83 protein-coding genes and 4 pseudogenes (1 of these 87 cut by a window edge) are annotated in these 100,899 nt (G+C 72.1%); 51 read left to right on the top strand and 36 right to left on the bottom strand.

All coding sequences use genetic code 11. From position 1 onward, the window contains the following. On the bottom strand, positions 1-187 hold a 187-nt coding region (locus P3T41_RS36930; RefSeq protein ID WP_348533642.1), incomplete at its 3' end, for a hypothetical protein. On the opposite strand from P3T41_RS36930, the pseudogene P3T41_RS36925 reads away from it, so the two are divergent. The 4 genes and pseudogenes from P3T41_RS36925 to P3T41_RS11270 all read left to right on the top strand — a co-directional run. Beyond that, a pseudogene (locus P3T41_RS36925) lies at positions 159-410 on the top strand (Gfo/Idh/MocA family oxidoreductase); the annotation flags it as partial. The gene P3T41_RS36930 and the pseudogene P3T41_RS36925 overlap by 29 nt on opposite strands. Before the next feature lie 164 nt (positions 411-574). Further along, complete coding sequence (locus P3T41_RS36920; RefSeq protein WP_348533641.1) at positions 575-712, top strand: hypothetical protein; 138 nt, start codon at positions 575-577, stop codon at positions 710-712. After that, positions 709-1,188 carry a heme-degrading domain-containing protein gene (locus tag P3T41_RS11275; protein WP_280689538.1) on the top strand — a complete coding sequence of 160 codons (480 nt, stop codon included), beginning with the start codon at positions 709-711 and terminating at the stop codon, positions 1,186-1,188. Before P3T41_RS36920 ends, P3T41_RS11275 begins: the two co-directional genes overlap by 4 nt. A gap of 209 nt (positions 1,189-1,397) precedes the next feature. Next, positions 1,398-2,051 carry a hypothetical protein gene (locus P3T41_RS11270; protein ID WP_280689537.1) on the top strand — a complete coding sequence of 218 codons (654 nt, stop codon included), beginning with the start codon at positions 1,398-1,400 and terminating at the stop codon, positions 2,049-2,051. Positions 2,052-2,116: 65 nt separating this feature from the next. Here the strand turns inward: P3T41_RS11270 and P3T41_RS11265 are convergent, their stop codons facing one another. The 3 genes from P3T41_RS11265 to P3T41_RS11255 form a co-directional block, all read right to left on the bottom strand. Then, on the bottom strand, positions 2,117-2,491 hold the full coding sequence (locus tag P3T41_RS11265; protein WP_280689536.1) for a hypothetical protein: 375 nt from the start codon (positions 2,489-2,491) through the stop codon (positions 2,117-2,119). Positions 2,492-2,778: 287 nt separating this feature from the next. Beyond that, entirely contained in the window at positions 2,779-4,332 is a 1,554-nt protein-coding gene (locus P3T41_RS11260) for an AMP-binding protein (protein ID WP_280689535.1), read from the bottom strand. A 572-nt stretch (positions 4,333-4,904) separates the two neighbouring features. Then, complete coding sequence (locus P3T41_RS11255) at positions 4,905-6,152, bottom strand: globin domain-containing protein (RefSeq protein ID WP_280689534.1); 1,248 nt, start codon at positions 6,150-6,152, stop codon at positions 4,905-4,907. A 590-nt stretch (positions 6,153-6,742) separates the two neighbouring features. Here P3T41_RS11255 and P3T41_RS11250 point away from each other — a divergent pair. The 3 genes from P3T41_RS11250 (at position 6,743) to P3T41_RS11240 (ending at position 9,548) form a co-directional block, all read left to right on the top strand. After that, entirely contained in the window at positions 6,743-6,895 is a 153-nt protein-coding gene (locus P3T41_RS11250; RefSeq protein ID WP_280689533.1) for a hypothetical protein, read from the top strand. Between the two features lie 305 nt (positions 6,896-7,200). Then, complete coding sequence (locus P3T41_RS11245) at positions 7,201-8,412, top strand: metallophosphoesterase (protein WP_280689532.1); 1,212 nt, start codon at positions 7,201-7,203, stop codon at positions 8,410-8,412. A gap of 137 nt (positions 8,413-8,549) precedes the next feature. Next, on the top strand, positions 8,550-9,548 hold the full coding sequence (locus tag P3T41_RS11240; RefSeq protein ID WP_280689531.1) for a TerD family protein: 999 nt from the start codon (positions 8,550-8,552) through the stop codon (positions 9,546-9,548). Positions 9,549-9,620: 72 nt separating this feature from the next. Here P3T41_RS11240 and P3T41_RS11235 read toward each other — a convergent pair whose 3' ends face one another. From P3T41_RS11235 to P3T41_RS11225, 3 genes are read right to left on the bottom strand one after another with little or no spacing between them, the layout of a single operon-like run. Next, a complete protein-coding gene (locus P3T41_RS11235; protein WP_280689530.1) occupies positions 9,621-11,009 on the bottom strand; it encodes a C39 family peptidase in 1,389 nt (462 codons plus the stop codon). Between the two features lie 57 nt (positions 11,010-11,066). After that, complete coding sequence (locus P3T41_RS11230; RefSeq protein WP_280689529.1) at positions 11,067-12,449, bottom strand: HAMP domain-containing sensor histidine kinase; 1,383 nt, start codon at positions 12,447-12,449, stop codon at positions 11,067-11,069. Beyond that, positions 12,446-13,132 carry a response regulator transcription factor gene (locus P3T41_RS11225; RefSeq protein ID WP_280689528.1) on the bottom strand — a complete coding sequence of 229 codons (687 nt, stop codon included), beginning with the start codon at positions 13,130-13,132 and terminating at the stop codon, positions 12,446-12,448. The genes P3T41_RS11230 and P3T41_RS11225 overlap by 4 nt, the downstream gene beginning before the upstream one ends. Positions 13,133-13,196: 64 nt before the next feature. On the opposite strand from P3T41_RS11225, the gene P3T41_RS11220 reads away from it, so the two are divergent. Next, positions 13,197-14,357 carry a UDP-N-acetylglucosamine--N-acetylmuramyl-(pentapeptide) pyrophosphoryl-undecaprenol N-acetylglucosamine transferase gene (locus P3T41_RS11220; RefSeq protein ID WP_280689527.1) on the top strand — a complete coding sequence of 387 codons (1,161 nt, stop codon included), beginning with the start codon at positions 13,197-13,199 and terminating at the stop codon, positions 14,355-14,357. 53 nt (positions 14,358-14,410) lie between these two features. After that, positions 14,411-15,436 carry an SDR family NAD(P)-dependent oxidoreductase gene (locus tag P3T41_RS11215; RefSeq protein WP_280689526.1) on the top strand — a complete coding sequence of 342 codons (1,026 nt, stop codon included), beginning with the start codon at positions 14,411-14,413 and terminating at the stop codon, positions 15,434-15,436. Positions 15,437-15,455: 19 nt separating this feature from the next. Here the strand turns inward: P3T41_RS11215 and P3T41_RS11210 are convergent. The 4 genes and pseudogenes from P3T41_RS11210 to P3T41_RS11195 all read right to left on the bottom strand — a co-directional run. Beyond that, positions 15,456-15,614: pseudogene (locus P3T41_RS11210) on the bottom strand (EstA family serine hydrolase); the annotation flags it as partial. Positions 15,615-15,666: 52 nt separating this feature from the next. Further along, entirely contained in the window at positions 15,667-15,879 is a 213-nt protein-coding gene (locus P3T41_RS11205) for a hypothetical protein (protein WP_280689525.1), read from the bottom strand. A 122-nt stretch (positions 15,880-16,001) separates the two neighbouring features. Further along, entirely contained in the window at positions 16,002-17,261 is a 1,260-nt protein-coding gene (locus P3T41_RS11200) for an RNA polymerase sigma factor (protein WP_280689524.1), read from the bottom strand. Positions 17,262-17,269: 8 nt separating this feature from the next. Further along, complete coding sequence (locus P3T41_RS11195) at positions 17,270-17,617, bottom strand: YciI family protein (protein WP_280689523.1); 348 nt, start codon at positions 17,615-17,617, stop codon at positions 17,270-17,272. Between the two features lie 268 nt (positions 17,618-17,885). On the opposite strand from P3T41_RS11195, the gene P3T41_RS11190 reads away from it, so the two are divergent. Next, a complete protein-coding gene (locus tag P3T41_RS11190) occupies positions 17,886-19,310 on the top strand; it encodes an MFS transporter (RefSeq protein WP_280689522.1) in 1,425 nt (474 codons plus the stop codon). An 85-nt stretch (positions 19,311-19,395) separates the two neighbouring features. Here the strand turns inward: P3T41_RS11190 and P3T41_RS11185 are convergent, their stop codons facing one another. Then, positions 19,396-20,151: an ABC transporter permease subunit gene (locus P3T41_RS11185; RefSeq protein WP_280689521.1), complete on the bottom strand. Its 756-nt coding sequence runs from the start codon at positions 20,149-20,151 to the stop codon at positions 19,396-19,398. Next, positions 20,148-21,173 carry an ABC transporter ATP-binding protein gene (locus P3T41_RS11180; protein ID WP_280689520.1) on the bottom strand — a complete coding sequence of 342 codons (1,026 nt, stop codon included), beginning with the start codon at positions 21,171-21,173 and terminating at the stop codon, positions 20,148-20,150. Before P3T41_RS11180 ends, P3T41_RS11185 begins: the two co-directional genes overlap by 4 nt. Positions 21,174-21,390: 217 nt before the next feature. On the opposite strand from P3T41_RS11180, the gene P3T41_RS11175 reads away from it, so the two are divergent. Both P3T41_RS11175 and P3T41_RS11170 read left to right on the top strand, forming a co-directional pair. Further along, positions 21,391-21,855 carry a hypothetical protein gene (locus tag P3T41_RS11175; protein WP_280689519.1) on the top strand — a complete coding sequence of 155 codons (465 nt, stop codon included), beginning with the start codon at positions 21,391-21,393 and terminating at the stop codon, positions 21,853-21,855. Positions 21,856-22,101: 246 nt separating this feature from the next. Then, positions 22,102-22,722 (top strand): annotated as a pseudogene (locus P3T41_RS11170) (histidine phosphatase family protein); the annotation flags it as partial. A 91-nt stretch (positions 22,723-22,813) separates the two neighbouring features. Here P3T41_RS11170 and P3T41_RS36915 read toward each other — a convergent pair. Next, entirely contained in the window at positions 22,814-23,053 is a 240-nt protein-coding gene (locus P3T41_RS36915) for a hypothetical protein (RefSeq protein ID WP_348533645.1), read from the bottom strand. Here P3T41_RS36915 and P3T41_RS11160 point away from each other — a divergent pair. Next, positions 23,024-23,383, top strand: coding sequence for an SDR family NAD(P)-dependent oxidoreductase (locus tag P3T41_RS11160; RefSeq protein ID WP_348533644.1), 360 nt, complete (start codon positions 23,024-23,026; stop codon positions 23,381-23,383). The two genes, P3T41_RS36915 and P3T41_RS11160, sit on opposite strands and share 30 nt — an antisense overlap. Positions 23,384-23,493: 110 nt before the next feature. Here the strand turns inward: P3T41_RS11160 and P3T41_RS11155 are convergent, their stop codons facing one another. Further along, entirely contained in the window at positions 23,494-24,924 is a 1,431-nt protein-coding gene (locus tag P3T41_RS11155; RefSeq protein WP_280689517.1) for a hypothetical protein, read from the bottom strand. Positions 24,925-25,365: 441 nt separating this feature from the next. Between P3T41_RS11155 and P3T41_RS11150 the strand changes: the two genes are divergently transcribed. From P3T41_RS11150 to P3T41_RS11105, 10 genes are all read left to right on the top strand, one after another. Beyond that, the gene (locus P3T41_RS11150) at positions 25,366-25,542 is read left to right on the top strand and encodes a hypothetical protein (RefSeq protein ID WP_280689516.1); all 177 of its coding nucleotides are present in this window, start codon (positions 25,366-25,368) and stop codon (positions 25,540-25,542) included. Positions 25,543-25,582: 40 nt separating this feature from the next. After that, the gene (gene ribA, locus P3T41_RS11145; protein WP_280689515.1) at positions 25,583-26,224 is read left to right on the top strand and encodes a GTP cyclohydrolase II; all 642 of its coding nucleotides are present in this window, start codon (positions 25,583-25,585) and stop codon (positions 26,222-26,224) included. 42 nt (positions 26,225-26,266) lie between these two features. After that, complete coding sequence (locus P3T41_RS11140; RefSeq protein WP_280689514.1) at positions 26,267-26,818, top strand: NADPH-dependent FMN reductase; 552 nt, start codon at positions 26,267-26,269, stop codon at positions 26,816-26,818. A gap of 3 nt (positions 26,819-26,821) precedes the next feature. Next, positions 26,822-27,979 (top strand): bifunctional diaminohydroxyphosphoribosylaminopyrimidine deaminase/5-amino-6-(5-phosphoribosylamino)uracil reductase RibD, encoded by a 1,158-nt coding sequence (ribD, locus tag P3T41_RS11135; protein ID WP_280689513.1) that lies wholly within the window; start codon positions 26,822-26,824, stop codon positions 27,977-27,979. Continuing rightward, the gene (locus tag P3T41_RS11130) at positions 27,976-28,869 is read left to right on the top strand and encodes an LLM class flavin-dependent oxidoreductase (protein WP_280689512.1); all 894 of its coding nucleotides are present in this window, start codon (positions 27,976-27,978) and stop codon (positions 28,867-28,869) included. Before ribD ends, P3T41_RS11130 begins: the two co-directional genes overlap by 4 nt. After that, on the top strand, positions 28,866-29,882 hold the full coding sequence (locus P3T41_RS11125; protein ID WP_280689511.1) for a hypothetical protein: 1,017 nt from the start codon (positions 28,866-28,868) through the stop codon (positions 29,880-29,882). The genes P3T41_RS11130 and P3T41_RS11125 overlap by 4 nt, the downstream gene beginning before the upstream one ends. Then, a complete protein-coding gene (locus P3T41_RS11120) occupies positions 29,879-31,174 on the top strand; it encodes an MFS transporter (RefSeq protein WP_280689510.1) in 1,296 nt (431 codons plus the stop codon). The genes P3T41_RS11125 and P3T41_RS11120 overlap by 4 nt, the downstream gene beginning before the upstream one ends. 15 nt (positions 31,175-31,189) lie before the next feature. Next, the gene (locus P3T41_RS11115) at positions 31,190-32,422 is read left to right on the top strand and encodes a galactosyltransferase-related protein (protein WP_280689509.1); all 1,233 of its coding nucleotides are present in this window, start codon (positions 31,190-31,192) and stop codon (positions 32,420-32,422) included. A gap of 122 nt (positions 32,423-32,544) precedes the next feature. After that, positions 32,545-33,528: a helix-turn-helix transcriptional regulator gene (locus P3T41_RS11110; RefSeq protein ID WP_280689508.1), complete on the top strand. Its 984-nt coding sequence runs from the start codon at positions 32,545-32,547 to the stop codon at positions 33,526-33,528. A gap of 324 nt (positions 33,529-33,852) precedes the next feature. Next, positions 33,853-35,322 (top strand): hypothetical protein, encoded by a 1,470-nt coding sequence (locus P3T41_RS11105; protein WP_280689507.1) that lies wholly within the window; start codon positions 33,853-33,855, stop codon positions 35,320-35,322. A 9-nt stretch (positions 35,323-35,331) separates the two neighbouring features. On the opposite strand, the gene P3T41_RS11100 is transcribed toward P3T41_RS11105, so the two are convergent. The 6 genes and pseudogenes from P3T41_RS11100 to P3T41_RS11075 all read right to left on the bottom strand — a co-directional run bounded on the left by P3T41_RS11100 (position 35,332) and on the right by P3T41_RS11075 (position 44,760). Next, complete coding sequence (locus P3T41_RS11100) at positions 35,332-36,312, bottom strand: helix-turn-helix domain-containing protein (RefSeq protein ID WP_280689506.1); 981 nt, start codon at positions 36,310-36,312, stop codon at positions 35,332-35,334. A gap of 98 nt (positions 36,313-36,410) precedes the next feature. After that, positions 36,411-37,226, bottom strand: a complete 816-nt coding sequence (locus tag P3T41_RS11095; RefSeq protein WP_280689505.1) for a carbohydrate ABC transporter permease — start codon at positions 37,224-37,226, stop codon at positions 36,411-36,413. Between the two features lie 11 nt (positions 37,227-37,237). Continuing rightward, positions 37,238-38,101: pseudogene (locus P3T41_RS11090) on the bottom strand (sugar ABC transporter permease); the annotation flags it as partial. 4 nt (positions 38,102-38,105) lie between these two features. Beyond that, positions 38,106-39,362: a sugar ABC transporter substrate-binding protein gene (locus tag P3T41_RS11085; protein ID WP_280689504.1), complete on the bottom strand. Its 1,257-nt coding sequence runs from the start codon at positions 39,360-39,362 to the stop codon at positions 38,106-38,108. Between the two features lie 159 nt (positions 39,363-39,521). Further along, positions 39,522-42,269 (bottom strand): AAA family ATPase, encoded by a 2,748-nt coding sequence (locus P3T41_RS11080; protein ID WP_280689503.1) that lies wholly within the window; start codon positions 42,267-42,269, stop codon positions 39,522-39,524. A gap of 151 nt (positions 42,270-42,420) precedes the next feature. Next, complete coding sequence (locus P3T41_RS11075; protein ID WP_280689502.1) at positions 42,421-44,760, bottom strand: XRE family transcriptional regulator; 2,340 nt, start codon at positions 44,758-44,760, stop codon at positions 42,421-42,423. A 266-nt stretch (positions 44,761-45,026) separates the two neighbouring features. Here P3T41_RS11075 and P3T41_RS11070 point away from each other — a divergent pair, with 266 nt between their 5' ends. The 9 genes from P3T41_RS11070 to P3T41_RS11030 all read left to right on the top strand — a co-directional run bounded on the left by P3T41_RS11070 (position 45,027) and on the right by P3T41_RS11030 (position 55,212). Beyond that, positions 45,027-45,371, top strand: coding sequence for a WhiB family transcriptional regulator (locus P3T41_RS11070; protein WP_280689501.1), 345 nt, complete (start codon positions 45,027-45,029; stop codon positions 45,369-45,371). A 73-nt stretch (positions 45,372-45,444) separates the two neighbouring features. Continuing rightward, complete coding sequence (locus P3T41_RS11065) at positions 45,445-46,506, top strand: alpha/beta hydrolase (RefSeq protein WP_280689500.1); 1,062 nt, start codon at positions 45,445-45,447, stop codon at positions 46,504-46,506. A 103-nt stretch (positions 46,507-46,609) separates the two neighbouring features. Then, a complete protein-coding gene (locus P3T41_RS11060) occupies positions 46,610-47,704 on the top strand; it encodes an LLM class flavin-dependent oxidoreductase (RefSeq protein WP_280689499.1) in 1,095 nt (364 codons plus the stop codon). Then, positions 47,701-48,336, top strand: a complete 636-nt coding sequence (locus tag P3T41_RS11055; RefSeq protein WP_280689498.1) for an FMN reductase — start codon at positions 47,701-47,703, stop codon at positions 48,334-48,336. The genes P3T41_RS11060 and P3T41_RS11055 overlap by 4 nt, the downstream gene beginning before the upstream one ends. 150 nt (positions 48,337-48,486) lie before the next feature. Then, a complete protein-coding gene (locus tag P3T41_RS11050) occupies positions 48,487-49,071 on the top strand; it encodes a DNA starvation/stationary phase protection protein (RefSeq protein ID WP_280689497.1) in 585 nt (194 codons plus the stop codon). 49 nt (positions 49,072-49,120) lie between these two features. Next, positions 49,121-50,485, top strand: a complete 1,365-nt coding sequence (locus tag P3T41_RS11045) for a cytochrome ubiquinol oxidase subunit I (RefSeq protein ID WP_280689496.1) — start codon at positions 49,121-49,123, stop codon at positions 50,483-50,485. Further along, the gene (locus tag P3T41_RS11040) at positions 50,478-51,752 is read left to right on the top strand and encodes a cytochrome d ubiquinol oxidase subunit II (protein ID WP_280689495.1); all 1,275 of its coding nucleotides are present in this window, start codon (positions 50,478-50,480) and stop codon (positions 51,750-51,752) included. The genes P3T41_RS11045 and P3T41_RS11040 overlap by 8 nt, the downstream gene beginning before the upstream one ends. Further along, positions 51,749-53,545 (top strand): ATP-binding cassette domain-containing protein, encoded by a 1,797-nt coding sequence (locus tag P3T41_RS11035; RefSeq protein WP_280689494.1) that lies wholly within the window; start codon positions 51,749-51,751, stop codon positions 53,543-53,545. Before P3T41_RS11040 ends, P3T41_RS11035 begins: the two co-directional genes overlap by 4 nt. Continuing rightward, positions 53,542-55,212, top strand: a complete 1,671-nt coding sequence (locus tag P3T41_RS11030; RefSeq protein ID WP_280689493.1) for an ATP-binding cassette domain-containing protein — start codon at positions 53,542-53,544, stop codon at positions 55,210-55,212. The genes P3T41_RS11035 and P3T41_RS11030 overlap by 4 nt, the downstream gene beginning before the upstream one ends. Here the strand turns inward: P3T41_RS11030 and P3T41_RS11025 are convergent. Continuing rightward, positions 55,167-56,285, bottom strand: a complete 1,119-nt coding sequence (locus P3T41_RS11025) for an XdhC family protein (RefSeq protein ID WP_280689492.1) — start codon at positions 56,283-56,285, stop codon at positions 55,167-55,169. The genes P3T41_RS11030 and P3T41_RS11025 overlap by 46 nt on opposite strands. Positions 56,286-56,580: 295 nt before the next feature. On the opposite strand from P3T41_RS11025, the gene P3T41_RS11020 reads away from it, so the two are divergent. The 6 genes from P3T41_RS11020 (at position 56,581) to P3T41_RS10995 (ending at position 65,501) form a co-directional block, all read left to right on the top strand. Continuing rightward, entirely contained in the window at positions 56,581-56,733 is a 153-nt protein-coding gene (locus P3T41_RS11020; RefSeq protein WP_280689491.1) for a hypothetical protein, read from the top strand. A 92-nt stretch (positions 56,734-56,825) separates the two neighbouring features. Further along, positions 56,826-59,075 carry a TOMM precursor leader peptide-binding protein gene (locus P3T41_RS11015; RefSeq protein ID WP_280689490.1) on the top strand — a complete coding sequence of 750 codons (2,250 nt, stop codon included), beginning with the start codon at positions 56,826-56,828 and terminating at the stop codon, positions 59,073-59,075. A gap of 137 nt (positions 59,076-59,212) precedes the next feature. Beyond that, positions 59,213-61,933, top strand: coding sequence for a LuxR family transcriptional regulator (locus tag P3T41_RS11010; protein ID WP_280689489.1), 2,721 nt, complete (start codon positions 59,213-59,215; stop codon positions 61,931-61,933). Between the two features lie 229 nt (positions 61,934-62,162). Then, entirely contained in the window at positions 62,163-63,161 is a 999-nt protein-coding gene (locus P3T41_RS11005; RefSeq protein WP_280689488.1) for a helix-turn-helix domain-containing protein, read from the top strand. Positions 63,162-63,293: 132 nt separating this feature from the next. Beyond that, on the top strand, positions 63,294-64,319 hold the full coding sequence (locus P3T41_RS11000) for an alpha/beta hydrolase (protein ID WP_280689487.1): 1,026 nt from the start codon (positions 63,294-63,296) through the stop codon (positions 64,317-64,319). Between the two features lie 192 nt (positions 64,320-64,511). Then, complete coding sequence (locus P3T41_RS10995; RefSeq protein WP_280689486.1) at positions 64,512-65,501, top strand: helix-turn-helix domain-containing protein; 990 nt, start codon at positions 64,512-64,514, stop codon at positions 65,499-65,501. A gap of 45 nt (positions 65,502-65,546) precedes the next feature. Here the strand turns inward: P3T41_RS10995 and P3T41_RS10990 are convergent, their stop codons facing one another. From P3T41_RS10990 to P3T41_RS10970, 5 genes are all read right to left on the bottom strand, one after another. Continuing rightward, complete coding sequence (locus P3T41_RS10990) at positions 65,547-68,018, bottom strand: RICIN domain-containing protein (RefSeq protein ID WP_280689485.1); 2,472 nt, start codon at positions 68,016-68,018, stop codon at positions 65,547-65,549. 67 nt (positions 68,019-68,085) lie between these two features. Next, on the bottom strand, positions 68,086-70,095 hold the full coding sequence (locus tag P3T41_RS10985; protein ID WP_280689484.1) for a hypothetical protein: 2,010 nt from the start codon (positions 70,093-70,095) through the stop codon (positions 68,086-68,088). An 11-nt stretch (positions 70,096-70,106) separates the two neighbouring features. Continuing rightward, complete coding sequence (locus P3T41_RS10980; protein ID WP_280689483.1) at positions 70,107-70,955, bottom strand: carbohydrate ABC transporter permease; 849 nt, start codon at positions 70,953-70,955, stop codon at positions 70,107-70,109. Then, on the bottom strand, positions 70,952-71,899 hold the full coding sequence (locus tag P3T41_RS10975; RefSeq protein ID WP_280689482.1) for a sugar ABC transporter permease: 948 nt from the start codon (positions 71,897-71,899) through the stop codon (positions 70,952-70,954). Before P3T41_RS10975 ends, P3T41_RS10980 begins: the two co-directional genes overlap by 4 nt. Before the next feature lie 80 nt (positions 71,900-71,979). Next, a complete protein-coding gene (locus tag P3T41_RS10970) occupies positions 71,980-73,299 on the bottom strand; it encodes an extracellular solute-binding protein (protein WP_280689481.1) in 1,320 nt (439 codons plus the stop codon). A 171-nt stretch (positions 73,300-73,470) separates the two neighbouring features. Here P3T41_RS10970 and P3T41_RS10965 point away from each other — a divergent pair, with 171 nt between their 5' ends. Together P3T41_RS10965 and P3T41_RS10960 are read left to right on the top strand one after the other, a co-directional pair. Then, on the top strand, positions 73,471-74,745 hold the full coding sequence (locus P3T41_RS10965; protein WP_280689480.1) for an ROK family transcriptional regulator: 1,275 nt from the start codon (positions 73,471-73,473) through the stop codon (positions 74,743-74,745). Positions 74,746-74,886: 141 nt separating this feature from the next. Further along, positions 74,887-77,736: a glycoside hydrolase N-terminal domain-containing protein gene (locus P3T41_RS10960; protein WP_280689479.1), complete on the top strand. Its 2,850-nt coding sequence runs from the start codon at positions 74,887-74,889 to the stop codon at positions 77,734-77,736. Between the two features lie 28 nt (positions 77,737-77,764). Here the strand turns inward: P3T41_RS10960 and P3T41_RS10955 are convergent, their stop codons facing one another. Continuing rightward, on the bottom strand, positions 77,765-79,585 hold the full coding sequence (locus P3T41_RS10955; RefSeq protein WP_280689478.1) for an Ig-like domain-containing protein: 1,821 nt from the start codon (positions 79,583-79,585) through the stop codon (positions 77,765-77,767). 99 nt (positions 79,586-79,684) lie between these two features. Next, entirely contained in the window at positions 79,685-80,776 is a 1,092-nt protein-coding gene (locus tag P3T41_RS10950; protein WP_280689477.1) for a hypothetical protein, read from the bottom strand. Between the two features lie 542 nt (positions 80,777-81,318). Between P3T41_RS10950 and xylB the strand changes: the two genes are divergently transcribed. Continuing rightward, a complete protein-coding gene (gene xylB, locus P3T41_RS10945) occupies positions 81,319-82,764 on the top strand; it encodes a xylulokinase (protein WP_280689476.1) in 1,446 nt (481 codons plus the stop codon). Positions 82,765-82,808: 44 nt separating this feature from the next. Beyond that, positions 82,809-83,744, top strand: a complete 936-nt coding sequence (locus tag P3T41_RS10940; RefSeq protein ID WP_280689475.1) for a LysR family transcriptional regulator — start codon at positions 82,809-82,811, stop codon at positions 83,742-83,744. 6 nt (positions 83,745-83,750) lie between these two features. Here the strand turns inward: P3T41_RS10940 and P3T41_RS10935 are convergent, their stop codons facing one another. Both P3T41_RS10935 and P3T41_RS10930 read right to left on the bottom strand, forming a co-directional pair. Beyond that, positions 83,751-84,371: a hypothetical protein gene (locus P3T41_RS10935; protein ID WP_280689474.1), complete on the bottom strand. Its 621-nt coding sequence runs from the start codon at positions 84,369-84,371 to the stop codon at positions 83,751-83,753. A gap of 71 nt (positions 84,372-84,442) precedes the next feature. Further along, entirely contained in the window at positions 84,443-85,234 is a 792-nt protein-coding gene (locus P3T41_RS10930; protein ID WP_280689473.1) for a polysaccharide deacetylase family protein, read from the bottom strand. Between the two features lie 77 nt (positions 85,235-85,311). Between P3T41_RS10930 and P3T41_RS10925 the strand changes: the two genes are divergently transcribed. Beyond that, on the top strand, positions 85,312-86,856 hold the full coding sequence (locus tag P3T41_RS10925; RefSeq protein WP_280689472.1) for a hypothetical protein: 1,545 nt from the start codon (positions 85,312-85,314) through the stop codon (positions 86,854-86,856). Between the two features lie 657 nt (positions 86,857-87,513). Here the strand turns inward: P3T41_RS10925 and P3T41_RS10920 are convergent. From P3T41_RS10920 to P3T41_RS10910, 3 genes are all read right to left on the bottom strand, one after another. Continuing rightward, positions 87,514-87,864 (bottom strand): hypothetical protein, encoded by a 351-nt coding sequence (locus tag P3T41_RS10920; protein WP_280689471.1) that lies wholly within the window; start codon positions 87,862-87,864, stop codon positions 87,514-87,516. 99 nt (positions 87,865-87,963) lie between these two features. Continuing rightward, complete coding sequence (locus tag P3T41_RS10915; protein WP_280689470.1) at positions 87,964-88,248, bottom strand: hypothetical protein; 285 nt, start codon at positions 88,246-88,248, stop codon at positions 87,964-87,966. A gap of 11 nt (positions 88,249-88,259) precedes the next feature. Further along, on the bottom strand, positions 88,260-88,877 hold the full coding sequence (locus tag P3T41_RS10910) for a hypothetical protein (protein ID WP_280689469.1): 618 nt from the start codon (positions 88,875-88,877) through the stop codon (positions 88,260-88,262). 263 nt (positions 88,878-89,140) lie between these two features. On the opposite strand from P3T41_RS10910, the gene P3T41_RS10905 reads away from it, so the two are divergent. The 6 genes from P3T41_RS10905 (at position 89,141) to P3T41_RS10880 (ending at position 97,250) form a co-directional block, all read left to right on the top strand. After that, a complete protein-coding gene (locus P3T41_RS10905) occupies positions 89,141-91,663 on the top strand; it encodes an XRE family transcriptional regulator (RefSeq protein ID WP_280689468.1) in 2,523 nt (840 codons plus the stop codon). 285 nt (positions 91,664-91,948) lie between these two features. After that, positions 91,949-93,088 carry a serine hydrolase domain-containing protein gene (locus tag P3T41_RS10900; RefSeq protein ID WP_280689467.1) on the top strand — a complete coding sequence of 380 codons (1,140 nt, stop codon included), beginning with the start codon at positions 91,949-91,951 and terminating at the stop codon, positions 93,086-93,088. Between the two features lie 31 nt (positions 93,089-93,119). Continuing rightward, a complete protein-coding gene (locus P3T41_RS10895; RefSeq protein ID WP_280689466.1) occupies positions 93,120-94,202 on the top strand; it encodes an alpha/beta hydrolase-fold protein in 1,083 nt (360 codons plus the stop codon). Between the two features lie 154 nt (positions 94,203-94,356). After that, the gene (locus P3T41_RS10890; RefSeq protein WP_280689465.1) at positions 94,357-96,267 is read left to right on the top strand and encodes a hypothetical protein; all 1,911 of its coding nucleotides are present in this window, start codon (positions 94,357-94,359) and stop codon (positions 96,265-96,267) included. Next, a complete protein-coding gene (locus tag P3T41_RS10885; protein ID WP_280689464.1) occupies positions 96,267-96,626 on the top strand; it encodes a hypothetical protein in 360 nt (119 codons plus the stop codon). Before P3T41_RS10890 ends, P3T41_RS10885 begins: the two co-directional genes overlap by 1 nt. A 117-nt stretch (positions 96,627-96,743) precedes the next feature. Continuing rightward, the gene (locus P3T41_RS10880; protein WP_280689463.1) at positions 96,744-97,250 is read left to right on the top strand and encodes an SRPBCC family protein; all 507 of its coding nucleotides are present in this window, start codon (positions 96,744-96,746) and stop codon (positions 97,248-97,250) included. Between the two features lie 15 nt (positions 97,251-97,265). On the opposite strand, the gene P3T41_RS10875 is transcribed toward P3T41_RS10880, so the two are convergent. Then, positions 97,266-98,255: a YafY family protein gene (locus tag P3T41_RS10875; protein WP_280689462.1), complete on the bottom strand. Its 990-nt coding sequence runs from the start codon at positions 98,253-98,255 to the stop codon at positions 97,266-97,268. A 109-nt stretch (positions 98,256-98,364) separates the two neighbouring features. On the opposite strand from P3T41_RS10875, the gene P3T41_RS10870 reads away from it, so the two are divergent. Together P3T41_RS10870 and P3T41_RS10865 are read left to right on the top strand one after the other, a co-directional pair. After that, positions 98,365-98,790 carry a VOC family protein gene (locus P3T41_RS10870; protein ID WP_280689461.1) on the top strand — a complete coding sequence of 142 codons (426 nt, stop codon included), beginning with the start codon at positions 98,365-98,367 and terminating at the stop codon, positions 98,788-98,790. Between the two features lie 155 nt (positions 98,791-98,945). After that, on the top strand, positions 98,946-100,046 hold the full coding sequence (locus tag P3T41_RS10865; RefSeq protein WP_280689550.1) for a winged helix DNA-binding domain-containing protein: 1,101 nt from the start codon (positions 98,946-98,948) through the stop codon (positions 100,044-100,046). Positions 100,047-100,077: 31 nt separating this feature from the next. On the opposite strand, the gene P3T41_RS10860 is transcribed toward P3T41_RS10865, so the two are convergent. Beyond that, positions 100,078-100,899: the 3' portion of a hypothetical protein gene (locus P3T41_RS10860; protein ID WP_280689459.1), read on the bottom strand. Its footprint extends 312 nt past the window's final position; only the last 822 of its 1,134 coding nucleotides appear in the window; the start codon falls outside the window, past its right edge — the gene reads right to left on this strand; the stop codon is at positions 100,078-100,080.

Below are 100,899 nucleotides of genomic sequence, written 5' to 3'. Positions count from 1 at the left end.
TGTTGGCCGTGGTCACGATGACGCTACCGATGCAGTACAAGGCACCGAGCCGGACCACCGGCCCGTCGTGGAGCCGTTCCGACTCCCGCTCGGCCGGGTGCACCGCTTCGAGTCCCGCTTCGAACGCTGGCGACCCCAGCTCAAACCCGGCTGCAAGAATCCGCCGACCCCGCGCGGCCGGCGGCATCCTCTACGACCTGGGCAGCCACCTGGTCGACCAGGCGCTCCACCTCTTCGGCCCCACCCGCTCGGTCTACGCGGAGATCGCCGCCCGCCGCCCGGGCGCGCAGGTGGACGACGATGTCTTCCTCGCCCTCACCCACACCAGCGGCGTCCGCTCCCACCTATGGAGCGCCCTCGCCGGACAGGTCGGCCCACGCCTGCGGGCCCTCGGCGACCGCAGCGCCTACACGGTGTACGGCCTGGACCCGCAGGAGGCTGCGCTACGCCAGGGACAGCGCCCCGGCCCCGACTGGGGCGCCCCCGCCCGCGCGCAGTGGGGCCTGCTCGGCACCGTGGACGACGCCGAACCGCACCCGCCCCTGCCGGTGACTACCCCGCCTTCTACGCCGGCGTGGCCGCCGCGCTGCGCGAGGGCAGGCTCGCGCCGGTCGACCCGTATGACGCCGTGGCCACACTCATCGTGCTGGAGGCCGCCCGGGACACGGCCACCCAGGGCCGCACCGTCGAGTTGCCGCAGGTCGCCCGATGACACCCGACCAGGCAGGCGAGCTGGTCGCCCGCATCGAGGAGCAGGAACGCCGCCTCGTGCTGGCCCGCTTCGACAACGAGGACGCCTGGCGGCTGGGCACCCTCCTGGTCGAACTGGCCCGGGCGCGGGGCGCCGTCGTTGCCATCGACATCCGCCGCAACACTCAGCAACTCTTCCACTACGCGCTGCCCGGAACCAGCGCCGACAACGACGCCTGGATCCAGCGCAAAGCATGCACCACAGGCCGCTCCGGACACGCCTCGTACCTGGTGCGGCTGCGGCACCTCGCGCAGGGCAACACCTTCGAGCAGAGGTCGCACCTCCGCCCGGACACCTACGCCGCCCATGGTGGCGCCTTCCCGATCATCCTCGAAGGGACAGGCGCCATCGGCACTGTCACCGTCTCCGGCCTGGCGCAGGACGAGGCCCACGAGTTGGTCACGGCCGCGCTGGAGGAGTACCTGGCACGCGGCTGAGCACGGTGGCACGGAGCTGGGCACAGACGATCACGGGAGCGGCACCCCCGGTCCACGCGATGGCCGGGCCCGACCTGGCAGGGTTGCAGCAAGCCGACAGCCGCACGATCGCCGGCGGGAGACCAACCTCACCGGCCCATCTGGTTCGCCCACGTCCAGATGTGGTGAGATATGCGCTGACGGTCATGGCTCGCTAGTGGGGGTGCGATGTGCTCAGGAGTGGACGGCTGCTCGCACTGGACGAGGACGCCGTGCAGCTCGCCGCCGCGGGCCTGGTCCGGCTGGGCGCGCAGCAGTGGCTGGACGGGGCGGCGAAGGCCACGGCGTGGCGGATCCGCGCCGGCTCGTTCGCGCAGGCGTGGCTGACCTTCGGCGACCCACCCGCTCCGGGCCTGCAGATTCCGGCCGCATCGATCCTGCGGGCACTCGTCCACCGGGCCGCGCAACTGCTCCTACAGGTCCACGACGGGGATGGTCCGGCCGTACTGGAATGGCTGGGCCTGCGCTCGGCCGAGGCTCGCGAACAGGCCGGCCGGGCGGAAGTGGCGCACCCGGCCGAACCCACCGCCCTCACCCTGCTCTGGCACGGCGTCCAGGCCCTCACCGCGGAAAGCGGGCACAGCCACGGCCAGCGCATCGACGACAGGAGCCAGGCGTACATCCGCGAACGACACCGTCGCCAGGACACCCTCGCGCTGATCCTGGCCTGCGCCCAGCTGGCCGCCACCGCCCTGACGGAACTCAGCGACCACGATCCGGACCAGGCCGGCGAACAGCTCGAGGAACACGCCGCCCGACACATGCCGCTCGACGGCCCGGTGCCGCTGTGGGTCCCCGGACGACCCCGACAACCCACCGACTGACGACCAGCCGACCAGCACCACAAGCCGGCCCGGCGAGACACACGCCTCCCCGAGCCGGTCTGCGATCAGTTGTCGATGCCCCAGGAGGGCGCGTCTCCGGTGTAGTCGATGATCTCGGTCCGAACGGAGTGGCCCGGGCCGTCGTAGGTCCACGGGGACTGCGCACCGCTGGGGGAGGCGTACCGAACCTGGCCGCTGTCCCAGACCACGAACTCGCAGTGGCCGTTGGTCCTGGTCGGGTCGATGGCCTGGAAGTCGTGGTACAGGCCATCGGTGTAGAGCCGCGGCTCGATCTTCTGCGCGGCGACGCAGTTCAGGGTGGTGGGCATCGGGAAGTCGCCTTCGGTGGCGGACGCCGGCGAGGACATGGTCAGGGCGAGCGCGGTGCCCGCGCCAAGGACGGCGGTGGCGCTCCGCAGCGAAGTACGGCGAGACAGCATGGTGTGGTTCCCCCGGTGAACGGAACCCGGCACACGCATCGGCGGACAGCTCCACCGGGGTACGGCCGGACGAAGCGATGTTTTCAGCGGATCACGGCGGCAAGAGCTGAGTCGGTTTTCGGACATTCCCGGACACCGCCGCACGGCGTTCGCCGTCCTCGGCGATGTGGGCCTTGAACTCGGCGACTCAAACCGAGCACGCCCCGTGGCGCCTGCACCGCGCGTGCAGACGCCACGGGGCGCTCCGTCCCTCCGGTAGACCGTTCCTCGCCCCCGCGCCGCACGGCTCAGATCAGCCGGTCGGCCGCATCCTCGGCCTGGCTGCGCAGCAGCTTCTTGTCCGGCTTGCCGGCGTCCGTGAGCGGTAGCGCGTCGGTGAAGGTGATCCGGGCCGGCTCGTACATCGCACCCCGCTCCTGACGCACCATCTCGCGCAGCTCCCGCTCGTCCACCGTGCTGCCGGGCGCGGCCAACACCACGGCGTGGACCTGCTCCATCCGGTCGGCGTCGGGGACCCCGAACACGGCACTCTGCAGCACCTGGGGGTGGGTGTTGAGCACGTCCTCCAGCTCGGTGGTGTAGACGTGACCACCCATCACGATGATCATGTCCTTCAGCCGGTCGACGACGGTGAGGTAGCCGTCCTCGTCGAAGCGGCCCAGGTCGCCGGTGTGCAGCCAGCCGCCGCGCAGGACCTCCGCGGTCAGCTCGGGCTGCTTCCAGTAGCCCTGCATCACGCCACCCGAGCGCACGCAGATCTCGCCGAGCTCGCCCACGGGCAGCGCGTGGCCGTCCGGGTCACGGACCTCCACCTCGACCCCTGGCAGCACCTTGCCCGCCGAGCGCAAGCGGTCGGGGCGCTCGGGGTCGTGGTCGGCGGTGGCCAGCGTGCTGATACCGCCGGCCTCGTTCTGACCGTAGAACTGGAAGAGCACCGGACCCAGACGCCGCAGGGCGTCGGCCAGCCGGGCCGGTGAAGCCTGGCAGCCGCCGTAGATCAGGGCGCGCAGGGCGGTGGTGTCGGTGCGCGCCGCGTCCGGGTGGTCGAGCAACTGGTAGAGCAGCGGCGGCAGGACGAACAGCCGGGTGATGCGCTCGTGCTCGATGGCGGCAAGCACCTCGGCGGCGTCGAAGTCCTCCAGCAGGACGACCGCGCCGCCCTCGGCCAGGGTGTGGTCGGCCAGGTGACCGGCCGCGTGCGCCAGCGTGGTGCACACCAGTTGCCGCTCCGGCTCCCTCGCGCCCTCCGCCTCCTCCAGGCCGCCACGGAAGGCGGCCGCCTGCCCGAAGGTGCTGCAGATGCCCTTGGGGTGACCGGTGGTGCCGCCGGTGTGGCGGATGCTGACGATGTCCTCGGGACGGGCCAGAGCCGCCATCGGCTCGGCCGACTGCTCGGCGGCCAGCTCCACCAGGTCCGCGCCGACCTTCGCCTCCCCCAGCACCAGGACGGTGCGGACCGGGACGAGCGCGACCAGGTCCATGGCCCGCTGCGCCAGACGCGGGTCCACGATCAGTACCGCGGTCTCGACGTCGCGGACGATCGCCGCCTGCACCTCCACCGACAGCTTGTTGTAAAGGTGATTGACGGTGCAGCCGATCAGATTGGCCGCATACCGCACGGCTATCGCCTCGGGCAGGTTTCCGCTCAGCAGGGTGACGGTCCTACCGCGGCCCAGACCCTGGTCGAGCAACACCCGGGCCATCCGGTAGACAAGCCCGCGCAACTCCCCCGCACTGATCCGCCGCCCCTCGTGGACCAGCGCCTCGCGCTCGGGCCACTGCCCGAGGGCGTCGAGGGTGTCCTCCACGTAGGTGCGGAACTCCTGGATTTCGCCAGACATTACGGCTGATCCCTTCTACAGCCGGCGCGCGCTCCCCGCGCCCACCGACCATCGTCAAGTTCGTGAGTGACGGGCAGCGGTGACCGACCGTCACGACAGGCGGAGTCTCGATACACCCCACCCCACAGCTGGTTGCCCAAGGCAACCATACGTACCGTAACCGTATCCTCACGCGAGATCAAGTGGGCCGGTGACCGGGCGATGACCCCCGGTAGGCGGCAACGAGCACGCCAAGCTCTCTCGGCCAAGGCGTGTCAGGATCGGGCCCTGCGGAGCTTTCTCATGGGCATCCGGCGCGATGCGATCCCGACCGGGACAGTGCAGGGCGTCCACAATCCGGCATGGCGCTGGGCATCGCCCTGCTGGTTCGCCCGAAGCCGCTGCCTCCGGCGAGTTGACGGCCCATCAGGGCGCACCGGCACCGCCGGGCCCTGATCGGCCGCGTCCGGCTCAGCCCTCCCGGCGCAGCGCGTGCCGTCACCCCTGGCGCGCCACCGGTGCCGGCCGGTGTGCCCAGGAGGGGGCCGGGGACGCCGGGGCGGCTGCGGGGGCAGGAGTGAAGGCGGGCTGGGTTACGAGGGGTCGACCTTGTCGAGTGAGACGAACGGGTCATGGTGGATGCGCTCCAGCGGGACCCCGCCGCGGCGCAGGGTTCGACCGGCGGCCAGGACCATCGGGGCGGGTCCGGCGAGATAGGCGTCGCGCTCCGGCCAGGGCCCTGAGCGGGCCATGGCCCTCAACAACTGGTCGCCGTCTCCGCTCCCGGGCGACTGCTCGTCGGCGACCACGGCCCTGATGGTGAGCCAGGGGTGGCGCTGCGCCAGCTGGTACAGGTCGTCGAGGGAGTAGAGCTCCTCGAGGGCGCGGGCGCCGACGAACAGGTCGACGGGTCGTTGCAAGCCGTCCAGGACAGCCTGTTCGATCAACGCCCGGATCGGCGCGAGCCCGGTGCCGCCGGCCACGCACACCACGCCCCGGCGCGAGCGGCGATCCATCGCCATGTCGCCCAGCGGGGCACCGAGCCGTAGGACGTCACCGACAACGGCTCGGCGCACCAGGGCGTTGCTGACTCGGCCGCCGGTGACGGCCCGGACCTGGAAGGTGATGCTCCCGTCCGGGCGCGGGGCGTTGGCCGGGGAGTAGTAACGCCAGGTCTTGGGCCACCAGGGCGTCTCCATGCTGACGAACTGCCCGCCGGCGAACGGGTACGGCTGGTCGGTCTGCACCGTGATCTCCGCGAGGTCGCCGGAACGGCGGCGGTGGTCGACGACGCGCGCCTGCCAGACGGCGGGGCGGTGCTGCGCGTCGTCGAGGGCGGCCTGGTCCATGGCCTGGGCGGCGGTGTTGTACGCCCGCGTCCAGGCGGCGGCGACCTCGCCGGTCCAGGCCGGACCCGCGTAGTGCTCCAGGGTGGCGAGCAAGCACTCGCCGACCGCCGCGTAGTGGGCGCTCACGGTGCCGAACTTGCGGTGGTCGCGGCCCAGCTGGGTGCAGAAGGTCACCAGGTTCGCGGGATCGTCGACGAGTTCGACGATCAACAGCAGTGCGCGCAGCAGCCGGTCGTGCTGGACGTCCATCTGGACCGGGAACAGCTCGCGGACCTGCGGGTAGCGGTCGAAGAGGGTCGCGTAGAAGAACCTGGGCAGGTCGGCCGCGTACGGCTCGACCGCCGCCGCGCTCGCCTTGACCAGGGCGATCTCGCGCGCCGTCAGCAACTGCCCCGGCTCCGGCAACTGGACGGACGGCGTCGTTGGCCAGTCCTCCTGTGGAGCCGTCTGGGCGGTGGCGCCTCCGGTGGAGCGGTTGGCGCGGAACTTCACAGTGCGGCTCTCCAGTCCAGTTCGTCACCCCCTGTGAACTGTGGTTGCCCGGGCGTGGACCCGACAGATTCTGCCCAGTGCCACGGTCCGCGCCAAGCGGCATCCTGTGAAAGCTGTGTGAGCATGGGCTTCTTGCCAGAACCGGAGTCGACTGGTAGCAGTCCGTCAGCTCAGCGCCGACCCGCACTGACGCGCGGCCTCCTTGCTCTCCAGCCCTGGCAGCCGCCGTACGAGCCGGTGTCGCCGGAGCCGCCGATGGCTGACCATTCTCGGGATGCGATCCCCAATGTTGGAGGAATTGGGTGGAGCACGTGAAGGAGATCACGGTTCGGTCGCGGCCAGGAGCGCGAGTCCCGGCCCCCTCGACTCGCCGCCGGGCGTCGGCCTTACCGAGGAGTAGCCGGCCCCGCACTCGCGAAGCTGGGGGTCGATCGACACTGAGCCTTCGATCAGCAGGCGAGATTCTGAACAGAAGGAAAAATGAAAGGTGCTACGACGATTCTGGTGTAGAATCTGAAGCCAGAGGGCGGGCTCCGGGACAGGCATCACGGTGATGCCGACCAACCGCCCACCGCCAGGGGGAGAACACCATGACCTACCGACTCGACACCGCACAGGCCACGATCGACGAGCGTCTGCGGGAGGCCGCGGAGTACCGCGTCCTGCGCGCGGTCCGACTCAAGAACCGCGCGGAGCGCACCACTCGGCGCGCCCGCCGGGCCCTGACCAGCCTGACCGCATGAACACCCCAACCTCAACGGGCCGTCACCGAAGCACTGGTGACGGCCCGTCCCGCTTCACGGGCCGGGGGCGCACCGCGAACCGGCCCCGGAGCGTGGGTCGGTAGCGGGCAAGCGGCGGCCGGTCTGTCGTGATCCCGTCCTGCCCGGTCGAAGCGGTGGGACCCCTTTCAGGTGGCGGGCCCGCATGGCGGATGATGGGAATCGGCCGGACCGCGGATGTAAGGGGCAGTGCAGTGACAGACCACGAATCCCACTGGTCGGAGCCGGGCACACCGCCGGCCCGCGGCGGAGGACCGGATACCGTCATGGTCGACCCCTCGTCCGAGGCCGACGTGTCGGTCGATGCCGGGTCGTCGCCGGCGACGAGGGGCGCAGGCGCCGGTCGGACCCTGCGCCGGCTCGCCGTACTCGTCTCCGTAGTCGTCTCACTGTTCTTGCTGCCCTGGTGGACGCTGTTCTCCTCCCGCACCGACTGGCCCCTCCCGGTGGTCCTGGTCGGCACGGTCCTCTTCGCCGCCGCGGTGCCCGCCTTGCCGGTGCTGATGGTCATGGGCCACGGGCGCAGGCGCTCGGACCGGGCGGCACGCATCGCCGACACCACTCTCGGGGTGGTCTGGGTGCTGTTCGCCTGGTCGGCGCTGGGCAACCTGCTGCGGCTCGTCCTGATCGCGCTCGGCGTCGGCGACCCGGATCGGTCCAGGATCGTGGCCATCGCCGTCGCGGTGGTCGCGACCGGGCTGCTGGCCTGGGGGCACCGCGAGGCCATGCGCCTGCCCCGGGTGAAGCGCCTGGACGTCATCGTCCCGCGGCTCGGCCGCGGCCTGGACGGGACGCGGGTCGTCGTGCTGGCCGACACCCACTACGGACCGATCGACCGGGCCGGCTGGTCGGCGCGGGTCGCCGAGGCGGTCAACGAGCTGGACGCCGACGTCGTCTGCCACGCGGGCGATATCGCCGACGGCACCCCGGACCAGCGCCGAGAGCAGGCCGCGCCGCTCGGGACGATGCGGTCACGACTGGCGAAGGTGTACGTCACCGGGAACCACGAGTACTCCAGCGAAGCCCAGGGCTGGCTCGACCTCATGGCGGAGCTGGGGTGGGAGCCCCTGCACAACCGCCACGTGGTGGTCGAACGGGGCGGGGACAGTCTGGTGCTCGCGGGTGTGGACGACATGGTCGCGGCCTCCTCCGGGCTGACCGGACACCGGGCGGACCTGCTCGGCGCGCTGGCGGGGGCGGACCCGGACCTGCCGGTCCTGCTCGTCGCCCACCAGCCCAAGTACGTCGGCCAGGCCGCGAGCGCCGGCATCGACCTGCAGATCTCCGGCCACACCCACGGCGGGCAGATCTGGCCGTTCAACTACCTCGTCCGGCTCGACCAGCCGGTGGTGCACGGCCTCAGCCGGCACGGATCGCGCACCCAGCTCTACACCAGCCGGGGCGCCGGCTTCTGGGGCCCTCCCTTCCGGATCTTCGCTCCCAGCGAGATCACGCTGCTCACCCTGCGGTCGGCGTAGCGCCGGTCCGGCGACGGCCGACGGCGCGGGTGTCTGCCTGCGCGCGGGCTCGCCCGGGCCGGGAACCGTTGCGGTGGGCGGGGCGTTGTCGCTGACGCGGACCGGTACGTGTGCGCGCGAACGCTGGAGGCGGATTCATGGGCGTGGTCCTGACGCAGGGCGGCAACGTGTCACTGGGCGAGTTGGCCCCGGCTGCCGGCACCGTACTCGTGGGGCTGGGGTGGAGCGCTGCAGGGGGCTGCGAGCTCGATGCCAGCGCCCTGCTGTGCGACCACGCGGGACGCTCCTCCGATCAGAACTTCGTCTTCTTCAACAACGTGCGCAGTCCGGACGGTTCGGTGCGCCACCGCGGGCCCGCCGCGGCCGGGTCGGCGGACCGGGAGCAGATCGAGGTCGACCTGGCCGCCGTTCCCGGCGAGGTGCGGAAGATCGCTTTCGCGGTCGCCGTCTACGACGCGGCGCAGCGCGGGCAGACCTTCGGCCAGGTCCACAGCGCCCACATCCGACTGCTCGACCCCACCGGCGAAGCCGAGTTGGCCCGCTACGACCTGCCGCGGGCGGCCGCGGGCGAGAGCGCGATGGTCTTCGGCGAGCTCTACCGCCACGGCGGCGGCTGGAAGTTCCGTGCGGTGGGCCAGGGTTACGCCTCGGGGCTGGCCGGGATCGCGGCCGACTTCGGCGTGCGGGTCCTGCAGCCGGCCGCCGAACCGAGCACCCCGCCGCCTTCCCCCGCCCCGGTCCGCCCGTCCCTGACGTGCTTCTTCGACCCCGCGCACGGCGCGAGCAGCAGCACCGTGCTCTGGTCGCCGCAGTGGGGTGCCGCGCGCGAGGTCCATGCCTGCGCCGCCTGCGCGCAGCGGGTGCTGACCACCCCGCCGCCCTTCTACGCTCCGCCCCAGCACGTTTCCGCCCAGGCCGGCTACCCGCAGCCTGTCCAGGCCGGCTACCCATCCGCCGGCGGCCACCCGCAGCCTGCCGGGCCGGACCACGGCCGCCGGTTCGGCGCCGGGGCGCTGATCGGCGCCGGCGCCGCCGGCATCCTGGGCGGCATCCTGCTGGACGAGGCGCTGAGCGACGACGAGCCGCGCGTGGTGGTCAACAACTACTACGAGGACGAGGACGACGACTTCTTCTAGCAGATCACTGCTGCTGCGGGTCTACGACGGCACCGAGCGCTGAGCCCTTCCGCGGCGCGTCCGCGGAAGGGCTCAGCGCACTCCGCAGGCCGCCAGTGCCTGGGTCTGGGCCGCGGTCGGCTCGGCCGGGAAGTAGAGGTAGCAGATTCCGCCGCTGCCGTCAGCCGCCTCGCCTTTGGCGTTGGTCCACGTGGTGCGCAACCAGGCGTTCTCGAACTGGTGGCGCTGGTAGACGCGTCGGACCGCCTCGTTGGAGGGTGAGGCGGGATCGTTGGCGATGACGTCTCCGTCGGCGGTGAAGCCGATGACCGCCATGAGGTGTCCGGCGGTGCCGTAGCCGGCGCCGTCGAGCTCGCTCGGCAGGAAGCAGAGGGACGTGATGAGCGGGATGCCGGCCAGGATGAGGTGCTCGGCCTCGGTCAGCGAGCGCAGCCGCGTGACGACGGCTTGCAGGCCCGGGTAGGTCGCGGCGTAGGCGGCGTTGAACGGCCAGTTCCCGCAGCCCTGGTACTGGTAGTCGAAGGTGCCGCGGGCGGCCTGGCAGACCTGCGGGTCGGTGTAGGCGGGGTCGACCCAGGCCAGGTCGGCGGGCGCGGGCGTGCGGCCCCAGTAGGCGAGGACCATCTGCGAGGAGGTGGGGCTGCACCAGGCCTCGCCGCCGCTGTCGTACTGCGGGTACTGGCCCTGGTGGACCTCCTGCGAGTAGCGCGGCACGGGCAGTTCGTGCCCGGCGGCCGGGCCGGGCGCCGTGGCCGGCGTCTGCGCGGAGGCGGGCAGGTCCGAGGTCAGCACACCCAGGCGCTGGACCACGGGGGTGAGCAGGGTGCCCGGCTTGCGGTAGAGGGTGAGCCGCAGTTGGCAGGTGGCCAGGCGCAGACCGCCGGCCGGCGTGTCGATGGCGAAGGTGTCGGTGCGGATGCTGCTCCGGCCGTCCTGCTGGCCCGCCACGCTGGTGCGGCGGATGTCCTGGTCGCCGGCCGCCCAACGGCCCATCACGTACCAGGGTGTACGGGCTCCGTCCGTGTAGCTGCCGCTCAGCTCGACGGCGAGCCAGGTCCCCTCGGGGGTCCGGGCGTTCCAGGAGGCCACGGCCTGCGTCGCCGGGTGGGCGAGCGGGCGTTCGGGCGAGGTCCAGCTCGCCCACTCCCAGCCGGCGGTGGTGCCGGTGTGCGGGTCGAGGTAGTCGACCGTGCCGACCGCCGCCTCGATGCGCAGGCCCGGGACCTCGCCGTCCGCCGCCGTGGTCCCCGGCGCGGCACCGTCGGCCCAGTCGGCGGCGGTGGTCCAGGACTGGTAGTCGATCCCACCGGCCTGGGTATCGTCCATCGCCGCCGGGACCGGTCGGCCCGCCGGGGCGGGCCGGGTCCGCGGGGCGACAGCGGTGGCGGCGGCGGCAGCTGTGGCCGCGAGCAGGGACCTTCGCGTGGTGGGGTCGGGCACGTGCTCTTCAACGCCGATCACCCCGGCCGAGTCACGGTCTGTGCCGCGGTCACGTCCGCGTCCGCGCCGGGTTCTCGCTCAGTCGGGTCCGGGCAGGGTGAGCCGGAAGAGCGCCCCGCCGCCCGTGGCGGGCTCGGCGGTGAGGACGGCGCCGTGGGCGCGGGCGATCTGCCGGGCCATCGCCAGACCGAGCCCCGAGCCGGGCAGTGCCCGTGCCGCCGAGGCGCGGTAGAAGCGGTCGAAGACGTGGGGCAGGTCCTCGGGCCTGATGCCGGGGCCGTGGTCGCGCACGGTGAGCTGGCCGCCGGCCGTCAGCGAGACTTCGACCGCGCCGCCCGGCGGGCTGAACTTCGCGGCGTTGTCCAGCAGGTTGGAGACCAGCCGGGCGAGCCGGGCGGGGACGCCCGCGACGGTGCGCCCGTCCGTCTCGTCCAGCAGGACGAAGGCGACCGCGGGCCAGTGGTCCTGGGCGGCCGCCACGCAGTGCGCGACCAGCGGGCCGATCCGCACCTGTTCGAGCAGGGGGCGCGGCTCCTCGTCTCGGGCCAGCTCGATCAGGTCGTTCACCAGACCGGTCACCTCGCGCAGCTGCCGCTGCAACGCCGCTGCCGCCCGGTCCCGTTGGGCCTCCGTCAGCCGGTCCGCGCGAGCCAGCAGTTCGGCGTTGGTGCGCAGCGCGGTGAGCGGGGTGCGCAGTTCGTGCGAGGCGTCGGCGACCAGCCGTCGCTGGGCGGTGACCGACTGCTCCAGCTCGCCCAGCATGGTGTTGAAGCTGCCGGCCAGCCGGGTCAGTTCGTCCGCGCGGCGCCCCGGTGGCAGCTCGATCCGCAGGCCGGCGTCCCGGGTGGCGGCGATCCGCTCGGCGGTCGTGGTCAGCCGGGTGACCGGCGCCAGGCCGGTGCGGGCGACCGCGTAGCCGAGCGCGGCCGCCAGCAGGACGCCGGCTGCCGCGACGGCCGCCATCAGCTCGCCGGCCTGTCGCACGCCCCGGTCGGCGGCGTCGGAGCGCAGCGCGACCTGCACGGCCTGGTGTGCGCCGGCCGGTGCGGTGCCCATCGCGGTGGTCAGCATCCGGGCAGGGTGGCCGCTGACGGTGATGTCGGAGTGGTACCCGGCGCGTTGCCCGGCGGCCACCTGGCGGGTGGCCTCGGTGACCGGGAGCACGTAGCGGGCTGTCGGGTCCTTGGCGGGGTCGGCGGGCACGATCTGGGTGCAGGCCGGGGCGGCCAGGTAGCCGCACTCGCCGGAGACCGCCTGCGGCGGCTGGTTGCGGTACTGCTGCTGGATCAGAGTGGCCTGCTGGGTCAGGCTCAGGTCGAGCTGGTGCAGCAGTTCGTACCGGACGATGGTGAAGGCCGCCGCGCAGACCCCGAGCGCGACGAACGCGACCGCGGCCGTGCAGGCCAGCGCCAGCCGGGTGCGCAGCGGGCGGTGGCGACGCCAGCGGGCGTGCGCCCTCACCGCTCCGCCAGCCGGTAGCCCACCCCGTGCACGGTGTGCACCAGCCGTGGTTCGCCGTCGGCCTCCAGCTTGCGGCGCAGGTAACTGATGTACACCGCGAGCGAGTTGGAGTCCGGGCCGAAGTCGGCGCCCCAGACCAGCTCCATGATCAGCTCGCGTGGCAGCACCTGTCCCGGGTGGCGCAGCAGCACCTCCAGGAGGGCGAACTCGGTGCGGGAGAACTCCAGTGGCCGCCCGCCGCGGCTGCCGGTGCGGGTGACCGGGTCCACCGTCAGGTCGGCGAAGGCGGCGCCGGGGTCGTCCGGGGCGGGGGCGGTGCGGCGCAGCAGGGCCCGCAGCCGGGCGGTCAGCTCGTCCAGCGCGAACGGTTTGACCAGGTAGTCGTCGGCGCCCGCGTCCAGCCCGTCCACCCGGTCGCTCACCGAGTCCCGGGCGGTCAGCACCAGGATCGGGGTGCGGTCGCCCAGCGCCCGCAGCCGCCGGCAGACCGCCAGTCCGTCGAGCACTGGCATCAGCAGGTCCAGCACCATCGCGTCCGGCTGCCAGTCGGCCAGTTCGCTCAGCGCCGCCAGCCCGTCGGCGGCGCCGCGCACGGCGTAGCCTTCGACCGCCAGGCCGTCCTCGACGGCGGCGCGCACCTCCGGGTCGTCCTCGACGACCAGGACCCTCAGTCCGTTGCTCATGGGACAAGCCTCGCAAACCAGGCTCTGATAACTCTCTTAATGCGGCCGCGCAGGCTGCGGTGCCATGAGAACGGAACACGGGGACCAGCCCCTGTCAGTGGTGATCGGCGCCGGCGGGACCGGCGGTCACATCTACCCGGGCCTGGCGCTGGCCGAGGCGCTGCGCCGAGCGGACCCGAGAGCGGCGATCTCGTTCGTGGGCACTGATCGCGGCCTGGAGGGCAAGCTGATTCCGGAGGCCGGCTACCGGCTGCACACGGTGGACATGATCCCCTTCGACGCCTCCCTCGGCCTGCGCCGGTACCTGCTGCCCGCCGCGCTGCTGCGCTCGGGGCGCCAGTGCCAGGAGATCCTGCGGGCCGAGGGCGCGCAGGTGGCGGTCGGGATGGGCGGCTACCCCAGCGCGCCGGTGATCGTGGGCGCCCGGCTCGCCAAGCTGCCCAGCGTGGTGCACGAGTCGAACGCCGTGCCCGGGCGGGCCAACCGCTTCGCGGCCCGGCTCACCCCGCACGTCGCGCTCGCCTTCGACCGCACCCGCGCGCACCTGCCCGCCGGTCTGACGGCCGAGACCGTCGGCATGCCCCTGGTCGGCGCGGTGGCCACGCTGGACCGGCCGGCGCTGCGCGCCGAGGCCCGGCGGTACTTCGGCGTGCCGCCGGGCGGGCACCTGGTGGTGTTCAACGGCGGCAGCCTGGGCGCCGCCCGCCTGACCGAGGCCGCCGTCGAGCTGGCCCGGCGCTGGTGGTACCGGAACGACCTGCGCCTGCTGATCAAGACCGGCCCGGCCGCCCTCGGCGAGGTCCGGGCCCGGCTGGAGGGCAGTCCGGTGGCCACCGCCGTGGCCTACCTGGACCGGATGGACCTCGCCTACGCGGCGGCCGACCTGATGGTCTGCCGGGCCGGCTCGGCCACCGTGGCGGAACTGTCGAGCACCGGCGTGCCCGCCGTCCTGGTGCCCTACCCGCACGCGCCGCACGATCACCAGACGCACAACGCCCGGGTGCTCTGCGACGCGGGCGCCGGCCTGCTGCTGCCGGACGGCGAGTGCACCGGCGAACGGCTGGCCCAGCTCGTCGAACCCCTGCTCGCCGACCCGGCCCGGCTGCGGGCGATGAGCCGCGCCGCCGACCCGGGCACCCACGCCCGGGCCGCCGACCTGCTCGCCGCCAAGGTGCTGCGCACGATCGGCCGCCTCCCGCTCCCGCTCCCCCAGCCGGTCCGCTGACCCCCACCGGCGCGGCCGACCCGGCCGTGCCCGACGAACCCACGGAGGATCACATGAACGACTACTCGACCACCCCGCAGGAAGTGCGCACGCCGCAGGACTGGGCCGGCCGCACGGTCCTGGTCACCGGTGCGGAGGGCTTCATCGGCAGCACCCTGGTCGACCTGCTGGTCGAACGCGGCGCCCGGGTACGGGCCCTGGTGCACTACAAGCCGTACGCCGAACGCGGCTACCTCGCCCACCATCTGACGAGCGGTCAGGTGGAGATGCTGGCCGGTGACGTCCGCGACGCCGGGCGGGTCCTGGACGCCGTGGCGGGCTGCGACACCGTCTTCCACCTCGCCGCGCTGATCGGCATCCCCTACAGCTACCAGGCTCCCGAGGCCTACGTACAGACCAACGTGGCCGGCACCCAGAACATCGCGGCCGCCTGCCTGCGCCACGGCGCCCGGCTGATCCACACGTCCACCAGCGAGGTCTACGGCACCGCGATCACCGCCCCGATCAGCGAGCGGCACCCGCTGCAGCCCCAGTCGCCCTACTCCGCCTCGAAGATCGGCGCCGACATGGCGGCGCTGTCCTACTGGCACGCCTTCGAGCTGCCGGTCTCCGTGGTCCGCCCGTTCAACACCTACGGCCCCCGCCAGTCCGCCCGCGCGGTGATCCCCACCGTGCTGGCTCAACTGCACTCCGGCGCCGGCGAGATCCGCCTCGGCTCGATCACCCCCACCCGGGACTTCACCTACGTCACCGACACCGCCGAAGGCTTCCTCGCCATCGCCCGCGCCGACCGCACGCTCGGCGAGGTGGTCAACCTGGGCACCGGAACCGAGGTTTCGATCGGCGACCTGGCCAAGGCCCTGATCACCGCCTCCGGACGGCACGCCGACGTCGTGATCGACCCCACCCGGCTGCGCCCGGGCGGCAGCGAGGTCGAGCGCCTGCTCTCCGACAACACCAAGGCCCGCGCACTGGCCGGCTGGCAGCCCCGGGTCGACCTCGCGGAGGGGCTGCGCCGGACCTCCGACTGGGTTGCCGAGCACCTGCACCTGCTCGCTCCGGAGCGCTACCAGGTCTGACGGCCCGCTCCCGGTGTCCTCAGCCGATCGCCGCGCCGGACAGCACGGCGATCGGCTGGACGGCGTGGGAGAACCGCTCGTTCTGCGGCGCGGGACCGCCCGGAAAGACGAAGCGGCGCCGGGCGCAGCCGTGGGCCAGGCCGGATCGCGGGTCACCGAAGGCGAGTGCGCCGGCCGCGAACCGCGGCCAGTAGTCAGCGACCGAGCCTCGCCTGGTGGGGGCCGCCCGGTCAGCCCTTCACACTGATCACAGCGGCGACAACCGCCCCCACGGCGGTGATGACAGCTGCGATGATCACCGCCCGAGCGCCGAGCCGGGACGACAGGTCCGGCTCTCGGTCCCGCCATTGGGAACCGGTCTGCGAGGCGGAACCCTTCTGTTCCGGAAAACTGGCACCCATAACGCCCCCCAGAGCCTGCAGCACCGTCGTTCCGTCCAGCATGACGTGTCTGCGGGTTCCTGTCACTGGAACGCCAAGTCTTCTTGCTTGCAAGGACCTTGGTCATGGATCAGGCGGGAGGCGGTCGGCAGCTCGGCGGCGGATCCTCGAGGTCCATCGCTGTGTCAGGGAGCGGCGTCCCGGGCCAGCTCGGCGAGCCGCCGGCCGAGGTAGCGGCGCTCGGCCTCGCTGCCCGCGAGGGCCAGTGCCTGGCGGTAGGCCGCTGCCGCCTCGGCGTCGTGGCCCAGGCGGCGCAGCAGATCGGCGCGGGTGGCGGGCAGCAGGTGGTAGCCCGCGAGCGCACCGGAGTTCTCCAGCTGGTCCACCAACTCCAGTCCGACGTCGGGACCTTCGGCCATCGCCCGGGCCACGGCCAGGTTCAGGCGCACCACGGGCGAGGGCGTCAGCTCGCTCAACCGCCCGTACAGCAGCGCGATCTGCGCCCAGTCGGTGTCCGCTGCCGTGGCGGCGTCGCCGTGGCAGGCCGCGATGGCGGCCTGGATCTGGTAGAAGCCGGGCCGCGCCCGCCGCAGCGCCTGGCCCAGCTGGGCCCGGCCCTCGGCGATCGCCTCGGCGTTCCACCGGGTGCGGTCCTGCTCCTCCAGCGGGACCAGCTCCCCGAGCGCGTTGACCCTGCTGCCGCTGCGCGCGTCGTGCAGCAGCATCAGGGCCAGCAGCCCGCGTGCCTCCGGTTCGTCCGGCATCAGCAGCACCAGCAGCCGGGCGAGCCGGATCGCCTCCGCGCACAGGCCGCTGCGGATCAGGTCCGTCCCCTCGGTCGCGCTGTAGCCCTCGTTGAACAGCAGATACAGCACCGCGAGCACGGCCGAGGTGCGCTCGGGCAGCAGCTCTCCGGGGGGTACCCGGTACGGAATACGGGCGTTGCGGATCTTGGCCTTGGCGCGTACCAGTCGCTTGGCCATCGTCTGGTCACCGACCAGGAACGCGCGGGCGATCTCGGCGGTGGTCAGCCCCGCCAGTGTTCGCAGGGTCAGCGCGACCCTGGCCTCCAGCGGCAGAGCCGGGTGGCAGCAGGTGAAGATCAGCCGCAGCCGGTCGTCCGTGATGCCGCTGCCGTCGGGCTCGGCCGGGCCGCCGCCGCCCGTGCCCGGCAACCCATCGAGTGACGTCATCGCGACCTCCCGTAGCTTGGTGGCCTCGATCCGGGCACGGCGCAACCGGTCCACGGCACGGTTGCGGGCCGTGGTGGTGAGCCACGCGCCCGGATTGTCCGGGACGCCGTCGCGGCGCCACCGTTCCAGCGCTTTCGCGAAGGCGTCCTGGGCGCACTCCTCGGCGAGATCCCAATCACCGGTGACCCGGATCAGGATCGCGACGATCCTGCCCCACTCCTCGTGGAAGGCGCGCGCGACGGCGCCCTCCACCGAATCCGTTACCGCTCCCAGATCGGTCTCACCTCGATCGTCCCGTACCGCGCCCCGGGGATCCTGGACGCGACCTCGATCGCTTCGTCGAGGTCCTTGCAGTCGGCGAGGTAGTAGCCGCCGACCTGCTCCTTGGTCTCGGCGAACGGACCGTCGGCCACCAGGACCTCGTCCTGCCGGACCCGTACGGTCGTGGCATCGGCGGTCGGTCGCAGCCGCTCGCCGCCCTGCAGCACGCCCCGGCGGCCCATCTCCTCGCCGAAGGCCGCGTATTCGGCCAGCATCGCCTTGCCCTCTTCGGGGCCGAGGGCACCGGTCGTGCTCTCATCGGTACAGATCATGAGCAGATAGCGCATCTGAACCTCCTCATTCCGTTCGTTCCTGTCCGCCCGCTTCGGTCGGACACCTCTACGACGAACGGGACGGGCCCGAATGGACCGATCGCCGGGAGCGATCACCGGATCACACGATCACCCGATCACCCGATCACCCGATCACCTGCCGCTGATCGCCTGGAGCCGGTCATCTCAGCCCATCGTCCGCCCGCCGCACTTGCTCGGCCATCGCTGTCCATCGGGCCCCAGGTCGTTCGTCTAACAGGTGACACGAGGAGGTGTCATCGACATGGCGAACGAGATCTCTCCGCGACGAGGCTGGACCCTGGTGCTCGCTTCACTCGGCGTGTTCATGACCGCACTGGACACCCTGGTCGTGACCACCGCCCTACCGGTCCTCAGAGTCTCGCTGCACGGCAGCCTCTCCGACCTCGAATGGACGGTCAACGCCTACAACCTCTGCTTCGCCTGCTCGCTGCTGACCGCCGCGGCGCTGGGCGACCGGTTCGGCCGACGGCGGATGTTCTGCGTCGGTCTGGCCGTCTTCACCGCCGCGTCGGCGGGCGCGGCGCTCGCCCCGACGGTGGGCGCGCTGATCGCCGCCCGCGCCGTACAGGGGGCAGGCGCGGCGATGGTGATGCCGCTGACGCTGACGCTGATCAGCGAGGCGTTCCCCAAGGAGAAGCGCGGCATGGCCATCGGGATGTGGGGCGGCATCGCCGGGCTGGCGGTGGCCGCGGGCCCGGTGGTCGGCGGCGCCGTGGTCCAGGGGATCAACTGGCACTGGATCTTCTGGCTGAACGTCCCGATCGGCCTGGCGCTGATACCGCTCTGCGCCTGGAAGCTGAACGAGAGCCACGGCCCGCGGCCTCGCCTGGACGTGCCGGGGCTGCTGCTGGCCGGCGCCGGATTCTTCGGGCTCACCTGGGGGCTGGTGCGGGCGAACAGCGCAGGCTGGGCCAGTGGCGAGGTGATCGGCTCGCTGCTCGCGGGGGCGGTGCTCGTCGGACTCTTCCTGCGCTGGGAGCGGCGCACCCTGACCCCGATGCTCTCGCTGGAGATGTTCCGACGGCCGCGTTTCAGCTCGGCCAACGGCGTGAGCTTCTTCCTGTACGCCGGACTGTTCGGCGCGGTCTTCCTGATGTCGCAGTTCTTCCAGTCGGCCCAGCACCTCAGCCCCCTGCAGGCCGGGCTGCGACTGCTGGCCTGGACGGCGGCGCCGGTCATCGTCTCCCCGATCGCCGGGCGGCTCGCCGACCGGTGGGGCAACCGGCCGTTCATGGTGGTCGGCCTGCTGCTCCAGGCCGTCGGCCTGGCCTGGGTCGCGGCCGTCGCCCAACCCCACATCGGCTTCGCCGAGTTGGGCGTGGCGCTGGCCGTCTCCGGAATCGGCACCTCGCTGGTCTTCCCGACGGTGGCCAATGAGGTCCTGTCGGCGGCGCCCCCCGATGAGGCCGGCATGGCCGCCGGCACCAACAGCGCGATGCGCGAACTCGGCGGTGTCTTCGGCGTGGCCGTCCTGGCCTCCGTCTTCTCCCGCCCCGGCGCCTACACCTCGGCCGCCGTCTTCGTCACCGGCTTCACCACTGCCCTCTGGGTCGGTGCGGCCTTCTCCGCCATCGGCGTCCTGGTCGGCCTCGCCCCCTCCCTCCGCCGCCGTCCCCACCCCGAACCCACCCGGCCCGAACCCGCCCTGCTGCACGCCCACGACTGACCACCCCTGCTCGCGGATCGCGACCCCGCCCGGTCGCGATCCGCCCGACCACGCCGCGGCGGATCACCCCCGCGCTGACGCAGAGTCAGTGGCCGGTGCTGGGTTTGGTACCGGTGATCAGGCGTTCACGGTCGAAGAGCTTCGCGACGACCAGGTAGGCGGCGAAGTCGATGACCAGCAGGAGGCCCCCGAAGGCGAGCGCGGTGGCGAGCGTCGGCTTGATCACGTTGAACGACATCAGCGCGATCACCGCGACCGGAGGCAGGCTCGCCAGCGTGCTCAGCTGCTGGGCGACGCGGGTGTCGTTGGCCTTGGTGGAGACGGCGATGCCGACCCAGACCGCCCAGCCGGCCAGCAGCGGGATGTAGAAGACCTCGGCGAGCAGTTGCGGCGAGTGAGAGATCGCCGTGGCGATCACCGGATTCGCGCCGATGCCCACGACCGCCAGGAAGACGCCGAGCACGAGGTAGGACAGGACGACCGCGGGGATGAGGTTCGCCACCGCCTTGCCGATCAGCAGTTCCTCGCGGCGGATGGGTGTGGTCAGCACCGGCTCCAGGGTTCCCTGCTCGCGCTCGCCGACCACCGAGTTCGCCGCGACGGTGGCTGGCAGCAGGAGCGGGATCAGCATCAGGAACATCAACGACAGGCCCACCTGGTGGTCCAGCTTCTGGCTGTCCGCGGCCGCCTTGCTCGCCAGGACGCTGGCGGTCGGCGAGATGAGGAAGAGGACCGGCAGGACCGCCATCGTGGCCAGGATGAAGCGGTTGCGCCGGAACTCGGTGAGCTCCTTGCGGACGACCGCGGCGATGTGGGTGGTGCTGGTGCTGCTGGTACTCATCGCGATCCGCCTTCCTGGTCCTCGACCAGTTCGAGATAGACGTCCTCCAGCGAGTGCCGCGATTCGCCGACCGACAGCACGTCGGTCCCGGCGGCCACCAGGGCGCGGACCACCTCGGGCGCCGCCTGTGCGGGATCGGACACCTGGAGCACGTAGCCGGCCGTGCCGTCGGCCGACCGGGCCTCGGCCCGCCAGCCCTCGACGGCGGGCAGGCCCGTGAAGACGCGGTCCGGGTCGGTGAGCGGTGCGGCCGTCGTGATGTCCAGCGACCTGTTGAAGAGCGTGTGGCGCAGTTCGTCGGGTCGGCCGATGGTCTGCAGGCTGGTGTTCATGATCGCGATCCGGTCGCACAGGCGCTCTGCCTCGTTGAGCCGGTGGGTGGTGAGGAAGACGGTGACGCCGCGCTGCCGCAGCGAGTCGATCAGACCGTGCACCTCGTGCGCCGCCACCGGGTCCAGGCCCGAGGTGGGCTCGTCCAGGAACATGACCTCGGGATCGTTCAGCAGCGTGCGCGCCAGCGCGACCCGCTGGCGCAGGCCCTTCGAGAGGCTCCCGCAGGCGTCCTGCGCGCGGTCGACGAGGTTGACGGCGTCCAGCGCCTCGTCGATCCGGGCCGCACGGCCGGCCAGACCGTGCAGGCGGGCGAAGAACTCCAGGTTCTCCCGTACCGTCAACCTCCGGTACAGACCGGGGGCCTCCGGCATGATCGAGATGCGTCGACGGATCTCGGCCTCGTTGCCCGCGGTCAGCGGGATGCCGGCCACGACCGCCGACCCGGAGGTCGGTGCGATCAGCGTGCCCAGGATCCGCACCGTCGTCGTCTTGCCCGCCCCGTTGGGGCCGAGGAACCCGAAGACCTCGCCGCGGGCGACGCTGAACGAGACGTCGTGCACGGCGGTCCGGCCACCGAAGGTCTTGGCCAGGTGGCTGACCTCGATCGCGGCGGCCCTGCCGTTGCCTGGAAGGTCGCCACCGTCGGGCGGTTGCGCTGCGGACGCCGGGCCTCTTCGCGTGAGTCTCATCTGACCGGTCCCTCGTGTCGGCTACGGGCGGCTGGTCGTCCTGGGCCGGCCGCCGGTGTCTATCATAGTGATATCACTTTGTCTGTGTCGACACCCGAGGGCACCTTGTGGCCGACTCGGCGGATCCGCAAGCGCGGCCCAGCACGGTGTGTCCCCGAGGTGCGCCCGACGAGAGCGGCTCTACAGTCGCCCTGACAGATCGTCACCAGGAGGGTCCATGCCGTACGTCGTCGACTTCGTGACCGTGTCCACCGTCGGCTTGGAATCGTCCCCGGTCGCGGACGCTCTCGCTGGACTTCGCGCCAACGAGGCGCGCTACTACAAGAACAAGTACGACCACGTCTTCACCGTCAGCCCGGCGAGCGAGGCACCCGAGACGCTCGACTGGGTGACCCGCATCCTCGCCCACGAGCGCGAGATCGTCGTCTCCGCCCGCCCGCTCGAGGTGACGTCCTTCGAGGTGGACGGGCTCCGGATGGCCTACGTGTTCTACGAGTCCGGGCTGTCGGTCAACGTGATGTACGGCATCGAAGAAGGCGCGAAGCGCGCAGTCGGGTTCAAGCTCTCGGAGGGCATGGACGTTCCCGAGGAGCTGGCTTCGCGTTTCAAGTTCGCGCGTCAGAAGTCAAAGCTGGCCGGGGTGATCCGCGGCTCCTACTTCGTGATCAAGGGCGAGTACTGAGCTCGGACGCACCGGTTGACGTCAACTCAGCAGGGCGGGACGCACGTCAGCCGGCCCAGTTGCGCTGGATGTCAATGACGTCCGGACGAGCCTCTGGTGACGGACGGTCAAAGCGCCTCGAAGCCTCGAAGCTAGTCTGGGCAGATGATCTCGGAACGAGAACCAGACCCGCGCACCGGGTCCATCAGCTCCGCAACCGCTCTGTCGGCACGCGGCGGCTGGTCACCGGCGGCCGAAGGCTCGGCCGCCCCCACGACGCTGCTGCTGCTACGGCACGGGGAGACCACACTGACTCCACAGAAGCGGTTCTCCGGAAGCGGCGGCACCGATCCCGAACTCTCCGAGGTGGGGCGCCGGCAGGCGGCACGCGCGGCCGAATCCACGCTCCTGGCCACGGCGGGGGTCGACGTCGTCGTCTGCTCCCCGCTGCGGCGCTGCCGGCAGACGGCGGCGGTCGTGGCCCGGGGGCTCGGCCTGGAGCTCGTGATCGACGACGGGCTGCGGGAGGCCGATTTCGGGCAGTGGGAGGGACTGACCTACGAGGAAGTACGCTCCCGGTTCCCCGAGGACCTTCAGGCCTGGCACGGCTCGGCGGACGTGGCCCCCACCGGCAGCGCGGAGAGCTTCGCCGAGGTGGCCGAACGCATCGCGCGAACCAGGGACGAGCTACTGTCCCGGTACCAGGGGAAGTTGGTCCTCGCCGTCACCCATGTCACGCCGATCAAGGCACTGATCCAGCTGGCGCTCAACGCTCCGGCGGAGGCGGTGCACGCGATGGAACTCTCCCCGGCCTCCTTCTCCAGCGTGCCGTACACCGGCACGACCTCGTCCATGCGCCTGTACAACGACGTGTCACATCTGCGCTGACCAGTCGGGGCGAGATGGATCTGTCGCTTGTCAGCATCGACTCCACGCGCTGCACGGCTGCGCGGCGAAGGGAGATGGCGGCGTCCGCAGGTCAGCTCTTCCCAGAATGCTCACCGAGGTGCAGGTCGCCCGGCGGATACGGCAGTTTGCGGGTTCCGGTGGCGCGGAGCCCGTCCAGGGCCAGTTCGAGGTAGCGGCGCCATGCCTGCGGCTGTGCGGCCAGCAAGGGCGCCGCCGTTTGATGGATGCCCGCGTGTAGCAGCACGATGTCCGTGCCCGTGACGTCACTGCGGACGGTTCCCTGCTGGACAGCAAGGGCGCCGTGGTGCAGGTCTCCTCGACATCAGGGCGCACCGCATCTGCCGGCGGCGGTGTCTACGCCGCAACCAAGTTCGGCATCACCGCCTTCTCGGAAGCCCTGCGGCAGGAAGTCACCGCGCAGGGCGTACGCGTCATCGTCATCGAACCCGGAATGGTCGCAACCGAGCTGGCCACCCACATCACCGACCCCGCCATGCAGGCCCTCGCCAGGAACTACGCCGACTCCATGCGAACCCTTCAGCCCCAGGACATCGCCGGCACCGTCCTGTACGCGCTCACCCAGCCGGAACACGTCGCCGTCAACGAGATCCTGATCCGACCGACCGACCAGACCCGCTGAAATCGGTGTGCGGGCCCACCGTTGGGCCCGCACACCACCGGCCGTGCTCACCGGAGTACTGCCGCTGGACGCCGGCCGAGAACGCCGCGAGCTCCCCACCACCAAGCGGCTCAGCCGCGGGTGAAGCGCAGCACCCCGGTCTCGGTGCCCTGGTAGAGAGTGCCGTCCGGTGCGGTGGTGCCGGTCATCTGCAGCGGGTTGTAGAGCAGGCCGATCCCGATCGGGACGGAGCTGAGCTGCGCCCCGGTGGCGGGGTCGAGCACGGCGTACGCGTAGCTCGCGAAGGTGTCGCTGCCGAGCAGGCCGGTCGGTCCGCTGACGGTCACCGTGTAGATCTTCCCGTCGGCGAGCGAAAGGCGCGGCAGGGCAGCGGACTTGACGCCGCTGTTCCACACCACGTGGCACCCGTCGGCGTCCAGGTCCACCCGGCTCAGCCCGCCGTCGAAGTTCGCCGAGGCGGGCACGCTGGCCGGTGCGCCGGCCGGGAGCGCGGGGTACGGGTAGCCGTAGGTGTTGGTGACGAAGACGCTGCGGCCGGAGGCGATCACCGCGTCCTCGGTCCCGCTGGCCGAGGTGGAGGTCAGCACCGGCGTGGTGCAGACCGGTGCCGGACCGCCCGCGACCCGGTAGACCAGCAGGTGCTCGTGCGGGGCCGCGTTGTCGGTGATGGTCACGTACTCGGTGCCGTCACCGGGTCCGAAGAAGCTCGGGGTCGCACCGGTGCCCCAGCTGAGCTGGCCGGGCTTGCGGCCCGGGCCGCGGTCGTAGGGCGCGCGCCAGTCGATCACCGGGGTGCCGTCCGGGGCCTCGGAGAGCAGGTAGAGCGCGTGGTCGGTGGCGACGGCGGTGTGCCCGGGCACGGTGGAGATGCTGTTGCCGACGCCCTCGCCGGTGCTGATGCTGCGCACCACACCGGTGCCGGTGTCGGCGGTGCCGATCACGCCGCCCGAGGTGGCGAACCACACCCGGCCGCCCCAACCCGGGCTGAGCCCAGCCACGTTGTCACCGGCCGGGATCGCACCGGCCAACGGCGTCGACTGATCAACCGTCAGAGACCAACCACCAGCTCCCTGATGGTGGCCGATCCGCAGCAGGTTGTCGTTGCCGTCCACCACCACCAGGGAGTTGGCGCTGTCGAGGTAGGCGTAGACGCCGCCGAAGAGGCTGCCTTTGGGCAGCGCGAGCGAGGCCAGGTCGGCGCCGGTATGCGGGTCCAGCAGGTGCACCGTCGGGGTCTGGCCGAAGATCGTGGTGCAGAGCGCGACGGGCAGGCCGTCGCCACCGATCACCACCGTCGGGCAGGCGGAAGCGAGCGCCGTCCGGCTCCACCGCACCGGACCGGTGCCCGGGCCCGGGTAGGGCGTGGTGTCGCTGGAGGCGCTGTCACCGTGCATGGTCGCGGTGCCGTTGGGCGCGGCGGCCGGGTTCTGCGGCGGCAGGGGCCCGAACGCCGGGGTTGCGGCGAAGGCGGTGGCGGCCGTGGTCCACAGCACGGTGGCGAGGGTGAGCGCGGCGGCGATGCGCGGGGCGCGCAGACGCATGGCGGGGTCCTGTTCCAGGGTCGGTGAAGGACGGCGGCCGGGCGCACGGGCCGCCCGGGGAGAAGAACGAGGGCGGCGCTCAAGGCTCCTGAACCGGAGCCGAAGATGGTGAAACAGAGCGGCCGCGTCAGCTGACGCGGCGACAGCCGGTCGTGGTGGCACGCCCGTGATCGACATGGCGGCGGCTCACGAGCGGGGTCATACGGGCCACTGTAGCGAGTGGGGGCGCTTGGTGTCAGCTCCTGACACCAACCGCGGCGTCCTTCTGCGGCCGGGCTGGCCGGATCAGGCACTGCCGGGTTCGGCCAGTTCTGCCGGTGGCAGCCGCGTGCGCACTCGAGCGACAGTTGGGTTGTCAGCGAATCGATCGCTGAGTCACGCACGGGGCTCCGAGTTCAATCCCTGCTGTTCGCCCACAGCCCGTCAATCCAGGGGGATGTCATGAGCACGCCTATTCGCTTCACCCGGATCGTCAGCCTTGCCGCGCTCGCGTTGGCCGCAGCCCTGTTCGCGGTCGGTCCGGTCAGCGGGTACCACGCGGTGGCCGCCGCTGCCGAGCCGGCGGCGGCCTGCCCGGCAAGCCTGATGTGGGACGCCGCCACCGCCACCTGCAACTAGTCGACACCGGAAGAGACCGGAAGAGAAAGGACGAGAACCGATGCACGACACCGAGACCGCGTCCGCGCGGATCCGCGCGACCGTCCGCGTTCCGATGCACCTCAACTCCGGTGCCAGCGTGGAGGCCAAGCTCCACACCTTCCGCGGACTCAGCGATCAGCACGAGCACATCGCCCTCAGCCTCGGCGACCACGACGCCGCACCGGAGCACGTCCCGCTGGTGCGCATCCACTCCGAGTGCCTCACCGGCGACGTGCTGGGGTCCGCCCGGTGCGACTGCGGCCCGCAGTTGCAGGAGGCCGTGCGACGGATCTCCGACGAGGGCGGCTGCCTGCTCTACCTGCGCCAGGAAGGGCGGGGAATCGGGCTCTACAACAAGGTCGACGCCTATGTGCTGCAGGACCGTGGCTTCGACACCTACGCCGCGAACCAGGAGCTCAACCTGGAGCCGGATTCGCGGGACTACCGCGTCGCCGCCGAAATGCTCGCGCTGCTGGGCATCTCGGCGATCCGCCTGCTGACCAACAACCCGCAGAAGGCCGCCCAGCTGGCCGAGTACGGGATCGAGGTGGTCAGCGTCGTGCCGACCGGGGTCTTCATGACCGAGGACAACCGCTACTACCTCGAGACCAAGGCGCGCGTGACCAGGCACACGCTGGCCCTCAGCGGACGCCCGTCCTGAATCGAGAACCGTCATGTCGACGCCATTGTGGGGAGTAATGGTATGAAGGCCCTGGTATTCATGGGCAGTTCGCGTGAGCACTCCCATACGGCAGCGCTCGCACGGGCGATCGCGGACGCGCTCGAGTCGGCCGGCGTCGAGCCCGAGATCGTCAACACCGGGCAGCTGGGTGCCCTGCCGTTCGGGCGCACCGCCACGCAGGTCGCGCGGGAGCTAAGGGAGTTGCGGGAGCGGGTCGCGGCGGCGCAGGCCGTCGTCCTCGTCTCGCCCGTCTACCACGGCGGCTATTCGGCGCTGCTGAAGGCCGTGTTGGACGAACTCTCGGGCGACGCGTTCGCCGACAAGCCCGTCGCGGTCGCGGCCAACGGGAGCGGTCCGCGCACCGGCAACGTCGTGTGCGAGCAGCTGCGGACGGTCGCCAAGGCGATGGGCGCCTGGCTGGTGCCGACCCAGGCGGCCAGTTGCCCGGACGACTTCCTGTCGGGCGACGGCCTGCCGACCCAGGGATCGGCGGAGCTGCAGGACCGCTGCCAGGCGATGGCCGCCGAACTGCACCGGCTCGCGGCACTGTTCCGCGCTCCGGCGGGGGTGTAGCCGATGCACACACAGGCCGAGAACGACGCCATGCTGCGCGCGGTCGAGCTGGCCACGAGCCGCTTGGGACGCACCGGCGCCAATCCCACCGTCGGCTGCGTTCTGCTCGACCGCGCTCAGCGGGTCGTGGGCGAGGGGTGTCACCAGCGGGCCGGCGAACCGCACGCCGAGATCGTGGCCCTGGCCGCGGCCGGCGGGCGCGCCGCGGGCGGCACCGCCGTGGTCACGCTGGAGCCGTGCAACCACACCGGCCGGACCGGTCCGTGCACCGAAGCGCTGCGCGCGGCGGGCATCGCCCGCGTGGTCTACGCCGTCGCCGACCCCTGGCTGCCGGCTGCCGGCGGGGCGGCCGCTCTGGCCGCGGCGGGGATCGAGGTCGTCGGCGGGGTGCTGGCGAGCGAGGCGGGGTGGGCCAACCGGTTCTGGCTCAAGAACGTCACCCGGGCGCGGCCGTGGGTCACCTGGAAGTTCGGCGCCACGCTGGACGGCCGGATCGCGGCGCCCGACGGCACCTCGCGCTGGATCACCTCCGCGCAGGCCCGAGCCGACGCGCACCGGCTGCGGTCGACGCATGACGCGGTCCTGGTCGGTGCCGGCACCGTCCGCGCCGACGACCCGCACCTCGGCGTGCGGCACGGCATCGGCGGACGGCCACCGATCAGGGTCGTCATGGCGTCCGGGTCGGCCGGCCTCCCGTTCGCGGCCCGGGTCTTCGACGGAACCGCGCGCACCGTGCTCGCCGTTCCCGACACGTACCCGGACATCGAGGCCCCGCCGAACGTCGAGCTGCTGGCCGTCAAAGCGTCCGACGGTCGCCTGGCTCCGGACGCGCTGCTCGCCGGCCTCCTCGACCTCGGGATCCGCTCGGTCCTGCTCGAAGGCGGACCGGTGGCGGCATCGGGGTTCCTGACCGCCGGGTGCGTGGACGAGATCGTCGGATACATCGCGCCCGCCCTGCTGGGTGCGGGCCCCGGCGCCGTGGCGGACGTCGGCGTCACCACCATCTCCGAGGCGCTCCGCTGGGAGTTCCGGGACTGCGTCCGGGTCGGCCCGGACCTGCGGATCTCGGCCGCACCGGCTGGGGCGGGCGGGGCGGGCGGGGCGGCCTTTGCGGGCGCCGACCGTGGCCCGGCCGCGGACCGAGGGCGGTGGTTGCCGTGAGGACGGGCATCCTGCTGCCGCTCTACGACGCGCCGTGGCAGCACGACCTCGGCCGGTTGCACGAGATCGCGCGGCTCGGCTTCACCGGCGTGTGGACCAGGGACGTGACGCTGACCGAGAACGACGGTGTCGACCGCGCCGTCGCCGGCGACCCGGTGGCGGACCTCGCCCACGCCATGGGCACGGGCCTGCCGTTCGAGGAGTTCGGCACGGCCATCCTGTGCACCGGGTACCGGCACCCGCTGAGCATGGCCCGATCCGTCGTCATGCTGCAGCAACTGTCGGGCAATCGGCTGGTGCTCGGCATCGGCGCGGGATCCAGGACCAACGTCAACGCCCTGTACGGCCTGGACCCCGACACCCGCCGGGAGAACCTCCTGGAGACCGTGCGAACCCTGGACGATGTGCTGCGCCGTGGCGGCCGGCTCCTGCCGGACACCGTCCGGTTCGAGACACCGCCCACCTTCCAGGCCCCGCCGATCCTGCTGGCGAGCGGGGACCAGCGCGTCCTTTCCGCCCTGGGGCCGCTGCTGGACGGCCTGATGGTGGGCGGCGTCGAACCGGACCGGTTGACCGGGGTCGTCCCGGCCGGCCGGCCCGGCGCACCCGAACTGCCGAGGACGATGCAGCTCAGCGTGGCGATCGACACCGCTGACCGGAGCAGGCCGCTCGGGGTGCGCGACCTCGGCCGGATCTCGGTCGTCGAGGTCGGCGCGCTCCTGGTGGGACCGCTGCTCGAGCGGTACGCCACCGCCGGGCTCGACCGGGTGGTGTTCCACCTGCCGTTCGACGACACGACCGGCCGTCAGCTCGCCTGCCTGGCGGGTCATCTCCGCAGCCTCGCCGTGCCGGTCCCCGCCGGCGCGAGCCCGGGACGGGACGCCTCATGAAGCCTGCCCTCGGCACCGCCACCGGGACCGGGTCGACCCACCACCTCGTCATGCGGGAGGGCGCCGAGCCCGGGCCAGGGTTCACGGAGGAAGTCCGGCGGGCGGTCGCTCAGCGCCCTGATGCGGCGCTCGCCTTCCAGGTCGACTGGAACTCGTGGAACGGCAGCGCCGTGCGGCTGGCGGCGCTTCGCGGGTGCGCGTGGGCGGCGGCTCTGCCACAGGCGCAACTGCCGGCCCTCGCCTTCGCGTTGCCCGCGCGCCAGGCGTCCGCGTTCGCCGAGTACGCCGCACGCCACCCGGCCGCCGGGAGGCCGGACGCTGGGAGGCCGGACGCCGGGACATCAGCCACCGGGACATCAGCCGCCGGGACATCGGCCGCCGGGACGCCGGTCGGCAGCCTGGTCGCGGCGTTCGCGCGGGAGCGTGGGCTCGACGTCCTGATCCGCGTGCACAGCGCCGTGGAGGATCGCGGTCGGCTGCGGGACGAGGTCAGCCCGCTGCCCACGATCCTTCCGCGGCTGCTGCTCGGCCGAGCCCGCATCGCGCTGTGGGATGCCAGTGCTGCGGTGTGGCGCCAGGCTTCGTGGACAGACCACCTGGTGCGGATCGGCCGGAGCTGGCCGGGAGCGGCGCCGGCGGCGGTGTTCGTCGCCATCACGGACCGTCCCTCGCCCCCGGAGCGGGAGGAGGTGCTGCCACTGGCCGAAGTCGTCGGGTACGGCGTGGCCATCGGGGCGCTGCTGGAGCGGGCGCCGTGCGAGCACACGGCGCGGGCCGTCCGCGGCTACCTGTCCACCGCCGTGCTCGGCGCCATCGGTCCGACGGCGTACCGGCGCTGGCTCGACCAGTGGACGGACGAGCTGACCGACGTGCTGTGGCGAGCGGTGGGCCTCGGCGCGCGGCTGCGGTCCAACCACGGTGTGACGCGCTGGCGGGTCGAGGAGCTGCGACGGTTGCCCGAAGCGACGGCCGCCTGGAGCGCGCCGCCGGGCCCGCTGGAGTGGACGCCGTGAGCCGCTCCTGGCAGGCCCTGCCCGACACCCGCGGACATCGGCTGATCCTGCTGGCCGCGGCCGTCGACGCGTTCGGCATCGGGGTCTTCTATCCGCTGTCGTTCCTCTATTTGCTACAGCACACCGCACTGACCTCCGCGAGTGTCGGTCTGGCCCTGTCCCTGGGCACCATCCTGGCACTGCCCTTCGGTCCGCTGCTGGGTGGCCCGGTCGACCGGTTCGGCCCGATCAGGCCACTGGCACTGAGCAACCTGATCGCCGCGACCGGGTACGTACTGTTCCTGTCCGCGCACTCGTTCCCGCTGATCGTCGGCACCGGATTCCTGGTGATGCTCGCCGACCGGCTCTACTGGGCGAGTTGGCCGGTCTACGTGGCCGGCGTCGCCCGTGGCAGCGAGCTGGACGACTGGTACGCGCTCGTCAGCGTGCTGAAGAACGGCGTCGTCGGGCTCGGGGCGCTGGTCTCCTCCGTGGCGCTGGCCATCAGCGCGCGCAGCGGCGAGGCGCTGCTCCTCATCGACGCGGCGACGTCCGTGGTCGCCGCCGCTCTGGTCATGTCCCAGCACCGGGTCGCCCGCTCCCCCGCCGGCCCTGCCCGCGCCGCTGCTGCCGGCGGGCAGCTGCCGGGCTCGCCGCGCGGGCGAGTGCTGCGGGACCGGGGCTTCGTCCTGTTCTGCCTGGCGTTCACCGCGATCTCGTTCGGCTGGACGCTCCCCACCATCGTCCTGCCCGCGTTCCTGGTCCAGGCCGCGGGCCTGCCGCACTGGCTGCTCAGCACCTCCTTCGGCGCCAACTGCGTCCTGGTGTTCACCTGCCAGAGCGCGATCACCAGGGCCCTGTCCGGAGTGCGGCGCACCCGGCTCATGGTGGTCGGGGCGGGCCTGTTCGCCGTCTCGGTGACGCTGCTGGTGGCGGCCGCGCAGGTTTCGCGAACCGGCGGGATCGTGCTGGCGTCGGCGTCGGTGCTGTCGGTGACCGCCGCGGAGCTGGTCTGCGGGCCGGCGGTGAACGCGGTGGTGGCGGCGAGCGCGCCGCCCGGGTCCATCGGCCGCTACAACGCGTTGTTCCAGCTCACCTGGACCACCTCCACCGCGGTGGCGCCGGCGCTGTTCGGGGCGCTGTGCCTGGCGGGCGGGCCCGCCCTGTGGGCGGTGGTGGCCGCGCTGATGCTGCTGGGCGCCGCCGCCGCGCTCCGCAGTGAACGCCTGCTGTCGCCCGCGGCTGTTGTCGGCAGGGCGCAGCCGGCGAACCAACCACTGTCCGACACCGCAGCACTGACGCAGAGTCAGTGAGGATGGGAGATCATCATGTCCTTGCTCCGCACGAACGACCCGCGATCGGTGGCTCGCCTGATCGCCGATGCCCTGGTTCTCCACGCGGACCGGGACGCCCGCGCCGCGAACCCGTACCACTGGTACCGGGTGCAGCCGTTGACCGAGTCCATCGCCAAGCTGGCCGGGGACGAGGACAGCGCACCGTGGGCGCCCGCGGCTCGCCGGCTGCTGGCGGAGCCGACGCTCCCGGAACGCCACCGTCGGCTGGTGGAGGTGCTCGAACCGATGGCCTCGCGCTTTCCGGAACGCATGGCCGAGCTGGCCGACTTGGCCTGGCAGGCGGCCCACCGCGGACGCATCGGCTACCACCTGGGTGCTGACGTGGTCTCCGGTGCGACGCGCCCTCTGTCGTCCCATCAGGCCCTGCCGGTGCCCGCTCGCCCGGCGCCGGCGGGTGCGGCCGCGCAGCTCGTGATCCCGTTCCGGGACCGCAGCGAGTCCGGGCACCGGCTGCGGAACCTGCTGGCCGGCCTGACCAGTCTGCGGGACCAGGCACCGGTGGACGGGGGGTACACCGTGACGGTCGTGGAAGCCGACGACTCCCCCCGCTGGCAGTCGGAGATCGAGCAGGTGGCCGACGAGTACCTCTTCGCCCGGCACGAAGGCCCGTTCAACAAGGCGTGGGTCGTCAACGTCGGAGTCGTCCAGTCCGCCTCGCAGGCCGAGACCGTCTGCGTCTTCGACGCCGACCTGCTGCCGGATCGCGGTTTCGTCGCCCGGAACGTCGACCGTTTCAGGGGCCCGGGGGTGGGCGCCGTCCTTCCGTACCGCGACATGCTCTACCTGGACGACGGCTCGAGCGGGCACGCCGTCGGCGCCCGCTGCCTCGACGGCGAGGCGACCCTGGACCCGCAGGCACTGCGCGGCTTCTGGGTGCGCCGACCGGTGGGCGGCTGCGTCTGGCTCACGCGTGAGGTCTTCGACCGCATCGGGGGCATGGACGAGCGGTACGAGGGCTGGGGCGGCGAGGACGTGGACCTCGTCCTGCGGCTCCAGGCATCGACGGCGCTCTACACCTTCGACGACTTCATGGTCCATCTCCAGCATCCCGTGACGCTGCGCCGACCGGACGAGACGGCCCGCAACGATGAGATCCCCTACATGACTTGGCGGCCGACCGAGGCGATCGGACGAATCGATCGCTACTCCTTGACGCGCGATCAGGCGGCCGACCGCGCCCCCGGCCCGCAGGGAGTAAACCGTTGACACGAGCCTCCGCAGTGGTCTAGACCTACAATTCCGAAGTTGTAGGACGGGGGAGCGAGAAATGCAGCGAGTTGTCGGTTCTGTCCGTCAGAGACCGCGCGTCATCATGGCCGAGTCCTGAGATGCCCGCCGTACTGAAGGCGTTCGGCCTGGATCACGCCTCCGAGGCCGTGTATCTGGCACTGTTGCGCAGCCCTGCCCTGACCGAGTGCGAGCTGCCCGCCGAACTCGGCCTGACCGAGGGCGAGGTGACGGCCGCCTACGAGCAACTCACCCGGCTGTCCCTCCTCCGGTCCTCCTGGGAGGACCCGCTGGTGATGCGACCGGTCGTGCCGGAACTCGGGCTGAAGGCACTGCTGGCACACAAGGAGGCCGAGCTGGCGCGGCGGCGCCACGAGATCGAGCAGTGCCAGGCCGCCATCGAGGTCGTGCTGTCGGAGGTGGCCTGCGCCCGCAGGTACACCCAGGGCGAGGACCTCGTCGGCGTGGACGCGATCCGTGACCGGCTGGTGGAACTCGGCGCCGGGACCCGGTTCCAGGTGCTCGCGTTCATTCCCGGCGGCGGGCAGAGCGAGGCGGCCCGGGAGTCGAGCCGGCCGCTCGACGAGGAGCTGCTGGGTCGCGGGGTCGACGTGCGCACGACCTTCCTGGACTCGGTGCGCAACCACCAGCCGACCACCGACTACGCGCACTGGCTCACCGAGCGCGGCGGGCAGGTCCGGACGGTCCCGGCCCTGCCCATGCGCATGATCATCGTCGACCGCAGCGTCGCCATGGTGCCGCTGGATCCCGAGCGCACCGACGCGGCCACCGTGCTGCACGGCAAGGGCGTGGTCGCCGCCATGTGCGCGCTCTTCGACCTGGTGTGGGCGGGCGCCGCGCCACTGGGCGACTCCAAGAGCCGCGACCCGCACGGCATGTCCGGCCAGCACTACGCGCTGCTGCGCATTCTCGACCAGGGCGACACCGATCTGATGGCCGCGCGCAAGCTCGGCGTCTCCGAACGCACCGTCAGGCGTCTGATCTCGGAGGTGATGGATCTCCTCGGCGCGCGCAGCCGCTTCCAGGCCGGCGCCCGCGCCGCCGATCGCGCCTGGCTACGGTGAGCGGGCCGGCGGGCTCACGGGCGGTGCCGGGCGGAGGCCGACAGGTAACCTCAGGACGCTCTTAGCGGAACCTTGAGCCCTGTCCCCGGTCATCGATCTTGCTCCGCTGGAACGCGCACTGGAGGATCGAGGCGTCGGTCTGTGAGGCGTGCGGGACGTCGCTGGGAGGGCAGTGTGCACAGACATGCTGAGCGGAGCGAGCCGCAACGGGAGACCGAAGCACCGGCTGCACACCGGAACCCTGCGCCGGCTCCCCGTAGAGCCGGCGGCTCCCCGGTGCGAGGCGACCTCCTCGCTCTGCAGCGGAGCATGGGAAACGCCGCTGTGACCTTGGCACTCCAACGGTCGCGAGCCCTCACCATCGCACGGCAGACCGAGGACGGCGAGGTCACCGCGGGCAGGGTCAAGGACACCCTCGACACCGCCGCTCAGAACGTCGCCGCGACGACTGGCCCGACCGTCGGGGCGCAGTTCACCGACCCCAGCTTCAGCACACCCGCTTCTTATGCCGGTGGCATGGCGGGCCCCTTCGGCTCGAGCATCGCGGCAGGGGTCACGCTCGCCACCGGCGTCAAGGCGATGCGGAACGCGCAGCACGGCAGGAACGCGCATCCGGAGGGCACCGCGCCGCACCGGGAGGCATCCCGGGAACTCGGCAGTGCCCGCACGGAGATCGGCCAGAGCGCCGCCGGCCTGGTCGGCAACGTGCTCAACGGGACGGGCGGAGCGTTGAGTTACGCCGGGCAGGCCACCCCGCTGTACAACGCCGTCTTCTCGGCAGGCGGCGCGGTCGGACTGCCCGCGACAGTGGTGCAGACGGGACGGTACGCCCGTAAGGCCGCCAAGGCGCATGCGCGGGTCACGGCGTTGCGGACACTGATGTCCGCGGAGGACCAGGAGCCGAGGAGGGCGTTGGAGGCCGCGGACCAGGAGGTCGCCGCATGCCGTGAACTGGTGTACGCGCTCGACGAGTTGTTCGAGTCCAAGAGTGTGACGTACCAGGCCCGCGTTCAGGAGATGAGCCGTTCGCCGATGGACCGGCCCTTGGGAACCGACCTGGACACCCTCAAGCAGGCGCGACTGGAGGTCCACGAGTTGGAGCGGAATCTCCAGGAGGCCAACGCCGGCCTCCTGGAGGCGTTGGCGAGACAGAAACAGCGGGAGGACGTCCGGGTCGCCATGGAACGCGGGCTCGGTGAAGCCGCCGCGGAGGTCGAGCAGCATCGGGCGGGCGCACCCCAGCAGATCTCGCTGCGCATGATCCAGGCATACGCGGTGCGGAAGAACGAGCGTGGCCGGATCAAGAAGATCATCACCGCGACGGGTGGGGCGCTGGGATCGGCGGGCGGCGTCGCCTCTCTCGTCACCTCGATCGCCGTCGCCGCGGGCACGGCCGCCGGCGCGAGCGTGCTGCTCGCGACCCCGGTCGGCTGGGGGCTCGCCGGCGCCGCTGCCGCCCTCGGGCTGGGCCTTGCCTCGTACAAGGCATGGAAGTACTTCGCCAGGCGCTGGGAGCAGTTGGCCGGGCCCGACGCCGATGGCAAGCCCACCCGCCCCGCTCTCGCACGACTCGGCAAGACCCTGGCTTTCTGGAAGAAGGCGGGGCCGAGCAAACGCGAGGAGTACGCCTCCGCGCTCTACGAGATGGCCAAGGGCGGACCGGACACCGACCGGGTCCGGGCAGCGGAGGCGCGGAAGACCGTCACAGCCCTCGGGCTCGACTGGGACGGACTCAGGATGCGCGACGAACCGGCGAGCGCCAAGAAGCTGATCGCCGCGAAACTCGCCTCGTAGTCGGAGACCTCAAGGGGCACCCGGCGGCCGGTCCGTGGTGAGTGCCGTGCTACGCCACTCCCGTGGCGACATGCCGTACGCGGTGCGGAAGGCGCGGCTGAAGTGGGCGGCGTTGACGAAGCCCCAGCGTTGCGCGACCGAGGACACGGTCGGGCTGACCCGCCCGCGGCGCGCGAGTTCGCGGCTGCACTCCTCCAGCCGGCGCTGCAGGATCCACCGCGTGATCGTCATCCCCTCACCCTCGAAGAGTCGGTGCAGGTAGCGGACGGAGATGTGGTGGTGGGCGGCGACCGTCTGGGGGGAGAGGTCGGGGTCCGACAGGTGATCGTTGACGTAGCCGCGCACGCGCCGTGCCATGCCGCGACCGGCGCTCCCCCCGTCGGGCGGCTCGTGTTCCGCGGCCTGCTCGCCGATCAGCGCGGCCAGCAGGTCGCTGACGGTGCCCGCCAGTTGTTCGCCCACCCGCGGGCTCCACTGCTCGGCGGTGGTGACCAGAGTGGTCAGGAAGGGCGTCAGCATGCCCGTCATCCCTGTGTCCGGGGGAAGTTCCGTCGCGGTGACGCGGTGGATCTCCGCCTCGCGCATCGCCAGGACGCGGCGGGGCAGTTGGAAGACGTGCAGGCGGAAGGGCTCAAGCTGGTCGAGGGTATAGGGACGGGCCGTGTCGTAGAGCACGAGCCCGCCCGGCGCCAGCTGGGCGGTGCGCCCGTTCTGGGCCAGCGCGCCGCGCCCGGAGCTCTGCAGTCCGACGGAGACGAACTCCCCGTCGGACTGGGCGATGTGCCGGTCGGTGCGGCTCATGCGCTGCGGGTCCGCCTCGATGGTGGAGACCTGGAGGTAGCCCAGCCGGTAGGAGGTGAGCCGGCCCGAGAACGGTGTCCTGACCCGGGGTGTGACCGCTTGCGGGACGAGCGTGCGCGTGAGGGCCTTGTTCCAGTAGTCGAGCTTGTCGTCGTCCGGCAGGCCGGCCGTGGTCAGTGCGACATTCATGTGGAGCCCCTTGAGCAGGTGTTTCTTCGGGACACCATGCCAGCGGGGGCTACCTCGACACATCGCGTGAATCCGCTAGATCCGGGGTGCGGGTGCCCTCACTTGACGGACCCGCCGGCCGCGCCGGCGGCGACATGGCGCTGAGCGAGGACGAGCAGCACGGCCGCCGGGGCGGAGGCCAGCACGGCGGTGGCCATGACGGCGTTCCAGTGGTCCGTCGATGCGCCGATGTACTGGTAGATCCCCACGGTGACCGGCCGCACGGTCTGTGTGGTGGTCAGGGTGAGGGCGAAGAGGAAGTCGCTCCAGGCGAAGAGGAAGGTGAAGAGGGCGGCGGTGATCAACGCGTTCGCGCTCATCGGGAGCACCACGGCTGTGAGGACGCGCAGCCTCCCGGCGCCGTCCACGCGCGCGGCCTCGATGATCTCCCGTGGAATGCTCCGCATGAACGACCGCATGACGATGATCGCGAAGGGGACCCCGGCGGTGGAGTCGGCGAGGATCAGCCCGAGGTAGGAGTTCAGGAGTCCCAGGTCGTTGTAGGCGCTGTAGAGCGCGTTGGCCACGACGATGCTCGGCACCATCTGCGTGATCAGGATGCCGAGCAGCACCAGGTTGCTTCCCCGGAGCGGGAACCGGGCCAGCGCGTAGGCCGCCGGGGCGGCGAGCGAGAGGCTGAGCACGACGCTGCCGAGGGCTACGACGAGGCTGGTGACGAGGTTGCCTCCCTGATCGCGCAATGCGGTGCGGTAACCGCTGAAGTCCGGATGGAAGGGGAACCAGTCGCCCCGCAGGAGGTTGCCCGCCGGCTGGAGGGAGGCGTTCACCATCCAGTAGACGGGGAAGAGCATCAACGCGAGCAGGACGATCCCGACGATCGTGGACGGCCAACCCCGGTTGGGTGCGCGCTTCACCGGATCACCGCTCAGACGCTCGTGGCGCGACGGTTGGCGCGCAGGTAGCCGACGGCGAAGACGAGCGAGAGGACGACGAGGACGTTGCTCATCGCGGCGCCGCGCCCGAATTCGAACTGCTGGAAGGAGAGTTCGTAGGACTGGGTGGCGATGGTCTCGGTGGCGTTCGCCGGTCCCCCGCCGGTCACGAGGAGGATGATGTCCAGCACTTTGACCGTGTAGACCGCGCCCAGCACCAGCACGACGCTCACCACGGGCCGCAGCAGTGGCCAGGTGACGTGGCGGAACGTCGCCACCGGGCCGGCGCCGTCCAGCTTCGCCGCCTCGTACAGCTGCGTCGGGATGTTCTGCAGACCGCCGTACAGGATCGTGGTGTTGAAGGGGATGCCGACCCAGATGTTGATGAGGGTCACCGACACGAGTGCCTGCGAGGTGCCGGTGAGCCAGGGGACGCCGGACGGCAGGAGGTGCAGGTGGCGCAGCACGTCGTTGACGACTCCGCTGTCGGTGTCGAGCATCCACCGCCACGTCGTCCCGGAGGCGACCAGCGGCAGCAGCCACGGCAGCAACAGGAGCGAGCGCAGCACCCGGCCGAGCGGGAAGCTGCGCTGGAAGAACAGCGCGAGGGCCAGGCCGATGACGAACTGCCCGCAGATCGAAGCGGCGGTGAACAGGACCGTGTTCAGCAGGGCTTTGGAGAACAGGTCCGAGGAGAGGATCGTCGAGTAGTTGCGCAGCCCGACGAACGGCGCGGCGCCGGTGTAGAAGGTCCTGATCGTGTACTGCTGGAAGCTCATCACGAGGTTCTTGACGACCGGGTAGCCGAAGAACAGCAGCAGGTATGTCGCTGCGGGTGCGATGAACAGCCACGGGGACGGGTCAGGGGCTGGTCGCGATCTGCTGCGCATGCTTGAGTGCTTCCTCCGGTGTCTGCTCGCCCGTCAGCGCGGACTGGATCGCGGTGTATATCCCGGTCGCCGCTCTGGGCCAGCCGACGCCGAGTTCGCTGGTTCGGGCCCGGGCCGCTTCGACGCTGGTCACGAAGGCAGCCATCGACGGGTCCTGTTCGGCGTACTGGGCAGCCGCCGCCGAGCGGGAGGGTACGGTGAAGTGCTGCTCGGCCAGGGCGATCATGCTCGTGGAGTCGTTCAGGCAGGCGAGGACGTGGGCGGCCTTCTGCTGCCGGGCCTTGGACGCGCTCTGCGGGACCGTCCACACCTCACCGCCGAGCGGTGTGACCGGGGTCTGCCCCGCCTGCGGGACGGGGATGGTGGCCACCCCCCAGTGCAGGGTCGTCGCTTGGTTCAGGGCGGGGATCCGCCACGGGCCGTTGATCATCATGGCCGTCCGGCCGGCGACGAACTGATCGCTGACGTCGGCCTGATTCCAGTTCAGCACCGACGTCGACATGGATCCGCTCTTCACCAGGTCGACCCAGAGCTGGAGGGCCTGCGCGGCCTGCGGGGTGTCCAGTTGCTTCTCGTCCCCGCCGTTGGACCACAGGAAGGGCAGGAACTGCCAGGTGCCCTCGAAGGTGGCGTTCGCGTCCACCGCCATGCCGTAGCGCCCGGGGCGGGTCAGCTCGGCCGCCGCCGCCTTCAACTCCTGCCAGGTCCCCGGCACGGCGACACCGGCCTCGGCGAGCATGTCCTTGTTGTAGAAGAGGGCGATCGTGTTGACGTCGGGCGCCAGTCCGTACAGCTTCCCCTGGTAGGTGCTGGCCGACCGGATGCCCTCGGCGAAGCCGCTGGAGTCGATGCCGTACTGGTCCAGCGGGGTCAGCGCGCCGGTCTGGGCGATCTGTTGCAGGTCGGGGTTGTCCAGCATCAACAGGTCGGGAAGAGTCCGCGAGGACGCCTGCTGAAGGACCTTGGGGATCAGCGACGGCCCCGGCATGCTGGTCTGCTGGACCGTTACGCCGACGCTCTTGCCGCAGGCGGTGAGCGACTCGGCCCACTGGGTGTGTTCGGGTTCGTCGGTGTAGTAGTCGAGCGCGGTGATGGAGGTGACCTTGCCCGTCGCGGACCCCGCACCGGTTGGCCCACCGCACCCGGTGGCGACCAGGACCAGGGTGACGATTCCGGTCCCCAGGCGGGCGGAGATCCGCCGCGCCAGTGGTCTGGCTGGTGAGGTCATGGTGGTGCCTTTGCCGGGTGTCGTGGGTGGCCGGGGTGTCGGTGGAGGTGAAGAGAGGGGCATCCAAGATCACCCGTTGGCGACTCGATCAGCCTAGGCCTGCGGGCAACGGCCGGGCGTCCCGGGGTCGCCTCCGTGGCGGGCGCCGGTCAGGCCCGCTCAGTCGTCGGGCAAGGCCGTGACCAGGTTGGCAAGCTGCACCCGGGAGTTGATCGACAGCTTGCGGAAGACCGAGGTCAGGTGGGTGTTGACCGTGTGCGGCGAGACGATGAGCAGGTCGGCGGCCGACCGGTTGGTGCGGCCCGCGGCGATGAGGCGGGCGACCTTCTTCTCCGAGGCCGTGAGCGCCGCCCAACCCTGGACGGGGCGCGGTACGACCGCCGCCCGCTGGCTGCCGGCTCCCGCACCGTCCAGCTCGCGCTGCACGCGTGCCGCCGCGGCGTGGGCGCCCGATCCGGCGAACGTGCCTTGGGCGTGTGTCAGGGCCGCCACTGCCTGAGGCTTCCGGCCTGCTGCCAGGAGTGCCCGCCCGAGATCGGCATAGGCGGCGGCCCGGACCAGCGGGCGCGGGCCGGGCTTGAGCAGGGTCACGGAGTGTTCCAGCATGGCGAGATCGTCGTGCACGAGCCCAGCGGCCTGCGCCGCGATGCCCGTGGCGGTGGGGACGGCCGGGTTGCGTTCGGCGTAGGCGGCGGCCTGCGCGGCCAGGTCCTCGGCGAGCTCGCGGTCGGCGCCTCGCAGGGCCATGCGGATCGCGGCATCGATCTGCTCGCGCAGCAGTCGCCAGCGCATGAAGGGACCTTCCTGCTGCACCTGCCGAATCCTGTCGACGGCGAGCCCGATGTCCCCGTCGGCCTCGGCGTGGACCGCTTCCAGGAAGCGCACCGCGGCCCTGTTGCCCGGGTTCGGTCTGGTCGCCAGTCTGGTCCGCGCCGTGGCCAGGTGCTGCCGCGCCGCTTCCCGATCGCCGCGCAGCAGGGCGATCTGGGAGCGGATCACGGCTGAGTTCACCTGCTTGACGGGTACCCGCACGTCGTCTTCCAGGCGCTCCATCGTCACGAAGTCGGCGTCGGCGTCGGCGAGCCTGCCGAGCGCCAGGTCGTGCTGGCCCTGTCCCCACAACAGCATGGCCTGACGGGGCGACCCGGCCTGGTCCGCCGCCCGCAGGAGCAGTCGTTCGCTGGCCTCGAAGTCGTCCAGGTGCTGGTGCGCGACGATCTCTTCGGGCAGGAAGGCCGAGTCGACGGCACTGAGCGCGGCGAACTGCTCCAGTGCCACGGCGTTCTCACCCGCGTTCAGCGCGATCTCGCCGAGCGCGCACAGCGACAGCACGTGCGCCTCCCGGTCACCGCTCGCGGTGGCGGCGCGCAGCGCGCTCTCGCCGGCCGCACGCGCCGCGACGAGATCATCGTCGCGGGAGAGCGCCAGCGCGCGCAGGGCCGCCAGCCTCGCCCCGACCTCCGGGGCGGCGCCGCCGACGGCGAGGGCCGCTTCGGCCCGGCGGCGCAACTCGCCGGCGAGATCCATGTTCCACAGCGTCCCCCCGAGGGCGGCCTGCAGCCGGCTGAACGCCTCCAGCGGCGGTCGGCAGTCCAGCAGCCGGTCGCCGGTCGCCAGCGCCTCTCGGTTCCGGCCGGCCCGGGTCAGGCAGACGATCGCCTGCTCACCCACGACGAACCTCAACGGCCGTGCTGACGGCACCAGTTCCAGGGCCCGCGTGGTCAGGTCGGCCGCGAGACCCGGCGCGAGGGGCAGCACGTCGTCGGCGGCTCGCCGCAGCAGCGCCACCGCTTCCTCGTCACCGGGCAGGGCGCCTTCGAGGATGTGCGGCACCGCGTCGATCGGCCGGCGGCCCGCGGCGAGCAGGTGGTTGGCGGCCTCTCGGTGCAGTGCCTTCCGGGCGGAGGGCGGGATGTCGAGGTAGACGGCCTGGCGCAGCAGATCATGTCGGAAGACCAGCTGATCGCCGTCGTCGTCCAGGAGTCCGACCCGCACCGCCTCCTCGAGCGCCGCGATCAGCGTGCTGGACGGCCGGCCGCAGAGCGCGCCGGCGTCGTGGAAGCCGAACCTGCGTCCCAGCACCGCTCCCATCCGCAGCAAGCGCAGCGTGCTGGGCTGCAGGGAGCTGAGCCGGCCGCGCACACCCACCACGAGCCCCGGGGGCACGAGTTCAGCGGAGCCTTCGGCGGTCCGCAGTCCCGCGAGCATCTCGACCGCCAGGAACGGATTCCCGCCGGCTCCGCCGAGCAGGTCCCGCACCCGCTCGTCGACGGCCGCACCCAGCGTGTCGTCGGCCAGTTGGCCGATGGCCGCGCCGGACAGCGGCCCCAGCGGCACGGTGAGCGTCGAAAGCGTGGCCCTCGCGGCCGAGACGATCTCTTCCGCCGGCCCGGCGGGCTCCGGTCGCCCGGCCAGGATCCACAGCACCGGCGAGGTCCACAGGCGGGTCGGCAACTGCTTCAGGGCGAACCGGCTCAGCGGGTCGGCCCACTGCACGTCGTCCAGGGCGATCAGCACCGGCACACTGCCGGCTCTGGCTTCGATCGCCTCCGCTATGCGCTCCACCAGCCAGATCCGCTGATCGTGATGGCGCGCGAGATCGGCGAAGGCATCACCGCAGAGCAGCGGTTGATCGCCGTGCAGGACGCAGGCCGCGAGCGACGAGAGCGGCACGATGCGATGCAGCTCGTCGGCCTTGCCGAGACCGACCGAGAATCCCGCTGCCCTGGCCCCGGTGACGGCCTCGGCGAGCAGCGTGCTCTTTCCGATCCCCGGCTCCCCCTGGAGCAGGGCCAGTCCCCCGCTTCCGGTGCGGGCCACCTTGGCGATCAGCGCCCGCAGCTCTTCGAGTTCCAGCTCTCGGCCGCGCAGACCGCGACGGGACAGCGATCCGCTCGACCCCGCCACTCATGCGCCCTTCCTGCCCACACTCCGGGCGCGAACGACGCGCCGGATGTGCCCATTATCCAAGGAACGGCAGCTCAGGATGGTCCATGGGGCGGGTGACTCCGGCCACACCACCGGCAGCAACGATTCGTCAGAGCGTCTGTCGCGTCGCTCATTCGAACCGGGTCGGCGGCGAGAGCCGACCGGCGGCGAGGGCCTGAAGGCTTGCGCGGGCCTCGTCCACCAGGGCCGCGGGGATCCGGCCTGCCAGCGTGAGCACGGTGCGGTACTCGGTGGCGGCCTCGGCGTCCGCACCGAGGTGGGCCAGCGCATGGGCCAGGTGGAGGTGGAGCTGGCCTTCCCGGCGGTGATAGCCGCGGGCCTCGAGCTGCCCGCGGATGGACCGCAGCGTGTCGACCGCCTCCGCCCAGTGCCCGAGGTCGAGATGGACGAACGACACGTGGAAGGTGGCGATCAGGCCGGTGATCTCCCGGACGTTCGGCGGGATGCGGTCGCGGTTGCGCGGGTCGGCGTACGCGTCCATGACCTCCTGGTAGGCCTTGATGGCTTCCTGCATGCGACCGGCCTCCTGCAGCAACTTGATGCTCACGTTGCAGGCCGGGAGGTATCCGGTGATGTCATCGGCCTGGACGAACAGGTCCATGGCCCGGCGACAGCTGTCGGCTGCGGCGGACGCGTCGCCGACCGCGTGTTGCATGACGCTCAGTCGCACGTGCGCCCTGGCTTGCTGGACGAGGTCTCCGCAGGCCTCGGCGAGCGCGAGCGCGCAGGTGGCGGCGGTGATCGCGTCGTCATGGCGGTTCTCGCAGACCCAGTAGGCCCACGCGAGGTCGTTGCGGTGGCTGGCCTCCCTGACGGCATCGCCGAGAGCCGCCGCGGCCCGGGCCGCGCGTTCGAAGATCTCGACCCAGTGGCCCCAGGACACCCAGTCGTCGGAGATCAGGCGCATGGCTCCCGAGACCGCGTCGACCCTGGCGTGCTCACCGCCCTTGGCGGCCTCGCGGAAGGCCGCCAACCAGTTGTCGCTCTCCGCCTTGATCCAGTGCAGGGCCTGCCCACGGTCCTCCAGCACGAGCAGGCCGCGGGGGTCCGGTACCGGCGCACCGTGGTCCGGCCCGTACCCGCGACCGGCGACGACGACCGTGTCGAGCAGCCAGGACCGCAGGCCGGAACGGGCGGCCGCCGACTCCTGCTCGCCGTCCACCAGGCGGTGCTGGGACCTGGCGTACAGGCGCAGCAGATCGTGGAAGCGGTAGCGGTCCTGACGGTAGGTCATCAACAGACCGGCCTCCAGCAGTTCCTCCAGGACGTCCTCCGCCACGGGCAGGGACACGCCCGCGAGCACGGCCGCCAGCGGGGCGCTGAAGTCCGCTCCCGGCACCAGCGACAGCAGCCGGAACAGCCGGGCCGCCCCGGGAGCCAGACGCGAGTAGGACAGCGAGAAGGCCGAGTTGACCCGCAGGTCACCGGCGCTGAGCGAGTCCAGCCGGCGATCCTCGTCAGTGAGCCGGGTGGCGAGCCGCTGCAGGCTCCAGTTCGTCCGGGTGGCGGCCCAGTTCGCGGCCACCCGCAGGGCCAGCGGAAGGTGCCCGCAGGACTCGGTCACCGAGCGTGCGGCCTCGGGCTCCGCGTCCACCCGCCCTGCGCCGACGACGGCGCGCAGCAACGAGGTGGACTCCTGCTGGGTCAGGGCGCCCAGCTCCACGCGCTGCACTCCCTCCAGGCCGGCGAGGGTGCGACGGCTGGTCACCACCACCAGCAGACTCCCCTCGCGCGGCAGCAGCGGCCTGACCTGGGACTCGCTACCGGCATCGTCCAGCACGAGGATCCCCCGGAGCCCGGCCGCGGTCGCGTGGTAGCGCGCGAGACGCTCCTGCGGGCTCAGCCGCACCAACTCGAGCTCATCGGCGCCCCAGGCGCCCAGCAGGCGCAGCGCCGCTTCCTGGGCCGACAGCGGCTGCGCGTCCAGGCCCCGCATGTCCAGCAGGAACGCCCCGTCCGCCAGCCCTGGCGCGAGCTCCTCGGCCAGCCGGACCGCCAGGGTGCTCTTGCCGCTGCCGGGCGCGCCGAACACCACGGCCACCGGCGGTGCCGGAGCATCCCATCCGCTGCCCGGCCTCGCGCCGTCCTCGGCGGGTCGCTGCGCAAGAGCCCGCAGCACCGCCAGCTCCGCGTGCCGCCCGACGAAGTCCCGGACACCTCTGGGCAACGTGTAGGGCGACGCCTTGACGGCGGCGACCGGCTCCGCGCCCGGACGGCCGGCGCGGGCGACCGACAGCAGTTCGGCATGCGCCGCTTCGTCCAACCGCAGACCCTGGACGAGCGCGGTGACCGTGCCACGACGCGGGCGCAGGCTCCGCCCCCGCTCCATGTCGCCGATCGCGCGCCCCGACACACCCGACGCTTCGGCCAGTTCCTCGATCGTCAGACCACGGTCCTGCCGGAGCTCGCGCAGCAGCCGGCCGAACGGCGTCCCGCTCCGGCTCTCCATCGCACTCCTGACTGACTGTCCGTCCACCACGACGGCTCGCTCCAGTGCTCCTTGGTCACCGGTCAGGCCGACCGTAGCGAGTTCCGCGGGTGCGCCCTTCGCCGTCGACGCACCGGTTCTTGCCTGTGCGCGCACAGCGAGCCGGGCAGGCCGATTCCCGGGCGCTCACGGAGCACCGGACGTGCACGCGCCGGGCACTTCGCCGCGGCATCCCGTCCTAGCGTGACGGCGTTCCGCGAAGGGCTCGAGACCGAGGAGGCCACCTCATGCCCAAGCCGTACAAGCCACTGTTGCAGCAGTGGGCCTGGCAGCAGTCAGCTGCCTGCCGCGGCATGAATGCCGTGGACTTCTACTCACCTCACGGTGAGCGCCGCAAGGCCCGCCGCGAGCGTGAGGCCCGGGCCCGGCGGGTGTGCGCAAGCTGCCCGGTGCTCGAAACCTGTGCGCAGTTCGCCCTGCACGCCGGGGAGCCGTACGGCGTCTGGGGTGGACTCAGCGAGGGTGAGCGCCGCGAGTTGACCAGAAGGGCCTGCCACGCACCCTCCGGCAGTACCGGGAGGGGACAGGGGACGGCACCTGGAATCAACACGGCGCGGCCCGGCGGCGGTTAGCTCCCAACAGACCGACAACTCGACGCCCGATACGCACGTTCCGCCTTCTACCTCTAGCAACGGAGATCTTCTGATGTACACACCCCGCACCGGCCGCAGAGCCGCACTCGCGCTGGCCGCCGTCCCGCTCGTCCTGGTGCTCGCCGCCCCGGCGGCCCAGTCGGCGCCGAACTCCGCGGCCCAGCACCCTCAGGTGGTGCTGGAGCCCGACGCCCAGGCTTTCGCCGACGCCGCCGCCAAGAACCCGCCCATTTACACGCTGTCGTACGCGAACGCACGCAAGGCCCTCGACGGCGTCCAGTCGGGACCGGTCCCGCTGCAGCCGGCCGACATCTCGCACCGCACCTTGAACGTCGGGCCGACGGGCCAGGTGACCATCCGGATCGTCCGCCCCCAGGGCGTCCAGGGCAAGCTTCCGGTGGTGATGTACTTCCACGGCGGCGGCTGGGTCCTGGGCGACGAGGGCACGCACGACCGCCTGGTCCGCGAGATCGCCAACGGGGCACACGCCGCGGTGATCTTCGTCGACTACACGCCCTCCCCCGAGGCGCAGTTCCCGGTGCCCATCGAGCAGGCGTACGCCGCCACCAAGTGGGTCGCCGAGCACGGCAGCGAGATCAACGTCGACGGCTCCAGGATCGCGGTGGCCGGCGACAGCGTGGGCGGCGACATGACCGCCGCGGTCACGCTGATGGCCAAGCAGCAGGACGGTCCGAAGCTGGCGGGCCAGCTGCTCTTCTACCCCGTCACCAACGCCGCCTTCGACGACTCCTCCTACAACCAGTTCGCCGACGGGCCCTGGCTCACCCGCAAGTCGATGCAGTGGTTCTGGAACGCCTACGCCCCGAACAAGGCGGACCGCAGCAACATCCTGGCGTCGCCGCTGCGTGCCGACCTGACCCAGCTCAAGGGCCTGCCGAAGGCACTGGTCATCACGGACGAGGCGGACGTGCTGCGCGACGAGGGCGAGGCCTACGCGGCCAAGCTGCGGGCGGCCGGCGACGACGTCACCGCCGTCCGCTACGAGGGCGTCATCCACGACTTCGCGATGCTCAACGCGCTCAGGAACACCAACGCCGCCCAGGCCGCCGTCGCGCAGGCCGACGCGTTCCTCTACACGACGCTGCACGGCTGACCGTTCCCGCCACGACGACGGAAGCCCGTTGGGGCCGGGGATGTTGATCCCTGGCCCCGACGCGATTGACCACAACGACATTCAGCACAGAGGGTGATGACACGTGCAGTTCGGAATATTCAGCGTCGGAGATGTGACCCCCGACCCCACCAGCGGGCGAACGCCGAGCGAGCACGAGCGGATCAAGGCCATCGTCGCCATCGCGCTCAAGGCGGAGGAGGTCGGCCTGGACGTCTTCGCCACCGGCGAGCACCACAACCCGCCGTTCGTGCCGTCCTCGCCCACCACCATGCTCGGCTGGATCGCCGCCCGCACCGAGCGGATCATCCTCTCCACTTCCACCACGCTGATCACCACCAACGACCCGGTGAAGATCGCCGAGGACTACACGATGCTCCAGCATCTCGCCGACGGCCGGGTGGACCTGATGATGGGTCGCGGCAACACCGGCCCGGTCTACCCGTGGTTCGGCCAGGACATCCGCCAGGGCCTGCCGCTCGCGATCGAGAACTACGCGCTGCTGCACGAGCTCTGGCGCGAGGAGACGGTGGACTGGTCGGGCCGCTTCCGCACCCCGTTGCAGTCCTTCACCTCGACGCCGCGCCCGCTGGACGGCGTGCCGCCGTTCGTCTGGCACGGGTCGATCCGCTCGCCCGAGATCGCCGAGCAGGCCGCGTACTACGGTGACGGCTTCTTCGCCAACCACATCTTCTGGCCCAAGGAGCACTTCCAGAAGCTGATCAACCTCTACCGCGAGCGCTACGCCCACTACGGCCACGGCACCCCCGAGCAGGCGATCGTCGGTCTCGGCGGGCAGGTGTTCATGCGCCGCAACTCCCAGGACGCGGTGCGCGAGTTCCGCCCGTACTTCGACAACGCGCCGGTGTACGGGCACGGGCCCTCGCTGGAGGAGTTCACCGAGCAGACCCCGCTGACCGTCGGCAGCCCGCAGGAGGTCATCGAGAAGACGCTGACCTTCCGGGAGACCTTCGGCGACTACCAGCGCCAGCTCTTCCTGATGGACCACGCCGGACTGCCGCTGAAGACCGTCCTGGAGCAGCTCGACCTGCTCGGCGAGGAGGTCGTCCCGGTGCTGCGCAAGGAGTTCGCCACCGGCCGGCCGGCCAGGGTCCCCGACGGCCCCACCCACGCCGCCCGGGTCGCCGAGGCCACCGAGGTCCTGGAGGTGGCCAAGTGAGCGACGGCGCACTGCACTTGGTGGTGGTCGCGGCCGGGCTCTCGGTCCCGTCGTCGACCCGGCTGCTGGCCGACCGGATCACCGACGCCACCATACGTCAACTGCGCTACGGCGGACGGGAGGTCGACCTCCAGGTGATCGAACTGCGCGACCTGGCACGGGAGATCGCCGACAATCTGGTCACCGGCTTCCCGCCGCCCGCGCTGCGCGCGGCGATCGAGGCGGTCACCGCGGCGGACGGGCTGATCGCCGTGACGCCGATCTTCAGCGCGTCGTACAGCGGCCTCTTCAAGTCCTTCGTGGACGTGATCGACAAGGACGCGCTCACCGGCGCTCCGGTGCTCGTCGCCGCCACCGGTGGAACCGCCCGGCACTCGCTGGCCCTGGAGCACGCCATGCGACCGCTCTTCGCCTATCTGCGGGCCGTGGTGGCGCCCACCGCCGTCTACGCGGCCTCCGAGGACTGGGGCTCGACCGGTGACGCCAGCGGCGGCCTGGCCGCCCGGATCGCCCGCGCGGCAGGCGAGTTGGCCGATCTGATGACGGGCCGGCCGGTGCCCGCGCGCGCCACGGCCGAGACCGTCGTCCCGTTCGAGGAGCAGTTGGCGGCGCTCGCCGTCGGTCGCCGGTGATCGCGCGACCGCTTGCCACCCCGACCTGGTGACGGTGCGCCCAGGGGCAACGGTCGGTGCACTCCAGGCCCATACCCGCAGTTCAGGTGCCCCTAGCTTGGCTCGAGTCGATGTTCCGCTGAAATCCCGCTAACCCCCCAAGGAGTTCCCATGACCAGTTCCGACCACCCCACCATCAGCGGCAGCAGCCAGCCGTTGCTGCACCAGAAGGGCGAGGAGATCCAGGAGTTCGGCACCGTCAACCAGGTTCCGCTCGGTCTCTCCTACGACGCCCGCCTGTACGCCTGCCAGCGGCTCAACCGGGTACTGGCGGACACCAGCATCCTCTACACGCTCTACAAGAAGCACCACTGGCTGATGCGCGGAGCGACCTTCTACCAGCTGCACCTGCTGCTGGACAAGCACGCGGACGAGCAGCTGGCGCTGGTGGACGCGCTCGCCGAGCGGGTGCAGGCCCTGGGTGGCGTGGCGGTCGGCGACCCGCGGCACGTCGCGGAGATCACCTCGATCCCGCGTCCGCCGGACGGCGTCGAGGAGGTGCCGGCGATGCTGTCGCGGCTGCTGGCGGCGCACGAGGCGATCCTGATCGACGCCCGCGATGCCGCCCGCCGGGTGGCGGAGCTAGGCGACGACGGGAGCAACGACCTGCTGGTCTCCCAGGTCGTGCGCACCGGCGAGGCGCAGGTGTGGTTCCTGGCCGAGCACCTGGTGGACGTCCCGCTGGTGCGGCTGTGACCTGCCGGCTCCACCCGCACCCCGCCCCGCAGCGCTGACAGGAGTCGCCATGGCGTCATCCGCGACGGTGGAACTGTCCCGCTGGCAGTTCGCCATCACCGCCATCTTCCACATGACCTTTCCCGCTCTGACCGTCGGGCTCTCCATCCTGCTCGCCGTCGTCTACACGGCCTACCTGCGCACCCGTGATCCGCTCTACCTGCAGATGTTCCGCTTCTGGCGGAAGATCTTCGCGGTCGGGTTCGGCCTCGGTGTGGTCGCCGGCACGGTGATGACCTTCGAGTTCGGCCTGAACTGGGGCAGTTACGCGCATGCGGTGGGTCCCATCCTCGGTGTCACCATCGGGATGGAGGTGATCACCGCGTTCTTCCTGGAGGCCGGCTTCATCGGCATCATGCTCTACGGCGAGGGACGGGTGCGTCCGCGCACCATGGCCTTCGCCTCGTGGATGGTCGCCTTCGGCACCCTGCTGTCCACCACCTGGATCCTCTCCGCGAACAGCTGGATGCAGGATCCGGCCGGCTTCACCAAGGTCGCGGGCCAGTTCCAGGCCCGCGACTGGTGGCAGGTGCTGTTCAACCCCGCGTTCTCCTACCGCTTCCCGCACATGCTGCTCGCGGTGCTGATCAGCGCCGCCTGGTTCGTCGGCGGCATCGCCGCCTGGTACCTGGTCAGGCAGCGCTCGCTCGGCTTCGCTCGCCGCACGCTCTCGCTCGCGCTGGGAGTGCTGGCCGTCCTGATGCCCGTTCAGCTGTACGCGGGCGACGAGACCGCGGTGTTCATGGGACAGCACCAGCCCGCCAAGCTGGAGGCCTTCGAGGGCAACTGGAAGACCGACAACAACGGCTACAACCTGGTCGTCATCCCCGACCCGGGCAAGGGCAAGGACAACCTGCGCATCGAGATCCCGCACCTGGGCGCGGTGATCGGCAAGGACCTGACCGGCCAGGCCCACGTGCCCGGCCTGTTGCAGACCCCGCCGGACCAGCGCCCGAACATGTGGAGCGCCTTCTACGGCTTCCGGGCGATGTACTTCACCGCGCTCACCATGTTCGCGATGGCCTTCGCCGGACTGGTACTGCGCCTGCGCGGGCGGCTGTTCACCGCCCGGCGCTTCCACCGGCTGCTGGTCTGGATGACGCCCGCCGGCCTGATCGCGATCACCGGGGGCTGGATCACCGCGGAGACCGGACGCCAGCCCTGGGTGGTCTACGGCCAGCTCCGTACCTCGGACGCCGTCTCCCAACTGTCCACGACCGAGGCCGCGCTGAGCCTGGCCGGCTTCGTCGCGGTCTACGCCGTGCTGGTCGCGGTCTGGGTCCGCTACATCGTCCGGGCCGTCAAGGCGGGGCCGGAAGCCCTCGACTCGCCAACCGCCGGCCACCCGATCCTGCCGGAGACCGTCCATGGCTGAGTACGCTTCCTACGCGCTGATCCTCTTCGCGCTCGGCGCCTACGTGGTGCTGGACGGCTACGACCTCGGGATCGGGATCCTCGGTCTCTTCGACCGCAGCGACGAGCGGCGCAAGGAGTACACCGAGCTGGTCGCGACGGCCTGGGACGCCAACGAGAGCTGGATCATCCTCGCCGGGGTCACCCTGTGGGCGGCGCTGCCCGGCGTCTACGCCACCGTGCTCCCCGGGGTCTACCTGCCGCTGATCGTGATGCTGCTGGCCTTCGTGCTGCGCGGGTTGGGGCTGGAGCTGCAGAGCTCCGCGCCGGACTACCGTCGCGGCTGGGGGCGCCTGTTCGGCATCTCCTCACTGGTGGTGACGGTCTGCCAGGGTCTGGTGGTCGGCACCGTGCTCAGCGGTCTGCCGCAGCACGGGGGTGTCTACGACGGCGGTGCGCTGCGCTGGCTCACGCCCTACAGCGTGCTGTGCGCGCTCGGCCTGACCGCGCTGTACCTGCTGGCCGGCGCCGCCTGGCTGCAGGCCAAGACGGAGGGCGGCGCCCGCCGTCGGGCCGCGCGGCTCGGGCGCCCGCTGCTCGCCGTGACGGTCGGGGCCTGCCTGGTGCTGGGCTTCGGCCTGGAGGTGGCCGACCCGCAGCACTTCCGCTTCGACCAGCCGCTGCGGGCCGTCCTGTTCGGCCTCCTGGTGGCGGCCGCCGCCGGGTGCGGTGCCGTCGCCTGGTACGGCTTCGGCAAGGAGCCCGACGCCCGGCCGTTCATCGCCGTGCTCGGCGCCCAAGTCGCCGGGCTGCTGGCGCTGGTGACCGCGACCGCCCCCATCGTCGTGCCGCCCGGCCTGAGCGTGCACGCCGCCGCCAGCCCGGTCGGGTCACAGGTGTTCCTGCTGATCGGTGTCGGCTGCTGCATGCCCGTGGTGCTCGCCTACAACATCTACGCCTGGTGGGTGTTCCGAGGGAAGTACCGGCCGCCGGCCCCGGCCGCGCTCGCCGTACCCGTCAATCATGTTGAGGTCCACACGGATCTGCCGGTCAGTCATGTCCCGGTGGCGGAAGCGGGCGTGTGGGTCCTGGTCCGTCGGGTCGGGTTCACCGTGCTCGGTGTCGGTCTGGTCGCGGTCGTGCAGGACGTGTTCGGCGGTCAGGGCGAATGGATCGCCCCTGTCGCGCTCGTGCTGTTCGGCGCCCTCGCGCTCGCCGCCTGGCTGGTCGGCGACCGGCGGTCCGCCGCCGCCGGGGAGTTCGACGTCGAGCAGGCGGCACAGCGGTGAGCGACACCGCCGCCCTGCTGACGCGCCTGGCCGACGACGACGCGCAGCAGGACCAGAAGCGGGCGCTGCGCCGGTTGCACGAGTGGGCGCACGCGCAGGCACCCGCCTTCCGGCGGGCCGGCACGCTGCGCGGGCTCGCCGCGCTCGGCACCGTCGGCTGGGCGGCCGGGCTCGGCTGGGCCGCCCAGTTGGCGCTGCACGGCCAGCGGGCGGCGGTCACCCCCGTCTCGGTGCTGCCGGCGGCCGGCCTGATCGCGGCCGGGCTCGCGCTGCGGGCCTGGCTGCTCGCGGCCGGCGACCTGGCCGCGGACGAGGCGGCCGCCGCGGTCCGGCACGCGCTGCGCGGCCGGCTGCTGGACGCCGCCCTGCCCGCCTGGCGGCAGCCGGCCGGCGCGGCGCGCCCCAGCGGAACCGACGCCGCCTTCGTCCAGGCCCTGGACGAGGAGATGGACCGCCTCACCGACTGGCTGACCGGCTACGTCCCGGCGCGCCGGACCATGCTGATCGCCGGCGGCGTCGTGCTGGCGGCGATCGCGTCGGGCAGCCGGGTGGTCGCCCTGCTGCTGGTGCTGGCGACCCCACTGCTGCCGGCCAATCTCAAGGTCATCGGCATGGGCACCCGCGCCGCCGTCCAGGCCCAGCTGACCGCCGCCCGGACCCTCAGCGCCCGCCTGCTGGACCAGTTGCGCGGGCTGCCGACACTGGTCGGCCTGGGCGCCGACGAGCGCGCCGCGCTCGCCGTCGAGCAGGACGACCGCGAACTGGCCGACCGGACCCAGGCGGTGCTGCGGGTGGCGTTCCTCTCCACCGCCTGGGTGGAGCTGCTGGTCACCGGAACGCTCGCCGTGGTCGCCACCTACTGCGGCCTGGTGCTGCTCGACTACCTGCACCTGCCCGGCATCCCCTCGAGCATGAGCCTGGGCACGGCGCTCTTCGTCCTGGTCCTCACCCCTGCCTACTTCGCACCGGTGCGGGAACTGGCGCGCGGCTACCACGCCCGCGCCGAGGCGTCCGCCGCCGCCGAGCTCGTCAACGGTCTGCTGGACGTGTCCGCGACCGGGCGAGCGACACCCAGGCCCACCGACGCTCCCCGCAGCGTCCAGCTGCGCGCGGTCGAGGTCACCTTCCCCCACCGCGACCGGCCCGCCCTCGACGACGTCACCCTGACCGCGCGCCCTGGGCAGGTACTGGCCCTCACCGGCGCCAGCGGAGCGGGGAAGTCCACGCTGCTGGCGGTCGCCGCCGGACTGCTCGCCCCTGAGTCCGGGTCGAGCACGCATGAGGTCGGCGGTGTACCGCAGCCCGCCGACCCCCGTGCGGTGTCCTGGATCGGCCAGCCCTGCTACCTGCTGCCGGGCACGGTGCGGGAGAACCTGCTGCTGGCCCGCCGGGACGCGGACGACGCGACGCTCGACGCCGCCTTCGCCACGCTCGGCTTCGCCGACCTGCGCGCGGCACTGCCGCACGGCCTGGACACCGTCGTCGGCGAACGCGGCAGCGGGCTCTCCTCCGGCCAGATCCAGCAACTGGTCTTCGTCCGCGCCCTGTTGCGGGACACACCGGTGCTCTGCCTGGACGAGCCGACCGCCCACCTGGACCCCGGAGCCGAGGAACGCGTGATGGCCGCCGTCCGCACCCTGGCGCGCGACCGAACGGTCCTGCTCGCCACCCACAGCCCCGAACTCCTGAAGATCGCCGACGCGGTCGTCGCCATCGACCGGGGGCGCATCCGCACGGTGACATCAGATGGCACGCCGTCAGACGGCCTGATTTCATACGGGGTGACGTCGTGAAGCCCCTCACCCTGCTCTGGACGTCGGCCGACCGCCGGGCCCGACGCGACCTGCTGCTCGGCGCGCTGCTGGCCGCCGCCGCCGAGGTGACCGCCGCCGGACTGCTCGGCGTGTCCGGCTGGTTCCTCACCTCCTGCGCACTGGTCACGCTCCAGGCCAACACCACCTGGTCCTGGATGTATCCCTCGGGCACCGTGCGGGCGTTGGCCCTCGGGCGGACCGGCCTGCGCTACACCGAACGGCTCACCAGCCACCGCGCCCTGCTCGGCGCGACCGTCGCGCTCCGGGCCACGATGGTGCGCACCGCCGGCGCGCTCCCGCCACGCCAGTTGCGGGAGCGGCGCGACGGCGCGCTGCTCGCCCGGCTCACCGACGACGTGACGGCCGTGGGCGCGGCACCGGCGCGGACGATCGCCCCGCTGACCGGCGTCGCGGCGACCGCCCTGGTCGTGGTGGCGCTGATCTGCGTGGCGAGCCCGGCGGCCGGGGTGGCCGAGGTGCTGCTGCTCGCGCTGGCCATCGCCGTGGCCGTGCGCGCGGACCGCCGCGCCGCCGCCCGCCTGGCCGAGGCCACCGTTGAGCGGGCCGCCGCCCGATCCGCGCTGCTCAGCGCCCGGGCCGCGCTCGCCGAACTGCGTTGCCTGGACGCCGTCGACCTGGCCCGCGACCAGGTCGCCCAGCGGGTGGAGCGGGCGCGGCGAGCTGACGCCGCGTCACTGGCGGCCCTGCGGGGCGGCCGGCTGCAGCTGCGCCTGCTCGCCGTGCTCGGGCAGGTCGCGGTCCTGCTGCTCGCCCTCTCCGGCCGGCCGACGATCCAGCCGGTGGCCGACGCCATCGGGGAGACCCTGCTGATCGCCGCCGGGTACGAACTGGTCGAGACCCTGCCGCAGATCCTGCGCGACCGCGGCTCGGCCGTGCGCTCCGCCGTGCGGCTGACCGACCTGCTGGCGCGCGCCCGCGCGCTGCCCGCCGGTCCGGCCGTCCTGCTCCCCCGCGCGCCGCTGGTGGTGCGCGATCTCCCCGTGGGCCTCGGGGCGGCCCGGGCCCGCTGGTCGGCCACCCTGCTGCCGGGCAGCGCCACGCTGGTCACCGGGCCGAACGGAAGCGGCAAGAGCACCCTGCTCAACCTGCTCGCGGGACGGATCGAGAGCCCGGCACCGGGTGTCGTCCTGCTCGGTGACGCCCGCCTGGACACGCTCTCGGCGGCCACCGTGGCCGCCGCGCTCACCCTGGTCGAAGCCGAGGACTGGCTGGCCGACAGCACCGTCGCCGGCAACCTGCGGCAAGCGGCGCCCTGCGCCGACGACGAGGCACTGCACGCCGCGCTCGCCGCCGCGGCGCTGGCGGACCTTCAACTCGAGTCACCCACCGGCCCCTTGGGAAGCATGCTCTCGCAGGGACAGCGGCGCCGGCTCGCCATCGCCCGCGCGATCCTGCGCGACCCCGCCGTGCTCCTGCTCGACGAACCCACCGCCGGGCTCGACCGACCCACGGCCGTGCGGCTGCTGAGCGGAGTCCGGCAGGCGCTGCCGCACTGCGCGCTCGTCATCGCCCTGCCGGACCAGCACCACGACCTGCTGCCCTTCCCCGTGGACGGCACGGTGCGCCTGGACGGTGCGGATCAGCGGAGCAGCGGTGCCGACCAGGAGGCCTCCCGCCTGGGGTGAATGGGGTCGTCGATCGCCGAAAGGGCTTGTCCGCTACGGCCGTTGCGCACGGCGATGAGTTCCGCCGCGATGGACACGGCGGTCTCCCGCGGCGTGCCGGCGCCCAGGTCGAGCCCTACCGGTGAGCGCAACCCGGCCAGCGCGTCAGGTGACACGCCGGCCTCGATCAGCTCTCGCTCCCGAGCCGCCCGCACCCGCCGCGAACCGAGCGCTCCGACGTACGACAGCGGTCGGCGCAGTGCCTCGACGAGCAAGGGCACGTCGAACTTGGGATCGTGCGTCATCACGCACACCGCCGTGCGGCGATCGGTTCTTGTGGCCGCCAGGTAGCGGTGCGGCCAGTCGACCACCACCTCGTGGGCGGCCGGGAAGCGCTCGCGCGTGGTGAAGGTGGCGCGTGCGTCGCAGACCGTGACGTGGAAGCCGAGAAAGGCCCCGATCTCGGCGACCGCGGCGGCGTGGTCGTTGGCACCGAACACCAGCAGCCGAGGGCTGGGGGCCCAGGACTCGAGCAGCACCCGGGTCACACCACCCGTGTCGTAGACGCTCACGGTGGTGACGTCCACGCCCAGCAAGCTGCGCGCGTCGGCCAGCACCGCCCGGTCCAGGTCCCGCTCTCCGGTGCTCCCGAGGTGCCGGTCGCCCACCAGCGCGATCGCCCGTCCCGCCCAGCCGTTCGGACCGTCCAGCACCCGCGCCAGGACCACCGGCCGCCGTGCCGCCACCGCCCGGAACGCGGCGGCCAGCACCCGGGCCGTGTCACCCTGTACCGCCTGCACGAAGACCTCGAGCCCGCCTCCGCAGGTCAGGCCGGCGGCGAAGACATCGTCGTCCGAGGGCCCGAAGCCGGCGAGCCGCGGTTCGCCCGAGGACAACACCTCGCGCGCCAACTCGTACACCGCGCCCTCGACACAGCCGCCCGAGACGCTGCCCAGCGCCGTGCCGTCCGTGTCCACACACAGGGCCGACCCCAGCGGCATGGGCGCGCTGCCCCGCACCGCCACGATGCTCGCGACGGCGTAGCGGGCTCCGGATTCCTGCCACGCGAGGAGTTGTGGCGCCAGTTGTCGCATCAGAACCATCGCTCCACGAATACACACCTCTGTGCCTGGTAGTTTCTGCGGGAATTGACCGCGCATGCAGCGTAGGCGTCGCCGTCAAGCGTGCGGCGGGCGACTTACCGCCCCGTGCACTCTCGGACAGACTCTGTGCACTGGTCGGCGAAATCATTCGGGGTGGCGCGCTATTCCGAGAGTGCACCGGGGATGCTCATCGGTGCACTGATGATCGGAACCAGTAGCTCCAACTGCCAAGCCAGACAATCGATATGTATGGTCGTCAGGAGACGGTGACCGTCACCGTCGTCACATGGAGATCGGGAGATCCCTGATGGACATCACGCTGGAGATCGCGGAGAACGGCATCGTCGTCGAGGAGCTGGGCCAGGCCGAGGCCGGATTCTGCTCGCAGGGCTGGGCCGTCCCCGCCTTCTGCTCGCAGGGCTGGGCCACCGAGGCCTGAGCATGGCCTCGCGGGCCGCACGGGACGTTTCGGCGCTGTCCCGTGCGGCCCTTTTCTTCGGATTGTTCGGCCGCTGGGAGAAGGTGACTGGGATGAAATACCTCAGGTTCAAGAGGCATATCGGTGTTCACCCGGTGCCGGGTGACGGCGTCTTCCTCCTGCTCGCGGGCCGCACCGTCGTGCTGCACGGTGCCATGATCCAGTTGCTGGCTCCGCTGCTCGACGGCCGCTGGACCCGGGACGAGATCGTCGAGCAGGCGTCCGCCTCCTTCGCGGCCGACAGCGTACGCCGCCAGCTCGACAGACTGGTCGGCGCCGGCTTCCTGGTGGAGTCCGAGCCTGGCGAGGATCGGCAGGCCGCAGGCTACTGGGAACTCGCGGGCACGCAGGCCGCACACGCGGAGCACCGGCTGGCCCGCGGTGCTGTCAGCGTCACGGCCGTGGGCGGCGCGGACGCCTCCCCCCTGATCGAGGCCGTGCGAGCGGCCGGACTCAAGGTCACTCGGCAGGACGCCGAGCTGGAGATCGCGGTCGCCGATCACCTCCTCCATCCTGACCTGCTGGCCGCCGACGACCAGGCTCTGGTGTCGCGGCGGCCTTGGTGCGTGGTGAAGTTGACGGGCGGTACCGCTTTCCTGAGCCCCGTGCTGGAACCGGGCCGGACGGCCTGCTGGCACTGTGCCGCGTTCAGTCTCGCGGGGCGCCACCTGGAGGCCGCGTTCATCGAGAGCACCACGGGCGGCGGTCACGTTGCAGCCGAGGTCCCGGTGGGAGGGGAGCTGGTGACCCAGCTCACCGCACGGCTTGTCGCCCTGCGCGCAGCCCAGTGGATCGCCGGTGTGCGGGACCCGGATCGGCGGGTGCTGACCTTCGACACGCTGTCCCTGAGCTCGCGGCGCCACCGGCTGGTCCGCCGGCCGCAGTGCCCGGCGTGCGGCGACCCGGGGCTGCTACGAGCCCGGGCGCTGCGCCCGCTGACCTTGACGCACCAGCCCGCGCACGGCGCCTCCGGCGACGGCCGCCGCTTCCTGTCCCCCGAGGCAATGCTCACGGCGTACGGGGATCTCGTCAGCCCGGTGACCGGCATCGTCACCGATCTGACGCCGCAGCAGACCGGCACCGACCTGCTGCACGTCTGCACGGCCGGCCACAACTTCGCGCTGTACGGGCCGGGAGCCCGCAGACACGGCAGACCGCTGCGCGGCCAGAGCGCGGGCAAGGGCGCAACCGCGGTCCAGGCGAAGGCAGGCGCGCTGGGCGAGGCCATCGAGCGGTTCTCCGCGGTCTGGCAGGGCGACGAGCACCGCGTCCGCGCGTCCTACCGGGCCCTCGCGGGGGAAGCGGTCCACCCTGACGCCCTCCAGCTCTACAGCGAACGGCAGTACGCGGACCGGGCGGACCGGAACGCCCGTCGCATCGCCTTCCACCAGGTACCCGAGCCGTTCGACGAAAGTGCCACGCACGACTGGACACCGGTCTGGTCGCTGACCAGGCAGCGGCACGTTCACGTGCCCACCGCCACGCTCTACCATCGCTACCCGCAGGTACCGGGACGGGCGTTCACCAACGCGGACTCCAACGGCAGCGCTGCCGGCGGCACCCTGGCGGAAGCCGTCCTGCACGGGCTCCTCGAACTGATCGAACGTGACGCTGTCGCGCTGTGGTGGTACAACCGCGTCCGGCGTCCCGCCGTCGCCCCGAACTCGCGCGACACCCGCGCGCTCGCGCACCTCGCCGGCTGGCAGGAGAGCCACGCCGCACTCGGCCGCGAGTCATGGGTGCTGGACCTCACCTCCGACCTCGGGATCCCGGTCGCGGCGGCCGTCTCCCGGCAGACCGACTCGCCCGCCGAGGGCATCCTGCTGGGCTTCGGAGCGGACCTGGAGCTGGGTGGTGCCGTCGCCAAGGCCATGAGCGAGGCCGATCAGCTCCTACCGGTCGCGGCGCGCGCGGTATCCCGCGCCGGGTCACCGACGCCGCAGGGCGACTTCGCCCAGCACTGGTGGCGCACCGCCACGGTGGCGGACCACCCGTATCTGCGGCCGCTGCCGGATGGTCCCGGCCCGACTGCTGCGAGCCCGCCCAGCCGGGAGCGCACCGACCCGCTCGCCGAGGTCGAGACGCTGCGGCACGCCCTGGAGGAGCGTGACCTGGAAGTCCTGGTGGCCGACCAGACCCGTCCGGACATCGGCCTGCCGGTCGTCAAGGTCATGGTGCCGGGACTGCGGCACTTCTGGCCGCGCTATGCCCCCGGGCGCCTGTACGACGTCCCCGTGCGACTGGGCTGGCTCGCGGCCCCCACCGCCGAGGAGGACCTCAACCCGATCGGCATGTTCCTCTGAACCGCACCGAGCGGAGCGCACCTTGCCCACCGGCCGGTCCGTCGGCATCGGCAGTCGGCTTGGCGGCAACGGGCTGTGCGGGGCGATAACCTTCAGGGTTCCCGCTGACGGGAGGTTGACTTACCCGGGAGACGAGGATGCGGTGTGACACGCACGGCCCGGCTCTGGTCGGACGGCAGCAGGAGACGGACCTGCTGGCGGCCGCTCTGGAGCGGGCCGCAGGCGGCGGGGGCGGCTCGGCCGTCCTGTTGCGCGGCGAGGCCGGTATCGGCAAGAGCGCGCTGCTGGAGTGGGCCGGGCACCGGGCGCGCGAGCTCGGCTTCGCCGTGCTGCGGGTGGTCGGCGCCGAAGCGGAGACCGAGTTCGCCTTCGGCGCGCTGCACCAGGCCACTTGGCCGCTGCTACAGCGCTCCCGCGCCCTGACGCACCATCAGCGGGACGCGCTGGAGAGCGCTTTCGGCGGCCGCACGGACACCCCGCCCAGCGGCTTCGCCGTCGGGGCGGCCGCGCTCGCGCTGCTCGACGAGGCGGCGCGCAGCAGCCCGCTGCTGCTCGTGCTCGACGACCTGCACTGGATCGACTCGTCGAGCGCGACCGTGTTCGCCTTCCTCCGGCGGCGCTGTGCGGAGCTGCCGCTGGTGATCGTCGGCGCCAGCCGCCCGGACGGCGCGGCGGCGGAGGCGTGGCCGGCGGAGCCCGTCGCGGTAGGCGCGCTGTCCCGCCCGGAGGCGGCCGCGCTGCTGCTGCGGCGCTACCCGAAGCTGGCCGCCACGACGGCCGACCGGCTCCTGGAGGAGGCGGCCGGCAATCCGCTGGCGCTCGTGGAGTTGCCACGGCAGTTGCCCGGCGAGCAGCAGCGGGGCGTCGTCCCGCTGCCCGACCGGCTGCCCCTGGGGCGCCGGTTGGAGCGGGTCTTCACCGAGCGGCTGGCGTCGCTGACTCCTGCGGCCACCCGGGTGCTCCTGCTGGCGGCGCTCGCCACGGGCACGGCCGGTGGCAGCGGGGCGTGGCTGCACGAGACGGCGGGCGGTGACGCGGAGGAGGCCCTGGAGCGGATCGAGGCCGGCGGCCTCGCCCGGCTCGACCGGGCAGGGCGGCTGGTCTTCCGGCACCCGCTGGTCCGTACAGCCGTGATCGCGACGGCATCGGAGTCCGCGCGGCGCGAGGCCCACCGCGTCCTCGCCGGGTTCCTCGCACCGGAGGACCCCCGGCGCCTGGTCCACGAGGCATCGGCGGCCCTGCTCCCGGACGACGCCCTCGCCCGCCGGCTGCAGGAGGCCGGCAGCCGGCTCGCCCGGCGCGGTGGCGACGCGGAAGCGGCGCTCCTGCTCGACCGGGCCGCCGCCCTCAGCGCCGACCCCGCCGAGCGGGCCCGCAGGCTCACCTGGGCGGCCGTGATGGCGGCCCGCGGCGGTCAACTGCGCCACACCGTCGCCCTGGTGGAGGAGTTGAAGCGCGCCCCGGTGCCGCCGGACATCGCCCCGCTGTTCGCGTACGCGGTGGTGTACGTCGACCAGAGCCACCGGATCGACTTCGAGTCCTCCGCCGCTCTGCTGCCCGCCGCCCTCGACGCCCTGACGGCACCCGGCGCGGAGTCCTTCGGCGGACTGGCCGAGCAGGTCTACTTCAAACTGCTGCTCGCCGCCACCTACACCGACGACCCCAGAGCCTGGCAGGCGCTGGGCCGGCACCGGGAGAACGCCTCCGAACCGGGCACGCTCTGCCACCGGGCCTGGACCGAGCCGGCCCGGGGCCTGGCCGAGGAACTACGCGCGGTGGTCGACCGGATGAACGAGGAGCAGGAGGCGGGGGCGGCCTGGCTCCTGCTCTGGACCGCCTCGGCGGTCGACAGCGCCGACGGCGACCTGTGGCGACGCTTCACCGGGCTGCACGGCTACGCCACCCAGGGCTCGGTAGCGAAGGCCAAGTGCTACCAGGACTTCCTGCGCGGGCGCTGGGAGCTGGCACCCGTCTGCCTGCGCGAGGCCGAGTCGGCGGAGGAACTCGGCTACCACTGCAACGCGCTGATGTTCCGTCACTACTACGCCCACTTCCTGGCCGGCCGGGGCGACGAGGCGGGTTTCCAGGAGATCGAACAGCTCATCAGGCCGGCCGCCGCGCGCGCCGGCCTGCGGTTCGTGCTGGACCGGCTGACCCATCTGCGGGGCCTGGCCGCCCTGGCCCACGGACGCCACGAGCAGGCGTACGCGCACTTCGCCGAGATCGCTCCACCCGGACGACTCCCCTGCGGCCGGCCGTGGTTCCACACCCTGGTCTTCGACCTGGTGGACGCCGCCGTGCACACGGGTCGACACCGCGAGGCACGTGCGCACGTCGCCGCCGCGCGGGCCGAGCGGTCTGCGGAGATCTCCGGCCACCACGCCTTCCTGCTGGCCGCAGCCGCCGCCTTGGCCGCGGGCGACGCCGAGGCCGACACCGCCTACCGCGCTGCGTACGCCGTGCCGGGAGCCGAGCAGTGGGTCTTCGAACTCGCCCGCCTGCGCCTCGCCCACGGCTGCTGGCTCCGCCGCCGCCAGCGCCCCGAGGCCCGGGACGTCCTGCGTGCGGCACACCACGCCTTCGACAGACTCCAGGCCGATCCCTGGGCGCGGCGCTGCGAGGAGGAACTCCGGGCCGCCGGCGACCTGGTGGCGCCGGCGCCGGGCACCCCGGCCGCGGAGCTGACCGGCCAGGAGCTGCGGATCGCCCGGCTCGCCGCGACCGGTCTGAGCAACAAGGAGATCGGCCAGGCGCTGTGCCTGTCGTCCCGCACCGTCGCGGCGCACCTCTACAAGACCTTTCCCAAGCTCGGCATCACCTCGCGGGCCGCGCTCGCCCACGCCCTCGACAGCTCCTGAGACTTGGAGGTTTCCGCCAGTTCTGTGCCGTCCGTGCACTGCGCCTGTTCCGACGGCGCACGACCTGCCCCGTTCCGCGGACAGGCAGTCAAATGACCTAGAGCGCCTGCCGACTCGCGGGCCAGGCTGACTGCGCAGGACGTAGGCCGAAAGGGGCAGTCAGGTGAACTTGCTGGTGACGACCGCTTCCGTCCCGGATGAGAGGAAGGCGCTGTTCTTGGGAGAGGCGATGTCGCGGACGCTGGTGCCGGTGGAGGTGGTGCCATTGGCCGGCCGGCCGTTCGAGGGCCGCCTGGCGTCGCACCGGCTGGGATACGTGCGGGTGTCCACGATGGAGGCCGACGCGACGCGGGTGTCCCGCACGGCCGGCCTGATCGCGCGGTCCCCGCAGGCGGAGGCGCAGGTGGGGGTGGCCTTGCAGGTGTCCGGTCGCGCCGTGCTGGAGCAGGACGGGCGGCGCGCGGAGGTGGCGGCGGGCGACCTGGTGCTGTACGACACCGCACGGCCGTACTCCTTCGACTACCCGGAGCGCTTCCGCTCCCACGTGCTCCAGGTGCCGCGCAGGCTGCTGGGGGTGCCGGAGTCCGACATCCGGCATGCGGTGGGGACGGCGGTCACCCCCGCCGAGGGGTTCGGGTCCGTCCTGCTGCCGTTCCTCGGCACGCTCGCCGCCTCCGCGCACTCCTACCCCGCCTCCGTCGGCGACCGGCTGGCCGGCCGGGTCGCCGATCTGCTCATCACGCTCGTCGCTCAGCTCACCGGGCCGCCGGCCGCCGACCCGCGCGCCTCGAACGGCCACCTGGTCCAGCGGGTGCGGGAGCACATCGAACGCCACCTGGGCGATCCGGAGCTGTCACCGGAGGCCATCGCCCGCGAGCACCACATCTCGGTGCGCTACCTGCACCGGCTCTTCGAAGGGGAGGACGTCACGGTGGGCCGGCTCATCCAGCAGTGCCGACTGGAGGCCTGCGCCCGGGAGTTGGCCCGGCGCGGCCGTAGCGTGCCGACGGTGTCGGCGGTCGCCCAACGGTGGGGGTTCGTCAACCCGGCGCACTTCAGCCGGGCCTTCCGCGCCGCCTACGGCGTCTCCCCACGCGAGTGGCGCGCACTGCGGACCGCCGAAGGCGGTGCCGGCACGCCGGGCCGAGCGCTGCCTGCCGGGCCTGCAACCGTGCGCGGTGGAGCAAGTGACGGTGCATCATCAGCGCCACCGCCGACCGATCCGTGACTAGCATGCGAAGTGCTCGGCAGGCGCAGCCCGTAGCCTTCCCATGACGGGTCGGTCCACCCGATACACCACGGAGGACGAGCGCCCCCGTGCCTTCCGGCCCCATCGGCCGCTATGCCAGGAGAACAGAGAGTGTCCGACACCGCCCCTTCGCACGCGCGGCGCCCGGTGCTGGAGGGCGCGCTCCAGGCCTTCGTGGATGCGCGCGCCCGCCGGCCTGCCACCGAAGGCGACGAGGGCGGGTTTCCCGGGGAGTTCCTGGACCTCTCGCTGCACTCGGCGCAGGACGGGTCCACACAGGACAGCTCCGCGCAGGACGGGCCGGACGGCCCGCAGGACACCATCGCCGAATGGTACGAGCTCCCCGGCGGACCGACCGGGCCGGTGCGGGTCCAGGTGGTCAGACCGGTCGACGCCGCCGAGCCGACCCCGGTGGTGCTGTTCCTGCACGGGATCGGCTGGGCACTGGGCGACGCCGCCGCCTACGGGCACCTGCTGCGCGAGTTCGCCGTGGGGGCCGACGCCGCGGTGGTGTTCGTCGACTACGCGCGGGCACCGGTGACGCGCTACCCGGTCGCCGTCGAGCAGTGCTACGCCGTCGCCCAGTGGATCCACGCGCACGGCGGCGAGATCGGGCTCGACGGGCGACGGATCGCCGCCGTGGGCGACTCGGCGGGAGCCAACCTCGTCGCGGCGCTGACCGTGCTGGCCCAGCAGCGCGGCGGCGTCCGGCTGGTGCACCAGGTGCTGCTGTGCCCGGTGACCGACGCCGACTTCGACACCCCGTCCTACCGCGAGTTCGCCGACGGGTACGTCCTGCACCGCGACGACATGCGCCGGTTCTGGGATGCCTACCTGCCCGACGTGACCCGCCGGCGGGAGGCCACCGCCGCGCCCCTGCACGCCACCATGGAACAACTCGCCGGACTGCCACCGGCGTTGGTGGTGACCGCCGAGGCCGACGTGCTGCGGGACGAGGGCGAGGCCTACGCGGCCAGGCTCCGCGCGGCCGGGGTCCCGGTGGTGGCCACGCGCTACCAGGGCGTGGTGCACGGCTTCCTGCTGCTCGACAGCGCCTGCCGTACCGGCACCGCCCGCGCCGCCTTCATCCAGGCCGTGGACACCGTCCACGTCGCCCTGCACCGCTACCCCGGCTGAGATCCGGGTCCACCGCAGGAACAACAGGAGGTTTCGCCCGCGGGCGAAACCTCCTGTTGTTCTTCCTGGTCGGGGTCGCGCCGGTCCGGTGGGATGGGAAGTCGCACGGGCGCGGAACCCGTGCCCGCGCCCCGCACCCACGTCACGGGCGCCCTGGTCCGGAAACCCCAGCAGCCTTCGTAGGAGCCCCCGTTGTCCGTCCTGCTCGACACCGCCTCGACACCGGTCTCCGAACGCGCCGAGTACTGGCACGAAGCGATCTCGCACACCTTCATTCCCCTGGACGTGTCCCTGCTCGAAAGCACGCCCTGCGCCGCGAGCATCACCAGTCACCACCTGGGCTCCGTGCAGATCTCCCTGGTCCAGGCCGGTCCGCAGCGGGTCGTTCGCAGCAGCAGCCTGATCGCCCGGGGCGGCGGGGACCGCGTGACGCTGGCCCTCCAGCACCGCGGTACGGCCAGGCTCGCCCAGGACGGTCGCCAAGTGCTGCTGCGGCCGGGGACTTTCGCCGTCTCCGACGCCGGCCGCCCGTTCGCCAAGGAGCTACCGGAACCCTTCGCCTTCACGGCCTTCCACTGGCCGCGAACGGCTGTCGGCGTGTCCGACGAGGAACTGCGGCAGCTCACCGCGACAGCCTTCGAGACCAACGGCGGCACCGCCGCGCTGGTGGCCGCCTATCTGGGGCGCCTGGCCCGAGCGGCGGGCTCGCTGGACCCGCACGTCGCGGGCCGGCTCGCCACCACGGCGCTGGACCTGCTGGCCGTCCTCGCCCACGAACGCGGTGGGCGGCCGATCCCGCAGGCGCCCGAGACGGCCCTCGCCACGCTGGCGCGGATCAAGGACTACATCCTGCGCCGCCTGGGCGACCCCGACCTGGCACCGGAGCAGATCGCGGCCGCCCACTACCTGTCCGTGCGTTACCTCCACAAGCTCTTCCAGCACGAGGACGCCACGGTGGCGCGCTGGATCCAGCGCCAGCGCCTGGACATGTGCCGGCGCGAGCTGGCCCGCCCGGCGGCGGGGACGGCGACCGTGGCGGCCGTCGCGGGCCGCTGGGGGTTCGTGAGTGCCAGCCATTTCAGCCGCGCCTTCCGAGCCGCCTACGGCATCACACCGCGCGAGTGGCTGGCGAGCGCCCGGGCGGACAGCACCTCAGGTGGTCCCGCACCCCGCCGGGAGTGACTCCCGGCAGGGTGCGTCGCCTGCTCAACTCTACCGTTTCTCAGATCAGTTGATGGTCCAGTGCTGGAGCGCCGAGCCGCTGTCGGCCTGCTGGGTGACCAGCGAGCCGTCGGAGGTGGCGGCGGTGGTCAGCAGCAGACCGCTGCTCCGGGAGACGACGGTGTAGCCGCCGCTCACGGCGGTCACCGTCCAGCGCTGGTTGCTGCCACCGGTGCAGGTCCACTGGATCACCTGGGCGCCCGCGGCGGTGGAGCCGCCGCTGACGTCCATGCAGAGGTTCGACTGGCCGTTGCTGATCTGGTAGGAGCCGTCGGCCTGCTGGGTGAAGACCCAGTTCTGGTTGCTGCCGCCGTTGGCGGCCCAGGTGATGAGTTGGGTGCCGGCGGTGACGGAGTGGTTGGGGTCGTCCAGCGCCTCGCCCGAGATGGTCAGCGTGTGCGTGCCGGTCAGGGCGGCGGTGACCGACCAGGTGAAGGTGACCGAGGAGGAGGCGGTGCCCGAGGAGGCAGTGACCGTGACCTGCGTCGTCCCGGCCGTGGTGGGTGTGCCGGAGACCAGGCCGGCGGGGCTGATCGACAGGCCCGCCGGGAGCTTGCTCGCGCTGAAGGTGAGCGCCTTGCCGGCGGAGTCGGTGCCGGTCAGCTGGAGCGAGAGCGCGGTGCCGGCCTTGCTGGACTGGTTGCCCGGGTCGGCCACCGTGACGGTCTCGGCCGCCGAGCCGAGCGGGGTGAACGTCAGGGTCTGCTCGGCGGCCGTGCGGGCGCCGCCGACCGCGCTGCCCGTGGTGTCGGTCCAGCTGCGGGTGGGAGCGGTCTCGGCGAGGCGGCTGCCGTCCGAGGAGAGTCCGAGCACGAGGCCGCTGTACCGGTTGACCAGGCGGAAGCCGCCGGCCGTCGAGCTGCTGGGCACCAGGAACCACTGCTGGCCCACCGACGGGCCACCCGAACCAGCCGCCGCCACCGTCGGCTTGGCGCCCCAGGCGCGCCCTGCGGTGTGGGCGGAGTCGACGCCGAGCAGCTTGTGGGTACCGGAGTTGACGACCCGGTAGGAGCCGTCGCCGTTCGCGACGAAGTTCCAGCCCTCCAGCGCCGATCCGGTGGGCGCGGCCAGCGAGGTGGCACCGGAACCGCCGGTGGCCTGGGCGAGGACCCGGCCGCTCGCGTTGGCGATCCGGTAGGTCTTGCCCGTGTCCACCGGCGTGGCCGGGGACGGGGAGTCGATGGTGACGTCGGTGTACTCGCCGTTGGCGCCGTTGGCGCAGGACCAGGCGCAGTAGGAGCGGAAGGTCTTGCCGACGACGGTGTTGTCGGTCTTGTTGGCGCCGTCCAGGAACCAGCGGTACCAGGAGGCGGTGTGGTAGCCGCCGGTGTCGCCGAGCAGCGTCCACTTCTGGCTGGTGAGGTCGGCGGTGGCGTAGAACTGCTGCGGTGCCGATCCGCTCTGGTCGACCCCCTGCGGCTCGCCGATGTACAGGCCCAGGTAGGCGTCGTAGGTGACGTCCATGACGAACAGCGGTGAGGTGGCGGGCATCTGGCCGGCCGCGATCTGCTGTTCGGCGGTCCCGGTGTTGGCCGGGTCGTACTCGTTGGCGGGCGGGGTGTAGCCGGTGGAGTTGGTCGCGTCGACGGGCACCAGGTTGCTCTCCTTCCCACCCTGACCGGGCTGGGACCAGGAGCCGTCGTACCACTTCTGCCAGGAGTCGGGCGCCATCTTCGAGGCGATCGGCGCACGCGCCACGTGCTCGTAGAAGGCCTTCCAGCCGCCGCTCTTGTCGATGACCCGCGAGCCGTAATAGACGTAGAAGTAGCCGGAGGCGGTGTCGACGAAGAGCCGCTGGTCGCCGTCGCCGTAGTAGTACGTCTGGCCGGGGAACTGGGTGGTGTCGCCGCGCTGGGTGCTGTACGGCGAGGTGATGGCGTGGTCCTTGATGGTCCAGGTGTGGCCCTGGTCGGTGGAGACCGCGTAGTCGATGGCGTCGTAGTGCAGGCCGTCGTTGAACGGCGCCGGGGTGAACTCGTTGTGCACCAGGCCGTACCAGTCGCCGGTGTCGGGGTCGACCCAGGTGCCGACCAGGTCGCAGTAGTTCTTCTGGGCGTAGCTGGTGTTGCCCACCGAGTAGGTCGCGCTCAGGCCGGTGGGGCTGTTGTTGCAGCGCCAGGTGGTGTCGTTGTTCTTGTCGTCGGCGTTGGCGGGGTTGACCGCGTTGTCCAGGCCGCTGTCCGAGGTGGCGGAGTCGAAGTCGGTGCCGGTGAAGAAGCCCCAGGAGCGGTTGTCGGTGGCGCCGTAGAGGGCGTCGGACTCCTGGTAGTGGAAGGTGCCGTCCTTGTCGACGAACGGCGCGGCGGGGCTGTCGGAGATGTTGCCGAACGGCACGGGGGTACCGGTGGTGACGGTATGTCCCGTGCTGGGGGCGCCGGCGGACGGGCTGGCGGCCGAGGGGGTGGCCGCCAGCCCGGCGAGGCACAGGGCCGCGCTGGTGAGGGTCGCGACCACGGGGCCGCGGATGCGGGGGAACACGGATTCTCCTTGCTGTGCCGGGGGGCACACCGTTGGGGGATTCGGTGGAGTCAGTGCCGGAGTGGGGTCAGTGCCAGTCCACGACCAGCCAGCCGCGGTGCGGCAGGTCCTGGTCGAGACTGAGACCGACCGGCAGTTGGCTCAGCCCGTGGTGGTGCACGGTGAACCGGGCCGAGGTCGGTGGGGCGAGCGGGGCCAGCAGGGTCGCGCCGGAGGCCGCGGGGGTGGCCGGCAGGGCGATCCGCGGGCGGGCGGGGTCGGCGCTGCCGTTGGCCACGGCGAGCAGCCAGCCGCGCTCGGAGTGGGACAGGTGCGGGAGCAGGTGGGGGCCGCCGCTGACCAGCGGCAGGGTGGGGTGATCGCCCTCGAGGAAGCGGACCATGGCGTGCAACAGGCGCTGGCCGTCGTCGTCGTAGGGCAGCTGAGCCGGCGCGGTCGCGGCCAACACGGCGACCCGGCCGCCGAGTTCATTGCGGAAGACGAACCTGCCAGGGCCCCACCGCTGCTGATCGGGAGTCAGGATCGTGGTCCAGGTCTCGGTCCCGGGAGCGAGCTCCATGCGGGCCATCGCGGGCTGGACGTTGACGCTCAGGTACACGTCGTCCGATCGCACCAGCTCCAGGGCGTACGGCCGCACCCGGTCGGCGCTCTCGCGCTCGACGAGTGCACAGCGGTCGATCCCGAGCAGGTGGCCGAAGCCGCGCCGGGTGAGCACCTCGGCGGCCGAGCCGTCCAGCAGCAGCCCGCCGGCGAGCATCCGTTCGACCTCGACGTCCCCGAAGGCCCAGGCCAGTTGACCGAAGACCGCCTGCACGGGAGCGTCACCCGCGGTGATCGGGACGCCGTAGCGCAGCAGGTGGTCGGCGGTGGGGGCGGCATCGGCGGCCAGCTCGCCGAGGTCGCCGAGCTCGCCGCCGGCCCGGACGTGTACCCGGGCGGCCGCGTGCTGCGGCATCGGCACGCCGACGCCGTGGCTGCGCAGCGCGCGCGGCCGGCGCTGGGCGACCCAGTCGAGTGCGGGGCGGGAGCGGCGCAGCAGGTCGGCGACCTGTGGGAAGCGCTGGGCCCGGCCGGACTGCATCGGATGGACGTTGAGGAACATCGCGTCGGAGCCGGCGAGTTGGGCGGCGACCAGCTCGGACCAGGTCTGGGTGTCGGACTTGGACCAGCTGGTGTGCGGCCAGTTCTCGATCTCGGGCTCGCTGGTCACGTGGGCCGGTCGCAGCGACCGCTGGGCTTCCAGCATCCAGAGCGAGAAGCTGAGTTCGCGTCCGGGTGCGTCGCTGTAGCGGGCGAAGTGCGGGCGGTGGGCGACCTTGCCGTTGATGCTCAACGCCTCGAACAGGGCCGGCCAGTCCCGGCCCTCCACCGAGTGGACGCCGAGTTCGGAGCTCATCAGGCCGAGCTGGACGCGGCCGCCGGACTGCTCGCGGACCGCCTTCGCGACCTGCTCGGCGGCCTCCAACTGTGCGGTGCGCCAGACTTGTTGCAGTACGGAACGCCAGGGGTGCGGTTCCCCGGGCGCGGTGACGGCGGCCACCAGTCGCTCGCGGGTGACCGCTTCGCCGGCCAGCGCCGCGAACCGGTCCAGCATCAACGTCTCGAAGCCGCCGCCCCAGTGCAGCGGGGCGTGGTTGTGGTAGCGGAAGTCGTCCTCCAGCCAGAGCACCCGCAGGTCCAGGGCGGCGAACCGGGCGTAGTGGGCGGCCAGCCAGGCGCGCCAGCGCGGGCAGGCGAACGAGGCCTGGGCGGTGGCCGCTCGTCCCTCGGGGTCGACCATCGGGGCGAACCCGAGGGTGTCGGTGCGGCCGCGGTCGGCGTGGCCGGCGGTGACCCAGGGGTTCAGGCTGACCGACAGGCCGGCCTCGCGCAGGATCGTCGTCGCGGTGGCCGCGGTCCCCAGGGCCAGGTCCTCGGCCCGGCCGGCCGGGTGGCCGGTGTGGAACTCCTCGGCCCCGAGCAGCAACACCACCTCGTCGACCCCGGCCTCCCCGCAGAACTTCGCCAACTCCACGGCCTGCTGGGCGGCTTCCGGTCCGGGGTGGAGCTGGAAGCGCAGGTGGTACCTCGCGGACACGCGGGGACTCCTCACTTGGTGCTGCCGGCGACCAGACCGGCGCGCCAGAAGCGTTGCAGGGACAGGAAGAGGATCACCAGCGGGATCGCGGAGATCGCGGCCGCGGTGATCACGATATTGAAGGGGACGGCACTGGGGCCGATGCCGCGCTGAGCCTGCCACCCGACGATGCCGACGGTGACCGGCTGGAGCCGGTCGTTGGCCAGCATCAGCACCGGCAACAGGTAGTTGGTCCAGATCGCGACGAACTGGAAGAGGAAGATGGTCACCAGGGCCGGCGACATCACCCGCAGCGCGATGGTGGCGAAGATCCGGAACTCGCCGGCGCCGTCGATCCGTCCGGCCTCGATGAGCTCGTCGGGCACCGAGGAGCCGGCGTAGATCCGGGCCAGGTAGACGCCGAACGGGCTGACCATGCTGGGCAGCAGCACCGCCCAGTAGGTGTTGACCAGGTGGACGCCGGAGAACATCAGGTAGAGCGGGACGGCGAGCAGCGGCTGCGGGACCAGCACCGCGGCGAGGACCGAGTTGAAGGTGAACTCCCGACCACGGAACCGGTACTTGGCCAGCGTGTAGCCGGCGAGCGCGGCGATCAGGGTGCTGACGGCGGCGCCGCCGACGGCGTAGAGCGCGCTGTTGGCGAGCCACTGCCAGTAGATGCCGCCCTGTTGGGCGAAGACCTGGTGGACGTTGTCGAAGAGCGCGAAGCGGGCGAACCAGAAGCCGTTGCCGCTGAACAGGTCGGCGTTGGTCTTGGTGGAGGAGACCAGCAACCACCAGACGGGCGCCAGGAAGTACACCGAGGTGACCAGCAGCACGCCGAGGACCAGCCAGCGCGAGAGCGATTGACGGACAGTCACAGGGCCGCCCCCTTGCGCTGGACCAGCTTGAGGAAGCCGAAGGAGAGCACGAAGGCGAGCAGCGCGAGGATCACCGATTCGGCGGCGGCGGCGTTGAAGTTGTTGGCGTTCACGGCGTCGTAGGCGGCGTAGATGGGGGTGTAGGTGCTCGACAGGTTGGGGGCGACGTTGTGCAGGATGGCCGGCTCGTTGTAGAGCTGGGCGGTGCCGATGATCGAGAACACCGTGGTCAACACCAGTGCCGGCCGCACCAGCGGTACCTTGATCCGCCAGGCGATGCCGAAGGCCGAGCAGCCGTCCATGGTGGCCGCCTCGCTGAGTTCGGCGGGGATCGCCTGCAGCGCGGAGTAGATGATCAGCATGTTGTAGCCGGTCCAGCCCCAGGTCAGCATGTTGCCGATGGTGGGGGCCAGCATGGCGTTCGAGGTCAGGTCGAGGTGCAGGCCCAGGTGCCGGGCGGCGGCGCTGATCGGGCTCAGTCCAGGGGCGACCAGGTACGACCACATGATGGCGCCGACCACACCGGGCAGCGCGTACGGCAGGAAGAAGGCCAGCCGGAAGAACCGCTTGAAGAGCGTGGACTTGGCGTCCAGCAGCAGGGCCAGACCGAGCGCGATCAGCAGCATCAGCGGCACCTGCACGAGCCCGATCAGCAGGACCCGCAGCAGCGAGCCGCGGAAGTCCGCGTCGCCCAGCGCGGTGGCGTAGTTGGACAGCCCGGCGAAGACCTGGGTGGGTGCGGTCAGGCCGAGGCCGGAGCGGTGCATCCGGAACAGGCTCTGGTAGAGCGTGTAGCCGATCGGGGCCAGGTAGAACGCCGCGAACGGCACCAGGAACGGGGCGAGGAAGAGGGCGACGGGACGCCCGCGCCGGCGGCGACCGGGGCGGGCGAGGCCGGCGGCCCTGCTCCTGTCGGCTGCTCGCCCCCGGAGAGCGGTGGTCATGCGTGGGTTGCCTTTCGGTGCTCGAACGCGCGGGTGGGCGCGGTGCGGCGGCGGTTGACGGCGGGCCGGTTGACGGCAGGTCAGCCGCCCGCCACGCTCAGTCCCTGCTGCTTCATCCCGGCCACCGTCTTGCTCTGCACGGTGGCGAGCATGGCGGTCAGCGTGGTGCCGCCGGTCCCGGCCTGGCCGAGACCGTCACCGAGGTCGGTCGAGGTCTGGGTCATGGTCGGGCCCCACTGCCAGTCGGTGTTGATGTGGGCGGTCTCGGCCTTGAACACGTCGAAGATGGTCTGGCCGCCGTAGAAGGCGTCCGGCGCGGCGAGCGTCGGGTTGGCCAGACCCGAGGTGGCGGCGGGGTAGATCCCGGTGACCTTGATCAGGTTGCTGACGCTGTCCGCGTCGGTGCTCATCCAGGTGGCGAACTCGGTGGCCTCCTTGGCGTGGCCGCAGCCCTTGAGCACCGCGGTGGCCGAGCCGCCGTCGTTGCCGTACACCGGGTTGGCGGCGTCCCAGACCGGCATCGGCGCGACGGCCCACTGGCCCGCGCCGTCCTTGACGCTGCTGGCGATGATCGGCGCGTCCCAGACCGCGTTGACGTCGGAGAGCACCTTGCCGCTCGCCATGTCGCTGTAGAGCGAGGGGTCGTAGCTCGGATCGGTCTTCAGCAACTTCTTGTCCAGCAGGCCCTGCCAGAAGCCGGCCACCTTCTGGTTCGCGGCATTGTTGATGCTCACCTGCCACTGGTCGCCGGCGGTGCCGAACCAGCCCGCGCCGGCCTGCCAGGCCAGGCCTGCGTAGTTGTAGGCGTCGTTGCCGAGGTCGCCCAGGTAGACGGTGGGGTCGGCGGCGTGCACCTTCGCGGCGTCGGCCGCGTACTCGTCCCAGGTGGCCGGCGGCGTGGTGATGCCGTACTTGGCGAACAGGTCCTTGCGGTACATCAGCGCCATCGGTGCGGTGTCGACCGGGATGCCGTAGGTCTGACCGCCGATCGTGACCTGCTTCCAGGTCCAGTCGGCGAACTGCCCCTTGGCGTCGGTGGCGTACTTGCCGACGTCGGTGAGCGCGCCGGCGGCGGCGAAGCTGGGCAGCGTCTCGTAGCCGACCTGTGCCAGGCAGGGGGCGTTGCCGGCCTTGGCGGCGGTGAGCATCTTCGTGTAGCCGCCCTTGGAGCCGGAGGCGGTCTTGTCGAAGGTGACCTGGATGTTCGGGTGGCTCTGGTTGAACAGGGCCACTGACTGGTCGTAACCCGGCGCCCAGCCCCAGAAGTCCAGCTTCACCACGCCACTGGACGAGCCGGCCTCGCCCTTCGAACCGGAGCCGCTGGAGGAGCAGCCGGCGGCCAGCATCGCAGCCGCGAGGACCACGGTTGCGGCGGCCAGGGAGTGGGATCTCGGCTTCACGTACGTCTCCTGGAGTTTCATGGGTGGAACAGCACAGTTTCGATCATGTTCGCGCAGAGCCGAGCATGGTCAATTCGTTCGGCTATTGTTTGAACTAACCCTGGCCAAGTCAATAGGCTGGTCCGCACAGACGATCCGCACAGACGGTCCGCACAGGCGAGAGGAGACCCGGTGAAGCAGGCGCTGCGGGGCACGGGCGTACGCGAGTTGGCCATGGCACGCCCGGCCGTCGCGCGGGACCGGTCCGCGTCCCGGCGGGCGAACCTGAGCATGGTGCTGCGGCTGCTGCGCGACGAGGGCCCGCGCTCCCGGGCCCGGATCGCCGAGGACACCGGCCTGCCCAAGGCCACCGTCTCCCACCTGATCGCCGAACTGCTCGACGGCGGCCTGGTCCGGGAGGGCGAGGCCGAACGCGACCGCAACGCCGTGGGCCGGCCCGGCCAGGCGGTCGACGTGGACGGTCGCAGCGTCCACGGCCTGGGCGCCGAAATCAACGTGGACTACATCAGCCTGCTCGCCCTCAACCTGCGCGGCGAGGTCACCTTCGAGCGCCGCACCCCGCTGGATGTGCGCGCCGCCGGCCCGCAGGCCGCGCTGGACGCGGTGGCCCGGCTGATCGCCGACGGCATGGCGGCCGTGCGCGACGCGGGTGGCCACGTCGTCGGCATCACCCTGGCCACACCCGGCGCCGTCGACATGGACGCGGGCGTCGTCAAGTACGCCTCCAACATCGGCTGGCGGGAAGTCCCGGCCCTGGCCGGCCTGCACGAGCGGCTCGGCCCCGGCGCCCCGGAGCTGCACCTGGAGAACGACGCCAAACTCGGCGCGCTGGCCGAGTACGTGCTGGCCTCCGCCGACAACGTGCGCGACCTGGTCTACGTCACCGGCCAGACCGGCGTCGGCGTCGGCATCATCGCCGGCGGCCAACTCCTGCGCGGCACCGGCGGATACGCGGGCGAGGTCGGACACCTGCGGCTGGTCCCCTCCGACGAACCCTGCGCCTGCGGGCGGATCGGCTGCTGGGAGACCACGGTCGGACGCGACGCGCTGCTGCGCTACGCCGCCGACCCCACCGACCCTGTCCGCGACCCGATGCTCGACCTCGGACAGCGCCTGGCCGAGTTGCACGAACGGGCACACGCCGGCGATCCGCGCACCCTGGCCGCGCTCGACCGGATCGCCGACCACCTCGCGCCCGGGCTGGCCCTGCTCGCCGACATCCTCAACCCCCGACTGCTGATCCTGGGCGGCCACTTCGCCTACTTCGGCGAGCACCTGATCGACGCGGTCACCGCCCAGGTCCGCGACCTGGTGATGGCACCCGACACCGGCGGCTGCGAGATCGCCCTCTCCCGACTCGGCCTCGCGGGCACCGTACGCGGCGCCGCACTGCTGGCGCTGGACGCCGTGTACCAGGATCCGACGGCGGCGATGACGGGCGCGTAGGGCCGTCCTGCCGGATTCGTTGACGCGCCATCACGGTGCCCATATATTCCGGTTTCGAGCAGGATCGCGCAAACTCGCGCAGGATCAATCAGATTCGCGCACCGGGTTCGCGCTCCCCCGATCCTCAGGAAGGACCCACCCATGTCCGGATCCCCCTCCTCTCGCCCCGAGACCGTTGCGGCCGGCGGGGTGCCGCGCCGCGCCGTCCTGCGCACGGCCCTGTCCCTCGGCGCGCTGTTCGCGCTCGGCTCCCTGCCGGAGTTCACCACGGGAGCAGCGGCGGTGACGCGCCCCGGTGCACCGACCCTGGTTCCCGACTCCCAGGCCGTCACGCTCTGGTACACCGCGCCCGGGACCGAGGCGGTGATCATGGAACAGGGCCTGCCGATCGGCAACGGGCGGCTGGGCGCGATGGTCACCGGCGACCCGTCCCACGACGCGCTGTACCTGTCGGACGCCACCTTGTGGACCGGCGACGCGAACGCCTCGCTCGGCTCGGACGGCCAATTCGCATACGACAGTACGGACTTCGGCAGCTTCGGGCTGCTGGCCCAGGCGTACCTGGAGATCCCGGCCCACACCACCGCCGCGATCAACGGCTACCGCCGCGCACTCGACCTCTCCAACGGCCTGGTGACCGCCTCCTACCAGCTGGGCGGCGTGACGTACCGGCGCGAGGTGTACTCCAGCCGGCCCGACGATGTCATCGTCATCCGCCTCACCCAGAGCGGCGGCGGCTCGTACACCGGATCGCTGACGCTGACGGGCACCAGGGGCGAGACGGTCTCGGCCGACACGGCGACCGCGAGCGTCTCGTTCGACGCCGCCCTGCCGAACTCGCTGCGGTACGCGACCGTGGTGCAGGCGGTGGGCACCGGCGGCACGGTGTCCGCCGCCGGCGCGCAGCTGAGCTTCGCCGACTGCCGCGAGGTGCTGCTGGTCGTCTCGGGCGGCACCAACTACAAGGCGGACGCGTCCATCGGCTACAAGGACACCTCCATCGCGCCGCTCACGGTCGCCCGCCACCGGGCCGCGGCCGCGGCCACCGTCGCCGGAACGGCCCTGCTCGCCACCCACGTTGCCGACTACCAGCGACTCCAGCAGGCCATGACGGTGAACCTGGGCGCCTCCAGCGCCGCCCAACGGGCCATGGACACCGCCTCCCGGCTCACCGCCCGCGCCGCCGCCGGCTCCGCACCCGATCCCGAACTCGAGGCGTCCTTCCTGCACTTCGGCCGCTATCTGATGATCTGCGGCTCGCGCGACAGTCTCCCGATCAACCTCCAGGGCCTGTGGATCGACCGCAACGACCCGGACTGGATGAGCGACTACCACACCGACATCAACCTCCAGATGAACTACTGGCTGCCCGACCGCACGGGCCTGTCGGAGTGCTTCGACACCCTCACCGACTACTGCATCGCCCAACTGCCGGGCTGGCAGGCCACCACCCGGGACCTCTTCCAGGACACCCGCAACGGGTTCCGCAACTCCTCCGGCAAGGTGGCCGGTTGGACGCTGGCCATCTCCACCAACATCTGGGGCGGCAACGGCTGGTGGTGGCACCCGGCCGGCAGCGCCTGGATCTCCAACTCGCTGTACCAGCACTACCAGTACACCCAGGACACCGGTCACCTGGAGCGCATCTACCCGCTGCTCAAAGGCGCCTGCGAGTTCTGGGAGGCCAGGCTCATCACCACCACCGTGCCCGACCCGGTGACCGGGGGCACCCGCCAGGTACTCGTCGACGACCACGACTGGTCGCCCGAGCAGGGCCCGACCGACGCGATCGGCATCACCTACGCGCAGGAACTCGTCTGGCAGCTCTTCCGGAACTACCAGGAGGCCGCTGCCGCACTGGGCCGGGACGCCGGCTACGCCAGCACCATCGCAGGGCTCCAGGAGCAGCTGTACCTGCCCGAGATCAGCGCCACCAGCGGCTGGCTGGAGGAGTGGATGAGCAACGACAACCTCGGTGAGACCACGCACCGCCACCTCTCCCCGCTCATCGGACTCTTCCCCGGCGACCGGATCAACCTCCAGGACTCCCCGCCCGCGCTCATCGAGGCGGCCACCGCCCTGCTGACCGCGCGCGGCATGGTCAGCTTCGGCTGGGGCTGCGCCTGGCGCGCGCTGTGCTGGGCGCAGTTGAAGAACGCCGACAAGGCCTACCAGCTGGTCCTCACCGTCATGCAGCCGTCCGTGAACTTCGCCAACGGCGTCGGCATCAACATGTTCAACATGTACAGCTTCGGCAACCGCTCGGTCTTCCAGAACGACGGCAACTTCGGCGCGCCGTCGGCGATGGTGGAGATGCTGGTGCAGTCCCGGCCCGGACGGGTCGAGCTGCTGCCCGCGCTGCCGTCGGCCTGGGCGGCGTCCGGCAGCGTCACCGGCATCGGCGTGCGCGGCGGCCTGAGCGTGGACCTGAGTTGGGCGTCCGGCCAGGTCACCACCGCCACGCTGCGCGGGAGCGCCGGAGCGAGCACCACCGTCGTCTTCGGGGCATGGAGCCAGGCGGTCACCATCCCCGCCGGTGGCTCGGTGACCGTGACACCGCCGGCCCAGAGCACGGTCTGCCAACTGGTCAACCGGCTGAGCGGGAAGGCCATCGACGTACCCGGTGCCTCCACCGTCGCGGGCACCACCCTGATCCAGTACACCCCCGGCACCGCCGCCAACCAGCACTTCCGGTTCACAGGTGTCGGGGGCGACACCTACGAGATCGACTGCACGCACACGGCCCTGGCCTGGGACATCAACGGCGGTTCCACCGCCGACGGCGCCACGTTGATCGAATGGACGCCCACCCACGGCACCAACCAGCAGTGGCGGATCACCGACACCGGCGACGGCTACATCACCATCGCCTCCGTGCGCAGTGGCAAGGTGCTCGGCGTCACGCAGGACTCCACGGCCGACCTGGCGACCATCGAGCAGCAGAGCGCCAACTCCGGTCCGGGCCAGCAGTGGCGTCGCATCCCGGTGTGACGCAAGCGGAGTTCCAGCGCCGGGGCTTTCATCGGCATTGTCCGGACTTCGGCCCGTCCACCGTGTTACCCGTCTGCCACAGCGTCGGTGCGTTGCCGTCGCAGCTCAGCGGCCCACCAACGACATTGCCCTCGAACTCCGGGACCGTCTGGTCGGGCAGCAGGCCGCTGCCGCTGTTGCCCGTGATGGTCACCGGCGCCTGCAGCGTGTTGCCGGAGACCTCCATGCCCCCGGTGTTGCCGTTGAGGCTCACCGGGGCTTCGACCGTGTTGCCCGCGCAGCCTGCCGTGTCGCCCTGGTCGGAACCGATCAGCACGAAGCCGGTGGTCCCGTTGACGCCGAGCGGGCTGGACAGGGTCGACCGGCAGACGGTGAGCGCGGCAGCGCCGTCGACGGAGACCGGGCCGTTGATCCGGGTGCCGGAGACGGCCAGGGCACCGCCCGGCCGCACCGTGACCGGCCCGTCCTGCTCGCCGCCGGGGGCTATGCACAGCGACTGGCCGGAGGCCACCGTCAGCTTGCCGTGGTGCTCCGTGATGCACGGCTCGCTGAAACCGACGGTCACGTCGGCGGGCTGCGCCGCGCTGCTCGCGGTGAAGCTCGGGTCCCCGCCGTAGGTGGCGGTGATGCCGTGGTCCCCCGGCTGGAACTTGCTGGTGGTGAAGCTCGCCCGGCCACCGCTCAGCGGCACGGTCGCCAGCGTCGTCGTCCCGTCCGAGAAGGTGACCGACCCCGTCGGGGTGCCCTCGGCCGGGGCGGCCGGGGCGACGGTCGCCGTCACGGTGACGGGGTGTCCGAAGAGCGGGGTGGCGGTATCCGAGCTGAGGGAGACCGAAGTTCCGTACTGGAACGACACTACGGCCTTACCGTTGCCCTGGTTGACACCCTGGAGGAGGGAGACACCGGTCGCCGCCGGCTCCGCGTAGCTGCTGCCCCCGCCACCGCCCGCGCCCGGGAAGTAGCCCGGATTGCCGCCACCGGAGCCGCCGCCACCGCCGTGCCAGCCGCCACCACCACCGCCACCGCCAGGGCCGCCCGCACCGCCGTTGCCGCCGGTGCCGCCGCTGCCCGGGTCGGGCTCACCGGTGATGGGGTCGAGGTCGATGCCGGGGGTGCCGGGGCCGCCGTTCAAGGTGTTGGGGTTGCCGTGACCGGCCGCGATCCGGCTGCCGCCGCCGCCCGCGAGACCCGAGCCCAGCGGACCGTTGCTCTGGCCGCCGTCCAGGCCGACCTCGCCGCCGCCGGCGCCGCCCTGGAGCTCGGGGCCGCCGTTGCCGGCGCCGCCGCCACCGCCCGCGACCAGGACGCGGTCGGAGCCACCGAACGCGCCGACCCGGACGTCCGAGCCGCCGCCGCCCGAACCGCCGCCGCCGTGCGCGCCGCCGCCGCCGCGCCCGTGGCCGGTGCCGCCGGGACGGGCGAACTCACCGTGGCGGGACGATCCGGGGATGCCGGCCGCGCCCAGGGTGAGTTGGATGGTCTGGCCCGGGGTCACGGGCAGGGTGGCGCGGGTCTCGCCGCCGAGGCCGCCGGGCGCTCCGGAGATCGCCGGGTGGGGGACGATGTAGCCGGCCGCGCTGCCGCCCTCGGCACCGGACAGGTCGACGGTGACCGCTGTCACGCCGTCCGGGACGGTGAAGGTGTCCGTACCAACGGAGTTGTAGGTGCAGGTGGGCTGCGGGGCAGTGGTGAGGACACCACCCGTGCCGCAGGGCACGGCCGCACTCGCCGTGGCGGCGGCCGCAGTGAGGGGCACGATCGCGACGGCGACGAGGCCCGTGGCGCCGGCCAACGAGATCACCGTGGATCCGAGGATCGTCCGACGGGAGTTCGGGGTGTTGCTGCTCATGGGAGTTGACGCTTTCTCTCCGGTCCTGTGTGCGACCGGGGTGGGGAGAGATCCCGCAGGCGGGATCGGCCCGCCTGCGGATGGGGTTCAGTCGATGGCTCAGACGCCGTCGTTGGCGCAGAGCGCCCAGACGTCCGAGTAGGTGTTGGTGGAGCCGGCTCCGCCGGTGTGGGTGTAGCCGGTCCAGTACGCGGCCGACGTGGTCCCGTCGCCGACCGGATTGCCGCTGCTGTCGCTGGGGTAGCTGCCGTTGAGGTGGTCGCCGCCCGAGCCCGGTCCGGCGAAGTCGGTGGTCGTGACGCTGCCGCCGCTGATGGCCGCGCCGCCGCTGACCAGACTGCCGTCGGTGCCGCAGCCCACGGTCACGGTCTGGCCCGTGGTCGCCGAGGTCGGGCCGCTCGCCTCGCTGTAGTGGACCTTCACGGTCACGCCGCTGACGTTGATGCCACTACCACTGCAGATCGCGTACGCGAACGTGGTGTTGGTGGTGCCGCCACCGCCGCCGTTCCAGCCGACCGCCGTCCAGGAGTCGGGGTCGGTCTCACCGTCGGCCGCGGCCTTCTGGCCGTAGTCGTGCGCCGAGTTGTCGAAGGTGGGAAAGCTCGCGATCGGCTTGAGGCTGCCGACCGAGGCCGGGGTGGTCCGGGCGCCGCCGCCCAGCAGGACGGTGTTGGCGGGGCAGGTCGCGGTGGTCACGCCCAGCGTCGCGCTGTTGCTCGGCGCGGCGACCTTGTTCATGACGGTCTGGGTGTGGTTGATCAGGTTGCTGCTGAAGCACACCGCGTACGGGGTGGACGAGAACGAGCTGTTCACCGCGCCCCCGCTGCCGCCGATGCCGAGCCAGTGGGTGTTGTCGGTGCCCACCACACCGGTCGAGCCGGTGTACTCGGTGGAGCCGTCGGAGCTGGGCTCGGTGCCGTTCACGTGGTTGCCGTTGGACGTCATACCAGTACCGATGGCCTGGTCGATGCCGCCGCCGGAGATGAGACCGCTGCTGCAGTCCGCGTGGGTCGAGATCTCGGAGAAGGTGGTGCTGGGGCCGGCGGTGGCCCCGGGGGTCTTCACGGTCACGCTCACGGTGTTGGCGTGCGCGACACCTGGCACCGCCACGGCGGCCAGTACGGCACCTATGACCAGCGCCCTACCTGCGCCGAAACCTACGCCGAAGCGCCGCAGAGATCTTTTTCCCATCGAATTCTCCCTTGTTGATTCCGGGGCGACGAACGCGGCCTGGCGGCGCTCTTGGATGCGGCATCCGGGATCGTCTTCCGTGGACCGAGCAGCCGTGGAGCGAGCAGGCGTGGACCGAGCAGCCGTGTACCGAGCAGCCGTCACGGGTCTGTTGGTCGACGCGGATGCCGGCTCCCGGCAGCGTGACGGACCAGGATGTTGGACCGCCGCCTCGCCGCCCTCATCATGGGTCACGGATGCGGACCGTGACAGGGTCGCGGGGGTGGCATCTGCGGTCGATTCTGTCGATCTGACCTGGTAGATGCGACACTTGACAGGCCTTCGATCCCGGGACCGAAGAGTTGACGTTGCGTCTCACGACCCGCCGTGGGGACACCGGCTCGCGCAGGGGCCCGCCCGGCTCGACGTCGAAGGGGCACGGGCCATGGGACGGCTCCGGTTTCACTGCCGTTGGCTGTTCGTCATGGCGAAAGACCAATTAGTGTGCCGAAGCACCGGACGAAACCCCTCGGCCCGGCCCGTCGGAGCGGCAGGAGCGGCAGATGGCCTCGCAGCGCGTCGTGATCGGTGTGGACAGCTCGACGCAGTCCACCAAAGCGCTCGCCGTGGACGCCGACACCGGCGCCGTGCTGGGCCAGGGGCGGGCCGGACACACCGTCAGCACGGGTGCCGGGCGCGAGAGCGACCCGGAGCAGTGGTGGCAGGCGTTCGGCGAGGCCGTCGGGCGGACCGGCTGGGCCGACCGCGCGGCCGCGGTCTCGGTCGCCGGCCAGCAGCACGGGCTGGTCACCCTGGACGCCGCCGGGAGGCCGATCCGCCCCGCGCTGCTCTGGAACGACGTGCGCTCTGCGCCCCAGGCGGCGGAACTTGCTGCTTGCTATAGCACACTGGAGATCTCCCGTCGCACCGGCAGCGTCCCGACCGCCGCCTTCACCGCCGCCAAGTGGGCCTGGCTGCGCGCCAACGAGCCACAGGCCGCCGCTCGCACGGCCGCCGTCAGGCTCCCCCACGACTTCCTGACGGAGCGTCTGACCGGCGAGGCCACCACCGACCGCGGCGACGCCTCCGGCACCGGCTGGTGGGGCCCGGGCGGATACGACCGGGAGATCCTCGACCACCTCGACCTCGACCCGGCACTGCTGCCACGGGTGCTCGACCCGGGCAGCGCGGCCGGCACCGTCCGCCCCGGACTGCCAGTGCGCGCCGGCGCGCTGGTGGCGACCGGAACCGGCGACAACATGGCCGCCGCCCTCGGCCTGGGCCTGGCGCCCGGGCAGCCCGTGCTCAGCCTCGGCACCTCCGGCACCGTCTACGCCGTCGGCCGCACCCGACCCGCCGATCCGAGCGGGACCGTCGCCGGGTTCGCCGACGCGCTCGGCGACTGGCTGCCACTGGCCTGCACGCTCAACTGCACCCTCGCCGTCGACCGCCTCGCCGAACTCCTCGGACGCGACCGCGAGGCCGTCGAGCCCGGCGGCGCTGCCGTGCTGCTCCCCTATCTCGACGGGGAGCGCACGCCGGACCTCCCGTTCGCGTCCGGCCTGATCCACGGCCTGCGCCACGACACCACGGCCGGCCAGCTGCTCCAGGCCACCTACGACGGCGCCGCCCACGCCCTGCTCACCGCCCTCGACGACGTCCTGCGCGCCGGCGGCGAGGACCCGGCCCCGGACCGACCCCTGCTGCTGATCGGCGGCGGCGCGCGCGGCCGCGCCTGGCAGCAGACCGTACGGCGACTCTCCGGTCGACCGGTCCAGATCCCCGCCGCCGGCGATCTGGTCGCCCTCGGCGCGGCCGCCCAGGCCGCCGCCCTGCTCACCGGCGAGCCCGCCGACAGCGTCGCCCGCCGCTGGCGCACCGCCGAGGGACCGGTGCTGGAGGCGGTTGCCCGGGACGACGACACGCTGCATCGGATCACGGATACGCTGCGCCGGGCCGGGGCGCTGCAAGGAGCCCCAGGAACGGCGGCCAGGACGGACGGGCGGTGACAGCGGTCGCAGCTGCCTCGACCGACAGGACCTAGGGTGTCGGCATGGACCTCGACACCGTCCGGACCTTCGTCGCCGCCGCCGAAGCGGGGCAGTTCCAGGAGGCCGCCGCCGAGCTGGCGGTCACCCAGCAGGCCGTCTCCAAGCGCATCGCCACGCTGGAGCGAAGCCTGGGCGTGCGGCTGTTCACCCGCACCGCGCGCGGCGCCGAACTCACCATCGACGGGCAGGCGTTCCTGCCCCACGCGCGCGAGCTGCTGCGCGTCGCCGAGCGCGCGGTCGCGTCCGTGCGCACCGGCCGCCGTCCGCTGCGCGTCGACGTGATCGCCTCGCGCAGCGCGCAGTCGGGCCTGATGCGCGGCTTCCACCGCGCGCACCCCGACATCGAGCTCGACGTGCTGATGCTGTTCGACGTCGAGACGGCCGTCGCCGCCATCCGGTCCGGTGCCATCGACGCGTCCTTCCGCGCCGTCGCCGCGCCCGGCCGGCCCCTTCCCGAGGACATCGAGTCCGTCCGGGTGCTCGACGAGCCGCTCCAGCTCCTCACCGGCCCCGCCCACGCGCTGGCGGGCGCCCGGTCGGTGACCCTCGCTCAGCTCGTCGGGCACCGGATCTGGATGCCCGGCATCGTCCCCGGTACCGAGTGGGCCGCCTACTACGACGACCTCGTCGCCGAGTTCGGCCTCACCATCGAGGCGACCGGCCCCAACTTCGGCTCCGACGCGCTCCTCGACACCATCGCCGACACGCCGGCCCTGGCCACCTTCATGGGCGGGAAATCCAGACTCGTCTGGCCCGACGACCACGGCCTGCGCCGGATCCCGGTGACCGACCCGACGCCGGTCTACCCGCACTCGCTCCTCTGGCACCGCGACAACCCCCACTCCGCGCTGGCCACCCTCCGCGCCCACCTCGCCGCCGCAGCGACCGGCCACGACGCCGCCGGCACCTGGGTGCCGGACTGGGTGCTTCCGCGCTGACCGTGATCAAGCCGCCAACCGGCGGCCCCGCTCGAAGAAGGCCAGCAGGCCGTCCACGCCGCCGAGTTCGCGGATCGTGGCCGCCGCGCCGAACGGCGCGTTCCAGAACCGCCCCTGCTGCCGGGCTTGCGGGCCGACGTACGCGTACGGCTCGGCCTGAAAGCCGTCCCCGGGAGAGACCCCGAAGTCGACCGCGTCCACGGTCACGGAGAGGTCGAAGTGCTCGGGCCAGATGACCGGATCCGCCCCGTCGAACATCCGGCGAAGTGCGGCGTCGCCGACCGCGAAAGCCTGTGCGATCAGGTGGGCGGCCTGCGGGTCGGCTTCGATCACGTCCTCGGGGCCGACACCCGACCCGTCCTGGTAGAGCCCGGCGGGCGCACCGGCCGTGACCCCGACCGCGGCCGCGAGAGCGGCGCAGGTGGTCCGCTCCAGGAAGAGGCGCTGTCCGGACGCCACCAGTTCCGCCGCCACGACCTGCCCGTGCGGCTCCGCCCGGGTGGCGAAGCCGCCGAGGGACGCGCGCAGCCTGATCGTGCCGCTGGCTCGGAACTGCGGCCCGGCCAGGACCAGCTCGGCCACGGCGTGCAGGGCGCGGCGGGTGCGTACCAACGTTTCGACGTCCATAGCGGTCATGCTCTCCCACCGCGCGCCCGGATCCCGCCTGCGGCGCGCTTGCGGACATCGGCTGGCACGGGTCAGAAGTCCGGGTGCGGTTCGAGGAGCGCGCGCAGGTCGATGATCCGGTAGCCGCGGGCCCGCACGGTGTCGATGATGCGGGGCAGGGCCTGCACGTCGAGGTTGGGACGGCCCTGGTCGGCACCGACGTGCATCTCCACGATCTCGCCGGGGCCGAGCGCGTCGACGGCGCGGGCGACGGTCTGGTCGACGGACATGCCGCCGGCGGTGCCGAGGTAGCCGTTGGTGTCGGCGCTGAACTCGATGTCCGCGAAGCCCAGCGCGTTGACGGCCGCGATCGCCTGCGCGGTGGTGTCACTGAAGGGGAACCGGAAGAACGGGAGCGACGGCCGCCCGATCGCCCGGCGGATGGCCCGGTCCGCTCTGATGACCTCGTCCTGCGCCTGCTGGGGGGTGAGGCCGGGGAACTCCGGGTGGCTGTAGGAGTGGTTGCCGATGCCGTGCTCGGCCGCCATCATCCGCGCACCCTGGGGCTCACGATCCGCGAACGCTCCGGTCAGGAAGAAGGTGGCCGGAGCCTTCGCCCGGCGCAGCGTCGTCAGGACGCCGTCCAGTCCGTCCGTGTTCCAATCGGCGTTGAACGTCAGTGCGACGACCCGCCGTTCGGTGGGCAGGGTGCGGTTCTCCGAGCCGAAGAGCCTGCGCACCGCCTCCGAGGTACCGGCCGGCGCCGGCCCCGAGCCGCCCGAGCTCGCTGCTGCGGCCCGCGCCGGTGTGCGGGCGGCGGCGAGCGCCAGGCCGGCGGTCGTGATCAACAGGCGTCGCGAGAAGTCACTGTGAAACCCGATCATGAACGCAGTATCGTCCCCACCGGCCCTTGCGCGATCCCGGCGCGCGGGACTCGGGAACAGGGAAGGGGACGAGACTGGTGAACGGCGCCTTGGACGCCCACGAGGGCACGCTGGACCAGGACGGCCGCACCCTGCGGTCCGCTTTCCTCGCGGCCCTGGGCGTGGACGTGGATCCGGCGCAGGAGGAGATCCTGCGACGGGAGTTGGAGGTCCTCTCGCATCCGCGGGCCCGCGTCGCCGCAGCGCGGCAGGAGCCGCAGGACACGCTCGTCCAGTTCCTGGCGACGACCCTGCTGGCCGTGCCCGAGGACGCGGTCCAGGCGTTCAGGGCACGGCTGGCGCAGGCCACCGACCCGCAGGCGGCGCCGGGGCCCGAGCCTGACCGGTCCCCTCGCGATGCCCTGCTCTCCTGCGTGACGCGCCTGTTCGGCCACCCCGCGCAGGCTCTCGCGGCACAGCTCGACCTGCTGATCACCGAGTGCGGCCACGACGGCCGGGCCCTGGACAGCTGGACGGTGCGCCGGCTCTACGCGGAAGCCGGCGACCTGTGCGACGTCTGGGCACTGGCCCTGGCCGACCACCTCTGCGAGGGCTTCAGCCGCACCAGCACGTCCGACGAGGTGTTCGCGACCGAAGTCGCGGTCCTGGGCAGGTTCGACCCGTCCGACGCCGGCGAGCGGCGGATCGACATGGCCGACCTGGTACGCCAGTTGACCGAGCTGGTGGCCTTGGACCAGTGGAGGCTGCTCCCCCGCGACCACTGGCCCAACGCGCAGCTGCCGTCGCTGGGCTGGCCGGCCGTGCTGGTCCAGGCGCAGTACCGGCTCCGCCAGCTGGCGGCGGCCGGCCCCAGCGCCACCGTGGCGGAGGGCACAGGTGACGCGCCGCCCGTGCCCGTCGAGCGGATCGACCGGCGGCACGGTCAGGCCCGCCACCTCCTCGCCGCCTACGGTGCCGACGAACGCTACGGCCTGACGTTCGATCAACCCAGTATCGGACATCAGCGCATTCGACGCTCCCACCACGAACCGATGCCGCAGGCGACGGCGGTCCAGCTGGCCGACCTCGCCTGGGCGCTGCGCCGACAGCCCGAGCTGATGCGGGTGTACGGGCTCGGCCCGCCCGACGCAGCCAACGAGACCGCCGCCGCCCTGACCGTCCTGCTCCGCTGCCGTCAAGCCGGCGTCCACCGGCAGGGCGCCGACCTCCCCGCCTGGTGGACCGAGCCGGTGCCCGGCCCCGGCCAACTCCCCCTCGACTCCTGGGAGCTGCGCGAGCACTTCCCCGAGCTGCGGCGACTGCTCGCGCTGTACCGCGACCTGATGACGCGGGGGGCGGTCGGAGGCTACTGGGAGACCCACGACCCCGCGACGCTCGTCCATCTGGTCTCCGTCGCCTATCTCGACTCCTGCGGCGCCAGCGGCCGGGTCGCCGCCGAGCTGTCCGCCGAGATCGCCTCGTTGTGCCTGCTCTTCACCGGGGACGAGCAGGTGGACCGCGCCGTCGCGCTGCTCGGGGAGCAGCCGCGCGAGTCCCCAGCGGTCCCCTGGTGGGACGACCTGACCTGGCACGCGTGGTTGCGGGAGGTGGGCGCCGACGTGATGTGGCACGCCCGGCACTGAAACCCGAGGAACGGGCGCCCGCTCAGCCCTGACCACGCGGAACTCGGGTGGCCACGGCCGCCGCCTGACCGAGGTGTCCTCGGGCCGGGCGCGCTCGTCCATGCAGGAGGCGCACGCTTTCCTCCACGCGCTTGATCCGGCCGCCGCCGCTGCCGGCACTGCCCACCTGATCGCGTAGAAGGAGAACCGTGGAGAAGACCAAGTTCGAGACCTTCACAGACTCGGACGCCGCTGCCCAAGTGCTGGATGAGATAGCAGCATTGTACGAGCGGGTGTTCGCAGAGCCGCCGTACTTCGAGGGGCCCCGCGACCTGGTCGGGTTCCTGGAGGGCTACGAGTCGTTCCGGACCATGCCCGGCTTTCGGCTGGTGCTAGCCCGCGCAGGTGCGCTGGTCGGCTTCGCTTTCGGCGTCCTGCTCGGAGCGCGTCACACTTGCGGTCCGGCCCGAAGCGCAGGCTGCCATGAAGATGTACGAAGCCCTTGGTTACCGGGAGCTGGGCGACAAGACCCCGGCTTGGGAAGGCGCCCCGGTGTACCGCTACATGATCCGCTAGGGCTCGGCCTCTGACCTCCCGACGACCGCCCCGGTCCCGGCCTTGGGCCGGGGCGGTCGCGTTGCTGAGGGCGCGGTACTCGGCGTAGGGGCCGCCGCGCGGTCAAGCCGCCGCCACTGACCGCCCCATGGACCTCGCGACTGTCGGCCACCGCCTGGATTCACGACGGCCCGAGATACCCGCAGACGCCGAACCGGGCAGTGGCGGCCGCACCTGGTGAACGGTCAGACGACGCCAGGCGGCCACCAGGATCAGCAGCAACAGGGCGAGCGTCGTCCGGCGCAGGCAGCCGGAGCGTCTGTTGGGCCTTCTTCGGTTGATCTCGACGTGGCCGCCGGGCGGGATGCCGGGGTGGCGTCTGGCGTAGTGGTCGATCTGCTGCTGTTCGCCCTGGGACCGGCTGAGCCACGGGGTCTTGAATCCGCACTCGCCGCACCAGTAGCGGTAGGCCATGTTGACTCCTCGGATGTCGCCCTGCGGCGGGGTGTCGTCATGCCGGCAGCCGCATCGTGGCCAGCCGGCCGGGGTCCTGGGCGAGACCGACGCCTCGGCTCAGCTCCTGCTCCTGTTCCGGAGCCGGACGCCCGAGAAGATCCGGTAGGCGCCGTAGAGCACCGGGCCCCAGGCGATGACGTAGACGCCGCCACCCTGGGCCTGCGCGATGGTCACGACGGTGATGAGCAGGCCGCCGAGCAGCCAGGCCACGCCGAAGCCGATGGCGCGCTTGCCCTTGGTCTCCCAGATGACCCGCTGCTGAGGGGAGACGACGGTGTACGGCGCGGCGGCGCTCGCGTACGGCGGCGCGGCGGTGTCGTTGTTGTTGTCGGTGGTGGGCATCTGAACTCCCTTTAGACGATCGGACGGTCGTGCCGGCGCAGCGCGGCGACGATCTGGTCGACGAACGCGTCGCGGCCGTCCACCAGGAGCAAGGGGATGAGGAACGAGGTGCCGTCGCCGGCCTCCAGCCGGTACCCGACGACGCGGCCCACCGTGCTCTGGTCGCCGCGCTGGTGGACGCTCTTGAGCCGGGTCACCTCCGGCCACGCGACGGCCTGCGGGCCGGACCTGCTGGTGTGCACGATTCCGTGGGCGTACAGGTAGTTCGCCCGGGTGCCGGAGACCAGGCCCCGCACGCCGTAGCCGATTCCGCCGACCGCCGCGAACAGGAAGGCGAGGGTGAGCGCGTGCAGCAGCGAGTGGGCGAGCGAGAACTGCGAGGTCCGGGAGCTCGCGAAGCCCAGCGCGAGCGTCAGCGCCAGGCCGACGGCGCCGGTGCCCCAACCCACGCTCACCGCGCGCCCGGCGGAGACGCCGCGCCGGACGTCGACCAGGCCGCCGAGCCCCCGGACCGCGGCCAGCCGGGCGACCTCCTCGGGGACGGCCGCCTCGGGGACGGGCTCGGGGACGGCCTGTGGCGCGGTCCACGCGCTCGCTGATCGGGCCCTGCCGTGTTCGGTGTCTGCCATACGGATCCGACTCCTGCGTTCTCGCTCGCGCGTCGTCGACACGCGTCACGCCTGCTGGTCATGGGGAACTGGGGAACTGGGGAACTTGGGTGACGGGGGGTGGCGGCCCTACGGCCTCTCAGGGTCCGCACGGCCACCCCCCTGCACCACCGATCGTCGGGTTCCCGCTGGTCAGCGAACAGGCCACGGCACCGGCCATATATGACCGGGCGTACCGGTAGGCTCACCTGCGGCGATACTGGCGAGCAAGGGGAAACGAACCAGTGACTGATCAGCTCGGCACGCTATTACGCCGGCTGCGCCGTCAGGCGGGGCTGACGCAGGAGCAGTTGGCGGAACGGTCCGGGGTGAGTGTTCGCACCATTCGCCGGCTGGAGACCGGCAAGTCCACCGACCATCGGCTGGGCACGGTGAACCTGCTGGCGGACGCGCTGGACCTCGGGCAGGAGGAGCGCCGGCTGCTGGCGGCCCTGCTCGCGAAGGCGCAGGGCGGGGCGACATCCGAAGCGGCGGCACCCGAAGCGGTGCGGGCCGCGCCCGTACCGTCCGAGGCCGACACCGAAGCCGACACCGAGCCCCAGAGCGACACCGAGGGCGAGGGCGACACCGAGGGCGACACCGACGCCGAGCCCGCGCCGCCGCCCTTCACGGCTCCCGCTCCGCTGCCCGTCCACGGCGAGCTGGCCGAGGCCGTGGAGGAGTTGGCGCGGGAGATCCGGCGCCGCTGGCGGCGCGAGGAGGAGCAGCGCCGGGTCCACGACCCGTTTCCGCTGCCGGTCCGCTGGCAGCAGGTGCCGGCGGGTCTGACGGACCGTTCGGAGAACATCCAGCGTCTCGGGCCGGGCGCCGTGCCGCGCCAGGTCGACCTGAGCGGTGACCTGCGCAGCGTGGCGGAGGTCTACCGGCGGATATCCTCGGGGCGGTTGGTGATACTCGGCCGGGCCGGCTCGGGGAAGTCGATCCTGACGATCAGATTCGTCCTGGACGTCCTGGAGGGCCGGACCGCCCCCGGCCGGGTGCCGGTCATCTTCAGCCTCGGTTCCTGGGACCCGAGCAGCACCGACCTGCGGGACTGGATGATCGGCCGCCTGCTGCGCGACCACCCGCACCTGGCCCGCCGCAGCCCCGGCGGTTCGACGCTGGCCGCCGCGATGGTCGACGCCGACCTCATCCTCCCGGTCCTCGACGGATTCGACGAGATCGCGGAGGGCTTGCGGCGCGAGGCACTCGAGGCGCTGAACGCCATCTCGCTGCCGCTGGTCCTCACCAGCCGCCGCGCTGAGTTCGCCGAGGCCGTGCAGGCGGCGCACGCACCGCTGGTCTGGGCGGCGGGGATCGAGCTCGCCGACCTCACCCTCGACAACCTCGCCGGCTACCTGCCCCGCACCGCCCGCGCGGTCGGCCACGGGCAGGCAGCGGGCGACCGCGGGGGCAGACCCCTGTGGGACCCCGTCCTCGACGAGCTGCGCGCCCGCGAAACCCCGGGCGGCGCGAACCTGGCCGCCGTACTCACCACCCCGCTCATGGTCATCCTGGCGCGCACCATGTACAGCGAGGCGCCCGACCGGGATCCGGCCGAACTGCTGGACACCGCCCGCTTCCCCAGCGCGCACTCCCTCGAGGACCACCTGCTGGCGGGGTTCGTGCCGGCGGTCTACCGGCACCGCGTCCCCGACCAGGTCGCCGGCGGCTCCCAACGCCGCCAGCGCGGTTGGGATCCGGAGCGCGCCCAGCAGTGGCTCGGCTACCTGGCCCACCACCTGGTGCGGCACGATGTCGACCAGCAGGATCTCGCCTGGTGGCGGATCAGCGACTCGCTGCGGCGCTCGACCCGGATCATCGCCGTGGTGCTGGCGACCGCGCTGAGCATCACCCTGGCCGACTGGCTCGTCTTCGCGCTGTCCAGCCCGGTCGACAGCGGCGAGATCCTCCTCCAGGGGGCCCTGATGGGGCCGGTCGCCGGCCTCGCCTTCGGCTGCGTCTACGCGGTCGTCATGGTCGCCTACCGCAGCGGTCCGGCCTTCGAGCCGACCCGCGTGCGGTTGCGGCTGCCCGGCCGCCAGTTCGGCGGCGGGCGGCGGCCGTTGCGCACGTTCGCCCGCCGGTTCGCGGACGGCCTGCTCGGCGGATCGGTCATGGGCGTCGGCTGCGCCTGCGCGCTCGCGCTGGAGCGCGCGCTGTACCCGGGGCTCCCGCTCACCAATCCGCAGGTGATCGAAGCCACCCTGATCAACATGGTCTGCTTCGGCCTGATCTTCGGGCTGGCCGCCGGGCTGGTCTTCGGGCTGGTGGCGGCGCTCGAGGCGCCGGTTGACGTCACCTCCGCGGCCACCCCGGTCAGCCTGCTGTCCGCCAACCGCGCGACGGTGGGCCGTCAGGTCCTGGTCCTGGCACCGCTGTTCACGCTGGCGATCGCCGGCGCGGGCCGCCTGGTGGTCGACCTGCTCCAGGGCTCGCTGGGGCCGCTGAACTGGGGGCTGTCGGCCGGCCTGTTCATCGGCGCGGTCGGCGGGATCGGCGGCGCGGTCTCCTACGCCCTCGCGTTCACCGCGTGGGGGCAGTGGGTCGTGCTGTCCCGGATCTGGCTGCCGCTGACCGGCAAGCTGCCCTGGGACACGGTCGCCTTCCTGGAGGACGCCTACCAGCGCGGCGTGCTGCGCCAGACCGGCGCGGTGTACCAGTTCCGCCACGTCCGGTTGCAGCACCACCTCGGCCGCACCTTCCGCGAGCGGCAGGCCAAGTACCGACCGGCCAGCTTCCCCACCGCGCGGAACGACTCGACCTGACGACGCGCGGCCGGCCGTCCCCCGCTCCCTGAAGCGCTGGGGACTGAGGAGCTGGGGACTGCGGCGCCGGGGACTGAGGCGCTGGGGGCTGCCAACTCGTCCGGCGCGCGGCCCTGGTGACGACCGGCCATGGATGGCCGGTGCCGTGGCCTGTCCGCCGCCCGGCCCGGGCACCAGCATCGAAGTGCCCGGTCAGCGGCGCCCGACGCCGCGTCGATCCGCGCGGGGGCCATGACCTCCCGTGCCCGTACGGGCACCATCACCTCCCATGGACGAAGGAGTCCGATGAAGTCCCTACGTCTGACCGCCGTCAGCGCGACACTGCTGCTCGCCGCCCTGGCCGGCATCGGCCCGGCGAACGCGGACACGCCGGCTGCGGCCGGCATCCTGCAGACCGGCGCCCAGCAGGGCGTCGGCGACGGATACCCCGGCGTGATCGGCCTGGTCCGCCAGGGCGACACCACCCAGTACGTGCACGCGGGCACCGGCAACCTCGCCACCGGCGTGCCCGCCGACCCGAAGGCGCAGTTCCGGATCGGCAGCAACACCAAGGCGTTCACCTCCACCGTGCTGCTCCAGCTGGAGGCCGAACACCGGCTCTCGCTGGACGACACGGTCGCCAAGTGGCTGCCCGGGGCGATCAACGCCAACGGCTACGACGGCACGAAGATCACCATCCGCGAGCTGCTCAACCACACATCGGGCCTGCCCGACTACTTCGGCAGCGTGCAGGTGTCCGGCCCCTACGCCCTGGACCTCAACCCGAACCAGGCCTGGACGCCGCAGTCGCTGGTGGACATCGCGCTGGCCTCGCGGCAGCCGAACGCCGCGCCGGGCCAGAAGTGGAGCTACGCCAACACCAACTACGTGCTGGCGGGCATGGTGATCACCGCCGTCACCGGCAACAGCCCGGCCACCGAGATCCAGAACCGGATCATCGGCCCCCTCGGTCTGACCAACACCACCTTCCCGACCAGCGACCCCAACCTGTACGGCAACTACCTGCACGGCTACGTGCACCCCGTGACCTTCTACACCAACGACGTCACGGTCTCCGACGTCCAGACCTTCGGCTCGGCGGGGGCGATGGTGTCGACCCTGGACGACCTCACCGCCTTCGGCCGGGCACTGCTGACCGGGAAGCTGCTGCCGCCCGCCCAGGAGGCCGAGCTCAAGACCACGGTGCCCGTGGACAGCACCGGAACCGCGGGCTACGGCCTGGGCCTCGAGCACGTCCAGCTGCCCTGCGGCCAGTGGGCCTGGGGGCACAACGGTGCCGTACTCGGCTTCTACAGCACCTGGTTGAGCAGCGACGACGGCACCAAGCAGGTCGCCCACGCCAACAACGAGTTCCACCTGCTCACGGGCACGGCCGGCCAGACCGACACCGGTACTGCCCTGGAAAACGCCTACTGCGCGCTCTGACCTCCTCACCGATACTCCGAAAGGACCCCCGATGACGACACTCCCCACCCGCTGGCGCCGGCACGCGACCACGACCGCCGTCGCCGCGGCCATGGCCCTGACCGCGCTGCTCGGCAGCTCGCCCGTGCCCGCCCACGCGGACACCGTCCCGGTGACCTTCACCAACGGCTTCGGCCTGACCCAGGTCGGCGCCCCCGAGGTGCACTCGAGCACCGACTTCACGATCACGGTGACCACCGCGCAGCTCTCCGGCACCCACAAGATCCGCATCTTCCTCCCGCAGGGCTACGCGGCGAACCCCACCGAGCGCTGGCCGGTGACGTACTTCCTGCACGGCGGCGGGGGCACCGTGGACGACGCGGCGGCCGCGCCCGCCCTGCACTCGGACTCGATGATCACGGTGGTGCCGGACGGCGGTCTGAAGGGCTGGTACGCCGACTGGGCCATGCAGAACACCGCGCTGGGCGCGGCGAACTGGCAGACCTTCCACACCACCCAGGTCGTCCCGTTCATCGACGCCAACCTGCGCACCATCGCCGACCGGGCCCACCGGGCCGTGGTCGGCCTGTCGATGGGCGGGTACGGCGCGCTGCACTACGCCGAGGCCCGTCCTGACCTGTTCGGGCACACCGCCTCGCTGTCCGGTGGCATCGACTTCGGCATGCCGGAGGTCCGCGCGGCGGTCCTGGCCACGGAACTCAACCTCACCGGCGCCTGGTGCGCCGTGAGCACCTCCAGCACCGGCCAGTGCACCGGTTACGGGCCCTACGTCGACAGTGACGCGATCTTCGGCTCGCCTTACCCGGTCTTCAACGCGGACCACAAGTGGAACGAGCTCAACCCCGCCGACCCCGCGAACCTGGCCAAGCTCGCCGGCACCGACGTCACCCTCTACACCGGCAACCAGGGCCTCATCGACCACTACACCGAGATCGCCTCCAACACGGTCAAGGCCCGCCTGGACCAGCTCGGCATCCCCAGCCGCTACGTCGACTACGGCAACGGCTCGTCGCTCTCGCCCAACTGCGACGGCGGCCACGACTACGGCTGCTGGGCCGCCGCCTTCGCCGACTACCTGCCGCACCTCGCGGCCTCGTTCGCCGCGGCCGGCTGAGCCACCGACCGTCGAACCACGACCGTCGAACCACTGCGGGTCGGACCACTGCGGGTCGAACCACCGCCGGTCGTTTGCAAGCACTTTGACGGTGTGTTCGTCACCGCGGTGTGCGGTGCGCGGAACGTACCTCGCACAGGGAGATTGACGCTGTATGAGCTGGCCGGATTCAGGGTTACCGCAGGAGCCGCCACCGGGTGCGGGCCAGGTGTGGGGCCCGCCGCCACCGCCGCCACCGTGGCCGCCCGCGCCGAACGTCCCACCCGTCCCGCCGGCGGGCCGGCCGACCCGACGCCGTAAGCGCCGGCTGCTGCTGGCCGGGACGCTCGCGCTGGCGCTGCTGGTCGCGCTGGCCGCCTGGCTGTCCTCGGCTCAACCGACGCGGCCGACCGCCCAGCCCGTGCCGCGGACCGCGCTGGACCAGGCACCGTTCGCGGCCGCCCTCGCCGCCCTGGCCGGCGCCCCCGAAGTGCGCTACCAGGACAGCGAACCCGGTGTCGGTGCCGTGGACGCCCGGGTCACCGCGAACGGCGAGGTGGTCGGCACGATCACCTCGGACGGGGCGTCGTACGGACTCCTGCGGGTGGACGGCAAGGTCTACGTCAAACCGCCGGATTCCGGCCTGCCGAACGCCACGAACGCCGCGCAGACCGCGGCGCTCAAGGGCCGGTGGATGACCGGCCGCGACATCGACGATCTACTGGGCACCGTCCCGGCGCGGCTGCTCTCCCCTGCCGAGTTGTCGCTGCGACTGGACAACGCCCTGCTCGCCGGCCGGTCGGTCCCGCCCGCGAACGACCCCGGCACGGTGCTCGACGGCATCCCGGTGCTGTCGGCGAACACCTCGCTCGGCGTCCTCTCCGTCACCCGGGACGCGCCCTACCGCATCGTGCGCCTGGCCCCGACGGCCGGCGGCGCCGCCTCGCCGCTCGCGCTGGGCCCACCACCGGCGGGCAGCGTCGCGGTCGCCGGCTACCACCCGGGCGGCGCGGCCGCGCTCGGCAGTGCGGCAAGCCTCGCGAGCGCCCCGGACCTGCCGGGCACGAACTTCCCGGCCGAGCAGCCGGGCGATGCCCAGAACACCTACCAGGGCCTGGTGAACGACACCAAGTCACTGGCCGACGCCGTCGACAGCGACCTGCAGTTCAACCTCCAGGGCAACGGTCAGCTCTCCTGCAGCGACGCCGGCTGCCAGGTGACCGTCAGCGTCTCCAACACGATCAGCGCCACCGGCGCGGGCTCGACCGTCGTCGGCGGCAACATCGCCGCGGAGCTGACCGCGACGATCACCGTCGAAGGCCGGCCCGCCCCCGGCTGTACCGGCCAGGGGAGCCTGCCGCTCAACGGCACCGGCACGATGAGCTGCAGCGCCGGCGGGGCCGGCGCGGTGGTGGCCTCCGTCGAGGCGCAGAAGAAGGCGGCGGCCGAGGCGCAGTCGCGAGCCGAGGGCGGCGTCTCCGTCCCCTACTACGTCAACTACGCCGGCGAGTACTACGTGTACGCCACCGCGCAGGTCGACGTCGCGAAGCTCGTCCAGGACGAGAACCAGGAGGCCGCCGACCAGCAGCGCCCCTGCCCCACCGCCGCGCCGGGCACCAGCGCGAGCAGCTTCACATTCGACGGGCGCACCGGGATCCGCGTCACACCGGTCTCGGCCAGGGGCACGGGCACGGTCACGGCCGCTGCTGACAGCACCGCGCCGATACCCCAGGTCGACAACCCCGATCTGCAGAACATCATCAAGGCCCTCTATCATGGCGTCGACCAACCGGGGAGCAAGCAGATCGGCGACGGATCGGCGTTCGCGGCCGCGAGCCACGAGGCCAACGGCGGCCCACTCGTCAACGGGAAGCAGCACGCGCTGAACAGCGTCCCCCAGCTCCGCTCGGCGCTCGCGAGGTGGCTTACCACCGATTCCGTCAAGAAGCCGGGCCAGAAGCGGGTCCCGGTGGTGAAGAGCGCCCGGGATGTGAAGGTGGCCAACACACTGCTCAAGGCCGCCGACGACGCCCTGGCCGGCAAGTACAACGGTTATCAGAACTACCCCGGGCTGGGAGACTGCTGATGTACCCAGGTGAACGGCTGATCGAGGAGATGGCCGGCCGATTCCCCAACGTCGGGGAGTCCTACGCATGCCATCTCGAGAACTACTCCGGGGAGTTGCTGCCGCATCTGTTCCTGTGGGACCTCATCGGGGAGATCGTCGAAGCCTTGCTGAACGACGCCGACTGGCGCGCCGCCTGGGGGCCGGTGCTGGAGTTCCTGGAGGCCCGCTCCACGCAGGGCGACCCGGAGGACGACGACGTCATCGACGGCTCGTTCCTGTTGAGCCTGCCGTTCCCCGCCAGCCCCGGATACGCGATCGTCGGCCAGCTCGGCCCCTCGCTCGCCAAGCGCTTCGCTCAGCTCCGTCCATCCGGCTGAATCCACGTCACGCACGCTGTGAGGCGCGTCACCGTGGCGAGCTGTCACGATCCGCGGCCGCGCGATGTCTCAACGAGCGTCCAGAGCAGAGGGACTCGACAGAGGAGGACGACAACCATGGAAACCATGACGGTCGAACGCACCATCCACGCCCCGATCGACGACGTGTTCGCCTGGCTCACCACGACCACCAACTACACGAGCTCGCCCCTGGTGCTGCGCTGCCGCCTGACCCGGCGCGGCCAGGGCGCGCCCTACGGTGTCGGCGCGGTGCGCAGCCACCTGTGGCTGATCGGCTGGTTCCGGGAGCGCATCACCCACTACGACCCGCCGTACGCCACCGAGTACGTCGTCGACCGCAGCCTGCCGCCGTCCCGGCACGAACTGGGCCGCATGACCTTCACGGAGGTCGACGGCGGCACCCGGGTCCGCTGGACCACCCGCGCCGAGATCAGCGTCCCGCTGCTCGGTGCCGCGCTCACCCGGCTCGTCGCGCGCCCGATCATCACCCACACCTTCGCCAACATCCTCGCCGCCGCCGACACCGCGCTCGCCGGGCTCCCCCGCTCGACGCCGAGCGGTCCCGCCGCTCATGCGCCGACGGGCGCGGACGAGGCCCGATGACCGAGCCGGCGAGGCTCAGGTTCCGGTATCGGCGGCGGCGTTGGCGAAGCGGCGGGCCAACTGGGCGAAGGCGTCCTTGAGTTCGGCCGGCCCGATCACCTCGAGGTCGGCGTCGAACCCGCCGATGGCGGCGGCCAGGCCGGGCCACGACCACGAGCCCAGCACGACCCGGCAGCGGTGCGGGCCGAGTTCCTCGACGATCGCCTCGCGGGTGTAGCGCAGCACGACGGCGGCGGGCAGGTCGAGGATCACCTCACCACGGCACGGCCAGCCGCCGGCGCCGTCGGAACCCTGGAACCTGCTGGTCACGAAGGCGGCCACGTCTCCCCCGGGCAGCACGCGCGGGGTGAAGCGGGGCCCCGTGGGGGTGCGCGGGGTGATCCGGTCGGCGCGGAAGGTGCGCCAGTCCGCGCGGTCGAGGTCCCAGGCGAGGAGGTACCAGCGCCCGCCCCAGGTGACGAGGTGGTGCGGCTGCACCCGGCGGGGCGCCGTCTCGGCGCGGTCGCCGTCGCTGTAGCCGGCGGTGTAGTCGAAGCGCAGCACTTCGCGGGCGTGCACGGCGGCGCTGAGCGCCATGAGCACGCTGCTCTCGACCTGCGGGTTCGGCCGCGTCGCGGGTCGCTCGACCGCGGTGACCTGGAGGGTGTCGATGCGGTGGCGCAGCCGGGCGGGCATGACCTGCCGGACGGTGTTCAGCGCACGTACCGCGGCCTCCTCGATGCCGGCACCGCTGGTGGTGGCGAGCTGGAGGGCGACGGCGAGGGCGACGGCCTGCTCGTCGTCGAAGAGCAGCGGGGGCAACTGCGTGCCGGCATCGAGCCGGTAGCCGCCGTCGGGTCCTTTGGTCGCCGCGATCGGGTAGCCGAGCTCGCGCAGGCGGTCGACATCGCGGCGCACGGTGCGCGGGCTGACGTCCAACCGCTCGGCCAGCAGCGCCCCCGGCCAGTCCCGGCGCGCCTGGAGCAGTGAGAGCAGCGACAGCAGCCGCGCTGAGGTTTTCGGCATGACTCCCATGGTGCCCCGAGAAGCGGTCACAACCTGGCCGCTTCCCCTGCGACCGTGGTCACGCCGGCCCCGCCGGAGAAGCTGATTTTCGAGAGGCAAGGAGCCGATCATGTCCGTCAACGCCGTGACCCACCTGAACTACCGAGGTGACGCCCGCGCGGCACTCACCTTCTACCAGTCCGTGTTCGGCGGGGACCTGGTCCTGGTCACGTACAAGGACGCCGGCAACGTCCAGGAGCCGTCCGAAGCGGACCAGGTGATGTGGGGTCAGGTGGCCGCCGCCAGTGGCTTCCGCGTGATGGCCTACGACGTGCCGGCCCGGATGCCCTGGCAGCAGGGCGAGAACGCGTTCTTCGTCTCGCTGCGCGGCGAGACGACCGAGGAGGTCACCGGGTACTGGGAGAAGCTCGCCGCAGGCGCCACCGTCCTGCAGCCGCTGGAGCCCGCACAGTGGGCGCCCCTCTACGGCATGCTGCAGGACCGGTTCGGCGTCACCTGGGTCGTGGACGTCGTCAGCGGCTACGACGCGCCCTGACCGCCCCACCCCGGGGCGGCCTGTGCCGCCCCGGGGTTCGGCGCCCTGACCGTGCGACCCGAAGACGAGGACGGACTTGTGACGACCCGCACGCCGGACCGGACCGGAATCCAGGCCGGCCCCGGCCGCCTGGGCACCAGGACGGCATGACCCCGATGACCGTTCTCGACACCCGGACGCTCAACCGCGCGACGCTGGCCCGGCAGTTGCTGCTCGATCGCGCCGACCTGCCGGTCCTCGACGCCGTCGCGCACCTCGGCGGCCTACAGGCGCAGGAGCCGCAGGAACCGTTCGTCGGACTCTGGTCGCGGCTGCGCTCTTTCGACCCGGCCGCGCTCTCGGACCTGCTGACCGGGCGCGGCGTGGTGCGCACCCACCTCATGCGCCGCACCGTCCATCTCCTCGCCACCGACGACGCCCTGGCCTGGCGAGCCCGCCACGACACGATGCTGCGCCAACGGGTCCTGGGGACCTACCACCGCGAGCTCGCGGGGATCGACCTCGACGAACTCGCGGCGGCGGGCCGGGCGGTGATGGCCGACGGCGAGCCCCGCTCGATGACCGAGCTCACCCGCGCGCTCGGTCAGCGCTGGCCGGAACCGGCACCGCGGGCCCTGGGCGAGATGCTGGTCGCCGCCCTCGTCCCCATGGCGCAGCTGCCACCGCGCGGGCTGTGGCGCACGAAGGCGGGAGTACGCAACGTGCTGCTCTCCGCCTGGCTGGGACGCGAGATCGACCCGCTGTCCCCGGACGGCGCCGATCCCGTCGGCCAGGCGCTGGTACGGCGCTATCTGGCCGCGTTCGGCCCCGCAGCCTCGGCCGACCTGCGCGCCTGGTGCGGCCTGGCCGGGCTGCCGGCCGCAGTGGCCGCGATCCGCGAAGAACTCATCACCTTCCGCGACGAGCGCGGCCGGGAACTGCTCGACCTCCCGGACGCGCCGCGCCCCGACCCCGACACACCCGCCCCGGTACGGTTCCTGCCCGCCTTCGACAACGCGATCCTCGGCTACCACGACCGCAGCCGGATCATCGACGACACCCACCGCGGCCTGTCGGTCGCCGGCGAACGCGTCGTCCTGGTCGACGGCCGGGTCGCGGCAACCTGGACCGTCGCAGCGGGCACCGTGACCGTCACCCCGCTGCGCCGCCTCTCGCGAGGCGAGCACACCACCGTCGCCGAACAGGGGCAGGAGCTGGCGTCGTTCCTCTCCGACGACGAGAGCCACCGGGTCCGGGTCGCCGAGCCTCCTCGGTGAACGGCACACCTGATGGTTCCGGGAATGCCGTTCAGCTGAGGGCCTGCCCCCCGATGGAATACCAGTACGTCATGTGATTGACGCTTCCGGTTACGCTGATCCTGATGCTGTCTCCCCTTTTCACGAGGAGCGTGCCGCATTGACGGGGACCGATTTCGGCGTGCCTGATCTGGGCCAGGTGGCCGGCTTCCAGGATCAGAGTCCCCTGGTATGTCGAATTTCCGATGTTGTTGCCGACCAGGAACCCGTCAGAAGGTGCGGTCCTCTCGTAGGGGACCGTCGTGGTGATGATGCTCCCAGACCTGGAGAACAGCGAGCTGCTCGCGCTCGGGTGCACCTCCCCGATCACCCTGTCGACATTGAGATTCCCGATGACCCTGCCGTGCACGGTCAAGTTGCCGATCTCCAGGTCGGGTTTGATGACGGTGACCTGGGCGGAGAGGATCCGCACGACCGGCTTGGTGGGGTCGCCGGTGGTGGCGCGGAGGTAGAAGGTGGTGTCGGACTTGATGCCTTCGATGGGCAGGCTGGTGCGGTTGGTGACATCCCGGTCGAAGCCCGGGTACAGGAGTTCATAGGTGGCGTTGGCGGAGCGCTCCCAAGTCAGCTCGACGTCGCCGCCGTTGGGGATGATGGACGGAGTGCACAGGAAGTTCCGCAGGTAGAAGTCGGCCGGGAACTTGCCCAGGTTGAAAACGGTGGGCCGGTTCTGGAACGCGGAGTTCCCAGTCCGGGAGCGTTCGGTGACAGTGATCGGGGCGGTACCGACCTTGCGGTTGATCGGGATGTCGGACAGCTGGATGGTGAACCCGGTGTCCGGGCCGATCGTGCCGTAGTTCCCAGTGGGCTCGCA

It is taken from the genome of Kitasatospora sp. GAS204B (genome assembly GCF_029892155.1).
In the GTDB taxonomy this organism is placed as follows: Bacteria; Actinomycetota; Actinomycetes; order Streptomycetales; family Streptomycetaceae; genus Kitasatospora.
This window is presented reverse-complemented; position numbering and strand designations above follow the sequence as displayed.

Excerpts from the sequence above, each read along its gene's own strand:
- P3T41_RS11245 (WP_280689532.1), top strand. The coding sequence starts at position 7,201 with ATGGTCGACCCCTCGTCCGAGGCCGACGTGTCGGTCGATGCCGGGTCG.
- P3T41_RS10910 (WP_280689469.1), bottom strand. The coding sequence starts at position 88,877 with ATGGCAGACACCGAACACGGCAGGGCCCGATCAGCGAGCGCGTGGACC.
- P3T41_RS11125 (WP_280689511.1), top strand. The coding sequence starts at position 28,866 with ATGAAGCCTGCCCTCGGCACCGCCACCGGGACCGGGTCGACCCACCAC.
- P3T41_RS11260 (WP_280689535.1), bottom strand. The coding sequence starts at position 4,332 with ATGTCTGGCGAAATCCAGGAGTTCCGCACCTACGTGGAGGACACCCTC.
- P3T41_RS10890 (WP_280689465.1), top strand. The coding sequence starts at position 94,357 with ATGAGCTGGCCGGATTCAGGGTTACCGCAGGAGCCGCCACCGGGTGCG.
- P3T41_RS10880 (WP_280689463.1), top strand. The coding sequence starts at position 96,744 with ATGGAAACCATGACGGTCGAACGCACCATCCACGCCCCGATCGACGAC.
- P3T41_RS11215 (WP_280689526.1), top strand. The coding sequence starts at position 14,411 with ATGAACGACTACTCGACCACCCCGCAGGAAGTGCGCACGCCGCAGGAC.
- P3T41_RS11050 (WP_280689497.1), top strand. The coding sequence starts at position 48,487 with ATGACCAGTTCCGACCACCCCACCATCAGCGGCAGCAGCCAGCCGTTG.
- ribD (WP_280689513.1), top strand. The coding sequence starts at position 26,822 with ATGCACACACAGGCCGAGAACGACGCCATGCTGCGCGCGGTCGAGCTG.
- P3T41_RS11190 (WP_280689522.1), top strand. The coding sequence starts at position 17,886 with ATGGCGAACGAGATCTCTCCGCGACGAGGCTGGACCCTGGTGCTCGCT.
- P3T41_RS11250 (WP_280689533.1), top strand. The coding sequence starts at position 6,743 with ATGACCTACCGACTCGACACCGCACAGGCCACGATCGACGAGCGTCTG.
- P3T41_RS10930 (WP_280689473.1), bottom strand. The coding sequence starts at position 85,234 with ATGATCGGGTTTCACAGTGACTTCTCGCGACGCCTGTTGATCACGACC.
- P3T41_RS11155 (WP_280689517.1), bottom strand. The coding sequence starts at position 24,924 with ATGCGTCTGCGCGCCCCGCGCATCGCCGCCGCGCTCACCCTCGCCACC.
- P3T41_RS10960 (WP_280689479.1), top strand. The coding sequence starts at position 74,887 with ATGTCCGGATCCCCCTCCTCTCGCCCCGAGACCGTTGCGGCCGGCGGG.
- P3T41_RS11205 (WP_280689525.1), bottom strand. The coding sequence starts at position 15,879 with ATGCTGGACGGAACGACGGTGCTGCAGGCTCTGGGGGGCGTTATGGGT.
- P3T41_RS11225 (WP_280689528.1), bottom strand. The coding sequence starts at position 13,132 with ATGAGCAACGGACTGAGGGTCCTGGTCGTCGAGGACGACCCGGAGGTG.
- P3T41_RS11180 (WP_280689520.1), bottom strand. The coding sequence starts at position 21,173 with ATGAGACTCACGCGAAGAGGCCCGGCGTCCGCAGCGCAACCGCCCGAC.
- P3T41_RS11195 (WP_280689523.1), bottom strand. The coding sequence starts at position 17,617 with ATGCGCTATCTGCTCATGATCTGTACCGATGAGAGCACGACCGGTGCC.
- ribA (WP_280689515.1), top strand. The coding sequence starts at position 25,583 with ATGCACGACACCGAGACCGCGTCCGCGCGGATCCGCGCGACCGTCCGC.
- P3T41_RS10950 (WP_280689477.1), bottom strand. The coding sequence starts at position 80,776 with ATGGGAAAAAGATCTCTGCGGCGCTTCGGCGTAGGTTTCGGCGCAGGT.
- P3T41_RS10865 (WP_280689550.1), top strand. The coding sequence starts at position 98,946 with ATGACCGTTCTCGACACCCGGACGCTCAACCGCGCGACGCTGGCCCGG.
- P3T41_RS10920 (WP_280689471.1), bottom strand. The coding sequence starts at position 87,864 with ATGGCCTACCGCTACTGGTGCGGCGAGTGCGGATTCAAGACCCCGTGG.
- P3T41_RS11025 (WP_280689492.1), bottom strand. The coding sequence starts at position 56,285 with ATGCGACAACTGGCGCCACAACTCCTCGCGTGGCAGGAATCCGGAGCC.
- P3T41_RS11220 (WP_280689527.1), top strand. The coding sequence starts at position 13,197 with ATGAGAACGGAACACGGGGACCAGCCCCTGTCAGTGGTGATCGGCGCC.
- P3T41_RS11070 (WP_280689501.1), top strand. The coding sequence starts at position 45,027 with ATGCCCAAGCCGTACAAGCCACTGTTGCAGCAGTGGGCCTGGCAGCAG.
- P3T41_RS11040 (WP_280689495.1), top strand. The coding sequence starts at position 50,478 with ATGGCTGAGTACGCTTCCTACGCGCTGATCCTCTTCGCGCTCGGCGCC.
- P3T41_RS10875 (WP_280689462.1), bottom strand. The coding sequence starts at position 98,255 with ATGCCGAAAACCTCAGCGCGGCTGCTGTCGCTGCTCTCACTGCTCCAG.
- P3T41_RS11075 (WP_280689502.1), bottom strand. The coding sequence starts at position 44,760 with ATGGAGAGCCGGAGCGGGACGCCGTTCGGCCGGCTGCTGCGCGAGCTC.
- P3T41_RS11240 (WP_280689531.1), top strand. The coding sequence starts at position 8,550 with ATGGGCGTGGTCCTGACGCAGGGCGGCAACGTGTCACTGGGCGAGTTG.
- P3T41_RS10885 (WP_280689464.1), top strand. The coding sequence starts at position 96,267 with ATGTACCCAGGTGAACGGCTGATCGAGGAGATGGCCGGCCGATTCCCC.
- P3T41_RS10895 (WP_280689466.1), top strand. The coding sequence starts at position 93,120 with ATGACGACACTCCCCACCCGCTGGCGCCGGCACGCGACCACGACCGCC.
- P3T41_RS10975 (WP_280689482.1), bottom strand. The coding sequence starts at position 71,899 with ATGACCACCGCTCTCCGGGGGCGAGCAGCCGACAGGAGCAGGGCCGCC.
- P3T41_RS11015 (WP_280689490.1), top strand. The coding sequence starts at position 56,826 with ATGAAATACCTCAGGTTCAAGAGGCATATCGGTGTTCACCCGGTGCCG.
- P3T41_RS11110 (WP_280689508.1), top strand. The coding sequence starts at position 32,545 with ATGCCCGCCGTACTGAAGGCGTTCGGCCTGGATCACGCCTCCGAGGCC.
- P3T41_RS11005 (WP_280689488.1), top strand. The coding sequence starts at position 62,163 with ATGTCGCGGACGCTGGTGCCGGTGGAGGTGGTGCCATTGGCCGGCCGG.
- P3T41_RS10900 (WP_280689467.1), top strand. The coding sequence starts at position 91,949 with ATGAAGTCCCTACGTCTGACCGCCGTCAGCGCGACACTGCTGCTCGCC.
- P3T41_RS10870 (WP_280689461.1), top strand. The coding sequence starts at position 98,365 with ATGTCCGTCAACGCCGTGACCCACCTGAACTACCGAGGTGACGCCCGC.
- P3T41_RS11175 (WP_280689519.1), top strand. The coding sequence starts at position 21,391 with ATGCCGTACGTCGTCGACTTCGTGACCGTGTCCACCGTCGGCTTGGAA.
- P3T41_RS11010 (WP_280689489.1), top strand. The coding sequence starts at position 59,213 with ATGCGGTGTGACACGCACGGCCCGGCTCTGGTCGGACGGCAGCAGGAG.
- P3T41_RS11115 (WP_280689509.1), top strand. The coding sequence starts at position 31,190 with ATGTCCTTGCTCCGCACGAACGACCCGCGATCGGTGGCTCGCCTGATC.
- P3T41_RS11065 (WP_280689500.1), top strand. The coding sequence starts at position 45,445 with ATGTACACACCCCGCACCGGCCGCAGAGCCGCACTCGCGCTGGCCGCC.
- P3T41_RS11045 (WP_280689496.1), top strand. The coding sequence starts at position 49,121 with ATGGCGTCATCCGCGACGGTGGAACTGTCCCGCTGGCAGTTCGCCATC.
- P3T41_RS11085 (WP_280689504.1), bottom strand. The coding sequence starts at position 39,362 with ATGACCTCACCAGCCAGACCACTGGCGCGGCGGATCTCCGCCCGCCTG.
- P3T41_RS11150 (WP_280689516.1), top strand. The coding sequence starts at position 25,366 with ATGAGCACGCCTATTCGCTTCACCCGGATCGTCAGCCTTGCCGCGCTC.
- P3T41_RS11185 (WP_280689521.1), bottom strand. The coding sequence starts at position 20,151 with ATGAGTACCAGCAGCACCAGCACCACCCACATCGCCGCGGTCGTCCGC.
- P3T41_RS10915 (WP_280689470.1), bottom strand. The coding sequence starts at position 88,248 with ATGCCCACCACCGACAACAACAACGACACCGCCGCGCCGCCGTACGCG.
- P3T41_RS10935 (WP_280689474.1), bottom strand. The coding sequence starts at position 84,371 with ATGGACGTCGAAACGTTGGTACGCACCCGCCGCGCCCTGCACGCCGTG.
- P3T41_RS10955 (WP_280689478.1), bottom strand. The coding sequence starts at position 79,585 with ATGAGCAGCAACACCCCGAACTCCCGTCGGACGATCCTCGGATCCACG.
- xylB (WP_280689476.1), top strand. The coding sequence starts at position 81,319 with ATGGCCTCGCAGCGCGTCGTGATCGGTGTGGACAGCTCGACGCAGTCC.
- P3T41_RS11100 (WP_280689506.1), bottom strand. The coding sequence starts at position 36,312 with ATGAATGTCGCACTGACCACGGCCGGCCTGCCGGACGACGACAAGCTC.
- P3T41_RS10940 (WP_280689475.1), top strand. The coding sequence starts at position 82,809 with ATGGACCTCGACACCGTCCGGACCTTCGTCGCCGCCGCCGAAGCGGGG.
- P3T41_RS11020 (WP_280689491.1), top strand. The coding sequence starts at position 56,581 with ATGGAGATCGGGAGATCCCTGATGGACATCACGCTGGAGATCGCGGAG.
- P3T41_RS11275 (WP_280689538.1), top strand. The coding sequence starts at position 709 with ATGACACCCGACCAGGCAGGCGAGCTGGTCGCCCGCATCGAGGAGCAG.
- P3T41_RS11140 (WP_280689514.1), top strand. The coding sequence starts at position 26,267 with ATGAAGGCCCTGGTATTCATGGGCAGTTCGCGTGAGCACTCCCATACG.
- P3T41_RS11265 (WP_280689536.1), bottom strand. The coding sequence starts at position 2,491 with ATGCTGTCTCGCCGTACTTCGCTGCGGAGCGCCACCGCCGTCCTTGGC.